The organism is Mycetohabitans sp. B46 (assembly GCF_037389205.1).
GTDB lineage: Bacteria > Pseudomonadota > Gammaproteobacteria > Burkholderiales > Burkholderiaceae > Mycetohabitans.
The window spans coordinates 169,103-252,679 of record NZ_JADBGL010000006.1 but is presented as its reverse complement, the minus strand read 5'-3'; the positions used below and the strand labels follow the sequence as shown (position 1 = coordinate 252,679).

68 protein-coding genes, 6 tRNA genes, 3 rRNA genes and 7 pseudogenes (1 of these 84 running past the window's edge) are annotated in these 83,577 nt (G+C 61.2%); 57 read left to right on the top strand and 27 right to left on the bottom strand.

All coding sequences use genetic code 11. The features are described from left to right. From hpaE to IHE30_RS15155, 8 genes and pseudogenes are all read left to right on the top strand, one after another. Window positions 1-1,283: 5-carboxymethyl-2-hydroxymuconate semialdehyde dehydrogenase (gene hpaE, locus IHE30_RS09130; RefSeq protein ID WP_337690014.1), on the top strand; the 1,283-nt coding region annotated here is incomplete at its 5' end. A gap of 1 nt (window position 1,284) precedes the next feature. Further along, window positions 1,285-2,136, top strand: coding sequence for a 3,4-dihydroxyphenylacetate 2,3-dioxygenase (gene hpaD / locus IHE30_RS09125; RefSeq protein ID WP_337690013.1), 852 nt, complete (start codon window positions 1,285-1,287; stop codon window positions 2,134-2,136). A gap of 28 nt (window positions 2,137-2,164) precedes the next feature. Continuing rightward, complete coding sequence (locus IHE30_RS09120; protein WP_337690012.1) at window positions 2,165-2,554, top strand: 5-carboxymethyl-2-hydroxymuconate Delta-isomerase; 390 nt, start codon at window positions 2,165-2,167, stop codon at window positions 2,552-2,554. 31 nt (window positions 2,555-2,585) lie between these two features. Then, on the top strand, window positions 2,586-3,386 hold the full coding sequence (gene hpaH, locus IHE30_RS09115) for a 2-oxo-hept-4-ene-1,7-dioate hydratase (protein WP_337690011.1): 801 nt from the start codon (window positions 2,586-2,588) through the stop codon (window positions 3,384-3,386). A 416-nt stretch (window positions 3,387-3,802) separates the two neighbouring features. Beyond that, window positions 3,803-4,015, top strand: a complete 213-nt coding sequence (gene rpsU, locus IHE30_RS09110) for a 30S ribosomal protein S21 (protein ID WP_041752963.1) — start codon at window positions 3,803-3,805, stop codon at window positions 4,013-4,015. Window positions 4,016-4,135: 120 nt separating this feature from the next. Further along, a complete protein-coding gene (locus IHE30_RS09105; RefSeq protein ID WP_337690039.1) occupies window positions 4,136-5,032 on the top strand; it encodes a BadF/BadG/BcrA/BcrD ATPase family protein in 897 nt (298 codons plus the stop codon). Window positions 5,033-5,139: 107 nt separating this feature from the next. Next, window positions 5,140-5,937, top strand: a pseudogene (locus tag IHE30_RS09100) (Cof-type HAD-IIB family hydrolase); the annotation flags it as partial. Next, window positions 5,853-6,152: an H-NS family nucleoid-associated regulatory protein gene (locus tag IHE30_RS15155; RefSeq protein ID WP_443193633.1), complete on the top strand. Its 300-nt coding sequence runs from the start codon at window positions 5,853-5,855 to the stop codon at window positions 6,150-6,152. The pseudogene IHE30_RS09100 and the gene IHE30_RS15155, both read left to right, overlap by 85 nt. On the opposite strand, the gene IHE30_RS09090 is transcribed toward IHE30_RS15155, so the two are convergent. Continuing rightward, window positions 6,067-7,131, bottom strand: coding sequence for a glycosyltransferase family 4 protein (locus IHE30_RS09090; protein WP_337690008.1), 1,065 nt, complete (start codon window positions 7,129-7,131; stop codon window positions 6,067-6,069). The two genes, IHE30_RS15155 and IHE30_RS09090, sit on opposite strands and share 86 nt — an antisense overlap. Before the next feature lie 435 nt (window positions 7,132-7,566). Here IHE30_RS09090 and IHE30_RS09085 point away from each other — a divergent pair. The 3 genes and pseudogenes from IHE30_RS09085 to IHE30_RS09075 all read left to right on the top strand — a co-directional run. Next, window positions 7,567-7,665: pseudogene (locus IHE30_RS09085) on the top strand (protein phosphatase CheZ); the annotation flags it as partial. Between the two features lie 216 nt (window positions 7,666-7,881). Next, a complete protein-coding gene (locus tag IHE30_RS09080) occupies window positions 7,882-8,385 on the top strand; it encodes a DUF2844 domain-containing protein (protein ID WP_337690006.1) in 504 nt (167 codons plus the stop codon). A 16-nt stretch (window positions 8,386-8,401) separates the two neighbouring features. Beyond that, window positions 8,402-9,619: a DUF3443 domain-containing protein gene (locus IHE30_RS09075; RefSeq protein WP_337690004.1), complete on the top strand. Its 1,218-nt coding sequence runs from the start codon at window positions 8,402-8,404 to the stop codon at window positions 9,617-9,619. A gap of 190 nt (window positions 9,620-9,809) precedes the next feature. Here the strand turns inward: IHE30_RS09075 and IHE30_RS09070 are convergent, their stop codons facing one another. After that, complete coding sequence (locus tag IHE30_RS09070; protein WP_337690002.1) at window positions 9,810-10,580, bottom strand: ferredoxin--NADP reductase; 771 nt, start codon at window positions 10,578-10,580, stop codon at window positions 9,810-9,812. 432 nt (window positions 10,581-11,012) lie between these two features. After that, a complete protein-coding gene (locus IHE30_RS09065; RefSeq protein ID WP_337689999.1) occupies window positions 11,013-11,540 on the bottom strand; it encodes a phospholipase D-like domain-containing protein in 528 nt (175 codons plus the stop codon). A gap of 259 nt (window positions 11,541-11,799) precedes the next feature. Between IHE30_RS09065 and IHE30_RS09060 the strand changes: the two genes are divergently transcribed. Next, window positions 11,800-12,801 carry an aminoglycoside N(3)-acetyltransferase gene (locus IHE30_RS09060; protein ID WP_337689998.1) on the top strand — a complete coding sequence of 334 codons (1,002 nt, stop codon included), beginning with the start codon at window positions 11,800-11,802 and terminating at the stop codon, window positions 12,799-12,801. 101 nt (window positions 12,802-12,902) lie between these two features. Here the strand turns inward: IHE30_RS09060 and IHE30_RS09055 are convergent, their stop codons facing one another. Together IHE30_RS09055 and IHE30_RS09050 are read right to left on the bottom strand one after the other, a co-directional pair. Then, window positions 12,903-13,724 carry an endonuclease/exonuclease/phosphatase family protein gene (locus IHE30_RS09055; RefSeq protein ID WP_337690038.1) on the bottom strand — a complete coding sequence of 274 codons (822 nt, stop codon included), beginning with the start codon at window positions 13,722-13,724 and terminating at the stop codon, window positions 12,903-12,905. Between the two features lie 34 nt (window positions 13,725-13,758). Continuing rightward, the gene (locus tag IHE30_RS09050) at window positions 13,759-14,262 is read right to left on the bottom strand and encodes a hypothetical protein (protein WP_337689996.1); all 504 of its coding nucleotides are present in this window, start codon (window positions 14,260-14,262) and stop codon (window positions 13,759-13,761) included. Between the two features lie 218 nt (window positions 14,263-14,480). Between IHE30_RS09050 and IHE30_RS09045 the strand changes: the two genes are divergently transcribed. Beyond that, the gene (locus tag IHE30_RS09045; RefSeq protein WP_337689994.1) at window positions 14,481-15,458 is read left to right on the top strand and encodes an AAA family ATPase; all 978 of its coding nucleotides are present in this window, start codon (window positions 14,481-14,483) and stop codon (window positions 15,456-15,458) included. A gap of 29 nt (window positions 15,459-15,487) precedes the next feature. Here the strand turns inward: IHE30_RS09045 and IHE30_RS09040 are convergent, their stop codons facing one another. Continuing rightward, the gene (locus IHE30_RS09040) at window positions 15,488-15,682 is read right to left on the bottom strand and encodes a DUF2905 domain-containing protein (protein ID WP_337689992.1); all 195 of its coding nucleotides are present in this window, start codon (window positions 15,680-15,682) and stop codon (window positions 15,488-15,490) included. A gap of 20 nt (window positions 15,683-15,702) precedes the next feature. Then, a complete protein-coding gene (locus IHE30_RS09035) occupies window positions 15,703-16,893 on the bottom strand; it encodes a class I SAM-dependent methyltransferase (RefSeq protein WP_337689991.1) in 1,191 nt (396 codons plus the stop codon). A 13-nt stretch (window positions 16,894-16,906) separates the two neighbouring features. Here IHE30_RS09035 and IHE30_RS09030 point away from each other — a divergent pair, with 13 nt between their 5' ends. The 5 genes and pseudogenes from IHE30_RS09030 to glmS all read left to right on the top strand — a co-directional run bounded on the left by IHE30_RS09030 (window position 16,907) and on the right by glmS (window position 22,474). Next, complete coding sequence (locus tag IHE30_RS09030; protein ID WP_337689989.1) at window positions 16,907-17,740, top strand: SDR family oxidoreductase; 834 nt, start codon at window positions 16,907-16,909, stop codon at window positions 17,738-17,740. Window positions 17,741-17,816: 76 nt separating this feature from the next. After that, the gene (locus tag IHE30_RS09025; protein WP_337689987.1) at window positions 17,817-18,212 is read left to right on the top strand and encodes a dihydroneopterin aldolase; all 396 of its coding nucleotides are present in this window, start codon (window positions 17,817-17,819) and stop codon (window positions 18,210-18,212) included. Window positions 18,213-18,225: 13 nt separating this feature from the next. Further along, a pseudogene (gene ttcA, locus IHE30_RS09020) lies at window positions 18,226-19,137 on the top strand (tRNA 2-thiocytidine(32) synthetase TtcA); the annotation flags it as partial. Between the two features lie 97 nt (window positions 19,138-19,234). Continuing rightward, window positions 19,235-20,596: a bifunctional UDP-N-acetylglucosamine diphosphorylase/glucosamine-1-phosphate N-acetyltransferase GlmU gene (gene glmU, locus IHE30_RS09015; protein WP_337689983.1), complete on the top strand. Its 1,362-nt coding sequence runs from the start codon at window positions 19,235-19,237 to the stop codon at window positions 20,594-20,596. Window positions 20,597-20,656: 60 nt separating this feature from the next. Continuing rightward, window positions 20,657-22,474: a glutamine--fructose-6-phosphate transaminase (isomerizing) gene (glmS, locus tag IHE30_RS09010; RefSeq protein ID WP_337689981.1), complete on the top strand. Its 1,818-nt coding sequence runs from the start codon at window positions 20,657-20,659 to the stop codon at window positions 22,472-22,474. 287 nt (window positions 22,475-22,761) lie between these two features. Here glmS and adhP read toward each other — a convergent pair whose 3' ends face one another. Together adhP and IHE30_RS09000 are read right to left on the bottom strand one after the other, a co-directional pair. Next, the gene (gene adhP, locus IHE30_RS09005; RefSeq protein WP_337689979.1) at window positions 22,762-23,787 is read right to left on the bottom strand and encodes an alcohol dehydrogenase AdhP; all 1,026 of its coding nucleotides are present in this window, start codon (window positions 23,785-23,787) and stop codon (window positions 22,762-22,764) included. Window positions 23,788-23,861: 74 nt separating this feature from the next. Continuing rightward, the gene (locus IHE30_RS09000; RefSeq protein WP_337689978.1) at window positions 23,862-24,116 is read right to left on the bottom strand and encodes a hypothetical protein; all 255 of its coding nucleotides are present in this window, start codon (window positions 24,114-24,116) and stop codon (window positions 23,862-23,864) included. Window positions 24,117-24,384: 268 nt separating this feature from the next. Here IHE30_RS09000 and IHE30_RS08995 point away from each other — a divergent pair, with 268 nt between their 5' ends. The 9 genes from IHE30_RS08995 to IHE30_RS08955 all read left to right on the top strand — a co-directional run bounded on the left by IHE30_RS08995 (window position 24,385) and on the right by IHE30_RS08955 (window position 35,182). Beyond that, entirely contained in the window at window positions 24,385-27,129 is a 2,745-nt protein-coding gene (locus tag IHE30_RS08995; protein WP_337689977.1) for an ABC transporter transmembrane domain-containing protein, read from the top strand. Then, window positions 27,071-27,598 (top strand): hypothetical protein, encoded by a 528-nt coding sequence (locus IHE30_RS08990; protein WP_337689976.1) that lies wholly within the window; start codon window positions 27,071-27,073, stop codon window positions 27,596-27,598. Before IHE30_RS08995 ends, IHE30_RS08990 begins: the two co-directional genes overlap by 59 nt. 226 nt (window positions 27,599-27,824) lie before the next feature. Further along, a complete protein-coding gene (locus tag IHE30_RS08985; RefSeq protein WP_337689975.1) occupies window positions 27,825-28,574 on the top strand; it encodes an SDR family oxidoreductase in 750 nt (249 codons plus the stop codon). Further along, on the top strand, window positions 28,565-29,182 hold the full coding sequence (locus tag IHE30_RS08980; protein ID WP_337689972.1) for a D-glycero-alpha-D-manno-heptose-1,7-bisphosphate 7-phosphatase: 618 nt from the start codon (window positions 28,565-28,567) through the stop codon (window positions 29,180-29,182). The genes IHE30_RS08985 and IHE30_RS08980 overlap by 10 nt, the downstream gene beginning before the upstream one ends. Next, complete coding sequence (locus IHE30_RS08975; protein ID WP_337689971.1) at window positions 29,179-30,369, top strand: glycosyltransferase family 9 protein; 1,191 nt, start codon at window positions 29,179-29,181, stop codon at window positions 30,367-30,369. Before IHE30_RS08980 ends, IHE30_RS08975 begins: the two co-directional genes overlap by 4 nt. Before the next feature lie 2 nt (window positions 30,370-30,371). Then, complete coding sequence (locus tag IHE30_RS08970; RefSeq protein ID WP_337689970.1) at window positions 30,372-32,126, top strand: carbamoyltransferase family protein; 1,755 nt, start codon at window positions 30,372-30,374, stop codon at window positions 32,124-32,126. Next, a complete protein-coding gene (locus IHE30_RS08965; RefSeq protein WP_337689969.1) occupies window positions 32,123-33,130 on the top strand; it encodes a glycosyltransferase family 2 protein in 1,008 nt (335 codons plus the stop codon). Before IHE30_RS08970 ends, IHE30_RS08965 begins: the two co-directional genes overlap by 4 nt. Then, window positions 33,127-34,242, top strand: a complete 1,116-nt coding sequence (locus tag IHE30_RS08960; protein ID WP_337689968.1) for a glycosyltransferase family 9 protein — start codon at window positions 33,127-33,129, stop codon at window positions 34,240-34,242. The genes IHE30_RS08965 and IHE30_RS08960 overlap by 4 nt, the downstream gene beginning before the upstream one ends. After that, entirely contained in the window at window positions 34,232-35,182 is a 951-nt protein-coding gene (locus IHE30_RS08955) for a glycosyltransferase (RefSeq protein WP_337689966.1), read from the top strand. The genes IHE30_RS08960 and IHE30_RS08955 overlap by 11 nt, the downstream gene beginning before the upstream one ends. A 16-nt stretch (window positions 35,183-35,198) precedes the next feature. Here IHE30_RS08955 and IHE30_RS08950 read toward each other — a convergent pair whose 3' ends face one another. The 4 genes from IHE30_RS08950 to IHE30_RS08935 are packed head-to-tail and all read right to left on the bottom strand — an operon-like array spanning window position 35,199 to window position 39,176. Continuing rightward, the gene (locus tag IHE30_RS08950; protein WP_337689964.1) at window positions 35,199-36,086 is read right to left on the bottom strand and encodes a glycosyltransferase family 2 protein; all 888 of its coding nucleotides are present in this window, start codon (window positions 36,084-36,086) and stop codon (window positions 35,199-35,201) included. A gap of 8 nt (window positions 36,087-36,094) precedes the next feature. Further along, entirely contained in the window at window positions 36,095-36,787 is a 693-nt protein-coding gene (locus tag IHE30_RS08945; RefSeq protein ID WP_337689962.1) for a PIG-L deacetylase family protein, read from the bottom strand. Continuing rightward, complete coding sequence (locus IHE30_RS08940; RefSeq protein WP_337689961.1) at window positions 36,784-37,845, bottom strand: UDP-glucuronic acid decarboxylase family protein; 1,062 nt, start codon at window positions 37,843-37,845, stop codon at window positions 36,784-36,786. Before IHE30_RS08940 ends, IHE30_RS08945 begins: the two co-directional genes overlap by 4 nt. Further along, entirely contained in the window at window positions 37,845-39,176 is a 1,332-nt protein-coding gene (locus tag IHE30_RS08935; protein WP_337689960.1) for a glycosyltransferase family 4 protein, read from the bottom strand. The genes IHE30_RS08940 and IHE30_RS08935 overlap by 1 nt, the downstream gene beginning before the upstream one ends. A 304-nt stretch (window positions 39,177-39,480) precedes the next feature. Here IHE30_RS08935 and IHE30_RS08930 point away from each other — a divergent pair, with 304 nt between their 5' ends. Then, complete coding sequence (locus IHE30_RS08930) at window positions 39,481-39,783, top strand: DUF2795 domain-containing protein (RefSeq protein WP_337689959.1); 303 nt, start codon at window positions 39,481-39,483, stop codon at window positions 39,781-39,783. 437 nt (window positions 39,784-40,220) lie between these two features. On the opposite strand, the gene IHE30_RS08925 is transcribed toward IHE30_RS08930, so the two are convergent. Next, on the bottom strand, window positions 40,221-40,985 hold the full coding sequence (locus IHE30_RS08925; RefSeq protein ID WP_337689958.1) for a DUF4397 domain-containing protein: 765 nt from the start codon (window positions 40,983-40,985) through the stop codon (window positions 40,221-40,223). Between the two features lie 305 nt (window positions 40,986-41,290). Between IHE30_RS08925 and ku the strand changes: the two genes are divergently transcribed. From ku to IHE30_RS08895, 6 genes and pseudogenes are all read left to right on the top strand, one after another. After that, entirely contained in the window at window positions 41,291-42,241 is a 951-nt protein-coding gene (gene ku, locus IHE30_RS08920; RefSeq protein ID WP_337689957.1) for a non-homologous end joining protein Ku, read from the top strand. Window positions 42,242-42,408: 167 nt separating this feature from the next. Next, entirely contained in the window at window positions 42,409-43,128 is a 720-nt protein-coding gene (locus IHE30_RS08915) for a DUF1120 domain-containing protein (RefSeq protein WP_337689956.1), read from the top strand. Window positions 43,129-43,165: 37 nt separating this feature from the next. Then, entirely contained in the window at window positions 43,166-43,885 is a 720-nt protein-coding gene (locus tag IHE30_RS08910; RefSeq protein WP_337689955.1) for a fimbria/pilus chaperone family protein, read from the top strand. A gap of 60 nt (window positions 43,886-43,945) precedes the next feature. Beyond that, window positions 43,946-46,357 (top strand): fimbria/pilus outer membrane usher protein, encoded by a 2,412-nt coding sequence (locus IHE30_RS08905; protein ID WP_337689954.1) that lies wholly within the window; start codon window positions 43,946-43,948, stop codon window positions 46,355-46,357. A gap of 446 nt (window positions 46,358-46,803) precedes the next feature. Next, window positions 46,804-47,325 (top strand): annotated as a pseudogene (locus IHE30_RS08900) (redoxin domain-containing protein); the annotation flags it as partial. Between the two features lie 243 nt (window positions 47,326-47,568). Further along, window positions 47,569-47,796 (top strand): annotated as a pseudogene (locus IHE30_RS08895) (LysE family translocator); the annotation flags it as partial. A gap of 235 nt (window positions 47,797-48,031) precedes the next feature. Here the strand turns inward: IHE30_RS08895 and argC are convergent. From argC to IHE30_RS08880, 3 genes are all read right to left on the bottom strand, one after another. Beyond that, window positions 48,032-48,982 carry an N-acetyl-gamma-glutamyl-phosphate reductase gene (argC, locus tag IHE30_RS08890; RefSeq protein ID WP_337689953.1) on the bottom strand — a complete coding sequence of 317 codons (951 nt, stop codon included), beginning with the start codon at window positions 48,980-48,982 and terminating at the stop codon, window positions 48,032-48,034. Window positions 48,983-49,072: 90 nt separating this feature from the next. Continuing rightward, on the bottom strand, window positions 49,073-49,645 hold the full coding sequence (locus IHE30_RS08885) for a YbhB/YbcL family Raf kinase inhibitor-like protein (RefSeq protein ID WP_337689952.1): 573 nt from the start codon (window positions 49,643-49,645) through the stop codon (window positions 49,073-49,075). Between the two features lie 319 nt (window positions 49,646-49,964). Next, entirely contained in the window at window positions 49,965-50,651 is a 687-nt protein-coding gene (locus IHE30_RS08880; RefSeq protein ID WP_337689951.1) for an orotate phosphoribosyltransferase, read from the bottom strand. Window positions 50,652-50,871: 220 nt separating this feature from the next. On the opposite strand from IHE30_RS08880, the gene IHE30_RS08875 reads away from it, so the two are divergent. Then, on the top strand, window positions 50,872-53,142 hold the full coding sequence (locus tag IHE30_RS08875; protein ID WP_337689950.1) for an NADP-dependent malic enzyme: 2,271 nt from the start codon (window positions 50,872-50,874) through the stop codon (window positions 53,140-53,142). A 238-nt stretch (window positions 53,143-53,380) separates the two neighbouring features. Here IHE30_RS08875 and IHE30_RS08870 read toward each other — a convergent pair whose 3' ends face one another. The 8 genes from IHE30_RS08870 to paaA all read right to left on the bottom strand — a co-directional run bounded on the left by IHE30_RS08870 (window position 53,381) and on the right by paaA (window position 59,757). Further along, on the bottom strand, window positions 53,381-54,016 hold the full coding sequence (locus IHE30_RS08870; protein WP_337690037.1) for a GNAT family N-acetyltransferase: 636 nt from the start codon (window positions 54,014-54,016) through the stop codon (window positions 53,381-53,383). A gap of 271 nt (window positions 54,017-54,287) precedes the next feature. After that, window positions 54,288-54,902 (bottom strand): TetR/AcrR family transcriptional regulator, encoded by a 615-nt coding sequence (locus IHE30_RS08865; protein WP_337689949.1) that lies wholly within the window; start codon window positions 54,900-54,902, stop codon window positions 54,288-54,290. Between the two features lie 54 nt (window positions 54,903-54,956). After that, on the bottom strand, window positions 54,957-55,745 hold the full coding sequence (locus IHE30_RS08860) for a DUF1835 domain-containing protein (RefSeq protein WP_337689948.1): 789 nt from the start codon (window positions 55,743-55,745) through the stop codon (window positions 54,957-54,959). Window positions 55,746-55,919: 174 nt separating this feature from the next. Further along, window positions 55,920-57,008 (bottom strand): 1,2-phenylacetyl-CoA epoxidase subunit PaaE, encoded by a 1,089-nt coding sequence (gene paaE, locus IHE30_RS08855; protein WP_337689947.1) that lies wholly within the window; start codon window positions 57,006-57,008, stop codon window positions 55,920-55,922. 1 nt (window position 57,009) lies between these two features. Beyond that, window positions 57,010-57,588 carry a 1,2-phenylacetyl-CoA epoxidase subunit PaaD gene (gene paaD, locus IHE30_RS08850; RefSeq protein WP_443193631.1) on the bottom strand — a complete coding sequence of 193 codons (579 nt, stop codon included), beginning with the start codon at window positions 57,586-57,588 and terminating at the stop codon, window positions 57,010-57,012. 33 nt (window positions 57,589-57,621) lie between these two features. Next, window positions 57,622-58,422, bottom strand: a complete 801-nt coding sequence (gene paaC, locus IHE30_RS08845) for a 1,2-phenylacetyl-CoA epoxidase subunit PaaC (RefSeq protein WP_337689945.1) — start codon at window positions 58,420-58,422, stop codon at window positions 57,622-57,624. A 20-nt stretch (window positions 58,423-58,442) separates the two neighbouring features. Then, a complete protein-coding gene (gene paaB / locus IHE30_RS08840; RefSeq protein ID WP_337689944.1) occupies window positions 58,443-58,727 on the bottom strand; it encodes a 1,2-phenylacetyl-CoA epoxidase subunit PaaB in 285 nt (94 codons plus the stop codon). A 31-nt stretch (window positions 58,728-58,758) separates the two neighbouring features. Beyond that, a complete protein-coding gene (gene paaA / locus IHE30_RS08835; RefSeq protein ID WP_337689943.1) occupies window positions 58,759-59,757 on the bottom strand; it encodes a 1,2-phenylacetyl-CoA epoxidase subunit PaaA in 999 nt (332 codons plus the stop codon). Between the two features lie 106 nt (window positions 59,758-59,863). On the opposite strand from paaA, the gene IHE30_RS08830 reads away from it, so the two are divergent. The 6 genes from IHE30_RS08830 to rrf all read left to right on the top strand — a co-directional run bounded on the left by IHE30_RS08830 (window position 59,864) and on the right by rrf (window position 66,014). Then, a complete protein-coding gene (locus IHE30_RS08830) occupies window positions 59,864-60,034 on the top strand; it encodes a hypothetical protein (protein ID WP_337689942.1) in 171 nt (56 codons plus the stop codon). An 815-nt stretch (window positions 60,035-60,849) separates the two neighbouring features. After that, window positions 60,850-62,380: ribosomal RNA gene (locus IHE30_RS08825) — 16S ribosomal RNA — on the top strand. A gap of 69 nt (window positions 62,381-62,449) precedes the next feature. Next, window positions 62,450-62,526, top strand: a tRNA-Ile gene (locus IHE30_RS08820). 53 nt (window positions 62,527-62,579) lie between these two features. Then, a tRNA-Ala gene (locus IHE30_RS08815) sits at window positions 62,580-62,655 on the top strand. A 261-nt stretch (window positions 62,656-62,916) separates the two neighbouring features. Further along, window positions 62,917-65,800 (top strand): 23S ribosomal RNA (locus IHE30_RS08810). 100 nt (window positions 65,801-65,900) lie between these two features. Beyond that, window positions 65,901-66,014, top strand: a 5S ribosomal RNA gene (rrf, locus tag IHE30_RS08805). The 16S, 23S and 5S rRNA genes sit together here with 2 tRNA genes alongside, the layout of an rRNA operon. 165 nt (window positions 66,015-66,179) lie before the next feature. Here rrf and IHE30_RS08800 read toward each other — a convergent pair. Then, window positions 66,180-66,401 (bottom strand): annotated as a pseudogene (locus IHE30_RS08800) (amidohydrolase); the annotation flags it as partial. 137 nt (window positions 66,402-66,538) lie between these two features. Between IHE30_RS08800 and IHE30_RS08795 the strand changes: the two are divergent. Continuing rightward, the gene (locus tag IHE30_RS08795) at window positions 66,539-66,865 is read left to right on the top strand and encodes a hypothetical protein (RefSeq protein WP_337689941.1); all 327 of its coding nucleotides are present in this window, start codon (window positions 66,539-66,541) and stop codon (window positions 66,863-66,865) included. Window positions 66,866-67,053: 188 nt separating this feature from the next. On the opposite strand, the pseudogene IHE30_RS08790 reads toward IHE30_RS08795, so the two are convergent. Next, a pseudogene (locus IHE30_RS08790) lies at window positions 67,054-67,435 on the bottom strand (integrase core domain-containing protein); the annotation flags it as partial. A gap of 659 nt (window positions 67,436-68,094) precedes the next feature. Between IHE30_RS08790 and IHE30_RS08785 the strand changes: the two are divergent. The 15 genes from IHE30_RS08785 to IHE30_RS08715 form a co-directional block, all read left to right on the top strand. Beyond that, window positions 68,095-68,793, top strand: a complete 699-nt coding sequence (locus IHE30_RS08785) for a hypothetical protein (protein ID WP_337689940.1) — start codon at window positions 68,095-68,097, stop codon at window positions 68,791-68,793. 200 nt (window positions 68,794-68,993) lie between these two features. After that, window positions 68,994-69,079: transfer RNA gene (locus tag IHE30_RS08780), tRNA-Tyr, on the top strand. A 36-nt stretch (window positions 69,080-69,115) separates the two neighbouring features. After that, a tRNA-Gly gene (locus tag IHE30_RS08775) sits at window positions 69,116-69,189 on the top strand. A gap of 15 nt (window positions 69,190-69,204) precedes the next feature. Further along, window positions 69,205-69,279: transfer RNA gene (locus IHE30_RS08770), tRNA-Thr, on the top strand. A 62-nt stretch (window positions 69,280-69,341) separates the two neighbouring features. Then, window positions 69,342-70,532, top strand: a complete 1,191-nt coding sequence (gene tuf, locus IHE30_RS08765) for an elongation factor Tu (protein ID WP_237575352.1) — start codon at window positions 69,342-69,344, stop codon at window positions 70,530-70,532. A gap of 55 nt (window positions 70,533-70,587) precedes the next feature. Next, window positions 70,588-70,663 (top strand) — tRNA-Trp (locus IHE30_RS08760). Window positions 70,664-70,702: 39 nt separating this feature from the next. Continuing rightward, window positions 70,703-71,083 (top strand): preprotein translocase subunit SecE, encoded by a 381-nt coding sequence (secE, locus tag IHE30_RS08755; protein WP_337689939.1) that lies wholly within the window; start codon window positions 70,703-70,705, stop codon window positions 71,081-71,083. Between the two features lies 1 nt (window position 71,084). Then, window positions 71,085-71,642 (top strand): transcription termination/antitermination protein NusG, encoded by a 558-nt coding sequence (nusG, locus tag IHE30_RS08750; protein ID WP_013434764.1) that lies wholly within the window; start codon window positions 71,085-71,087, stop codon window positions 71,640-71,642. Window positions 71,643-71,781: 139 nt separating this feature from the next. Beyond that, on the top strand, window positions 71,782-72,213 hold the full coding sequence (gene rplK, locus IHE30_RS08745) for a 50S ribosomal protein L11 (protein WP_041753253.1): 432 nt from the start codon (window positions 71,782-71,784) through the stop codon (window positions 72,211-72,213). Beyond that, window positions 72,214-72,909, top strand: coding sequence for a 50S ribosomal protein L1 (gene rplA / locus IHE30_RS08740; protein ID WP_337689938.1), 696 nt, complete (start codon window positions 72,214-72,216; stop codon window positions 72,907-72,909). A 317-nt stretch (window positions 72,910-73,226) separates the two neighbouring features. Further along, window positions 73,227-73,724 (top strand): 50S ribosomal protein L10, encoded by a 498-nt coding sequence (gene rplJ / locus IHE30_RS08735; protein ID WP_337689937.1) that lies wholly within the window; start codon window positions 73,227-73,229, stop codon window positions 73,722-73,724. A gap of 76 nt (window positions 73,725-73,800) precedes the next feature. After that, window positions 73,801-74,181 carry a 50S ribosomal protein L7/L12 gene (gene rplL / locus IHE30_RS08730; protein WP_337689936.1) on the top strand — a complete coding sequence of 127 codons (381 nt, stop codon included), beginning with the start codon at window positions 73,801-73,803 and terminating at the stop codon, window positions 74,179-74,181. A 368-nt stretch (window positions 74,182-74,549) separates the two neighbouring features. Beyond that, window positions 74,550-78,662 (top strand): DNA-directed RNA polymerase subunit beta, encoded by a 4,113-nt coding sequence (rpoB, locus tag IHE30_RS08725; RefSeq protein ID WP_337689935.1) that lies wholly within the window; start codon window positions 74,550-74,552, stop codon window positions 78,660-78,662. 21 nt (window positions 78,663-78,683) lie between these two features. Then, a complete protein-coding gene (gene rpoC, locus IHE30_RS08720) occupies window positions 78,684-82,934 on the top strand; it encodes a DNA-directed RNA polymerase subunit beta' (protein ID WP_337689934.1) in 4,251 nt (1,416 codons plus the stop codon). A gap of 378 nt (window positions 82,935-83,312) precedes the next feature. Next, window positions 83,313-83,577, top strand: partial view of a type III effector HrpK domain-containing protein gene (locus IHE30_RS08715; protein WP_337689933.1) — the 5' end (the start) only. Its footprint extends 1,658 nt past the window's final position; only the first 265 of its 1,923 coding nucleotides appear in the window; it begins with the start codon at window positions 83,313-83,315; its stop codon lies off the right edge, out of view.

The window sequence follows — 83,577 nt, the reverse complement described above, 5'->3', positions numbered from 1 at the left end:
AGCGTGCGCGACTGATGCGCAGGCTGGGTGCGTTGATCGAGCAGAACGTGCCACAGTTGGCGCAACTGGAGACCTGCGACACGGGTTTGCCGATCGCGCAGACCCGCAAGCAGCTGATTCCACGCGCGTCGGAAAATTTCAATTTCTTTGCCGAGGTCTGCGTGCAGATGAACGGGCGCACGTACCCGGTTGATGATCAGATGCTGAACTACACGCTGTACCAACCGGTCGGCGTCTGTGCATTGATTTCGCCGTGGAACGTGCCGTTCATGACCGCGACGTGGAAGAGCGCGCCGTGTTTGGCGCTGGGCAATACCGCAGTGCTGAAAATGTCGGAACTCTCGCCGCTGACCGCGGACCAGCTTGGCATGCTGGCCCGCGAGGCTGGCATCCCGGCCGGCGTGTTCAATGTGGTGCAAGGCTACGGCGCGAGCGCGGGCGATGCGCTGGTGCGCCACCCTGACGTGCGTGCGGTGTCGTTCACTGGCGGTACCGCGACGGGTAAGAAGATCATCGAGCGCGCCGGGTTGAAGAAGTTTTCGATGGAGTTGGGCGGCAAATCGCCCGTGCTGATATTCGACGATGCCGATCTGGAGCGCGCACTGGACGCAGCGCTGTTTACGATTTTTTCGATCAATGGCGAGCGCTGTACGGCTGGCTCCCGGATCTTCGTGCAGCGCACGGTGTACAATGATTTTGCGCGTGAATTTGCACGGCGTGCGAATAACTTGATCGTTGGTGACCCAATGGATGAACAAACCCATCTCGGTGCGATGATTAGCCAGGCGCACTGGGAAAAAGTCACTGGCTATATCCGGCTGGGTGAGCAGGAAGGCGCCACGGTGCTCGCCGGCGGCGCGGACAAGCCGCAGGGGTTGCCCGCGCACCTGAGCAACGGCAACTTTGTCCGTCCGACGGTGCTGGCTCATGTCGAGAACCGGATGCGGGTCGCGCAGGAGGAGATTTTTGGACCGGTCGCGTGTTTGATCCCGTTTGACAATGAGGACGACGGCCTGGCGATGGCCAACGACGTGAAGTATGGCCTGGCGTCGTATGTCTGGACGCAAGACGTGGGCAAGGTCCATCGGCTTGCGCGCGGCATTGAAGCCGGCATGGTGTTCGTCAACAGCCAGAATGTGCGTGATCTGCGCCAACCGTTCGGCGGCACGAAGGAATCCGGAACAGGCCGCGAAGGCGGCGATTACAGCTTTGAGGTATTCGCCGAGGTCAAGAACGTCTGCATCTCGATGGGTTCGCATCCCATTCCGAAATGGGGCGTGTGACATGGGCAAGCTCTCGCTCGCAGCCAAGATCACCCACGTGCCGTCGATGTACCTGTCCGAGTTGCCCGGCAAGCACCACGGTTGCCGGCAGGCGGCCATTGACGGCCATCGCATCATCGGCGAGCGCTGCCGAGCGCTAAACGTCGATACCCTTATCGTTTCCGACGTGCACTGGCTGGTCAATGCCGGCTATCACGTCAACTGCAACGCCCGTTTTCAAGGAACATACACGAGCAACGAGTTGCCGCACTTCATCAAGGACATGACGTATGCGTATCCGGGCAATCCCGCGTTGGGACGGTTGATCGCTCAGACCGCGACCGAGTACGGCGTGCACACGCGCGCGCACGAGATTGATAGCTTGGGGCTCGAATACGGCACGCTGGTGCCGATGCGGTACATGAACGGCGACCAGCACTTCAAGGTCGTGTCGATCGCCGGTGGATGCGCATGGCATACCTTAGATGAGAGCCGGCGCTTCGGCCAAGCGTTGAAAGAGGCGATCGCGCGCAGCGACGCCAATGTCGCGTTTCTAGCGAGTGGCTCGCTGTCGCACCGCTTCAACGACAACGGCTCGCCGGAGGAGTCGATCCACGATATCAGCCAGGAATTTTTCCGTCAGGTGGACCTGCGCGTGGTCCAGTTATGGAAGCAGGGCGATTTCGCTACCTTCTGCAAAATGCTTCCTGAATATAACGCTCATTGCCATGGCGAAGGCGGCATGCACGACACCGCGATGCTGCTGGGGCTGCTCGGCTGGGACCGCTACGACCAGCCAGTTGAGATCGTGACGGATTACTTCGCGAGTTCCGGCACCGGCCAGATCAATGCGATCTTTCCGCTGCCGTGGTGACCCGGACCGTTGACCCAGGAGTGGATCGATGCCTCATGTCATTGTCGAATATACGGCCAATTTGCGCGCCGAAGCCCGCATTGGCGAGCTTCTCGCCACGATCAACGACACGTTGATTGCGCAGAACGGAGTGTTTCCAATCGGCGGGATCCGTTCGCGGGCGATCGCGCTGGACGACTATCGGATCGCCGACGGCAGCGGTGACGATGCGTTCGTCCATGTGACACTGAAGATTGGCGCGGGGCGCGACGAGGCGACGAAGAAAAAAGTATGTGATGCGTTGTTCGCAGCGATCGACGCCCATTTCGCGGCGCTGTTCGCCACGCGCTACTTGGCATTGTCGATGGAGGTGGTCGAATTCAGCGAAGCTGGCACCTATAAGCACAACAACCTGCACGCGCGGTACCGCCATGCGTGAGCTTGACCTCTCTCTGAATCTTGGACCCCGCATGAAAGCGACCCTCATTGAACGCGTTGCAACGCAGTTGGACGAGGCCGAGCGTTCGCGCACGCAGATCCGGCAGATTTCGCTCGACTACCCGCAGATCACCATCGACGACGCCTATGCGATCCAGCGCACATGGGTCGCCAAGAAGCTGGCGCGCGGACGTATGGTCAAGGGGCACAAGATCGGTCTAACCTCCAAGGCCATGCAATACTCGTCGCAGATCGACGAGCCGGACTATGGAACGTTGCTGGACGACATGTTTTTCGGCGAAGGCTCGAGCGTGCCGGTCGACCGGTTCATCGTGCCGCGCGTGGAGGTCGAACTCGCGTTCGTGCTGGGTAAGCGGCTCAGTGGTCCGGCATGTACGCTGTTCGACGTCTACGACGCGGTTGACTACGTGATCCCGGCGCTGGAGATCATCGACGCGCGCAGTCACCCGATCGACCCGGACACGAAGCGCCCGCGCAAGGTGTGCGACACGATCGCGGACAATGCCGCCAATGCCGGCGTGGTGCTCGGCGGCCGCCCGATTAAGCCACGCGACGTCGACCTGCGCTGGGTTGCCGCAATCATGTCGCGCAACGGTGTAATTGAGGAAACCGGCGTGGCCGCCAGTGTGCTGAACCATCCTGCCAACGGCGTCGCGTGGCTGGCCAACAAGCTGTATCCGTTCGACGTCGCGCTGGAACCAGGCCATGTCGTGCTCGGCGGCTCGTTCACGCGGCCGTGCCTGGCTCGCAAGGGCGATACTTTCAACATCGACTACGGATCGCTTGGCACGATTTCGTGCTATTTCGGTTGACCGAGACCGGCCGGCGATGCCCGCCTGTGCCTGATCCAGGCGTGAGGGCCCTAACGTACACCGACAGCGGCGCTGATTGTTGCGACGAGGATTCACACTGCGATGATCTGGGACGCTGGAAAAACGCTGCGGTTTATGCTATCCTCCCTCGCTTTAAAATGAGAAGGGTGTCCCGGTTGACCTGTTCCGGTGTTCCACCGCTTCTCATCGCGCCCGCCTGCGCGTTTGCTTCCCCCGTATTCCCTGAGGACTTGGCCTGCCATCGTGCGGCCAGCGCAGTTGCGGTCCGGTTTTCCGGGCACGTCAATACGGCTGTGGTAACCATTGAGCCTCTCCGTGTCGTGCGTAAGCGGGGGGCGGGAAGTGGCGATGCAAGGCGACAGGGCGATGAACGTATTGAACCAGCCAGGGACAACATGACCACGATTGTTATCAAGGAAAACGAGCCGTTCGAAGTGGCGATCCGCCGCTTTCGCCGGACCATCGAGCGCAATGGCCTGATCGCCGAGTTGCGCGAGCGCCAGTCATACGAAAAGCCGACGGCTGTGCGCAAGCGCAAGAAGGCCGCTGCGGTCAAGCGCCTGCAACGTCGCCTGCGTAGCCAGCAACTGCCGAAGAAGCTCCACTAAACGGCTTGCTGGCTCCCCTCAGGCGCATACGCATCGATTCAAATGGCCCATGTCCGGTGGACATGGGCCATTTGTCGTCTGGGCGTCGATGATGTGGGGCCCGAGACCGCGGCAATGGCAATGAATCGGCGACAGGCTTGGTATCTGGTCGGCGTGGACGGCGGGGGCAGCGGCACGCGGCTGCGGGTCGCGTCGGCCGACGGTACGGTGTTGGCCTGTGCCAGCGCGGGTCCGTCTGCGTTGATGCTCGGCAGTGACGTGGCATGGCGTGCGATCGGCGATGCCGCGGCGCAGGCGTTCGCGCAACTCGGCGAGCCAGTGGATTGGACCCATTGTGTGCTGGGCTGCGGGCTTGCCGGGGTTAACCAGCCACAATGGCGTGCCGCATTTAGCGAAGCTGCGCCACCGCTGTTGCGTCTGGCGGTGGAGAGCGACGCATACACGACCTTGCTGGGCGCGCATCGCGGCGCGCCGGGCGTCGTCGTTGCGTTGGGCACGGGCAGCATTGGCGCAGTGCTCGATGCACGGCGCCAGTTTAGGGTAGCCGGTGGCTATGGATTCCCATCGGGTGACGAAGCAAGCGGCGCCTGGCTTGGCTTGCGTGCCATCGTGCATGCACAACGCGCGCTGGACGGCCGCACGGTACTCGATGACTTCGCGCGCGCACTGCTAGCTCGAGCCGATGTGCGAGCGCGCGATGCATTGGTGAGCTGGTGTACCCGTGCTACCCAGTCGCGCTATGCCGCGCTCGCGCCGACCGTGCTGGCGCACGCCGACCACCCGTTTGCCGCGCGCTTGCTTGCCGAGGCCGGCCGCAATATCGATGCGATGGTTGCCGCACTGGACGCCGGCGAGAACCTGCCGGTGGCGCTATGTGGCGGTCTGGCGTTGCCGATGGCGAAATATGTCAGAGCCGAGGTGAGGGCGCGCCTCGTACCGCCGGCCGGAGATTCGGCCGATGGCGCGTTGCAGCTGGCATCGATGGCCGCTGCACAATCGTCGAGCGTGCCGCGTTGAAGTGACGTTAAAGTGGTATGCTTTAGCGCGTTTCGCGCGCGAGTAGCCCGCGCGCCATGCATGCAGGCCGTATTGCGCCGGCGTGCTTCGCTCTCCGTGGCCTATCTATGTACCAAGTCATTGCCACTGATCTGGATGGCACGCTACTCAATAGCGATCACCAGGTCGATCCGTTTACTGTCGCCACGCTGCAGGAGCTGCAAGCGCGCGGCCTGCATTTCGTGATCGCGACCGGGCGACATTTCCGCGACGTGGCGGGGATCCGTGACCGGCTCGGCATCCGGCCGTATCTGGTCACTTCCAACGGCGCGCGCGTGCACGATGCGCAGGACAACCGCCTTCACGCGCACGACCTGCCCCCGGATATCGTCAAGCGACTGGTGGCGCCCAATATCGCCGGCACGCACGGCCGTGTCATCGTCAACTTGTTTGTCGACGATGCATGGCTGATCGATCGCGAAGCGCCTCAGCTGTTGACGTTCCATCAGGATTCCGGATTTCGCTACGAGGTCGCCAACCTTGCGGCACATGATGGTCAAGGCGTGGCGAAGGTACTGTATATCGGGGACGCCGCTGACCTGGGCATGGTCGAGCGTAATCTGGCTCGGCATTTCGGTGATGCGTTGTACGTGACGTATTCGCTGCCCGATTGCCTCGAGGTGATGGCCGCCAGCGTGTCGAAGGGACGTGCGCTGGCATTCGTGCTCGAGCAGCTTGGCCTGCCCGCCGAACGGTGCATTGCGTTCGGCGACAACATGAATGACATCGACATGCTGGAGTCGGTCGGGCACCCGTTCATGATGGGCAACGCCAACCCCGAATTGACCGCGCGGCTACCTCATGTCCCGCGCATCGGCAACAATTTCGAGGCCGGTGTCGCCCACCATTTGCGCGCATTGTTCGCGCCGCAGCGCGAGCGTATCAGGACCTGCGCACCGGCAAGACGTGGAGCGAGCGCGGCAGACCGCCCGAATGGATCGCGGGCAAGCACCGTGAGCGCTTCTTAATCCCGTGCCGCCACGCGGGCGCCTCTGTCAGCCGGCCGCGACCTTGCGCAGCATCGGCTGGCGCGCACCGCGCGCCAGCGACGTATACGCGTCGACGTAATGCTGTGCCATGATCCGCGCCGTGAAGCGCTGCTCGAAGCGCGCGCGGATTTGCTGGCGAGACAGCGCTTCTACCTGCGACAACGCGGTTACCGCGCCGTCGACATCCTCGCAAATGAAGCCGGTTACGCCGTGCTCGACCACCTCGGGCACTGAGCCGCGGTTAAAAGCGATCACCGGCGTGCCACATGCCATCGATTCGATCATGACCAGGCCGAACGGCTCGCACCAGTCGATTGGGAACAACAACGCCTTCGCGCCGGACAAGAAAGCCGGCTTCTGCGCTTCGTTGATTTCGCCAATGAACTCAACATCGCCGAGCGAGAGCAAAGGCTCAATTTCGCTCTTGAAATATTCGCGATCGACCTTGTCGACCTTGGCGGCGATTTTCAGCGGCAGACCGGCCTGTGCGGCGATGCGGATCGCGTGATCGACGCGCTTTTCCGGGCAGATGCGGCCCAGGAACGCCAAGTACGTCGGCTTGATGTCTGTTTGCGGCACGAGCAGGCTTTCCGGTAGCCCATGATAGATGGTATTGACCCACCCGGCACGCGGTAGCGGCCCGCGCTGCGAATCCGAGATCGAAATGACGTGTGCCTGCGGGAAGCTGTCGAAGATCGGTTGCAGCTCCGGCAGGTCTAAGCGTCCGTGAAGCGTGGTGACGAACGGGGTGTCGATCTGCGAGAACAGAGGAAACGGCAAATAATCGAGGTGAAAATGCAGAATGTCGAACTCGTGGGCCACGCGGCGCACCTGTTCGAGCATCAACATATGCGGTGCCATCCAATCGCGGATGGACGGGTCCAGGCGCAATGCGCGGGGCCACGCCGCTTCAAGGCGTGCCGAAGTGCGTGAATCACCGCTCGCGAACAGTGTCACATCGTGCCCCAGCTCCACCAGCCCTTCCGTCAGGTATGACACCACGCGCTCGGTGCCTCCATAGAGTTTGGGCGGCACGGCTTCGTGCAGCGGTGCGATTTGTGCGATACGCATTGCGTGCTCTCCTTACAAAAAATCGCCCTGCGCCTCGTTGAAGGCGCTGCGTGTGGGCAACGCGAAAAAAATCGGCGAATCGGGCCGCCGGCGTGCCGCAGTCGCAGTCGCAGTCGCAGTCAGCCCGACGGATCGCGACATCGCGATCGGAAGTTTCATTATCGAGGCGAGAGCGAGAAATTCGAGCAATTTTTCAAACCCTTAATATTGTTACAGCACGAAACATCGGCGCAACCTTGCATTCCGATCCATTGCGTCGCATGAACACACAATCCAACGGGCCTTACATGCCGCTCTCGACCGCGGGGTGGAACAATAGCAAGTTCCGGCCCGGCTTGCGAGTGCATGGCCGCCGTGGCTCGAGAACATGCCGACCGACCAGCGTAAGCAGCTCGCCGCCGCACATGACGCATCCTTCGACGGGGAGTTCGTCGAGCCATGCTTGATGGTCCGTAGATCAATCCCGAAGGACGTACCGACGTGGTCACTGACCCGTTCGAGGTCGATGATCTATTGGCCAGTCTTGGGTTCTGAGATTGAGTGGAAGAGGGGCGCGCAACCATGCGTCGCCGCGCGCGATTGCAACCCATTGAAACAGGAACAGGGCACCACGGGCGCAAGCCCCGACGGTGCGCCGTCAACGGCTTCGGGCGGCACCGACGAACTCGGGTGTGATTTGTCACATCGCGTACATGGCCTGGGCGTGCCGGGAAACCGGTGAAAAGGCAGTGTTTCAAGGAGGAAATCAAAATGAAGACCCAAACAGCGTGCACCGCGCTAGCTGGTGCCGCGCTCGGCATGGTACTGGTGGCGCACGACGCATACGCCGCCCTTGGCGGCGCGCCGAGCTACGCGAGCCGCGCCGCATCCAGCCAGGCCACGCTGCGCGCGGCCGTTGCCGCATCGCCATCGATGGCTTCCGGTGCCAGCGCAACGACCTCTGCCTATACCGTGCAGCAGACCACGCTACCCACCGGCACCGTGGTGCGCGAGTACATCGCCGATAGCACTGTATTCGGCATTGCCTGGTCCGGGCCTCAAATGCCTGACATGCGCACATTACTGGGCACCTACTTCCCACAGTACGTCAACGATATCCAGGCGCAACGCCGTTACCAGGGCGGCCACGGGCCAGTGCAGATGCGCAGCGGCGAGCTAGTCGTTCATTCGGGCGGGCACATGGGCGACTTCAGCGGGCAGGCCTTCCTACCGCGGGCGTTGCCAGCCGGCATAACCGAAGCGGATATCCGCTGAACGCAGGAGTGCTATCGTGACCCTAGTCAATACACTTCGCGGGCTCGCATGGTGCGCCGCGGTGCTCGTGGGCGCCATGACGCTGGTCGCCTGCGGAAGCGGCGGCAATTCTAATTCGGCGGCCAGTTCCGCCCCTCTGGCAGACAACGTCGTGCCGATCATGGTGGCGAAGGGGCTCGATCGGGTGGCCAACATAGGCACCGTGTCCGTCACCCTCTGCGCGGCCGGCAACGCCGCGCAGTGCCAGACGCTTGACAACATCCAACTCGACACGGGCTCGTATGGCTTGCGGGTAGTCGCCGCGGAATTGTCACCCGCATTGCGCAGCGCGCTGCAGCAGGCCACCGTGCCCAATTCGAATGCGCCGCTCGCATCGTGCGCGTTGTTCGCGGACGGGTATTCGTTCGGCTCGGTGCGCATTGCCGACGTGACGCTAGGTCGGCGGACCGCCAGTGCGATCCCGATCCAGTTAATCGGCGATCCCAATTTTCCGGCGGTGCCGTCCGACTGCGTCGTGGGCCGCTCGGAGAACGCCACGTCGGAGTTGCATGCTCGCGGCATTCTCGGTGTCGGGGCGGCGGCCGTGGATTGCGGCAACCAATGCGCGGCCAATGCGGCCGCCAGCTCCTACTTCAATTGCGCGAGTGCATCCAGCTGCGTGCCAACCGTCGTGCCGCTTGCCCAACAGATCGCGAACCCGGTGGCGAACATGCCAATCGATAACAATGGTGTAATCGTCGATATGCCCGCGATCGGCCCTTCGGGGCAGTCTTCGGCCAGCGGCACCTTGTTGCTGGGTATCGGCACCGCGTCCAACAACCGGCTGGGCAGCAGTGCGATGGTATTGACCACCGATGGTTTCGGTAGTTTTAGCGCGACGTACAACGGTTCGACGATCACCGCGTTCACCGATACCGGTTCCAACGGTCTGTTCTTCACCGACGCGTCGTTGCCCGCGTGCGGCTCCGGCAACCCGTTCTATTGCCCGCCCGGCCAACAGGTCAAAACCATCACCGTGAAGGGCGCGAATGGTGCCGCCCAGGCCGTCCATCTCAATGTAGGCAATGCGTCGATGCTGCTCAGCACGCCTAATACGTTTGCGTTCAACGATCTAGCCGGACCGATGCCCCGCTACTTCGACCTAGGCATGCCGTTTTTCTATGGGCGGCGCGTGGCGGTGGCAATCAGCGGCAAGTCCACGCCATCAGGTAATGGTCCCTATGTGGCATTTTGACGTGATGCACTGCATGGCCGGTGGCTGTACACCCGCACGGCTACCGGTCTTACCTGCTTGCCGTTACCGACTATCGGCGCGTTTCATCATCTTTGCCGAGCGCACAAAAAAACCGGAATGGCAAAGCCGTTCCGGTGATGGCTTCAATGGAGTGGGTGAGGATGGCGACGATCCGCCGCAGGCTGGTAGGTCAGCCGACAAAAGCTTTCTCGACCACATAGTGGCCCGGCGCCGAATTGCTGCCTTCGGTGAAGCCCATGCCATCGAGCAGTTGCCGTGTGTCGCGCAGCATGTGCGGGCTGCCACACAGCATGATGCGGTCGTTGTTGGCCGAGAATGCCGGTACGCCGAGCCGCTCGAACAATTCGCCCGTTTCAATTAGCGCCGTGATGCGGCCGCGATTCTGGAACGGCTCGCGCGTCACAGTCGGAAAATATACCAGTTTGTCGCGGATCAACTCACCAATGTGCTCGTGCTGCGGCAAGTGCTCAGTGATGTACTCCTTATACGCAAGTTCGTCGATGAAACGGCAGGTATGCGTGAGTACGATCTTCTCGTAGCGATCGTAGACGTCCGGGTCCTTAATGACCGACATGAACGGAGCTAGGCCGGTGCCGGTGGATAGCAGCCACAGCGTCTTGCCGGGCAACAGATTATCGACTACCAGCGTGCCGGTCGGTTTCTTGCCGATGTAGACCTGGTCGCCCGCCTTCAAGTGCTGCAGCCGCGACGTGAGCGGGCCGTCCTGCACCTTGATGCTCAAGAACTCGAGGTTTTCCTCGTAGTTCGCGCTCGCCAGGCTGTACGCGCGTAGCAGCGGTTTGCCATCCACCTCCAGACCGACCATCGTGAACTGACCATTATCGAACCGAAAGCCCGGGTCGCGCGTGCAAGTGAAGCTGAACAGCGTGTCAGTCCAGTGGTGCACGCTGAGAACGGTTTGTTGAGTCAGGTTGCTCATGGTGTCTCGATCGGATCGATGGCCGTCGGGCCCGGCACGCGCGACGGTCCGGCTAAAAATATTGAATAAGCGACTATTTTACCGCGTTGCGGCAAATTTATTCGATATTCGGACAACGGCGCGTCGACAGGCGTCACGATCGGCACGCGGCACCGGGTAGTGAGACAGTGTGCCGTATCGAATGGTTATCGGGCAACCGCTCAGCGCGCGTTGCGTTCTTACGTAGAACATCGCTGTGGCACTTGCGCTCCAGGTTGCCTTTCTGGCACGCACAGTGGCCGGCTGCGGTACGATATGGAGGGCGGGATTTGCCGATGTCGGTGCAAGCCTGCTCGTCGTTGGCAACGGGCTCAGCTTAGTGCGGCGCTAGCGGCGGTGACGCACGCCGTGCGATGGGTCCCCGTCACCATAGCAACCACGCGGCTGCACCGCTTAACGCCGATACGGCTTGGATTCCGCGTACAGCCGATCGAACTCGGCCGCATAGGCGCTGGCTAGGGCGGGCGCGCCACGGAACACGTTAAAATTTTCGGCGTTCTTGCGGTCCCCTGCTCGCGTGAAGTTCATCGAGCCGAATGCAACCAGGTCATCCACGACGATGAACTTGTGATGCATGATCGGATACTGGGAGTCGATTCGCACGTCGATGCCGGCATTAGACAGGTATGTCGCCCCGCTGTATTTTCCGGTTTCGTTAGATTTGTCCAGCACCACTCGCACTTGCACGCCACGCACCCGTGCATTGCGCAGCGCCTTGGCAATCTCGGGCGACGTGAATGCATAGCCGGCTAGCCATACGCGGCGTTTTGCGCCGCTGATCAGCGCTGCGACCGCTTCGCCGGCCCCGCCGTTGGGCGAGAAATACGTGTCAACAGTCGCCTTGTCAATACGCACCGGCGCTGCATCAACAAACGATGTGGCGCACACGAGCACCACGAAGGTATAAAACAACTTTTTCATGGACGGCGATTTTAGCCGGATATCGGTCGGCATATATCGTTTTTGCGAAAACAGTCTGAGTCGGCGCGATGCCCAAGCGGGGTCCCGGACGTCAATGGTGTAGTGGAGCGGGCACGGCCCCAGGCGCTGGCATGAGTCAAAACAAGTCTTGCCACGGCTCGCGCGATATTAGGTGTCAAGGCGCGATGTTGGGTGTCAAGATATCGCGACACGATAAGATTGTCGTGCTGTTGGACGGTCAACCACACAGGAGCTGAGCATGAAACGACCTTTCTTTCGCAGTTGCCGCCGCGCGTTCACGTCATCCGTCTTCAAGGGCGCACTCGCGCTGCCGTTGGGCGCGCTGATGTCTCAAGCCCGTGCGCAGTCCAGGCCAAACGCGCATGAATCCCTTAGCCAACAGCCTGTGCTCCCGGACGCATCTCGATTGACGAATGCGGTGATGACCGAACATAACCTCATTTTAAAAACTCCTGCACCGCGAACCCGATCGAGCCTCGCCCGGCAACTTGCGGAAGGTGGCGTGACGGCAGGTAGCACAATTCTCGTGCACGCGTCCCTAAGCTCGCTGGGGTGGGTCGCAGGCGGGGCCGTGGCCGTCATTCAGGCGCTGCTGGACTGCATCGGAACTAACGGGACGCTGGTCATGCCAACGCACACGCCCCATTTGACCGATCCCGCAGAATGGGAAGCGCCGCCTGTGCCATCCAGCTGGGTCGAGACCCTGCGCGAGGAAATGCCGGCGTACGATCCGGCGACAACGCCGACGCGCAATATGGGCGCCGTGGCTGAGCTATTTCGTACTTGGCCCGGCGCCCGCCGCAGCTTGCACCCCACCTGTTCGTTTGCTGCAATCGGGCCGCGAGCCGATCAGATCACCGCCGACCATGCACTCGAGAGCCCGCTGGGTGAAAGGTCACCCTTGGCCAAGCTCTACGACGCAGACGCCTGTGTTCTTCTGCTGGGCGTAGACTTCGACGTTTGCACGATGCTCCACCTAGCGGAGCAGCGGGCGTGGCCGAACAGACCAAAAATGCGGGAAGGCTCGCCGATCTTCGAGAACGGCGTCAGGCGGTGGGCAGTCTACGAAGCTCCTGCGCTTCTTGACTCCGAGCACTTTCTGCCGGTGGGCCAGGCGATGAAAGACAGCGGGGCAGTCAAGACGTTCAGCGTGGGGAATGCACGCAGCATGCTCTTCTCTAGTCGTGAGGCGGTCGACTTTGCGCTCCACACTTGGAGAGGCCAACTTCCTCCTGGCTGATCGACCACGGTGGACTCGGGCGCCGCCACCATTGACCGGCTGATGCGTGACGTGTGCACATAGGCTTTCGCGGGTCAACGCCGACGCGCTGGCATCATCCGCTACCCGGCTGCCTCGAGGTAGTCCAGCCGCAGCCGCGCCATGTACGGCAAGTGGTCCGATAGCCACGCGGTGCGGGGCGCGGGCTCGAGCCATTGCACTGGCGTGACGCCCCGCACAAACATCTTATCCAGCGCCAGCGCGGGCGAGAATGCGGGAAACGTCTTGCCGGCCTCACCCAGCGTCGAGGCTACCTCACGTAAGCCGATCTCGGCGAACAACGGCTCCGAGTCATTCTTCCAGTCGTTGAAATCGCCGGCGAGCACCAACGGGCCGGTTGCCGCCTCACGGGCAATCCAATGCGCGATCCAGTTCATCTGGCGCAATCGCGACTGGCGGGTGAGCGCCAGATGGGCACACAGCAGCGTGACCGGCGTATTGTAAAGCGTGGCGCGCGCCACCAGCAAGCCGCGCTTTTCGAAGCGGTGCGCAGAAATGTCCCAGCGCCCGCCCAGGTCGAGCGGATGCGGCGACAGGATCGCATTGCCGTGTCGCCACGATGGCTTGAACACGTTTGGCCCGAGCGCCAGTTGCAAGCGCAATGCTTGCGCTATTTCGGTAGCCTGGCATTGCCATACGTCAGTGAGCGCGCCCTGCAGCGGCTCGCCGAAGCCATTGCTGGCCAGCACGGGCGCCGGCATCCGGCGCGCCATGGCCTCTTGCAGGAAGTACACGTCGGCCGGCGTTGCCTGCATCCAGCGTTGCATTGACTGCCATGCTTGCAGGCCGAGCGGCGAGCGGCCCTTGTGCAGATTCCAACTGACGGCAATGAATTCCTTGTCGCCGGTGCGCGGCACGCTGGGCAAGGTATCGTCGTGTCGCATCAGTCGACCCTTTTCATGCGAGTTCATCACCCGCTCACTGGTCCACGATGCTCGCCTGCACGCGATAGACAAGTTGCGGGCCGTGCTCCACTAGCTTCCACGCTACCGTTTGCCCGGCCGGCACGACCAGGCCGGGATGGACAGCGGTGACTCGGCGCGGCTGCGGTGGCAGCGCGCAACCCTCGGCGCGCTGCGCGGCACGCGTCTCCTCGAAGATCTCTTGCACGTCCAGCGACAGGACCGCCTGGCCGCCCTCGACGCGGGTCGGCGACACGGTCAGCGTGCGCGACAACTCAATGCGGGCCACCGGTTGGCTCTGGCAGCCGATCTCATGCACGACGCTGCGCTTGTGCGTCTCCGACTTCGCTTGGCCGACCGTGGTGGTTGCGCCAAAATGGTCGACGCTGCGTCCATCCTGCACGACTTCGACATCCCAGCGTACCTTCGGCGGGTCATCCTGCGCGCATGCCACAGCGGCGGCCGAGGCCAGCAGCACGCCTGTGGCAAGTGTTCGAAGAGCGTTCAACAGGCTTGTCATAAGGGATTCCGACCGGGATCGCCGCGATGGGTTCATGCCCCGCACGGCGCCCGAGTTCTGCATGCGCGAAACAGTCATGATAGCGGGGTTTGGCCGTGCGCGCGGGCACCACGCGGCGTTGGCAGCAACGCCGCGCGACTGCTAGCTTGCACAACATATTGACGCCGATACACTAAATTGGCGCCGCACAGGGCGGCGTGGCAGCAGTGGAGGTGAATATGACTACCGCAATGGTCAAGCAGGAAATCGCAGTGGCGGCATTCAAGCCGATCTATGACTTAAGTCAGGTCGAGACAGCCTTGCATGACTTGTCCGATGGCGCTAACGAGGCGTTGCGAAGCACCTACGAGAAAATGCTGAAGGTCGGCGCATTGCGCTTTTGCGTCAAGCCTAACCGGTTGCCATCAATCGACGCGCTCGTCGACGAGTCCCCGAATTTTAGTGAGCCGCTGGAAGACGTGCGCAAACAGATCGCGCTGGTGGCCGAAACCGACGACAGACTCGAACTGATGCCGATGCTCCTGCTGGGTGAACCCGGCATCGGCAAGACGCATTTTGCTCGGCAACTCGCGCATCTGGTCGGCACCGGCTATCACTATGTCGCGATGAGCTCGCTCACGGCGGGCTGGATCCTGTCCGGGGCGTCGTCGCAGTGGAAGAACGCCAAGCCAGGCAAGATTTTCGATGCGCTGGTCAACGGCGCTTATGCGAACCCGCTGGTGCTGGTCGACGAAATCGACAAGGCCGGCGGCGATGCGCAGTACGATCCGCTCGGCGCGCTGTATGCGCTGCTCGAGCGCGACACCGCGCAGTCGTTCATCGACGAGTTTGCCGAAGTGCCCATCGATGCATCCAGTGTTCTTTGGGTGGCGACGGCCAACGACGTGCACCGCATCCCGGAGCCGATCCTCAACCGGATGAACGTCTACGAGATTCCGGCGCCGGATCGCGATGGCGCGCGCCGTATTGCCCAGTCGATCTACTCGGAGATCCGCGAATCGCACGCATGGGGGGCGCGCTTTCCGCCAGCGCTCGAAGAGGCGCCGTTGGATGTGCTGTCCACCTTGTCGCCGCGCGCGATGCGGCGCGCCATCGTACACGGCTTCGGCAATGCGCGGCTGGCGGGACGCGATGCGGTGAGCGCACACGACGTGGTACTCGATCGCCACGCACGCAGACGCTCGATCGGTTTCTGACGCCGCCCAGGCCGCGCGCCGCGCGGCGGCTATAGCAGCCGCACGATCAGCGAGCCCAGCAGCGTCAACAGCAACGTCGACATAAATGGCAACGGCAGGCGGCGGCCGCGCCAGCTGAGCGTGAGGTCCCCGGGCAAGCGACCGATGCCCAAGCGGGCGAGCCAGGGCCAACTCGCGCTGAGGATCGCGGTTGCAATGAAGGTGGTAAGCAGCCAGCGGAACATGGACAGGCCAGCCTCAGGGGTTACAGCATGTGAGAGCGGTCGCCGCGCTCAAACGCGTCTAGTGCGGCATCCAAGCCGCGGCCAAACGCGATCACTTTGAACAGTTCGCCCATCTCCGCCTCGGACAGCAGCTTCTGTACCGCATTGGCCACAGGCAGGAAGCGGACTGGGTCGGCTGGGTCCAGTTGCGCAAGCAAGTCCATCATGCCCGCGTTCATCAAAAAGCGCGCTTGCGACGTATATCCGAGCAAATGCGCGCCCGCGTCGCGGGCGGCCTGCGCGATGGCACTGAACTGCACATGTGCGGTGATGTCCTGCAAGCCGGGGTAGAGGAACGGGTCGCCGTGTGCGCGGTGCCGGTAGTGGCACATCAGCGTGCCCTCCGTGCGCTGCGGATGGTAATACTCGGCGGCCGGGAAACCATAGTCGACGAACAGCGCCGCGCCGCGGCCGAGCGCCGAGCACACGGTGTGCACGAACGCGGCTGCCGCTTCGTGTGTCTCAGTCACATAGTCGTGCTGGCCAGGGACACACGCCAGTGTGGCCGGCACAGCGGCGGCAGCCAGTGGCCGATCGGCGAACACGAAGCGACTCGCATCCGCCACGGCGACGCCGCGTTCATGCCAACGGCCATCCTGCCGCGCGAACAGCCGCACCGGCATGGCGTCCAGCACCTCGTTACCGATGATCACGCCATCCACGCGCTCGGGCAGTGCATCGATCCATTCGACGCAGGAGGCGAACTGCGGTGCCGTTTCCACAATGCACTCGCGCTGACGCGCGCGCAACTCGCCGGACAATTCCACGATCGTGTAGCGTACGCACCCGACACCGCGCGCCTGCAACGTGCGCAGCAGGCCGGCGGCGAACTTACCGGTTCCCGCCCCGAATTCGACGACATGACGCGTGCCGGTGGCGCCGAGCACGTCGGCCACCGGCTTGGCGAACGTCTGCGCAAACAGCGGCGAGAGTTCCGGCGCCGTGATGAAGTCGCTACCGTCGTCGGGGCCGCGGCCGAACTTGACCGAGCCGCCGCTGTAGTAGCCCAGGCCCGGCGTATAGAGTGCGAGTTCCATATACCGATCGAATGGCAACCAGCCTTCGGAAGCGGCGATTTGTCCAGCGATGTGCTGCACTAACGCGCGCGAGTAGGAGCGCGCGGTATCGCCAGGAACAGGTAAACTATCGGGCTGCGTCGTATTCGGCTTCATTCCCGCATTGTAAATGAGCGACCCGTCGTGCGCCGGTCAGTATCCGGCTTCCCCCTCTTGCGCGCCGCCCGCGCGCCGTGCCGCACTGGTAACCGGCGCGGCACGGCGCATCGGCCGTGCGCTGGCGCTCGGCATGGCCGCGCGAGGCTGGGACATTGCGCTCCACTACCATATGTCTGAGGCCGACGCGCAGTCGCTGGTCGCCGACATCCAGGCGCTGGGCCGGCGTGCTGTCGCGTTGCGCGCCGATCTGGCCGATGAGGCACAGGTGCGGCGCCTGGTGCCGGATAGCATCGCCGCGCTCGGGCGCATCGAATGCGTGGTGAACAACGCGTCGCTGTTTGACGAGGATACGGCAGCCACGTTCGGATACGGCAAATTGCTGAACATGACGGCGATCAATGTCGGTGCGCCGCTGGCGCTCGCGCGGGCACTGCACGAATCGATACCGGAGGCGGCGCGCGACGACGAGACGTTGCGCGGCTCGGTCATCAACGTGCTCGACCAGAAGCTGTACAACATGAATCCGGACTATTTGTCGTATACGTTGACGAAAGCCGCGCTGCAGGCGGCCACCGTGGCGCTGGCCCAGGCGCTCGCGCCGAAGCTGCGGATCGTGGCCGTCGCGCCCGGACTCACGCTGCGCTCCGGTAGCCAGACCGATGAAAGTTTTGTCGATGCGCACCGGCGCACACCGCTTGGACGCGCATCGACGCCGGCCGACGTGGTCGATGCGGTGTGCTACCTGGCCGACGCGCGCGGTGTGACGGGTGCGACGCTGCTGGTCGATGGCGGCCAGCACCTCGTGCCGTCGCCGCGCGACGTGATGTTTATGACGGGTGCGTGAGCGCGATGCGTGCGTGCCTACTGCCGGGCCGGTCCGTGCCGCGCGGCCACCGCCCCTACTTTTGACTGGATCGTCCATGCTCTCCGCCCTTTCGCACCCGAGCCTCGCAGACTGTCGACGCCTGTTCCTGCGCAACTACGAGATTTACATCAACATTGGCGTGCATGATTTCGAGAAACGCGCCGAGCAGCGCGTCATCGTCAACATCGACCTGTTCGTGCCGCTGGCCGAATCGACGCCGCGCGCCGATAAGCTGGTCGAAGTCGTTGACTACGATTTCATGCGCTCGACCATTGCCCAACGGGTCTCGCGCGGACACGTCCATTTGCAAGAAACGTTTTGCGATGACGTTGCCGCCGCAATGCTGGCGCATCCGAAAGTGCGGGCGGTGCGCGTCTCGACCGAGAAGCCGGACGTCTACTCCGACTGCGAGTCGGTGGGCGTCGAAGTCATCCGTATCAAGGAAGCCTGACATGCATGCACTCGAGACTGGCGTGCGGGCCTTGACCCGTCGCGAGCAAAAACAGGCCTACGAAAACAACAAGCTGTTCAAGCGGCTGGCCCGGCAGGCCGGCCAGGCCATTGCTGACTACAACATGATCGAGGCCGGCGACAAGGTGATGGTCTGCGTGTCCGGCGGCAAGGACAGCTATGCGCTACTGGACCTCCTGCTGCGGCTGCGCGAGCGCGCGCCGATCGATTTTGACATTATCGCGGTCAATCTCGATCAGAAGCAGCCCGGGTTTCCCGCGCATGTGCTGCCCGAGTATCTCGCGGCACGCGGCGTGCCGTTTCATATCGAGAATCAGGACACGTACAGCATTGTCAAGCGCCTCGTGCCTGAGGGTAAGACGACGTGCTCGCTGTGCTCGCGGCTGCGGCGCGGCATCCTATACCGCGTCGCGGGTGAGTTGGGCGCGACCAAGATCGCGCTTGGCCACCACCGCGACGACATCCTGCAGACCGTGCTGCTCAACATGTTCTACGGTGGCAAGCTCAAGGGCATGCCGCCGAAGCTGCAGTCCGACGATGGCAAGCACATCGTGATTCGGCCGCTCGCCTATGTGAAGGAAAATGATCTGGAAAACTATGCGCAATTGCGTGAATTTCCGATCATCCCTTGCAATCTGTGCGGCAGCCAGCCGAACCTGAAGCGCGCCGAGATGAAGGCGTTGCTGCAGGAATGGGACAAGCGCTTTCCCGGACGGGTGGACAACATGTTCAGTGCGTTGGCCGACGTCGTGCCGTCGCACTTGATGGATCATCGGCTGTTTCCGTTCGCCGGGCTGCGCGCGACGGGCGTGGCCAATCCGCACGGCGACATCGCATTCGACGACGAACCCTGTGCCACGCCCGATAGCGGCACCGTGCCGATCGTGCCATTCGACGCACTGTAAAGCCGCGACGCCGGTGCGCCATCTGTGGGTTGCACGACGGAATGCAGTCAGCCCAATGCTAAAATCGGCCCTTCAAGACTCGTTGGACGTTGACGCCGTGAATATCGTCATTCTTGCAGCCGGCATGGGTAAGCGCATGCATTCCGCACGGCCGAAGGTGCTGCATTCACTGGCTGGCCGGCCATTGCTGTCCCATGTCATTGACACAGCGCGCGCGCTGGCGCCGAGCCGGCTCGTCGTGGTGGTCGGGCATGGCGCCCAGGCCGTGCGCGAGGCTGTCGCCGCGCCCGATATCCAGTTTGCATTGCAGGTCGAGCAACGGGGTACCGGTCACGCGGTTCAACAGGCGCTGCCGTTCATCGATCCAGCACTGCCCACACTGGTGCTGTATGGCGATGTGCCGCTCACGCGTGCCTCGACGCTGCGGCGCCTGGCCGACGCGGCAGCCAACGGCCGCTATGGGGTGCTGACCGTCACGCTGGACGACCCGCACGGTTATGGTCGCATCGTGCGGGATGGCGCCGGACGCATCATACGGATCATCGAGCAAAAGGATGCCGACTCGGGGCAACGGGAAATCCGCGAGGTCAACACTGGCATCGTCATCTCGCCGAGCGGGCGGCTCGATGCATGGCTAAGCTCGTTGACAAACGACAACGCGCAGCGCGAGTTCTACCTGACCGACGTTGTCGAGCGCGCGATCGAAGACGGTGTCGAGGTCGTCGGTGTGCAGCCGGACGACGTATGGGAGACGCTCGGCGTAAACAGCAAGCGTCAATTGGCTGACCTGGAGCGCCTCTACCAGCGCAACGAGGCACTGCGACTACTGGACGCTGGCGTCACGTTGACCGATCCGTCGCGCATCGACGTGCGCGGCACGCTGGAGTGCGGCGCCGAGGTGTCGATCGACGTCAACTGCGTGTTCGAAGGACACGTCGTGCTCGGTGACCACGTCAGCATCGGGCCGAACTGCGTGATCCGCGAGGCGACGATCGCCGCGGGCACGCGCGTGGACGCGTTCACGCATGTTGACGGCGCGCGCGTGGGCGAGAACGTCGTGCTCGGCCCGTATGCGCGGCTGCGTCCCGGGACCATGCTGTTTAGCGACGCACATGTGGGCAACTTCGTCGAGGTCAAGAACGCGGTGCTCGGGCAGGGCGCGAAGGCCAACCATTTGAGCTATATTGGCGACGCCGACGTTGGGGCGCGTGTCAATATCGGCGCCGGAACGATCACCTGCAACTATGACGGTGCGAACAAGCATCGCACCATGATCGGCGATGACGTATTCGTGGGCTCCGATACGCAGCTTGTCGCACCAGTCGTCGTGGGTTCGGGCTCGACAATCGCAGCGGGTACCACCGTTTGGCGCGACGTGCCCGCCGGGGCACTGGTGTTGAACGATAAAACGCAGGTTGCAAAGCCAGGGTACACGCGACCGACCAAGAAAAAGGCCTGAATGCACGGCGCCCGATGAGGCGGCCCGACGCTCACCCTCCATTTTCCACGGACAAACATCATGTGCGGCATTGTCGGCGCGGTAGCGCAACGTAACATCGTCCCGATCCTCGTCGAGGGGCTGCGACGTCTCGAATACCGCGGCTACGACTCGTGTGGTGTAGCCGCCATTGTCGATGGCGCCGCCCGGCGCGCTCGCAGCGTATCGCGCGTGGCGGACCTTGACCAGCAGATCCGCGACACGCAATTGGCCGGCGAAACCGGCATCGCGCATACGCGCTGGGCGACGCATGGGGCACCGGTCACGCACAATGCGCATCCGATCTTCTCGCACGACACGATTGCGCTGGTTCACAACGGCATCATCGAAAACTATGAAGCCCTGCGTGAAGGCTTGCGCGCGAAAGGCTACGAGTTCGTGACGCAGACCGACACCGAAGTCATCGCCCACCTCATCTACAGCCTTTATCGCGGTGACTTGTTCGCCGCCGTGCGCGAAGCGGTGAAGCAGTTGCATGGCGCCTACGCGATCGCCGTGTTCTCGAAGGACCAGCCGCATCGGGTATGCGGCGCGCGCGCTGGCTCGCCGCTGGTGGTCGGGCTGGGCCAACAGGAAAACTTCCTGGCCTCGGATGCGCTCGCGCTGGCGGGCAGCACCGACCGCTTCATTTTTCTTGAGGAAGGCGACGTGGTCGAATTGACGCTGGACGGCGTGCGGATCGCGGACCGCGACGGTGGCCTCGTGCAGCGGGAGGTACGCACCGTCAACGCGTATGGCGGCGCAGTGGAGCTTGGGCCGTACCGGCACTTCATGCAAAAGGAGATTTTTGAGCAGCCGCGGGCGATCTCCGACACGATTGCGCAGACCGACGCATTCGATCCCGAGCTATTCGGCAATGGCGCCGGCGACGTGTTTAACGGGATCGACAGCCTGCTGATCCTTGCGTGCGGTACCAGCTACTACTCCGGCTTGACGGCAAAGTACTGGCTTGAATCGATTGCGAAAATCCCCACGCAAGTCGAGATCGCAAGCGAGTATCGCTATCGTGACTCCGTGCCGAACCCTCGGTCACTGGTCGTGGTGATCTCCCAGTCCGGCGAGACCGCGGACACGCTTGCCGCGCTCAAGCATGCGCAGGCGCTCGGACACTCGCATACGCTGGCGATTTGCAACGTGGCGAGCAGCGCGATGGTACGGCTCACTGCGCTGCGCTTGCTGACGCACGCAGGCACCGAAATCGGTGTGGCGTCAACCAAGGCGTTCACCACGCAGCTTGTCGCCCTGTTCGTGCTCGCGGTAACGCTGGGACGGCTGCGCGGGCATGTTGACGCGAGCCTTCAGGCGCATTACCTCAAGCAGTTGCGGCACCTGCCGGCGGCGCTCAATAGCGTGCTCGCGCTCGAGCCGCAAATCATCGCGTGGGCAGAGGAATTTTCGCGCAAGGAAAACGCGCTGTTCCTCGGCAGGGGCATGCATTATCCGATTGCACTTGAAGGTGCGTTGAAGCTGAAGGAAATTTCTTATATCCACGCCGAGGCGTATCCGGCGGGCGAGCTCAAGCATGGGCCGCTCGCGCTAGTGACCGAAGCGATGCCGGTGGTCACCGTCGCGCCGAACGATGCGCTGCTGGAAAAACTAAAGTCTAATATCCAGGAAGTACGCGCACGAGGCGGCCAGCTGTATGTGTTTGCTGACGCGGATACGCGAATCGTCAACGACGAAGGCCTGCATGTGATCCGGATGCCCGAGCATTATGGGTTGCTGTCACCGATCCTGCATGTAGTGCCGTTGCAATTGCTCGCATATCACACTGCCTGCGCGCGCGGCACTGACGTGGACAAGCCGCGAAATCTGGCCAAGTCGGTGACGGTGGAGTGAGAAGGGGAGGGTAACGGTGCCGGCGCGGCGCGTGCCGCACGAGCCAGATCGGTCGCCGCTGCGCGGCATGGCGCAGGCTGACCCATGGCTAAAAAACGGGGGATAGCGCGCAACGTCGGGCGGCAGGGGTGTTGTCCACGCAGGTGTGCGAAATGTGATGCCGGCCTGACGGTCCCTGCCCCGCTATCGGTGTGCGTTGATGCGCCGTCGCGTTGAAATGCGGCTCAACGCCGGTCGTGACCACGCGGCAGTTGGCCCGCCAAAGCCGGCCGGCCCATTGAGCACGGTTAATCGAGCGTCAGCACGATACGTCCGTCGATCTTACCTTTGCGCAGCTTGCAGAACACCGAATTGATGTTTTCCAGTCGTTCGTGGTGGATGTGTGCGCGCACCAGCCCCTGCGCCGCGAAATCGAGCGCTTCATGCAGGTCGCGCCGAGTACCGACGATCGAGCCGCGTACGGTGATGCCATTGAGCACCGTTGAAAAAATCGGCAGCGGAAAGTCGCCCGGCGGCAGACCATTAAGTGATATGGTGCCACCGCGTCGCACCATGCCGAGCGCCTGGGCAAACGCACTGCGTGACACCGCAGTGACCAGCACGCCGTGGACGCCACCGATTTTCTTCTGAATGAACGCTGCCGGATCGGTGGCTGACGCGTTCACGACGACTTTGGCGCCGAGCCGTTTTGCCAGCTCCAGTTTGTCCGGCACAACATCAACCGCGACAACATGCAGGCCCATCGCGTTCGCATATTGCACAGCGACATGTCCTAATCCGCCGATGCCTGATATTGCCAGCCATTGGCCTGGACGCGTGTCGGTGACCCGTATGCCCTTGTAGACGGTGACGCCAGCACACAGAATGGGCGCGATCTCATCAAAAGCGACTTGGTCCGGGAGCCGACCAACATAATTTGGGTCGGCCAACATATATTCAGCATAGCCGCCATTGACCGAATAACCCGTATTTTGCTGCCCGTGACATAGCGTTTCCCAGCCGCCGAGGCAGTATTCGCAGTGTCCGCATGCAGTGTAGAGCCACGGTACGCCAACACGGTCGCCTTCCTTGACGACCTTGACCCCTTCTCCGACTGCGGCGACATAGCCGACGCCCTCGTGGCCCGGGATAAATGGCAGCGTGGGCTTGACCGGCCAGTCGCCGTCTGCCGCATGCAGGTCGGTGTGGCAGACTCCAGAGGCTTTGATATTGACCAGTATCTGGTCGGGACCCGGCGTCGGCACCGCGACTTCTTCAATCCACAATGGCTCGCCAAACGCATGCACGACCGCAGCCTTCATCGATTGCTTCATGAATACTCCTTGAAAGACGTTCCGTTAGTATTGCTCGCCCAGGCCAGCGTTGCGGCGCCCGCGGCACATCATTGCTATGACGGCTCGTCAATTTCCTTGCGTTCGCGCCGCGCCTCGTTGCCGCGCCGTGCTCGTAACCGCTGCCGGGACAATACCGCGATGACTTGCTGCGCCGTCGCACCGGCCGGGATTTCATTGCGGATTGTATTGGGCACCATTGGCAACCCGGCGCGTTGGCGGCGCAGGGCCTTGGCAATGGCCCGTCGGCACTGTGGGCCGTGGCAATCCCATTCATCGCGAATTTTTCCGCAGTAACGGCATTCGTCCATATCAATAAGTCTACTGCCAAATCGGCCGATGGAGATCGCGGTCTCGTGCTTGCTTTGGTACGCTGTTCGGGGTATGTCGCACAAATTGCAACGATCTGCCAGTCATGATTAAAGGGCTTGGCTTGTCATTATTAAGGTGCTTGTCATTACTCGGGCACCAGCACAGCCGTTGCGCCACGGCACAAAGTCCTCGACACATGGGCAGCCAAGCCCCCGGTGGTACGAAAATTGCAAGGGCGCCGTAACGCGCCAAACCGAACCAGCTTCCATGACGTCGTCCACTTTTGCTAGCGCGGCCCGCATCAGCAGGTTGCGCGCCCGGATCGCCACCGACCTGTGGCACGCTATTTGGCGTCACAGGGGGCGGGTGCTGGCCGCCGTATCATTGCTGCTGCTAGCCAAGGCGGCTGCGGTGGCGGTTCCGCTGCTGCTCAAGGATATCGTCGATGCGCTGGGCAACGTCACGAGCCGGCCGGCCGCGATACCTATCCTGCTGCTGTTCGGCTATGCCGTGGTGCGCTTTGCGTCGAATGCGTTGAGCGAGGTGCGCGACATGACGTTTGTGCAGGTCACGCAGCGCACCGTGGCCGACTATACCGCGCGCACGTTTGGTCACCTGCATCAGCTGGGCGCGCGCTTTCACTCGCAGCGTGAGACCGGCTCGGTGGTACGCGACCTGGAGAAGGGTACCGCCGGCATCGGCTACCTGCTGGGTGTTGCGGTCTTTACGATCGTGCCAACGTTCATAGAAATCGCGTCAGTGCTCGCCATCGTGATCAGCAAGTATGGCGGCAGCTTCACGCTGATCATTTTCGCGGCATTCGCTGTCTACGCCAGCTATACGGTGGTGTTCACGCAGCGCCGCATGCGGGTGCAGCGCCGCATGAACGCGTTAGAAGCCCAGGCCAATAGCCGTATCGTCGACAGCCTGCTGAACTACGACACGGTCAAGTACTTTGCGCGCGAGGATTTTGAGCGCAAGCGGCTCGACCAGGTGATGCAGCAGTGGCAAGAGGCGGGTATCGAGAACCAATATGCGCTGTCCACGCTGCATATCGGGCAGAGCGTGTGTATCGGTGCGGGCATCGCGGCGGTGATGTTGCTGGCCGGCCAGCACGTGGTAAGCGGCGCAATGACAGTCGGCGACCTGGTGCTAATCAACGCTTACATCATCCAGGTCAGCCTGCCGCTGAACACGTTGGGCTTTGTGTTCCGCGAGGCCAATGACGCGTTGACCAACGTGGAGCGGTTGTTTGCGCTGCTGGATGCGCATGACAAGGCAGGCGAGGACGGGGATGCGGCGGCGGCGCAGCCGCTCGTGGTGCGCGGTGGCGAGATCCACTTCGAGCATGTCGACTTCAGCTACGAGCCCGGTCGCAGGATCCTGTGGGATGTCTCGTTCCGGATTGAGCCGGGCCAGACGGTGGCCGTCGTGGGGGGCAGCGGCTCGGGCAAGTCAACGTTGGCCCGGTTGCTATTCCGCCTGTATCAGCCCGATGCAGGCTCGATCACGATCGACGGGCAGGACCTGCGGCTGGTCACGCAGCGCAGCCTGCGGGCGGCCTTGGGCATCGTGCCGCAGGACACGATTCTGTTCAACGATACGATCGCGTACAACATCGGCTACGGTCGCGAAGACGCGACAAAGGCCGACATTATCGCCGCCGCGCGGGCCGCGCAATTGGGCGAATTTATCGAGCGACTGCCAGACGCCTACGACACGCGGGTCGGCGAGCGAGGCGTGCGCTTGTCCGGCGGCGAGCGCCAACGCGTGGCTATTGCACGTGCGCTGCTCAAGCAGCCGCCGATCGTGGTATTCGACGAAGCAACGTCGGCGCTCGATACCCGTTCGGAGCGGGCGATTCAGCAGGAACTGATGCGCGTGGCCGAGCACCGCACGAGCCTGATCATCGCGCACCGGCTCTCGACTGTGGTCGATGCCGATCGCATTCTGGTCATGGAACACGGACGACTGGTTGAGCAGGGGACCCATGCCAGCCTGCTGGAGAAGGGCGGAGTCTATGCGCAGATGTGGGCGTTGCAAGCGCAGCAGCGCGAGTTGGAGCGCACCGAACAGCGCTTTGCGCTGTTGCCGATCAACGTCGGTGCGTTGGTCGACAACGTGCTGGACGCGTTGCAGGAGGTGGCGGTACGCCATCAGGCAAGCCTGTTCAAGCGCATCACCGACGACAACCTGATTGTCACTGGCGACGCGGCAACACTGCGGCGCTTCATCTGGCAGTTGTGCCGCACCGGCATTGAAGCGGGCGGGGCAGGCAGCCGCATCGAGGTGAGCGTGGCCCGCCACGACAATGATGCACGCGTGTCGATCTGCACGCCGGATCTTGAGACGCCGGAGTTGTCATGGTTGGATCTGGAGTCACTTCAGGCCGTGCTCGAGGAGCAGCATGGGTATATCTTGCGCAGCCGCGACGATGCCGGATCCACGATCCATATCACGTTGCCGCTGCGGGCCGTCGCGGAGTTGCCTGCCGCTGACGGCCTCGCGCCGCAACCCTTGCAGGCGCTCGGCTCCGCGCAACTGGACGGCGTACGCGTGGCCTGTGTGGATGATCATGAGGAGGCACGCGACGCACTGTCCGCGTTGCTCACCCGTGCCGGGGCGCACGTCACGGCGTTCGGATCCGGCCAGGCGCTGCTGGACTACCTCGGACACACGCGGCGCGACGACTGGCCGGCCGTGATGGTCTGCGACATCGACCTGGGCGAGGAAAACGGATATTCGATGATGGCCCGCGTCAGGCAGCTCGAGGCGGCACGCCCGGACGGCGCCAGGCATCGGATCGAGGCAATCGCGCTGTCCGGCTATGCAAGCGAGTATGAACGGGCGCGTGCCGTCGAGGCCGGTTTTCGCGGCTATCTGACCAAGCCGGTCAAGGCGGTCGATTTGATTGCCGCACTCAGAGCATTAGCCACTCATTTAGGAGAGACTTATGAGCTTGACCACTCCCAGCACGCCAGAGAACCTATCCGCCCCGCGCCGCGCCGGTAGTCTGTATGCCGACCGCAGTGCGGCCAGCGCCGCGATTGAGATGTTGCTGCCGACGCTGTCGGCGGCGCTGCACAACACAGTCGTCGGCCAAAGCGGGTGTTTGCATATCGTCGTGATGGATCCGGCGCTCGGTCCTGGCGACGCGAACTTCGAGGACGCGATCCTGTACGAGCATTCGATGCCGGATCCGGCGCAGTGGGACGCCGACTACCGAGCGTATGCGCGAGCCAAGGCGCGGCTGTCGTGGGAGCATGGTATGGACAGCCGGCTTGTCCAGTCCAGCCAGCCACACCGCTTGCGCCGCGGTGACACGAACCTGTGGGGCAGCGTGGCTCAACACGGCATTGTGGTGGGCATCTCGGGCGCCCAACCGTGGTTTGACGAGGCGCTGGCCGGATGTGTCGCGCATTGCCTGCGCGCTATCGCACGGCACCGCGCTGAAGCGGCGGCGAGCACGCTGGCACTGTGATCCCCACCGCGGGTCCGCGCCACCCACCCCGTCGCACCAAACCCGGGCGTTTTTGCCAATGCCATTATAAAAATGGGTATCGGGTCGGGGCGGCGGTCTGGTCGGAATGGCGGCTGCATGAGCTTGCTCGTCTGCGAGTGCATCGGCTCAGGGCGGGCACGCCATTCGCTCAATAGGAGCCAGAACGTTTGTCTCGACAAACGTCTGACTCACTGAAGGAGCGAACGTGGCACAGACTGCAGACCTATCGAACCCGATTCTTACTGGCAAGACAGCGCTCATCACCGGAGGCGCCCGTGGCCTCGGTGCGGCGATATGCAACGAGTTGGCACGCGCCGGCATGAACATCGTCGTGGCCGATCTTCATGAGGAGCAGGCGCGGGACACCGCGGCCGAGTTGGGCCGGCACGGCGTCAAAGCCGTGTCGCAGCGAATTGACGTCAGCGACGAGGCCTCGGTGCAACAGGCTATGCAGGCGATACACGAGTCGGTGGGCGAGCTCGATGTGGTCGTGAACAACGCGGCGATCGATGTGACGGCCGCAATCGAGGAAGTTGACGTCGCCGCCTGGCAGCGCGTGCTAATGACGAACTTGTTCGGCCCCTATCTCATATGCCGGGCGGTCGTGCCGAGGATGAAATCACGCGGCGACGGCCATATCGTCAACATCGCATCGACCGCTTCAAAGCGCGCATGGCCGAACGCCTCCGCGTACCATGCGACAAAATGGGGGCTGCTGGGCTTCTCGCATGCGATGCATGCGGAGTTGCGTCCAGCCGGGGTCCGCGTGTCGTCCATTGTGGCCGGCGGCATGCGCACACCGTTCTTGCTGGACCGATTCCCCGATATCGACGTTGACACGCTGCAGCCACCCCAAAACGTGGCCGCGGCGGTACGGTTCGTGTTGACGCAGCCGCCCGGCACGGTGATCCCTGAAGTCATGGTGCTGCCCATGAAGGAAACGTCATGGCCGTAACAGGAGCCGGCCGCGGCGCGGTGCTGTTGGACAAGGACGGCACACTGCTAAAGGATGTGCCCTACAACGTCGACCCGGCGCGCATGGTGCTGGCGCCGGGCGCCGCACAAGCCCTACGCCGGCTTGGCGCACTGGGCATGCCTGTCGCAGTGGTGTCGAACCAGCCCGGCGTGGCGCTTGGCTGTTTTCCCGAGGCGGCGCTGTGCGCCGTGCATGAGCGGCTTTGCGCGCTGTTCCGCGAGCACGGTGCAGTGCTCGCTGGGTTCTTTTATTGTCCGCACCATCCGAGCGGAGCGGTGGCGCACTACGCGATCGAATGCGATTGCCGCAAGCCGCGTTCGGCGTTGCTGACGCAGGCCCTCGCGTTCCTGGGCGCCACGCCGCAGCACAGTTGGATGGTGGGGGACATCCTCGATGATATTGAAGCCGGTCGTGGCGCAGGTTGCCGCACGATCCTGGTCGATTGCGGCAACGAAACTGAATGGCGGCGCAGCCCGCAGCGTGAGCCGGACTTTGTGGTCGAGCAGCTCGACGCCGCGGCCCACATCATCGCCGCACAGTGCAACGGCACGCCCGCTAAGAGAATCGGACAGGAGGCGGCAACATGAGCACAGGCTGGAACAACGCGCGACGCATCCTGTGTATCCGGCTCGACAACATGGGCGACGTGCTGATGACCACGCCTGCGCTGCGCGCGTTGAAGGGCGATGACGGCCGTCGCCATCTGACGCTGCTCACCTCTAGCGTCGGCGCCGCGCTGGATGGACACCTGCCGATGGTCGATCAGGTGTGGGGATACGATGCACCGTGGGTCAAGCACCCGAACGCGTCGCCGGACGCAGCGCCGGACTTAGCGATGATCGAGCAACTGGCAGCCGGCCGGTTTGATGCCGCGGTTATCTTTACGGTCTACAGCCAAAGCCCGTTGCCGGCCGCGATGATGTGCTGGCTGGCGGGTATTCCGCTGCGCCTGGCGCACTGCCGCGAGAATCCGTACCGCTTGTTGACTGACCGCGTTGCGGAAACCGAGCCGCACCAGCGCGTTCGCCACGAAGTGGCCCGGCAACTTGAACTGGTCCGCTCAATCGGTGCGACGACAACCAATTGGCAAATGGAATTTGCCTACAGTGAACAAGACCAACGGTCATTGCAGCGTCGGCTGCAGGCCACCTGGCGCCGGCAAGGCGCGCCGTTCGCGCAGCCCGGCCACGGACGCTGGCTGGTGGTTCACCCCGGAGCCAGCGCGCCGTCGCGACGATGGCCTGCAGAGCGCTTCGGCGAAGTGGCCGCGCAACTCGCACCGCAGTTCGACGCGGTTGCGGTGACCGGCAGCGCGGCGGAATCCGCGTTGGTCGACGCGGTATGTGCGCGTGCCGGCAAGCGCGCGGTGCCGCTGGCCGGCCAGTTGACGCTGGGTGAGATGGGCGCGCTAGTCGGCGCGGCCGACTTGTTGGTCACCAACAACAGTGGGCCGGCGCATCTTGCCGCGGCAGTCAGTACGCCAGTCGTCGATCTCTATGCGTTGACCAACCCGCAACATACGCCATGGCGTGTGCCGCACCGCGTATTGTCCGTCGATGTTCCGTGCAAATATTGCTATCGCAGCGAGTGCAGCGTACCAGGACACCCGTGCCTGACTGGCGTAGGGGTCGATGAGGTCGTCGCGGCGGCGCGTAGCTTACTGGACGGACACGATGCTGCCCAGGCCGAGCGCTGGGCTACACGCCGTTGGCAGCCGGGTAGCCCGTGCGCTGCCAACGTGTTTCCAATCGCAACCGCGATAGCGAGAGCCTGACTATGCCAGACACTTGTACTCCACGCTATACCTTGGGAATTAATGCCGCATTCCACGACAGCGCCGCGTGCCTGGTGCGCGACGGCGTGGTCATCGCCGCCGCCGAGGAGGAGCGCTTCACGCACATCAAGCATGGCAAGCGGCCGGTGCCCTTCTCGACGTGGGAATTGCCCTATCACGCGATCGACTACTGCCTGTCGGAAGCAGGCATCGTACTGCGCGACGTGCACCACGTTGCGTATTCTTATGACCCGTGGCTGCAGCTCGATCGTCAGCAGCAAGAGCCGGTGCTCACGCTGCCCCTGTCCCCGTCCGCCCATCGCAAGGCAAGCGGGCACGTATCGCCATGGGATCCGCTGTTCCTGTCCTACATCGTCAACGCGCCGAGGCAGCTGGCCGACGGGGTGCCGCACCATTTGCAGAAGCGCTGGCGCGGCGTCACGCCGGACGGTCCCTTTGAATGGCATTTCGTTGAACACCATTTGTCGCACGAGGCGAGTGCGTTCTTGGCTGCGCCGTTCCAGCGCTGCGCGGTGCTGACAATGGATGGCCGGGGCGAAAAAGCCACCACCAGCTACGGCGTGTTCGACGGACACCAGTATCAACGCATCAAGCAGGTTAACTTGCCCAATTCGTTGGGATTGCTTTACGAACGGGTGACGCGCTATCTCGGCTTTTTGCACTCGTCGGACGAGTACAAAGTGATGGCGCTCGCGTCGTTCGGCAAACCGACATATATGGACGCGATGCGTCGCCTCGTACGCTATGTGGGCAATGGCGACTACGAAGTCGAGCATATCGACCTCGTCTCGCTGTTCGGACCAGCGCGCGAGCGCGGCGGCCCGCTCGAGCAGCGGCACTATGACATCGCCCATTCGCTGCAAGCGATGCTGGAAGAAGTCGTGTTGCGCATGGCGGAGTGGCTCGCCCACACCACAGGTGAGAAGCAGCTCGCCATGGCGGGCGGCGTGGCACTCAATTGCGTGATGAACGCCAAGGTCCGGGACAGCGGGTGCTTCGACGACGTATGGGTTCAGCCCGCCGCGGGCGATGCCGGCACGGCATTGGGCGCGGCGCTGTGGACGGATTTCCAGCAGCGCGGCGTGCGTGGCGGCACAGCCATGGATCACGCATACCTTGGTCCGGCGTACGACGAGGCAACCATTCAAGCTTTGCTGGATGAGGCACAACTGCCGTACCGACGGCTAAACGATGTAGCGGCCGAAACCGCCGCGTTACTGGCCGACAACCGGATCATCGGGTGGTTCCAGGGACGCATGGAGTTTGGTCCGCGTGCGCTGGGCGCCCGCTCAATCCTGGCTTCGCCGATCGACCCCGGCATGCAGCAGCGCCTAAACCGCATCAAGGATCGAGAGGATTTCCGTCCCGTGGCACCCGCCGTACTGGAAGAAAAAGCGCAAGAATGGTTTACCGCACGCAAACCAGGTCGGCTGCGTGCCCCATTCATGCTGTTCGTGTGCAACGTAGCACCCGGCCGGGAAGAGGCCATTCCGGCGGTACGCCACGTCGATGGCACGGCGCGGGTACAAACAGTGAACGCGGACCAGCACCCGCTCTATCACAGGCTGCTGACGGCGTTCGACCGGTTGACCGGTGTGCCGGTGCTGGTGAACACGTCGTTCAACACGCGCGGCAAGCCGATCGTATGCTCGCCACGCGACGCGCTAGAGTGCTTCTGGACCTCGCCGCTCGACGCACTGGTGATCGGTCCGTTTCTGTTGGAGAAACGCCGATGACTGATGCCCCGCACACGGCATCGCGGATCATGGTGTCGGTGGTCGTGCCAACCTATCGACGTCCTGATCTGCTGTCACGGTGCCTGGCCGCACTGTGTGCCCAGGTGTTCGATCCCAGCGCCTTCGAGATACTCGTGGTGGATGACGATCGCGCGCGTCACAGCGCAAAAGGCGTGGTGCACGCGTTCGCGCAACGCAGTGGCGGTAGGCCACGCGTGCGCTACATTCCGGCCTGGCGCACCCGCGGTCCGGCGGGTGCGCGTAACGCGGGCTGGTGCAGCGCGCAAGGCGCGATCATTGCGTTCACCGACGACGATACGATTGCAGATCCGATGTGGCTGCGGGAAGGGTGCGATGCGCTGATGCGCGATCCGATCGCCTGCGCGGTTGCAGGACGTATCGAAGTGCCGCTTAGCGATGCGCCGACCGATTACGAGCGCGACGCTAGCGGCTTGGCGCATGCTGAATTCGCCACAGCGAACTGCTTTGTGCGCCGCGACGCGCTCGTGCGGGTCGGCGGCTTTGACGAGCGCTTCACTCGCGCTTGGCGCGAGGACGCTGACCTGATGTTCGTGCTGCGCGAGCAGGCCGGGCCGATTATTAATGCACCGCAGGCTCGGGTCCTGCATCCGGTGCGCCCAGCCCATTGGGGCGTGAGCATCGGCCAGCAGTCCAAAGTGTTCTTCGATGCGTTGCTCTACAAGAAGCATCGACGCGTGTACCGCCAGCATATCCGTCGGATACCACCCTGGCATTACTACATCGCTGTGGCGGCGTTGCTCTCGGCCGTGGTATTGCTTGGCGCCGGCCAGCGTGGCGCGGGCAGCGTGGCGCTGGGTATCTGGGCGGCGGTGACGCTCTGGTTTTGCTGGCGGCGGTTGCGCGGTACCTCACGCGCAGCCTCCCATATTGCCGAAATGATCGTCACGTCAATTGCGATTCCGCCCGTATCGCTGTATTGGCGGCTGCGCGGCGCGCTTCACTTCAAGGTGCTTTTCCTATGACACCCGATACAGTGAAACCAGCCGGCGAGGCAAGGCGCGAGTCTACCGGACACGCGAGCATAGCGGTATTTCGCGCGTTGCAGCTGGGCGACATGCTGTGTGCTGTGCCCGCGCTGCGTGCGCTGCGGCGTGGCGAGCCCCATGCCAGGATCACGCTAATCGGCTTGCCGTGGGCGGAGCAATTCGCGCAGCGCTTTGCCGAGTACATCGATGACTTCCTGCCGTTTCCGGGTGCGCCCGGATTAGCTGAGCAGCCGGCCGATGCGGCGCGCCTCGCGGCGTTCCTCGAGCAATGCCGCGCCCGGCGTTTCGATCTGGTGATCCAGTTGCATGGTAACGGCACGCATACCAACCGTATCGTCGCCCAGCTCGGCGCAGCCCAAACGGCCGGATTTATGCCGGCGCCCGGCGACGGGGCAGCGGGCGGCACGGCGCACCCGCTCGACAAGACCATCCCCTGGCCAGAGTCGGTCCCTGAGATCGTCCGCTATACGCGGCTGACGCAGGCACTCGGCTATGGCGATTGGGGCGAGCACCTGGAGTTTCCACTCACTCGGCTCGACCATGCGACATGCCGCGCGCTTTGCGAGCAGCACGAATTGCAGCCACAACAGTTCGCGGTCTTGCATCCCGGCGCACGGATGCCATCCCGGCGATGGCCGGCACAGCGGTTTGCATCGGTGGCCAACTGGTTGTCGCGGCGCGGCATACGCATCGTCGTGACCGGTACAGCATCCGAGGCAACGCTCACCGACGAACTGACCCACCGGCTCGATGTACCGTGTGTCAATTTGTGTGGACGTACGTCACTCGGCGTCATGGCCGCCTTGATCGGACGAAGCAAGATGCTCGTATGCAATGACACGGGTGTGTCACATATTGCAGCGGCGTTGCGCACGCCCAGTGTGGTGATCGCCTGCGGCAGCGATGTCGCCCGATGGGCGCCACTAGATCGGACATGCCATCGTGTATTGGCCAACTATCCGTCATGCAGGCCGTGCATGTTCGATGTCTGTCCGTACCAGCACGCGTGCGCGACAGCGATCGACGTACGGGATGTCACGCATCAACTCGAGCAAATGCTCGAATCGGAGGCTTACAATGCCGCGTAAACGTTTGCGAGTATTGACCTGGCACGTTCATGGGAACTACCTCTATTACTTGTCACAGACACCGCACGATTTCTATGTCGTGACTAAGCCCGGCTCGCCGCCCGGCTATGGCGGTTGTGGAGGAAACCTGCCGTGGGGCTCCAATATGCATGAGGTGCCGTACGACCAGGTGCACGCGGCTTCGTTCGATTGCGTGCTGTACCAGCACCACCAGCATTATGCCGAAGACCGGCAGCACGCACTTAGCGAAGCACAGCGGCAATTGCCGACGCTTTTCATCGAACACGACCCACCGCGCGAGCATCCGACCGATACATTACATCCGGTTCAGGATCCGAATGCCCTGTTGGTACACGTCACACCGTTCAATGCATTGATGTGGGACAACGGCGTGACACCCACGCGCGTGATCGAGCACGGCGTGCTGCTGCCGGACGGCGTCGCGTACCGCGGCACGCTGGCCAAGGGCGTGACGGTCGTCAATCATCTGCGCAAGCGCGGCCGGCGCTTGGGCGCAGATATATTCGAGGCGGTACGCGACGCAGTGCCATTGGATCTGGTCGGGATGGGGTCCACCGAACTGGGCGGCATCGGCGAAATCCCAAACCTAGCATTGCCTGGATTCGTCGCGGACTATCGCTTCTTCTTCAACCCAATCCGCTATACGAGCCTGGGCCTGGCAGTGGTCGAGGCGATGATGCTCGGGTCACCGATCGTTGCGCTAGCCACCACTGAGATGGGGCAGGTCGTGCGCAGTGGCCACAACGGCGTGGCCGATACGCGACCCGCCGTACTGGTCGACGCGATGCACCGCTTGCTTAAAGACCCGGCGCTGGCCCGCCAGTGGGGTGACGCCGCACGGCGCGATGCGCAGGAGCGGTTCAACATTGCACGCTTTGCTGCCGATTGGGACCGCGCGCTGCGCGACGTTGCCGCGTGAGGCGGGTGAGCGGCCGCTATCCGCGGGCTGCGGCCGCCTCAACGCAGCGCCGCATCTGATCGACGTGCGGCGGGATCACGCAGCGCTCGCTGAGCACCCATCCGAGCCCGCGCAGCGTCTGCCACCAGCCCGTTACGCCGCCTCCTTCCCGCCATACGCGCGGTGCCAATTGCAACGTGCGCTGCAACGCGACGCCGGCCGGAAGACGCAGCCAGGCGGCCCATACGGCGTTGCGCGCCAGCAGGCTGCGTCGCCGGCCCGCATCGCGCACCGGTGATGGATAGTGACACACAGTCAATTGTGGGACGTACACGAGTGACCATCCGGCACTGGCCAAATCGAGTGCCAACACCGCTTCTTCACCACCAATGAACAAGCGTGGATGGTATCCACCGGCCGCCAGGAACGCGTCGGTGCGAAAAGCGGTAGCCCCCGCAAGCAGGCCCAGGATCGGTGGGCCGGGAAGGGCGCAAGGCGGTGCGATCGGACTGGTGCGCATCAGCTCGCACACTGGATCTTCACGACGCTGCGGGCCCACTAGCACGCGCGCGGTCAGGGAACCGACTTGGGGATAGGCGTCCAGTAGATCGGCAGCTAGCGATAGCGAGCCCGGCTCCCACCACGTGTCATCGTCGCAAAAGGCAATGTAGCGGGTACGCGCGGCAGCCGCCCCGAGATTACGGCCAGCGGCGCCAAGATTGCCCGGTGCCTGGATCAGCGTGACATGCGCGAAGCGCTGCGCGACCCATTGCGCGGTGCCGTCACGCGAATCATTGTCAACTACGATGATCGACACGCGCTCAGGTAGCGCAGTCAGGTGGGTCAGCGTCCGGGCCAACTCGTTGCGGCGCCGGTACGTGAGCACGATGACCGTGATGCGGTCCTCGGGGTGCGGGTTGGCCATCGACGCGCTCACGATGCCGCAGGAACACGCTGCAACCGCCAGTAGCCCTCGGCACGCTCGAGGTCGAGCAGCGTATCGGGCCTAAACAACGCAATCTGGCTCCGGTACGCTTGCACGGCCTGGGCTTTCGCGAGCGCACTGCCGTCGGGTGCGTCCTCGTGCACCAGCGCCACCGGTTGCGCTATCCAACCTTGCGCCTTCCAGTGAGCCAACCGTTGCTCCATCAGGCCCTCCTTGCGCCGATACAGTGCCTCCTCGTAAAAGAACCAGCGTCGGGTGGTAGGCTGCTCGTTAAGCAGCGCCAGCATTGCGTGCTGTACCCGGAGATGGTCACGGTGAAACAAGCCAGCTGGCGCCAGCACATTCATCTGCGCATGCGCATCCAGTAGCGAGCGAAGCGCGCCGAGCAACGCCTCGTCAGGTACGGCGCACTCGTACTGATCATCCAGAAAATCTAGCCAATGAGGTTCGGCGCGAAGAATCGACAGCGCGTGTCGGTCCTCCGCGCGACGAGCCTGCATGGCTTCATGCGCAGACTCGAAGCCCGCGTCGCGATCCCATGGCGGCGTCGGCATGGCGCGGGGCGGTATGCCGGCGAAGACGGTCGCGACAATCGAGCCGGGTGCCTGGGCAAGCAGCCGGCCGCATCCAAACACCGCATCGTCCAGATGCGGCGAAATAACCAGCCAGCGCTCAGTCATGCTCGTGCCTGCTGCGCCGGTTCGTCGGCCTGCGCGCAATGTGCCTGCGCGGCGGATATTGCGCAGCCTGCCTCGGCAGGCGCGCTGCCGTGCGGCCGATGAACGCGCGGTGCGGCACGTTGGACGAAATAGCGAACAGTGCGTGTGAGTCCATCCGCCAGCGTCGTGGTCGGCGCCCAGCCGAGGCGCCGGGCGGCGAGCGTCAGGTCCGGGCAACGTTGCCGCGGGTCATCCGCCGGGAGTGGCGCGTATTGGACTGGCACGCGGGCCCCGGTCACGCGGATGACCTCGCGGGCGATTTCGCCGATCGTCACTTCGGCGGCGTTGCCCAGATTGACCGGCTCCGCGAACGGGCTCGGTGCCTCCATCAAGCGGATTAAGCCGTCGACCAAATCGTCCACGTAGCAAAATGAGCGGGTCTGGGTCCCATCGCCGTAGACGGTCAGCGCTTTGCCGGCCAGCGCTTGGGTGATGAAATTCGACACCACGCGTCCGTCGGCCGGATGCATGCGGGGGCCATACGTGTTGAAGATCCGCGCGATGCGGATATCGACGCGATGCTGCCGATAGTAATCAGCGAACAGGGTCTCGGCGCACCGTTTGCCTTCGTCATAGCACGAACGTACCCCGATCGGATTGACATTGCCCCAATACTGCTCACGCTGCGGATGCATCGACGGGTCGCCATAGACCTCGCTGGTCGACGCTTGCAGGATACGCGCCTTCACGCGCTTGGCCAGTCCGAGCAGATTGATCGCACCGTGTACGCTGGTCTTGGTGGTTTGGACCGGGTCCTGCTGATAGTGGACCGGAGACGCAGGACACGCGAGGTTATAGATTTCGTCGATCTCGACGTACAACGGGAACGTCACGTCGTGACGCATCATCTCAAAATTCGGCGCATCGAGCAGATGAGCAATGTTGTCTTTGGTGCCGGTATAAAAGTTGTCCACGCATAGCACATCGTGGCCGGCCATGACCAAGCGCTCGCACAAATGTGAGCCAAGAAAGCCGGCGCCGCCGGTGACCAGAATCCGCTTGCGGCCATATTCTTTCATTACCCATTCTCCTTCTGGTTCGGGATGGCGGCCACTGGCATGATGGGCGAGCGCCGGCCGCCACCGAGCGAGGTACCCGCGCGTGTGGGCCGCTGTGCTGTGTCGCGCAACTCGTCATAGACTTGAGCCAATTGCGCGGCGACGCTATCCCACGTATAGTCGCGCCGCACGCGCTGGCGGCCCGCCAGGCCCATCGCCACCGCATGTTGTGGGTCGCTGCGCAGCGCCGCCAGTCTGCGGGCCAGCGCTGCAGGTTCGCGCGGCGGCACCAAGTAGCCCGTTACGCCATCCACGACGGTGCTGCGAATGCCACCGACATTGCTGCCGATCACCGGCGTGGCACAGGCCATCGCTTCCACTGGGGTGATGCCGAAAGGCTCGTACCATGGCGTGGTCACGAAGACATCGGCCGCACTGTAGAACAGTTGCAGCACATCCCGGTCGCGTCGGCCAACGAACGTCACGCGCTCGGCAACGCCCGCCTGCTGGGCGACGCGCATCAGCCGCGCCAATTCGGGGCAGCGTTCAGGGTCGGGCGTATAGTCGTTGCCCCCGACCACATACAGCCGCGTAGGCTGAGCAGGGTGCGCCGGCAACTGAACGAGCGCTTCAATCACGTTGTCCACGCCTTTGCGCGGCACCAGCCGTCCCAACTGCAATATGGCGAACTCATCGGGGCGCCATCCGAGTCGCGCTCGGGCCTCGAGCTTCGGTACCGGTTGAAATTCATCGCTGTCAAAACCGCACGGAATGACCCGGATACGTCGCGGATCACCCGGATACAACGTCGTCAGGTCGATTTGATCTTGCGGGCATTCAGCGATCACCCGATCCGAGCGCTGCACCAGCCTATCTTCTATCGCAAAGCGCTCGTCTGGAAACGCATCGGCCATGCCTTGGTGCTGCCGGCGTACTCGACCCAGTGCATGGAAAGTGGTGACCAGCGGGACGCCAAGCTGCTGCTTCACGCGCAGCGCCGCCTTGCCAGACATGAAGAAGTTCGCGTGCATTACGTCGTAAGGCTCGGGTTGCCGCCGAAAATAATCGACGAGGAAATCGGCAAAGCACGCCATGTACGGCAACAGCGCCTCTTTCGGCATATCGTTGGGCGGCCCCGCAGGCACGTGGATAACTTGCATCCTGGGGCCGATGCGCATCACCTCCGGCAAGTGAGGGTTGTCACGGCGGGTAAAGACATCAACGTGCCAGCCTCGCCATGCCAATTGCTTGGCCACGTTAGCCACATAGATGTTTTGACCACCTGCGTCGACGCCGCCGATCACACCCAACGGTGAGGCATGCTCGCTGATCAGGGCGATTTTTTTTTGCATGGTGACTGCTCCCGGTTGATGAAGGCAGCGGTGCCTTTCTCTGGTGCGCTATGCAAGCGATGTACCCGCGCGTCGATCTGACCCTGTCACCCGCATTGCAGCGCGCCGAATCGGGGCAAACCTCAGCGGGATTCGAAAAAGTTACAACCGCGTGACACAATCGGGGTATCACCGCAGCGCACTGCCGGCGGTGCAGCGATGTAGGAGTGTGCTATGGGGAACGCAGTTTGCGGCGTGACGATCACGCGGCGCGTGCAAGCTTGCCGTGTCCTTTATGCATCATCGGCTTTTAAAGGAGATCGTTATGACTTCCCGTCATCCTCACACCGGTCATGAATTGAGCCATGCGCGGGCACATGAAGGTGACCGCGTCCAGCAAGACCATGATAAGGGTGGTCACCAGAGCGGGCATGGCAAGGCGCCAAGTCCGGTGGATATCCAGAAGGCGCTCAAGGGCATGGACTACCCGGCCAGCAAGGACGACGTGATTCAATGCGCGCAACGCTCGCATGCCGACGACAGCGTGCTGGAGATGCTCAAGCGTATCCCAGAGCGGGAATACAGCACCCCGGCTTCGGTATCCAAGGAAGTCGGAAAACTGATGTGATCCGAGCGTGTCGCGCGAGGCCATAGCGTCACCAGCGTTAGCATCGGAACTGCGCCGACGTTACCCCCGCGCCAGCACCGGAACTGTACCGACGCCATTGCGGACGGCGGCCCGCCACAGCGCGCGAACCGGATTGATCGAGACAAAGTTCGATGCGATGCCGGCGGCCACACAGCGCAATGATCGTAAAACAGCGGTGCACCGGTTAGATGCTTGACCAGCCCTCTTGCGCGATCACTCAGGCCTCGGCATGGGCATAGATGGCGCTGCCCGCAAAGATGGAAGATGGCGAGCATCCCGCAGCCGATGCTGTCCATTGAGAACAGCAGAAAAGCGGCCTCGCCAGCGACTGGCCGCAGCGCGTTGGCAGCTTGCCCGTCGATGCTAGTGTGAATGACCGTTGTCGGGCAAGCGTATCGCCACGCGCGACACCTCCTTTATTGAGGCGTCAGTTCCCGGGCGGACGTATCGGCTTCGTTGCCCTGAGCGACCAGGACATGGATGTTGCCCGGCACGACGTCGCCGATGCCGCCCGACGGGATCGTCAAGATCAGCCAATCGGCGTTGTTAGCCAAGCTGACCGGCGCGCTCGTCAGAATCGGCGTCTTTTTACCGGCATGGGTGACGATGACCTGGTACGTGCCGCCAGATAGGTACACCGAATCTTGACCGGATTCGGGTACCGCGTGCTGATAGGCGATGGCGGATACCGTGGGCGTCACGCTGGAGATGTCGGTACCGGGCGCCACAACGTAGATGTCCACGTTCGGCGCGTTAAACGACGCATTGAACCCCCGTACGCGTGCCTTGTCCGAGAGCAAGCCCTTGTCATACGGATCGTCGATCACGGAGGCTGCGGATGGCGAACCCTGGATTGCAATCGTCGTGTAATGGTGTCCTTTGGCTGCGTGGAATGCCTGTGAGGCCAGCGTCAAAGACGTGCCGGTTGCATTGTAAGTGGCGGTCTGGGTGCCTGCGCCGACATCGCGATAACGCGTGACGCCCTTGTACTGCACGTCGGTCGCGTTCGCTTGCCCGTTTAAGTAGTAATCCAGATTCGGGCCAATCGGAACGGCATTGATGAACCTGGCCTGTGGAGAACTCAGCCCAAGCTCGGTGCCGAGGTCCTTTCCTCCCCCACCACACGCGCCCAACATCAGCGTGGCCAGGGTCAAGGTCGCAACGATACGGATTGATTTCATGACATCCCTCTTAGTTATCAGTAGAGCAAAGCGAACAAATGCTGAATTCCGTTATGGCAACGGTGTTGCGCTTAACGTCGCATCTGTATAGGGCTTTGGTCTGATATTTCAACAATGGCCTCATCGTATTGCGCAACGGACATACCGAAGGCGTTTCGGATAAGCAAGCGCTGTTCCCGGACAATGTAGGGCCACGTGTCCGGCCCGGCTGGTACGGAGCTTGCATAGCCGGAACGCTACAGCAAGCGGCGATAGAGCCGACAATACGGCGCGCGTGCGCCGCAGGACCACACGAAGGAGGCTTCATGGCGTCACGAATGATCTGGAAAGGCGCGATCAGTTTTGGCCTCGTGCATGTCCCGGTGCAACTGTATCCGGCCACCCGGACGGTGAAGCCATCGTTCCGGATGCTGGACAAACATTCGATGGATCCGATCGGTTATCGGCAGGTCAACAAGCGCACAGGAAAGGAGGTGCCGCGCGAGGATATCGTGCGCGGCTACGAGTACGACAAAGAGCGCTATGTGGTATTGACTGACGAGGAGATCCGCGCAGCCAATCCAAATTCAACGCAGACGGTTGATATCTTGACCTTTGTCGATTCCAAGGCCGTGTCGTTTCTGTACGTTGATACGCCGTACTATCTCGTGCCAGATCGAAAGGGCGAAAAGGTCTACGCGTTGCTCCGCGACGCGTTGAAAGCGACCAGCAAAATCGGTATCGCGTTGGTCGTCATGCATGGCCGCCAATACCTTGGCGCACTGATTCCGGTGGGTCCGTTGCTCGCGCTGGACACATTGCGCTGGAAGGATGAACTACGAGCGCTGGCCGAACTCCCGCTGCCGGAGGTCGACGCGAAGAAGGCCGGCGTCACGGCTCGTGAATTGGAGATGGCCAAGAAGCTCATTGATGACATGAGCGGGGAATGGAAGCCCGAGGACTACCGCGATACGTTCCAGGACGACATTCTAGCGTTGGTCGACAAGAAACTCCGAATGGACAAGACGCGAAAAATCCCAAGTATCGGGACCTCGGCAAAAAGGCGGACCGCCAATGTGGTTGATTTGTCCGAGCTGTTGCGGCGTAGCCTCGGGCAGCGCAAAGAGGGACCGAGCATCGACGAGAATACGGCCGGTACCGATAAGCGGAAAAAAGCGACAGCCCGCAAGGTGCCCGCCACGAAAGCGGGCAAGGGCGGAGCAAAAACTGCGGCAGCATCCAAAAAAACTTCTCCGGGCAAGCGCCGCGCCGCGTGATAGGCGTAAAAGTGTTTTGTCTTGTTGTGGACGAAGATCATAACGCAGTGCTTCGTCTCACAACGGATCATCTCGTATTTTGTGACACAATTGATGGGCGTTGGTCACTATAATTCCGGTCCGCCAACGCCACCCGCGTAAGCAACGCATTTAATCGCACAGTATTTATGAGATCACCGATCGCGCACGCTATATTTTTGGTTTTGTTGTTTAGCAGTTCTTCCGAAATATTCGCCAATCCAGAAAAACAGGGGCATCAAGAAAAACAGATTATTATAACTGGAAAGATCAACCCCGGCGCATGTGAAATAGCTGAACTGGCCCCTTCGCGAGTCAACCTCGGGACCTTGGATTCACTTCATCTGGAGAGAAACATGGTAACGCAGTTAGAGTCGCACGATGTCAAAATTGGTATCCAATGCACTGCGCCTACGTCGATAGTGATCCGATCGAGCGATGATATCGGTGTGACCAATCCGTTCATGACAAGCGGTATGCTGCTCGACAAGGCAACGGCAACGCTAAGTGAAAGGCTTGGTTCTTTAAGAGGTGTGCTCGCTTCCAATGGCAAACCGATTGGCGTATACGCCATTGAGTTGCATGATATGAGATACGCAGACGAACGGGGAGGAGGGGATGCGGAACCTTTGGGGAGAAAAAAGGGGATGGAAGGGTGGGAAGCGTTCGATAACGGTACGGGCGACTCTCCACTCCTTAACGGCCCATACGATGAGTTGACATGGTCCTCGGATGGGATTAGCCCTGTCAATGGTATGCGTTTTGATGCGACACTGAAAATCATGCCTTACATTATACCGACCGGTCAGTTGAATCTCACCGATACTATCGATTTTGAAGGAAAATCTACCATTACGCTAACGTATTAACTGGCATCAAGCAGTGTTGTCTAGACGGAATTTCAAATTGAACGTATTGAAGTATTGGCGCGCAGCAGTATGCGCAATCCAGGCGCTTGTCTGTGCCTATCTCGGAATGGGGCCGCATGATGCCGCCGCAGTCGGTGTCGTGCCGGAAACCTCCGCTGTCCTGATCGACGAAAACAGCGGCGAGGCGGCAATCAAAGTGCGCAACGCCGATGCTCATCCGATTATCTTGCACACCGCCATCATCGATACAAAAGAGGACCCTGACAGGCTAATCGTGGCCACGCCTTTGGCGGCCAGGCTTGAGCCAGGTGAGTCCCAGTTGGTTCGCTTCATGTTGATCAACAAGGAGCCACTAAAATGCGAACGGATGAAACGGGTCATATTCGAGGGGCTGCCACCCGAACTATCCAGCCATAATGCGGTCGATTTGATCGTGCGGCAAGACCTTCCGGTCATTGTCAAGCCGGCAGCCTTGCCCGTGGACAAGGAACCGTGGAAACGATTGAGGGCACAGGTCCGGGACGGCGTGCTAACTTTATCGAACCCGTCTGACTATGTCATACGACTGGAGCAGCGTGCCCAGATTCTGCCGCAAAAGACCACGGTTACGTTATCCCGTCGCTATATCCTGCCCGGCGAACAGGTCCGGGTCGGGGAAGCGAGGCAAGCCAGCGCCAAGACGATCCGTTTATTCCCGATGACGCGCTACGGCTATACAGCCAGCGCATATGATCTGCAAGTGGCGGCTTCGCACTGAGCCTGGGCGGGACCCATCGTGCAGCGCCGCAACACCGCCATAGGGTACGCTTGGCCAGGTGTGCGATGCGTCCCCGCTGTATTGCTGTGTGTCGGCATCACGAGCGCGAGCACCGCTGCGTGGGCCACCGGTACTGAAATCAAATTTGACCTCGATCGGCTGCGCGCTCGCGGTCTGCCGGTGGAGCTTGCGAGCTACTATGAACGTGGCGCCCGCTTCGATCCCGGTTACAACCGCGTATCGCTTTGGGTAAACGGCGCGTCACGAGGGGAAATCCAGGCGTATTTTAAGCCGGATGGCAGCCTGTGCGTGACCCGTGAGTTGCTCGAGCGCGCCCGCTTGAACGTTCCTGAGAAATTGGCGAGCACGGCCGACGCGAGTTCTAGCTATGGGGCGTCCCATTCATCACCGTGCGTCGATTATCAAGCTGCGTTTCCGCAGACTTTGATAAAACTGATTCCGCCTGCATCCCGCATCGAGTTGGTGGTGCCGCCGCAGGCGGTTCGTCGCAGAACGCGCGTGCCGAAACAGTTCGATGGCGGCGGTGTCGCAGGCCTGCTCAATTACGATGCTTATCTGTCTCAGTGGCGTCACCCGGCGGGGACAAGCCGCCACTTCAACGTGCGCTCGGAAGGCGGCTTCAATGCCTATGGCTGGATCGTGAGATCGCATCAGTCGCTACACGAATCGCGGCGCCGCCGATACGTGTTCCACGACAGAGCGTATGCGCAACGAACGTTACCGGATATGCAAAAGACGCTGCAAATTGGCCAGATCCTAGTGTCAAACGGGGTAATCGGTGGCATCCCGCTCAATGGCGCACAGCTCACACCAGACACCGCATTGCTTCGCACGCGACTGCGTGCACCGCGTGTGGAAGGCATGGCTTCTTCGCAGGCAAGCGTCGTGATCCGGCAAGCCGGTCGTCAGATTTATTCGACGGTCGTGCCACCCGGTCCATTTGCGATAGACGACGTGGAATTGTACAGCGATATGTCCGACTTGACCGTGACGGTCATTGAGGAGGACGGATCTCGGCGCGAGTTCGTCGTGCCCGTTACGTCGCTCGGCACGGGCGCCGCGGTCGATGCACCAGGATTTTCGTTGGCGCTGGGCAATTTCAACGGCCGTACGGCAACGTTTCCCGGGGCCGTGCTGACAGGCGCTGGCTGGCTGGGTCCGGCCACCAGCGCGGCAGTCGCTGCGATCGTGGCACAGCATTACCAGGCTGCGGGAGCAGCGCTGACTATCTTGCCACGGCGTGGCCCAATGCTTGCGACACGACTGCTCGCCTCACGGCATGCACCGGCATCCACTTCCGGCATTCGCGCCAGCATACGCGTGAGCAGCCACCTGGGCCGCGACTTTTCCGCCAGTGTATCCGCGGGCGCTCGGAGTATGGGCTTTCGCCATCTCTTTGATTCGAGAGCGAACAGCAGGCGATGCAGTGCGATGGACTATTCGGTCCAGTTGAACTATGCGGCACCCTATGGATCGGTCGGCCTTGGATACGGACAGTCATTTGCTGCTGGCAGTATGACAGGGCGCTACGTGAACGGCGCGATCTCAATACAGGTGGCCGGCGTGTCGGTCGGGCTTGTAGCCCGATGCGATTCGTCCCGTTTTGGCAAGGCACGCACTTCGACATACCTGAGCGTCAGTGCTCCACTGGGTCGCACTGGCGCACGCGCACACGCGTCGCTGACAGATTCGGTGCTCCGGAGCGGCATGCGGATGAACCATTCACTGGGCAGCAGAACGCACTATAGCGGGTCATTTCAACGCGACCATGCGCGCGGCGACACGTCGGTCGACGTGGACGTGAGCCATAGCAACCGTTTTGCACGCATGTCGGCCGGTGTGTTGCGTTCGTCACGGGCATTATCCTACTCAGCGGCATTGAGCGGCGCATTGGCGGTGTACCGTGACGGATTCGGATTTTCGCCTTACCGGATCGGCGATACGTTCGGCGTTGTATCGACATCTGGCGTGCCCGGCGTGACGATTCTCACGCGTGCGGGTGTGGTCGAGACGGATCGCACTGGCCACGCGATATTGCCATCGCTGCCCGCATACGTGGCCTCGCCCGTCGAGATTGCAACGCGTAGCCTGCCGCGTAACGCCGACGTGGAAAATGGCTACAGGGCTGTGCAGCCCGCACGAGGTTCAGTGCAAAAGGTTCAATTCAACGTGACGACGGTACGCCGTGTGCTGCTAGAGGTATCCACAGAGGGCGGCTCGACGATCCTGCGCGGCACCCCCGTGCTGGATCGCGCGGACAATATGGTCGCTACCGTATTAGACGATCAGCAGGTGTTCCTGCCGCTTGTGACGCCAGATGAGCTCTTGACCGTCCGACTCGCGGATGGCGGATATTGCCAACTCACCTATACGTTACCCGATAAGCCGGATCCTAGGCGTACATTCGAGCGTGTGCCATCACGCTGTATCCGAGTTCAGCCGGATCGGTAGCAATCTGTCTTCAGTTTTTTATTTATCTATATATATCTGTAATAGTAGTTAACAATGACCGCGTCATACTGTGGATAACTACAAAAACACTTTAATAGATCAATATGATACCGTTTTGATAACGCTATGCGGGATCAGGAAATAGCGCGGGTCAAAGTGGGATAACGCGTTTGCGACCCTGCGTTGCCAATGAGTTATCCAGATTTCACGCAACGGCTGTGCATCCGGCTATCCAGACGTTATCCAACGCCATGAGTGGATAACTGTCTAGCACGGGTGCCGGCAAGCTGCGCTGAAGGTTGAGTGCACAGCGGCCCGAACGGCTAAGCAGACAAGGTTGACAATGCGCGCTGATGAACGTTGTTGGGCGAGCACGCTACTCTCCCTATCATTGCAGTTCGTATGCACTAGTTGACGCAGATTTTCGCAGCGGTTGCGCGGTTGGCTGCACGACCGAGCTGGGCTACGTCGCGCGGCTGAAACCCGAATCCGATAAGCGCAGCATGAAGGTGATTGGCCTGTCGATCGATCCGGTCAGTGACCACAAGCGTTGGGTGGGGACATCGCCGAGACACAAGACTATCCGATCAACTATCCATTGATCGGCGATAAAAACCTGAGTATTGCGAAGTTGTACGACATGATTCACCCCAATGCAAGCGCTGGACCGCGCAATGCGAACGACAATGCGACCGTGCGCGCGGTGTTCATCACCGGTCCAGACAAAAAAATCAAGGCCATGTTCACTTATCCAATGAGCGCGGGACGTAACTTTGACGAAATACTGCGCTTGCTCGATGCGTTGCAACTGAACGCGAAGCATTCCGTGACGCCGCCGGTAAACTGGAAGCCGGACGACGATGTGATCATCCCGACGTCGGTACCCGACGAAGAAGCGAAGAAAAAGTATTCGGAAGGCTTTATAGATGCTCAAGCCGTACCTGCACATTGTCGCGCAGCCGAAGTAACCCAGGCGGGCAGCCTCTCATCCGGACCGTTGCAGATGTGCACAGGGGGGTTTGCGTTTCGGGAGGATCAGGGTTTATACTTAGATCCGTCTCCTCCATGTCTCCTCCATGTCTCCTCCATGTCTCCTCCGATATGGATTTAGCCCGCCGCATTGGCGGGCTTTTTTTGTCCTCGTATTACTTGACCCTGATAAAAGAACGCTGTGACGCTCCATACGTGGTGGCTCTTCGTTGCAACCGTGTTCGTTGTATCGGCAGTTCATTAACGCCGCTGCGCCGACGTGGCCGCAGTTCAGCATGCTGGTGCCGACGTTCGCGCTCATCGAGGTTGGTTGGTACGGGGTCTATGCCGGATGCGGCTCGCGGAACGGAGAACGCCTTCGCAGCCGTAGCATGGCGAAGGCGTTCAATCGGCTCACCGGCGGCGCATTCGTCGGCTTTGGCACGCTGATGGCGCTGGTGCGGCATTAAGCGCCGGTTTAGTACGTGAAGTATGGGCCACTGCCCTTAGCGATAGGTAGGCTGGCGCCGCTTAGAAAGGAATGAATTGGCGCGGCGTAGGGAAGTTGTATCGTTGCAACACTACGCAAGCAACCCGGTTACGGGCAGAAGTATGTTGCAATGCACCAAACCACTTGCTATAGTGGAGCCGTCTCCTCCATGTCTCCTCTGATATGGATTCAGCCCGCCAGACGGCGGGCTTTTTTTATCTTGCCGTTAATCCGATCCCCTCGTCTGCGCCGATGGCGAGGTTCATGCACTGCACGGCTGCGCCGGATGCGCCCTTGCCGAGATTGTCGAGCCGCGCGATCGTCATGATGCGCTCTTCGTTACCGAAGACGAACAGGTCGACGCGATTGGTGCCGTTATTGGCTTGCACATCGAAAAAGCCATCATCCAGGTTCTCCGGCGCATCCAGTGGCATGACCCGAATAAACACTTCGCCGGCATAATGGTCGGTCAGCACGGCATGAATGTCGGCCGGCGTCACCCGCCGTGCCAATTGCGTTGGGGGGAGATAGGTCGTGACGGCGAGCCCCTTGTAGAACGCGCCGACGATCGGCGTGAACGCCGGCATCACCGTCAGCCCAGAATGGACCGTCATTTCCGGTAGGTGTTTGTGTGCCAGCCCAAGTGCGTAGGGGCGTGGACTCGACAACGCGGGAGCCGGGTTGTCCTCGTAGGCCGCGATCAATTTCTTGCCGCCACCACTGTATCCGGTAATCGAATAAGCTGTCGAGACGAAGTCAGCCGGCACGATACCGGCGGCGACCAGCGGATGCATGGCCAGCACAAACGCCGACGCATGGCATCCGGGCACCGCAATGCGCTTGCTCGCGCGGATTTTGTCTCGCTGCGCGCAGTTCAGCTCGGGCAACCCGTACGCCCAGTCCGGTTGCGTGCGGAATGCCGTGCTGGCGTCGATGATTACCACGCGGTCGCTATCGATCAGCGACACGGACTCGCGCGATGCAGTATCCGGCAGGCACAGGAACGTGACGTCGGAGGCATTGATCAGCCGGCGCCGCTCGTCAGGATCCTTTCGCTTTGCCTCGTCGATACGCAATACCTCGATGTCGCGCCGTGCCGCGAGGTATTCATTGATCTTCAGCCCCGTCGTGCCGTCCTGCCCGTCGACAAAAACTTTGGTTGTCATTGCGCGCCCGCCTTGTGCTCCGATACCGTTAAACAAGTATTTTAAGGCCCCGGGCGGGACAGATTCGTGGCGGCTGCGAAAAAAATGCTGTTATCGGGTACAGGTCACGATGATCCGCGCGGCGGCAAGGGCAGCCACCGAGATTTCGTGCTCGAACATCGCGGCAGGACGCCCGCTGGCCAGCCGCAGGTCCTGGGTGCGCAGCGCCCACACGGTGACGATATAGCGGTGCGCTCTGCCGGCCGGCGGACACGGGCCGCCATAGCCATCATCGCCGAAGTCGTTGCGGGCCTCGATGGCGCCGATTGACTTTAAAAAGCCCGATCCGCTGGCATTGGCCGGCAATCGGTGGACGTTAGCTGGAATGCCGGCGACGGCCCAGTGCCACCAGCCGCGACCCGGTGCATCAGGATCGAAGAGTGTCACTGCAAAGCCCCGGGTGCCGGGCGGCGCGTTACGCCACGACAGGTCTGGGGAATGGTTGGATCCGCGGCAGCCGCCCTTGTTGTGGATTTGCTCGTGCGGCACGGCCTGATTGGGGCGCAACGCCGCGCTGTACAACTCGAACGGGCGGCTCACGCCGCTCACCAACGTCGGCATGGTGCTGACCGGCGCATGGTCTGCCTGGGCGAGAGGCTGGGCGACCAGCAGCCACCCGGCCATGGGCAAGGTCTGCCACACGCGAATAGGCGAACGACGGGATGCTCGATGCTGCTGGCGACGCGCACGCATGGGCCAGAGACCTCCTGTCCTTGACACAACGTTGTTGTAACGAACAGTCAGGCACAGCGCGTTCGGTGCCGGTCGGCCAGAGCGGGACCGGCGCAGCGCCGGCAAACACGCAGGCAGTCTATCATCCGGGCCCGTTTGCAAGGTAGCCGCGGCGTCGGCGACCACGGCCGAAGGCCTTCCAGATGCGACAAAGCCGCCCTCCCGGGCGGCTCGGCTTTGTCGCATCGGGCATCGGCCCCGATGGGTTGCGCTATTGCGGCGCGGACGTCGCGCCGCCATGCGCGGCCGACCATTGAGCGGGTGCATTCAAGAACTTCTCGACTTCATCCAGCGTTTTCGTGTCGAAGTACCCTTTATCCTTGGCCACGCGCAGCACGTCCCACCAGGTCGCCAGCGCGTGCAGATCAACGCCGACATCCTTGAGCACTGATACGCTTTCTTTGAAGATATTGTAGTGGAACAGCACGAAGCAGTGCTCGACGCTCGCGCCGGCGGTGCGCAATGCATTGATGAAATTGACCTTGCTGCGGCTATCGGTTGTCAGGTCCTCGACCAGCAGCACCCGCGAACCTTCTTGCAAAAATCCCTCGATCTGCGCATTACGGCCGAAACCCTTTGGCTTTTTGCGAACGTATTGCATCGGCAGGCTCATGCGGTCGGCAATCCATGCGGCGAACGGGATGCCGGCAGTTTCGCCGCCCGCCACCGAGTCGACTTGCTCGAATCCGACGCCGGCATAAATGGTCGATTCGGCCATGTCCATCAGCGCGTTGCGCACGCGAGGATAGGAAATGAGCTTCCGGCAATCGATATAGACCGGGCTTGCCCATCCAGACGTGAAGATATACGGCTTTTCGGCGTTGAAGTGGACGGCCTGGACCTCGAGCAGAATCTTAGCGGTGGTGTCGGAGATCGTTTGGCGATCGATGCCTATCATCGGGAAAATCCTTGGAATTGGGGGTGGGTCGGGCGGGACTGCGCGACACGCGTAGCCCGCTATTGTACCTCAGTCGAGCGCCATGCTGGCCGACCGCGCCCGGGGTCATGGTGCGCGCCGTGGGGTTATCCTCCGTACTCGCATTGTCGGACGGCAGTTCATGGGGTGTACACTTATCGCCCCCTCCCTATCCAATTTCCATCTACATACACGTCGCACCATGGACGAACAACTGAAGCAAAGCGCTCTGGCCTATCACCAGAATCCAAAGCCCGGCAAGATCTCGGTCACCCCGACCAAGCCGCTGTCGAACCAGCTCGATCTGTCGCTCGCCTACTCTCCAGGCGTCGCGGCCGCATGCGAGGCGATCCATGCCGAGCCGCTCGACGCGCAAAAGTACACGTCGCGTGGCAATTTGGTCGGCGTTGTCACGAACGGCACGGCGGTATTGGGGCTTGGCAACATCGGGCCGTTGGCTGCTAAGCCAGTGATGGAGGGCAAGGGCTGCTTGTTCAAGAAATTTGCCGGTATCGACGTGTTCGACATCGAGCTTGCGGAATCGGATCCGGACAAGCTGGTCGAGGCGATCGCGATGCTCGAGCCGACCCTGGGCGGCATCAATCTGGAAGATATCAAGGCGCCGGAGTGCTTCTACATCGAGCAAAAACTGCGCGAGCGGATGAAGATCCCAGTGTTTCACGACGATCAGCATGGCACGGCGATCATTGCGTCGGCGGCGATCCTGAACGGCCTGAAGGTCGTCGGCAAGCACCTCGCCGAGGTAAAGCTGGTCGCCTCGGGCGCGGGCGCGGCGGCGATTGCATGCCTGGACCTGCTGGTCAAGCTCGGCCTGAACAAGGACAATATTCTCGTGGCCGACTCCAAGGGCGTGATCTATGAGGGACGCGGCCATCTCGATCCGTCCAAGCAACGCTATGCGGCGCACACCGATGCACGCACGCTAGCTGACGCGATCCAAGGCGCCGATGTGTTCCTCGGCTGCTCGAGCGCCGGCGTGCTGAAACCGGAAATGGTCCGGGAGATGGCCGCCAAGCCATTGATTCTGGCGCTGGCTAATCCGGAGCCGGAGATCCGGCCGGAGGAGGCTAAGAAGGTCCGGCCCGATTGCATTATCGCCACAGGCCGCTCCGACTATCCGAATCAGGTTAATAACGTCCTGTGTTTCCCGTTCATCTTCCGCGGCGCGCTCGACGTGGGGGCCACTACGATCACCGAAGAGATGAAACTCGCCTGCGTACGCGCGATTGCGGAGTTGGCCGAGGAGAGCGACCAGGGCGACGAGGTGGCCAAGGCGTACGAGGGCCACACGCTCGAATTCGGTCCTGAGTACCTGATCCCGAAGCCTTTCGATCCGCGATTGATCATCAAAATTGCACCGGCTGTCGCGCAGGCGGCGATGGATTCATGCGTCGCGACGCGGCCGATCGCCGATATGCAAGCCTATCGGGAGCAGCTTGCTACGACGGTGTACCGCACCGGCATGGTGATGCGGCCCGTATTCGCCGCAGCCAAGTCGTCCAACGCACGGATCGTGTTCGCCGAGGGCGAGGACGAGCGCGTGCTGCGCGCCGCGCAATTCGTGCTGACCGAGCGCATCGCCAGGCCGATCATCGTCGGACGTCCGGCCGTGGTCGAGATGCGTTTGAAGAAGATGGGCTCGAAGCTGCGCGCTGGCCAAGACTTCGAAATCGTCGATCCGGAAGACGATCCGCGCTATCACCGGTGCTGGCAGGACTATCACGAGCTTGGAGCGCGCATGGGCGTGACGCCCGAAGTGGCCAAGGCCGCGATGCGCAAGTCGAACACATTGATCGGCGCTATGCTGGTGCGGCTCGGCGATGCCGACGGCATGGTATGCGGCCTGATCGAATCGTTCCATAGTCATCTGAAGTACATTGATCAGGTGCTGGGCCGCGCCAGCGACGCGCAGCACTATGCGGCAATGAACCTGCTGATGTTGCCCGGCCGCAATCTGTTCATTTGCGATACCTACGTGAACGAAGTGCCGAGCGCGGAGCAGCTTGCCGACATGGCGATCTTGGCGGCGCGCGAGGTCGAGAAATTCGGCATCGTGCCGAAGATCGCATTGCTGTCGAACTCGAACTTTGGCAGCGTGCCGACGGCTTCCTCGCAGCGCATGGCCCAAGCCCGTGCGCTGATTGCCGAGCGTGCCGCGCATCTGGAAGTCGATGGCGAAATGCACGGCGATGCGGCGCTGTCCGAGGTGATCCGCAAGCAGGCGATGCCCGGCACCACGCTCAGCGGTGAGGCGAATCTACTGATCATGCCGAACGTCGAAGCAGCCAACATCACGTACAACCTGCTGAAGATGATCGGCGGGGAGGGCGTGACGGTCGGGCCGTTCCTGCTCGGCGCGGCGAAGGCCGTGCACATCTTGACGCCGGCATCCACCGTGCGCCGCATCATCAATATGACTGCGGTAGCATCGGCCAACGCACGCGTTGGTTAAGTGCGCCCGTCTGCGCGGCGCAGCCGCGTTGCCGGGCACCACTCAAAGGCTATGCTTCACCCACCCACTGGGCGAGACCCGAAATCAAGCCTCGCCGGGTGGTGCGGGTGCGGTCCGGGAACGTTTGCGAGAGCCCGATGGGTTGGGGTAGGCAGGCCGCGAAGGCTCCAGCCTCGCACGCTCGGTACGGCGCGCGACGGGCGCGCCAAAGGGGTATCAACAGGGTATCAACGGCGTATCAAGCGGCTAGCCCGGCAGGTATCGCGCGGAAGACATCGAATAGCTGAGACGCACGTCGCACCTGGCGCTTCATCGCGTAGTCGAACATCGCAGCTTGCTCCTGCAGCAGTTCGGCCATGATGCTGGAGGGGTCCGCTGGCGGCAGCGTTAGGTATGCGTCGGCTTCCCCGTACGCGTATTCGATTTTCATGCCGGCCTTCTTCGCGATGTGCATCATCGTCGAATTGCGTGACAGGCAATGCATATACAGCGTCGTCACGCGGGTATTCCGGCCACGCATCGCGGCGCGCTCGAACAGTTGCGTGCCGATGCCACGGCCGCGGGCGCGCTTAAGCACCGATACGCCGAACTCCGCGGTACGCTTGTCGCCGTCGCCAGGCAGATAGGCCAGATGACCAACACCGACCAACTCGAGGTTGTCGTCAAAGACGCCGAATACTGTATCGCGGGAAAAGTCGATGCCGTCGACGTAGTGTTTGACCACATGATCGGGAACCTTTTGCCCAAATCGTAGCAGCCGGTCGTCGTCGTTCAGCGACAGGAAGTGGGCGTGCAACTGGACGCGATCGCATGACGACAATTCACGCACAAGCGCCGCTTTCAGTGGCGCGCTGCGCGGATCATGCACCGTCATCGGACCAGGGGCCGGATTCAACGCTTTCATCGGGTTCTCCTGCGGGCAGCGGGCTTACCGCCTGCCCTTCTCGCATCAGCTTCTGATGCAGTGCAATATGCATTCTACAGGAAATCCCTCGTTTTCTTCGGGAAAACCCTAGGTTGAGCTTGAATTAATATTCTAAATCCGCCATCCAGAAGCATAAAAACGACGTATGATAGACCTTGACGAGCACTGTTGCGCTCTCACAACACCAGGTGAATTGTCATGGTCCGGGCAGGGATTATTGCTACGCAACGGGCGGCGGCGTGAGCAATCCGCGCTCGAGCACGGCGACGACCTCGTCCGCGAAGTCCGCGTAGGTCATCTTGCCGCCCGGCTTGAGCCACGTGAAGGTCCAGTTGATCATGCCGAATACCATCATGGTGAGCGCCATCTGGTTGGCTTTGGTCACCCGCCGCGGATAGGCGCGAGCCAGTTGGCGCGCAAACGCGGCAACAATGTCGCGTTGCCGGTCTAGGATAATTTCGCGCTGCGTTTGCACCAGATACTTGACGTCGTTGAGCAGCGCGATATGCCGCGTGTGCGACGTCTCATATTCGGCGAGGAAGGCGCGGATTAACGCCGCGAAAGTTTGCTGCTCGTTCAGTTCCCGTCGCTGGCTGGCGCCCTCGACCTCGGCGATGATCAGCATGAGTTGCTTGGTGTACCGGTCCAGCAAATCGAACAGGATGGCTTCCTTGCTCTCGTAATAATGGTATAGGCGTGCCTTCGACGTACCGCTGGCCGCGGCCAGGTCCGCCATCGATGTGCTCGGGTAGCTGGTCTGCGCGAATTTCTCAGCGGCCAGATTCAAGATCTGCTCGCGCTGGCTTTCATGATCGGGAGCTCGGGTGCGGGCCATGGGGGTAATTCGGTTGAGGTTCTGTCCGGTCAGCGTGACAGGCACGTCGTTGGCCTACGGCCGTCGCACTTGCACATCACGCCACTGTCGAGGCGCCTCGCCGCTGAGCACGAGGCGGCCGGCCGTGGCCAGTTCCCTGCAGCGCCACAACGCGATCGTATCGGTCACGCAGGCGCCGAAGTCGCCCTGCATGACCCGGGCGGCGACGTTGGTCACCCTTTGCCATCGATCATCGGTATGCTGCAACCATGCGTCGTCGATTGGCGCATAGGTGCCGGTCACGAAGCGGTTCTCGCGCCAGCATCGCACGTCGCCATTGAGCCGCCGCACGTCCTGCCACTCCAGCGCAAGCCGCCCGATCCGCAACACCGAGATCGGCGCGGCCATCTGGATGCGCGTGGCCAGCGCGTCGGCGCCGAACATGCCGATTGCGCTTGCGCCGTCGGCACGCGGGGCGGTCTCGCGCGGCAACTCGCGTGCGCCGAGGGCCACTTCGTTGAGCCGTTGCGGCTGGGTGCGCAGATACCATGCAACGCGACGCAGCATCAATTGATCTGACGCGCTTTGTGCATGCCAGACGACGATATTCAGTGCCGATCCGACCAGCCGTTCCAACGCGGCGTTCTGCTCGTTCAATTCGGACGCGACATCTTGGTCTGATGCATCGAGGACCTGCTGCCAGAACGCCGCGCGTTCATGCACGTCACTGTCGATAGCGCGGATTGGGCCAAACGCGAGATCGTCACGCAACGCGAGGACCTCCTCGTTGCGTTGCGCACTGGCCAGCGCTGCACGAAGCGAGGCGGCCGCCACATCCCCGTTGGTAATATGAATCGTTGTCATGAAGGTCGCCCGCTTACGGGCAATCGGCAAGCGGGTCCGCGCTGTGCGGTTCCCGGCATGTCGCCAGTCCGCTACGCGAGCCGGGCTATACGTGAACAGGTGCTAGTGTAAGCGATTGCTGCGGATCGTGACCGGCGGCGCCGCGAATGATGGCGGCCCCGCGCAGTGCACGGTTCAGCGTTCGTCGTAGCTGACGACCACGCGTTCGCTGACCGGGTGGCATTGACAGGTGAGGACAAAGCCGGCATCCACTTCTTGGGGCTCGAGCGTGTAGTTCTTCTCCATCCGGACTTTTCCGTCGATCACTTTGGCGCGGCACGTGCAGCACACGCCGCCCTTGCAAGCGTACGGCAATGCGAGCCCCGCGCGCAGTCCAACGTCGAGCAGGCTCACGCCCTCATATGGCAGGCGCAGCTTGCGGCGCTTGCCGTCGAGCACGATTTCCAGATCCGCCGCAGGCGTGTTTTCCGTTATCTCGACCGGTGGTACGCCGGCTTGTGGCAGCGGTGTGCCGAAGCGTTCCACATGGATGTGCTGTTGTGGCACGCCGGCGGCTTTCAAGGCGTCCTCGGCGGCATCCATCATCGGTGCGGGTCCGCAAATGAAGGCTTCGTCGATTGAGTCGGCCGGCACTAGCGACTGCAGAAAAGCGTCGCACTTGGCCCGGTCCAGCACGCCATTGAACAGTTCGACATCTTGCACATCGACCGACAGCACGTGATACAGGATCAGCCGGTTCATGTACCGGTTCTTCAGGTCTTCCAATTCCTCGGCGAACATGATTGCATCGACGCTGCGATTGCCGTAGATCAGCGTAAAAGTGCTGCGCGGCTCGACATCCAATGTTGTCTTGATAATGGCCAGCACCGGTGTGATGCCCGAGCCTGCCGCAAACGCGACATACTGTTTGTCATGGTCGGCATTCAAATGCGTGAAAAAGCGGCCATCGGGCGTCATGACATCGATCATGTGTCCCGGTTGCAGGGTGTCGAACGCAAAATTCGAGAAGCGGCCGCCGCGCACCCGCTTGATGCCGATGCGTAATTCACCGTCCCGTTCGTAGTCGGTGACGCCGACGCAGATCGAGTATGAGCGGCGCGTTTCCTCGCCGTCGATATGGGCCTTGAGCGTGACGAACTGCCCCTGCGTGAACCGGTACGCGTCGCGCAATTCGACAGGGACCTCGAAAGCGACCGAGACTGCGTCTGGCGTTTCGGCGCGCACTTCGCGGATGCGCAGCGAATGAAATTGCGGAGAGGCCATATTAATACGGTTTGAAGTAATCGAAAGGTTCGCGGCAGGTAATACAGCGATACAGTGCCTTGCACGCGGTTGACCCAAACTGCGACAGCCGCTCGGTGTTCGGCGAACCGCAATGGGGGCAAGTAGGCTGCGCGTGCTCGCGCTCGTTGCGCAACACTATCCTGACCGGCTGCGCTACTTGCGTTCCCTGCATCGTGCTAGTCTGTGACGGCGGTGCGATTCCGTAGTGGCGCAGCTTCTCGCGCGCGCCCTCGGTGATCCAGTCGGTGGTCCACGCAGGCGCGAGCACAGTGACGACACGGTGCGGCGCAAGCTCCGCGCCATCCAGCGCCGCGCCGATGTCCTCGGCGATCTGCGCCATGGCCGGGCAACCCGAGTAGGTTGGCGTGATCACCGCTTCAATGACGCCGTCCGGTGCCTGCCGCACGTCGCGAAGAATGCCGAGTTCGCGAATCGACACAACCGGGATTTCCGGGTCCGGTACCGCGTCCAGCGCCGCCCACGCGCGGGCAACAAGTGAAGTGTCGGTCGAGCTGTCTGGCATGCGTTTCTCTGTCGAATTCGGAAGCCGGGCGTCCATGCCGGAATGGGGCCGGGAGCGGCCTGCACCGCCCTACCAGTGGGCGCCGGGATGCTGGCGGGCCAGGCTTTGCATTTCCGCCAGCAGATAGCCCATGTGCTCGGAGTGCTCGCCCAGCTTACCGGTCGTCACATATCGACCCGTGCGCGGCCACGCGAGCGTGGCTTCATCGAGCGCCGCCCGGACATGCTCCGACCAGTCCGGCTGCAGCGTCGCATTCAGTGGGCCGATACCTTGTGCCGCGATGGACTGCTCGAGTTCGTCGCCGGAGAAGAACTCGCTCGTGTACGGCATGAGGAAGTCGACCGCGGCCTGTGTGCGGCGATGCGATTCGTGCGTGCCGTCGCCGAGCCGTACCAGCCAGTCGCGCGCGTGGTGCACGTGGTACCGCGTTTCCTTCAGTGACTTGGCGGCGATCGCGGCCAACTCGGTATCACTAGAGTGCAGCAGCGCATTCCAGACGTGCAGCATCAGCATCGAATACAAGAAATTGCGCACGATCGTTATCGCATAGTCCCGGTCGGCGCGCACAGTACTGCAATACGGGCCGGCGTGCGGCAGCTCTAGCATCGTGTAATTGCGGAACTCGCGTTCCTCACGGAAGAACGCGTAGTCGTCCTCGTCGCGTGCCTGGCCAGTGAGCACGGCCTCCAGCGAGCCGGCGTGCGTATAGAGCAGCCGGGCCTGGCCGATTAGGTCCAGGCTGATATTGGCCAGCGCGATATCCTCTTCGAGGACCGGGCCATGCCCGGTCCATTCGGCATTGCGCTGACCGAGAATCAGAGTATTGTCCGCAAGGCGTAGCACATACGCTAAATGGTGTTGCGTCGGCATGAGCGTGGTCCGTCCTGTCTTTACATGTGGTTGACTTCGTCCGGCAACTGATAGAAGGTGGGATGACGGTAGATCTTGTCGCCGGCCGGATCGAACAGTTCAGACTTTTCGTGGGGCGCCGACGCGGTAATGGCCGCGGCCGGTACGACCCAGATGCTCACGCCTTCCTGTCGGCGCGTGTAGACGTCACGCGCCATGCGCAGCGCCATGTGTGCGTCCGCCGCATGCAGGCTGCCACAATGTTTGTGGTCCAGCCCCTGCTTGCTGCGTACAAACACTTCCCAAATCGGCCATTCCTTGCTCATGGGGTCCTCCTCAATTCGCGCCGGCGCACCACTACGCCGCTTGCTGTTCGTTGCGTCGAGCCTGCTTGGCCTCGTACGCTAGCGCCGCCTCGCGTACCCAGGCGCCGTCCGCATGCGCCTTCACGCGCGTGGCTAGCCGCTCGCGGTTGCAAGGGCCGTCGCCGTTGACCACACGCCAGAATTCTTCCCAGTCCACTGCGCCGTAGTCGTAGTGGCCGCGCGCCTCATTCCACTTCAAGTCCGGATCGGGTAACGTGACGCCGAGGACCTTGGCCTGCTCGACGGTCGCGTCGACAAATTTTTGCCGAAGGTCGTCGTTCGATATGCGCTTGATTCCCCATCGGGCGGACTGGTTACTGTGTACCGAGTCCTTGTCGCTCGGACCGAACATCATGAGCACTGGCCACCACCAGCGGTCCACGGCCTGCTGCACCATCTCGCGCTGCGCCGCGGTACCCTGCATCATGACTAGCAACGCATCGAAGCCTTGCCGTTGGTGAAAAGACTCTTCCTTGCAGATGCGGATCATCGCGCGCGCATAAGGGCCATACGTGCAGCGGCACAGCGGGATCTGGTTCATGATCGCAGCGCCATCGACTAGCCATCCGACCACGCCGACGTCGGCCCAGCTCGGCGTGGGGTAGTTAAAAATGCTCGAATACTTCGCACGGCCGCTGTGCAGCGCATCGAGCATCTGATCGCGCGAGACGCCCAGCGTTTCTGCAGCGCTGTACAGGTACAGTCCATGCCCACACTCGTCCTGCACCTTGGCCAGCAGGATTGCCTTGCGTTTCAAGCTCGGCGCGCGACTGATCCAGTTGCCCTCGGGCAACATACCGACGATTTCGGAGTGCGCATGCTGCGAGATTTGCCGCACTAGCGTCTTGCGATAGGCGTCAGGCATCCAGTCTTGCGGTTCGATCTTGTCGTCCGCGGCGATGCGCGCGTCGAAGCGCTGCTGCTCTATGCTGGCAACGGGGCTGTCGGCCAGCGCGGTGTTGCCCGGCAGGTCGAGCGATTGCGTATACATGGGAAGCCTCCAGCAGGATTCTTTGTGCAGTATAAACCTACCGACCGGTCGGTTAATAATTTTTGTCGTCTCGTGCTTCAAGCGCGACACACTGGAACAACCGGGTATGCACGCCGTCATCGTGCTGGTCGGGATCAACGATATCAATTTCGGTGCCATACCGCGTTGGGCTGGCCTTGATTGTGATTCCCCGTATAAGGTGATTGGTGCGCCGCAATTGATCGATGGCTATCAGCGAGTGGCTGCTGATGCACACCGGCGCGGCGTCCGAATCTAAACCGGGACCCTTACGCTGGCAAACCTTCCTGCGTCGTGCGAAGCCGTGCGCAGCGCGGTGAACGACTGGATCAGAGCGCAGCACCAATTCGATGGCGCCATCGATTTCGACGCGGCGCTGCATAATGCCGCCCAATCCGACACGGATGACGGCCCGCTACGATAGCGGCGACCGCGTACATCGAAGCGATGCCGGCTATCGGGCGATGGCCGACAGCGGTGCTGCTGGCGGGGTGTGTGCTGTCGCATTGGAGGGGGAGGCCCGCGGCTGACGGGGCGGGGAAGGGGTGGGGGGGGGGGCGTATCGGGCGTGCTCGACGGGCGGGTGAGGTGAGAAAAGAGTGCGCTGAAAAAAATGTCCGCGGGCCCTTGTGGTGGAGGCGCGATTGGCTTATGATTCGCCCCCTTGCTGCAGTGCGCAGCGGGGCCGCTGAAGGAGCAAGCGCAGCGGGCGGGGTGGTCAACGGGGTGTGAGGCGGTCAGCATTGCACCAGGGTGGTAAAAAAGTTGTTGACGCTTCGCAAGATTGTGTTCATAATCTCGTTTCTCTGCTGCTGATGCAGCGACGCGATGCGGGGCTGAGGTCGGATGGGCCGAGGCGCAGGTAGCGCGATGCTCTTTAACAAGTAACAGCCGATAAGTGTGGGTACTTGATGGCGAGGCGGGCGGTAGTCGGGGGTAACAGTCCGGCTGCGGCCAAGCGAAGGAATACATCAAGTCTCATACGAAATGAAGGTAGGTTTTGAGAGATCGAAACTTGTCAACGTTTTGAGTTGAGCGACAGGGTCTGCGAGGGCCCAAACAAGTAACAGGTTTGAACTGAAGAGTTTGATCCTGGCTCAGATTGAACGCTGGCGGCATGCCTTACACATGCAAGTCGGACGGCAGCGCGGGCTTCGGCCTGGCGGCGAGTGGCGAACGGGTGAGTAAGACATCGGAACGTGTCCTAGAGTGGGGGATAGCCCGGCGAAAGCCGGATTAATACCGCATACGCTCTGAGGAGGAAAGCGGGGGACCTTCGGGCCTCGCGCTCAAGGGGCGGCCGATGGCAGATTAGCTAGTTGGTAGGGTAAAGGCCTACCAAGGCGACGATCTGTAGCTGGTCTGAGAGGACGGCCAGCCACACTGGGACTGAGACACGGCCCAGACTCCTACGGGAGGCAGCAGTGGGGAATTTTGGACAATGGGGGCAACCCTGATCCAGCAATGCCGCGTGTGTGAAGAAGGCCTTCGGGTTGTAAAGCACTTTTGTCCGGAAAGAAAACAGCCTGGCGAATAACTGGGCTGGATGACGGTACCGGAAGAATAAGCACCGGCTAACTACGTGCCAGCAGCCGCGGTAATACGTAGGGTGCGAGCGTTAATCGGAATGACTGGGCGTAAAGCGTGCGCAGGCGGTTTGCTAAGACCGATGTGAAATCCCCGGGCTTAACCTGGGAACTGCATTGGTGACTGGCAGGCTAGAGTATGGCAGAGGGAGGTAGAATTCCACGTGTAGCAGTGAAATGCGTAGAGATGTGGAGGAATACCGATGGCGAAGGCAGCCTCCTGGGCCAATACTGACGCTCATGCACGAAAGCGTGGGGAGCAAACAGGATTAGATACCCTGGTAGTCCACGCCCTAAACGATGTCAACTAGTTGTTGGGGATTCATTTCCTTAGTAACGTAGCTAACGCGTGAAGTTGACCGCCTGGGGAGTACGGTCGCAAGATTAAAACTCAAAGGAATTGACGGGGACCCGCACAAGCGGTGGATGATGTGGATTAATTCGATGCAACGCGAAAAACCTTACCTACCCTTGACATGGTCGGAACCCTGCTGAGAGGTGGGGGTGCTCGAAAGAGAACCGGCGCACAGGTGCTGCATGGCTGTCGTCAGCTCGTGTCGTGAGATGTTGGGTTAAGTCCCGCAACGAGCGCAACCCTTGTCCTTAGTTGCTACGCAAGAGCACTCTAGGGAGACTGCCGGTGACAAACCGGAGGAAGGTGGGGATGACGTCAAGTCCTCATGGCCCTTATGGGTAGGGCTTCACACGTCATACAATGGTCGGAACAGAGGGTTGCCAACCCGCGAGGGGGAGCTAATCCCAGAAAACCGATCGTAGTCCGGATTGCAGTCTGCAACTCGACTGCATGAAGCTGGAATCGCTAGTAATCGCGGATCAGCATGTCGCGGTGAATACGTTCCCGGGTCTTGTACACACCGCCCGTCACACCATGGGAGTGGGTTTTACCAGAAGTGGCTAGTCTAACCGCAAGGAGGACGGTCACCACGGTAGGATTCATGACTGGGGTGAAGTCGTAACAAGGTAGCCGTATCGGAAGGTGCGGCTGGATCACCTCCTTTCTGGAGCTCAAGTGCCTCCAAATCAAGTACTCACGCTTATCGGCTGTGAAAGTCACAGGGACAGACAACGGGTCTGTAGCTCAGTCGGTTAGAGCACCGTCTTGATAAGGCGGGGGTCGTTGGTTCGAATCCAACCAGACCCACCACGCAAGTGGAGTGTGCGCTGAGCGCGGCGCGCCGTGCGGCCCAAACCCAATAAGGGGGCATAGCTCAGCTGGGAGAGCACCTGCTTTGCAAGCAGGGGGTCGTCGGTTCGATCCCGTCTGCCTCCACCACCGCTCAATCGCGAGCGCTCGAGGCTCGAGCGCTGGCGATTGACCTGTGGGTCAAGCAGTGCAGTATGGCTGTGACGTTCTTTAACAATCTGGAAAAAGAAGCAGTAATGTCTATTGGACGCGTCTTGAGATGGGCGTGGAAGATAGACGGGTAGTGATTGATAGTATTATTTTGAGTGATCTGAGAAGACGCTTGGAAGATACGGCACAACGCGAAAACTCAGCCTATGATAGGTGCGTTGCAAGACGGACTTGTTATAGGGTCAAGCGAACAAGTGCATGCGGTGGATGCCTTGGCGATCACAGGCGAAGAAGGACGCGGTAGCCTGCGAAAAGCTGCGGGGAGCTGGCAAACGAGCTTTGATCCGCAGATGTCCGAATGGGGCAACCCGGCCCGTATGGGTCATCGGTGACTGAATCCATAGGTCACGCGAAGCGAACGCGGCGAACTGAAACATCTAAGTAGCCGCAGGAAGAGAAATCAACCGAGATTCCCAAAGTAGTGGCGAGCGAAATGGGATGAGCCTGTACCATTTAGCATCCTGGTTAGCCGAAGGCTCTGGAAAGGGCGGCCGTAGCAGGTGATAGCCCTGTAGGCGAAAACCAAGGTGTGGAACTAGGGGTACGAGAAGTAGGGCGGGACACGTGAAATCCTGTCTGAAGATGGGGGGACCATCCTCCAAGGCTAAATACTCGTGATCGACCGATAGTGAACCAGTACCGTGAGGGAAAGGCGAAAAGAACCCCGGGAGGGGAGTGAAATAGATCCTGAAACCGCATGCATACAAACAGTCGGAGCCTCGTAAGGGGTGACGGCGTACCTTTTGTATAATGGGTCAGCGACTTACGTTCAGTAGCGAGCTTAACCGGATAGGGCAGGCGTAGCGAAAGCGAGTCCGAATAGGGCGCACAGTTGCTGGGCGTAGACCCGAAACCAAGTGATCTATCCATGGCCAGGTTGAAGGTGCGGTAACACGTACTGGAGGACCGAACCCACTAACGTTGAAAAGTTAGGGGATGAGCTGTGGATAGGGGTGAAAGGCTAAACAAACTTGGAAATAGCTGGTTCTCTCCGAAAACTATTTAGGTAGTGCCTCGTGTCTCACCTTCGGGGGTAGAGCACTGTCATGGTTGAGGGGTCCATTGCGGATTACCTCGCCATAGCAAACTCCGAATACCGAAGCGTGCAATCACGGGAGACAGACGCCGGGTGCTAACGTCCGACGTCAAGAGGGAAACAACCCAGACCGCCAGCTAAGGTCCCTAAAATTGGCTAAGTGGGAAACGAAGTGGGAAGGCTAAAACAGTCAGGAGGTTGGCTTAGAAGCAGCCACCCTTTAAAGAAAGCGTAATAGCTCACTGATCGAGTCGTCCTGCGCGGAAGATGTAACGGGGCTAAGCCAGTTACCGAAGCTGCGGATGCGCACGCTAAGTGCGCATGGTAGGAGAGCGTTCCGTAAGCCTGCGAAGGTGCATTGAGAAGTGTGCTGGAGGTATCGGAAGTGCGAATGCTGACATGAGTAGCGATAAAGGGGGTGAAAGGCCCCCTCGCCGTAAGCCCAAGGTTTCCTACGCAACGTTCATCGGCGTAGGGTGAGTCGGCCCCTAAGGCGAGGCAGAAATGCGTAGCTGATGGGAAGCAGGTTAATATTCCTGCACCGTCGTTAGATGCGATGGGGGGACGGATCGCGGAAGGTTGTCCGGGTGTCGGAAATCCCGGTCCCTGCATTGGAGAAGGCGCTTTGGCAAATCCGGGCGCGTAATTCAAGGGTGTGGGGCGAGCGGCCTTGAGCCGCGAAGCAATCGGAAGGGGTCCCAAGAAAAGCCTCTAAGCTTCAGTCTAACGAGACCGTACCGCAAACCGACACAGGTGGGCGAGATGAGTATTCTAAGGCGCTTGAGAGAACTCGGGAGAAGGAACTCGGCAAATTGGTACCGTAACTTCGGGATAAGGTACGCCCTGCTAGCTTGACTGGCCTGCGCCAGGAGGGTGAAGGGGTTGCAATGAACTGGTGGCTGCGACTGTTTAATAAAAACACAGCACTCTGCAAACACGAAAGTGGACGTATAGGGTGTGACGCCTGCCCGGTGCCGGAAGATTAAATGATGGGGTGCAAGCCCTTGACTGAAGTCCCGGTAAACGGCGGCCGTAACTATAACGGTCCTAAGGTAGCGAAATTCCTTGTCGGGTAAGTTCCGACCTGCACGAATGGCGTAACGATGGCCACACTGTCTCCTCCCGAGACTCAGCGAAGTTGAAGTGTTTGTGATGATGCAATCTACCCGCGGCTAGACGGAAAGACCCCATGAACCTTTACTGTAGCTTTGCATTGGACTTTGAACCGATCTGTGTAGGATAGGTGGGAGGCTTGGAAGCGTGAACGCTAGTTTGCGTGGAGCCGTCCTTGAAATACCACCCTGGTTTGTTTGAGGCTCTAACCTAGTGCCCTGAATCGGGCACGGGGACCGTGCATGGTAGGCAGTTTGACTGGGGCGGTCTCCTCCCAAAGCGTAACGGAGGAGTACGAAGGTACGCTAGGTACGGTCGGAAATCGTGCTGATAGTGCAATGGCATAAGCGTGCTTAACTGCGAGACCGACAAGTCGAGCAGGTGCGAAAGCAGGTCATAGTGATCCGGTGGTTCTGTATGGAAGGGCCATCGCTCAACGGATAAAAGGTACTCTGGGGATAACAGGCTGATACCGCCCAAGAGTTCATATCGACGGCGGTGTTTGGCACCTCGATGTCGGCTCATCTCATCCTGGGGCTGTAGCCGGTCCCAAGGGTATGGCTGTTCGCCATTTAAAGAGGTACGTGAGCTGGGTTTAAAACGTCGTGAGACAGTTTGGTCCCTATCTGCCGTGGGCGTTGGAAGTTTGAGGGGGCCTGCTCCTAGTACGAGAGGACCGGAGTGGACGAACCTCTGGTGTACCGGTTGTCACGCCAGTGGCATCGCCGGGTAGCTATGTTCGGAAGAGATAACCGCTGAAAGCATCTAAGCGGGAAACTCGCCTCAAGATGAGACTTCCCCGGGGACGCGATCCCCTTGAAGGGTCGTTCAAGACCAGGACGTTGATAGGTCGGGTGTGTACGCGCAGTAATGCGCTTAGCTAACCGATACTAATGGCCCGTAAGGCTTGATCCTATAACTGGTCCGTTTTACCGTTGTGCCACCACGCAACCTACCGACTGCTTCCCATTCCAGATTGGCTGGCGCGCGCCCTGCGCGACAGCCCCCCCCTTTGCCTGATGACCATAGCGAGTCGGCCCCACCCCTGCCCATCCCGAACAGGACCGTGAAACGACTCCACGCCGATGATAGTGCGGATTGCCCGTGTGAAAGTAGGTAATCGTCAGGCTCCCCCTTCCCCCCCAACGCCCGCTTCCACTCGAAGCGGGCGTTGGGCTTTGTACGCCCCCTGGAGCCCTGGCCTCAGCAGGCCGGTTTCCCGCGCTTGCGGTAAGCACCCAGCAATGTCACTTTGAACGTCAGCCCCCGAGACATTCCTGGAGGCAAATCGCCGTCAACCCTGCATGAGGCTGCTTGACCGGCACTCGCTCAAGTGCCACCCCGCCTGGGCAAGCTTGACCCCATAGGGTGCGCCGCTCCCCAGCAGCGCGTCATTAAAGTCATCGCTGGCGGGATGCAACTCGCACGGGTCTAATCCGTGCCCCGCGGTGCGATGTGCGCCACGGCCATTGCCGAGAAACGCATAGCAGCCTGGCTTGGCTTGCAGCATGAACGACATGAGATGACGCGCTTCGTATGGTGCTGGTTCATTTCGGAAAACGCCTCTAGCCTTGTCGTGCTATCGGCACACTGCGTAACGCGCAACGCGTTTACGATGCGATGCGTTTTGTTAACTGTTTATGAGGAGTGGATATGGACCCCATCAGCTCAATGCATGGTATCGACCCGACTCGCTCTTATATTGGGCCGGACGGGAATCTGTCGAAGGATAGTCTAAAACTGGATCCCAATAATACTACTAATCCCTGGAGCATATGGGATGGCAACAATTGGAAGCCAATAATCCCTCAAGATATGGTGGCTCAAGCAGCAGCAGAACTTAGGGAAGCGTTAAAAAATAATGCTGGTAAGACAGTACAGAACCATAATATGGATGAAGGGGCTCAAAATGCGGGTGGTGGAGCTTGGGACGGCAATGCTTCAGCATTGCCAAAACCTGTCGAAAGCCACCAAATCTAATTTTTTACTGGATGATGCGCTTGGTTGTGTCATCCTAGTGGCTTTGAGCACTGGCCACGAGGCGGCATATTCGCAGTTCTGAACAGGCAGCGCGCTCGGCTATAGCGGCCCTGCGCTGCCTAAAAGGAACTCTGCAAATTTGACCTATCCTTTTTACTAGAGCTTACGGTGCTTTTAGCAAAGTCCCTTTAGACCCATTGCTGGGAAGTGGCAGGAATATTTGCTGTTGCCGATGTTTCGCCGCGAATTCTGTTAGTGAAAGGTAATTCAGTGTGCTGTGTGGCCGCTGCTCGCTATAGCTCAGGCGTTACACCGCGACGGCTGCTCGAGTACGCACGAGGCTCGTGAACCCGTGCTTATTGACACGTTCATCGCTGAACTTGCCGTTGAGCGACTCGATGAACGCATTCTGCGCCGGCTTGCCCGGCTGAATCAATTTCAGCGTCGCCCCATTGGCATACGCCCATTAGTCGATTGCCCGGCTCGTCAGTCCTGGCCCCGGGTTTGCTCGCAGCGCTTTGAGATAGTCCGGAAACGCCCTGCTCGGCCCCACGCTCGAGCGACACATAAGGGATAGCCGCCCTTCCTACACCCACCGCATGGCGCAATTGAGTCCGACGCCAGGTCAATCAGTTATGGCGCTCACCGGTCCGATGCCGGCTCGATTGCGAGATTCATAGGGTTGCGGTTCGTATCACACTAGCCCGCGATGGGTATGACGTAACCGTCCATACCGCGCGCGGCGTGACGGCCTATTACATCAGAACCTGACAGCGTTCGTCCCTACCTGGACATCCCCACTCTCTCGCGAAGCGCTAATAAGACAACACGAAGTTAACGCTGAATAAACGAACACGATACGAGGCGCAGAGATGCGCATACATTCCCATTCTTCGCGATAGGCGCCTTATCAAACAAGCCTGTCGGCCTATACCGCAAGCCGTTGTCGCACTGGCTCCCGTCGTCGCCCCAAATCTTTGTGCGTTAGCAGACCGAGGGTGCGAAGTCGGTTAAGCAACGATCTGTATCGGATAACGTAAATCCGGCTCAACGAAAAGGAGATGAGAAAAATGAAGGTGGTGTCGATTGCGATTGCGGCTATTTCTGTCGGGATCCTAACAGGGTGCAACAGTGGGCTGACGGAGGTTACACCTTCCGCAGCCAATAGGGGTGCCAAGGCTGGAAGCGGCCCGAATGGCGGTAGTCCAGGCAATGATGGCGATCGGCCAGTGACGAGCCTTGCGCAAGGATACTATGTGGGCATGACGACACCGGGCCAGCGCGAGGTGGGCATCGTTCGCGATGACGGGGTGTTTTGGATCGCCTACGACCGCGGCATGCCGGGATTGGGTGGCTTCGTCAGTGGCACGAGTACGACGAGCGGCACGCAGGCCAGCGGCACGTTCACCTCGACGGACGCAATCCGCTATGACTTCGCGCAGCGCACGAGCGACGCGGAACGGGTAGACGCAAGCTACGTGTACAAGGATTGTTTGTGCGGCCGCAGCACGAATGCGTCGGGCGCGGTGGGGGTGGAATTTGGCTCGACCTACCAGTCGCTGTACGAGCGGCAGCCAACGCTCACGGCGTTGGCTGGGACGTACAGCGGCGGGGACGCGCAAACGCTCGTGGACGACCAGGGGGTCACGTTGCAGATCGATGCGGGCGGCACGCTGAACGCCCGGACAGCCAATGCGTGCACGCTGACGGGTATGTTCCAGCCGCGCACGGTGGGCAACCTGTACGACGTGACGGTCACGGCCGGGCCCGCGCCTTGCTCGACGCCTGGTACGGTGTACACGGGCGCGGCGGTGCTGGACAGTGGCAAGCTGCTGGTGATGGCCACCGATGCCTCACGCCAGGCCGCCCTGGTGCTCAGTGGCACGCATTCGACGGCCATGCCCGCTGTTCAGTCAACTCTGCCCTAAACCGGTGTGCCGTTGCGGCGATTTCGCCATTCGGAAGCCAATATCCGTCGGCGATACGCATATCGCTTGCCTTCGGCGCCCGCGTAGTTGACAATTCCCGTCTTGCCGGAAGGCAAAGGACTGACGGTCGCCAAGTCGGCGGGTGGTTGCAGAGTTGTTGACACTCGCGCCCAATTAGCCGATAATCGTCAGTTCTCTGCGGAGGGGTGCCCGAGTGGCTAAAGGGGGCAGACTGTAAATCTGTTGGCTTACGCCTACGTTGGTTCGAATCCAACCTCCTCCACCAGAATTTTACGGCAGCGGTATTGGGTGGAAGCACCTCGCGGGTGTAGCTCAATGGTAGAGCAGAAGCCTTCCAAGCTTACGACGAGGGTTCGATTCCCTTCACCCGCTCCAGCGTTTCAGATGTTCGCCCATGTGGCTCAGTGGTAGAGCACTCCCTTGGTAAGGGAGAGGTCGGCAGTTCGATCCTGCCCATGGGCACCAGCAAGTGTCGGTGATGCGTTTGCGCGCGGCGCAACGGACCAAATTCCTGTTAGGAGTCGAATATGGCCAAAGGCAAGTTTGAACGGACCAAGCCGCACGTGAACGTGGGCACGATCGGTCACGTTGACCATGGCAAGACCACGCTGACGGCGGCGATCGCGACGGTGCTGTCGTCGAAGTTTGGCGGCGAAGCGAAGAAGTACGACGAGATCGACGCGGCGCCGGAAGAGAAGGCGCGTGGCATCACGATCAACACGGCGCACATCGAGTACGAGACAGAGCAGCGTCACTATGCGCACGTGGACTGCCCGGGACACGCGGACTACGTGAAGAACATGATCACGGGCGCGGCGCAGATGGACGGCGCGATCCTGGTGGTGTCGGCCGCGGATGGCCCGATGCCGCAAACGCGTGAGCACATCCTGCTGGCGCGTCAGGTGGGCGTGCCGTACATCATCGTGTTCCTGAACAAGTGCGACATGGTGGACGACGCGGAGTTGCTCGAGCTGGTGGAAATGGAAGTGCGCGAGCTGCTGTCCAAGTACGAGTTCCCGGGCGACGACACGCCGATCATCAAGGGCTCGGCGAAGCTGGCGCTGGAAGGGGACAAGGGCGAGTTGGGCGAGGCGGCGATTATGAGCCTGGCCGATGCGCTGGACACGTACATTCCGACGCCGGAGCGTGCAGTGGATGGCGCGTTCCTGATGCCGGTGGAAGACGTGTTCTCGATCTCGGGTCGTGGCACGGTGGTCACGGGCCGTGTGGAGCGCGGGGTGATCAAGGTTGGCGAGGAAATCGAGATCGTCGGTATCCGTGACACGACGAAGACGACGTGCACGGGCGTGGAGATGTTCCGCAAGCTGCTGGACCAGGGTCAGGCCGGGGACAACGTGGGTATCTTGCTGCGTGGCACCAAGCGTGAGGATGTGGAGCGTGGCCAAGTGCTGGCTAAGCCGGGCACGATCACGCCGCACACGCATTTCACGGCGGAAGTGTACGTGCTGAGCAAGGATGAGGGCGGGCGTCATACGCCGTTCTTCAACAACTACCGGCCGCAGTTCTACTTCCGCACGACGGACGTGACCGGCTCGATCGAGTTGCCCAAGGACAAGGAAATGGTGATGCCGGGCGACAACGTGTCGATCACGGTCAAGCTGATCGCGCCGATCGCGATGGAAGAAGGCCTGCGCTTTGCAATCCGCGAAGGCGGCCGTACCGTCGGCGCCGGTGTCGTCGCCAAAATCATCGAGTAAGCTAGTTATTTGATGACTGCGAAAGGGGTGGCAGTGACCGCCCCGACAGGGTTTTAGGGGTATAGCTCAACTGGCAGAGCGTCGGTCTCCAAAACCGAAGGTTGGGGGTTCGATTCCCTCTGCCCCTGCCAATACAGCGCCGCTTATGCGGCGCGTTCGTTTAGGGTGTTATGGCGAATCCATCCGTCGAAACTGTGAATACCGCAAGCGACAAGCTATTGCTTGCGCTGGGCGTATTGCTCGTGATCGCCGGGATCGCCGGATTCTACCTGCTGGGCACGCACGAGTGGTATGTGCGTGGCACGGCGCTGGTGGTCGGCATCGCCGCGGGCATCGCGGCGGCGCTCGCCTCTGCCTCAGGCAAGGGCTTTATTGCATTCGCGAAGGACGCGTACCGCGAGGTGCGCAAGGTCGTGTGGCCAACCCGCAAAGAGGCTGGCCAGACGACGTTGGTCGTATTTGGTTTCGTGCTGGTGATGGCGATCTATCTTTGGGTTAGCGATAAGACCATTGAATGGGTCATCTTCTCGCTAATTCTAGGTTGGAAATGATATGAGCGATAGCGCAGCGTCATCGGGTGGAAAGCGTTGGTACGTTGTGCACGCCTACTCCGGAATGGAGAAAAGCGTGCAACGTGCGCTGCAGGAGCGCATTGAACGTGCCGGCATGCAGGACAAGTTTGGCCAAATCCTGGTCCCGACCGAAGAGGTCGTCGAGATTAAAGGTGGGCACAAGTCGGTCACCGAGCGCCGGTTTTTTCCGGGCTACGTGCTGGTCGAAATGGAAATGACCGACGAAACATGGCATTTGGTGAAAAATACTGCCAAAGTGACTGGATTTGTCGGCGGTGCGCGGAATCGTCCGAGCCCTATCTCGCAGCGTGAAGTCGACAAAATCATGTCGCAAATGCAGGAGGGTGTCGAAAAGCCGCGGCCGAAGACGCTGTTCGAGGTCGGGGAGCTGGTTCGCGTCAAAGAAGGTCCGTTCACAGATTTCAACGGCAGCGTCGAGGAAGTCAATTACGAGAAGTCGCGCGTGCGTGTCTCGGTGACGATTTTTGGTCGCGCGACGCCGGTCGAACTTGAGTTTGGCCAAGTCGAGAAGGTCTGAGGGGTTTCATGCGTGACGTGGCACGTCACGCAACATAGTGTTGACAGCCTGCTTCGTTGGCTGTTGAGGAGCGTCGGTACGGTTTGCCGGAAAGCGCGTTATTACTCACCGAACGCTAAGCGTTCACCCGAGGTTTCAAATGGCAAAGAAAATCATCGGCTTTATCAAGCTGCAGATCCCTGCAGGTAAAGCCAATCCGTCGCCGCCCGTCGGTCCAGCGCTGGGCCAGCGCGGTTTGAATATCATGGAGTTCTGCAAGGCGTTCAACGCGCAAACGCAGAGCCTCGAGCCGGGCCTGCCGACGCCGGTTGTGATTACCGCCTACGCGGACAAGAGTTTCACGTTCGTCCTGAAGACGCCGCCGGCAACTGTGCTCATTAAAAAGGCGGCGAAGGTCGACAAAGGCTCGAGCAAGCCGCACACGGACAAGGTCGGTAAGATCACGCGTGCGCAAGCTGAAGAAATCGCCAAGACGAAGATGCCGGATCTTACCGCAGCCGATCTCGATGCGGCGGTTCGTACGATCGCTGGCAGCGCCCGTTCGATGGGCATTACCGTGGAGGGTGTGTAAATGGCCAAGGTTTCGAAGCGCCTGCAGGCACTGGGAGGCAAGGTCGATCACCTGAAGCTGTATCCCGTAGACGATGCGCTCGCGCTCGTGAAGCAATGCGCGACCGCTAAGTTCGATGAATCGATCGATGTCGCGGTGCAGCTTGGTATTGACGCGAAAAAGTCGGATCAAGTGGTGCGTGGCTCGGTTGTGTTGCCGGCTGGCACGGGCAAGAGTGTGCGTGTTGCCGTGTTCGCGCAAGGCGACAAGGCGGAGCAGGCGAAGGCTGCGGGCGCCGACATCGTCGGGATGGAGGATTTGGCCGAGCAAGTCAAGGCGGGTAATCTGAATTTCGACATTGTGATCGCGTCGCCGGATACAATGCGCGTGGTCGGTACGCTGGGCCAAATCCTCGGCCCGCGTGGCTTGATGCCGAACCCGAAGGTGGGCACGGTTACGCCGGATGTGGCGACCGCGGTGAAGAATGCGAAGGCGGGGCAGGTGCAGTTCCGTGTCGACAAGGCCGGGATCATCCATGCAACGATCGGCCGCGCGTCGTTTGAACCGACCGCGCTAAAGTCGAATCTTACGGCGTTGGTCGACGCGCTGCAAAAGGCAAAGCCGGCGACAAGCAAGGGCGTTTATCTGCGTAAGATCGCGGTGTCGAGCACGATGGGCGTGGGTGTGCGCGTGGATTCGAGCACGGTTGTCGCGTAACAATTGATAGCGCGGCGAGATGCGGCGATGGTCGCGTCTCGCTGCACACAGGCTTTGGGCGGTTGTGTCGTTGGCTATTGGACGACGCGACCGGTTGTCAAAGACCGTTGGCGGAAGGGTGCCTCCTGGTATTACCCGACCTTAATTGTCAGCCAACGCAGATGGCGAACCCGAAATAGTTTTGCAGGATGGAAACCGGGCGCTGTGACAAGCGTACCGGCGGAAATACTCCTAACAACCTCGGACGCCGTTTATGAAACGCGGTGCGCGACGTGGTCGGAAACGACCCCCTAGCGTACCGAATCTGGAGGTTAAACGTGCCACTCAGTCGTGAAGATAAGCAGGCCGTCGTGGCTGAGGTTTCCGCGCAAGTCGCGAAAGCTCAGACCATCGTGCTGGCCGAATATCGTGGGATTGCGGTTGGCGATCTGACCAAGCTTCGTGCGAAGGCGCGCGAGCAACAGGTGTACCTGCGCGTGTTGAAGAACACGCTCGCGCGTCGCGCGGTCGAGGGTACGCCGTTTGCCCCGCTCGCCGAGCAGATGACCGGTCCCTTGATTTATAGCATGTCGGACGACGCAGTCGCGGCAGCCAAGGTCATCCATGACTTTGGCAAGACCACCGACAAGCTCGTGATCAAGGCCGGCTCCTACGAAGGCAAGGTGATGGACAAGGCTGACGTGCAAGCGCTGGCTTCCATCCCGAGCCGCGAGGAACTGCTCGCGAAGCTGCTGGGCGTCATGCAGGCACCTGTTTCCGGCTTCGCGCGTGCTCTGGCCGCGCTAGCCGAAAAGAAGCAGGGCGAGGCGGCCTGACAGGCGACCGGGTGCGAGCCCGGTTGGCCGCGGATCGTTGGCTGAGAATCCAAATTCCAAGTTAGGAGTATTTTAAATGGCAATCGCAAAAGAAGACATCCTGGAAGCCGTTGGCGCGATGTCGGTTCTGGAACTGAACGACCTGGTCAAGGCGTTCGAAGAGAAGTTTGGCGTGTCGGCCGCTGCGCTGGCCGTTGCGGGCCCGGCGGGTGCTGGCGGTGGTGCTGCCGCTGCGGCGGAAGAGCAGACCGAATTCACGGTCAACCTGCTCGAAGCCGGTGCAAACAAGGTGTCGGTCATCAAGGCCGTTCGTGAACTGACGGGCCTGGGCCTGAAGGAAGCGAAGGACCTGGTTGACGGTGCACCGAAGCCCGTGAAGGAAAGCGTGCCCAAGGCTGCGGCTGAAGAAGCGAAGAAGAAGCTCGAAGACGCTGGCGCGAAAGCTGAAATCAAGTAATTTTCGGCATTTTGCGCGAAGGGCTGGCGGTTTCGGACCGTCAGCCTTTTTGCGCTTTTTAGATCAGGCGGGCGCCATGCAGGTTGGGCCCCGCGATGATCGTCGGAGAAGCCAAAGAAAAGGCCACGGTGCACGGCACATGCCCTTTTCTTTGTCTTCTGAAGCGACTGCAGAAGGCAAGTTTGGTCGGGTAGCGGGCAACATGGGCATCCGCTGCCGTCAGCCAGCGGTTGGTAGCGGCCAACCACCAAGCTTCTTGGTCCGTTCGAGCGTTTGGACGGCCACAGGGTCTCAGTCGGTGAACACTCGGGCAATCCGGTTCACTGCTGTCGGAGCAATGAACCATCCCGCCGTGATTCGGAGATCGTATGCACTATTCCTTCACCGAGAAGAAGCGTATTCGCAAAAGTTTCGCGAAGCGCCCCATCGTTCACCCGGTTCCTTTCCTGCTGGCCACCCAGCTTGAATCATTCAGCACTTTCCTGCAAGCGGATGTGCCCGCCACGCAACGCAAGCCGGAAGGGTTGCAGGCTGCGTTCACATCGGTCTTCCCGATTGTCTCGCACAATGGCTTTGCCCGGCTCGAGTTCGTCAGCTATGCGCTGTCGTCGCCGGCGTTCGACGTCAAGGAGTGCCAGCAGCGCGGCCTGACCTATTGCTCCGCGTTGCGGGCAAAGGTCCGCCTGGTGATCCTCGACAAGGAATCGCCGAGCAAGCCGGTCGTCAAAGAGGTCAAGGAGCAGGAAGTGTACATGGGCGAGATTCCGCTCATGACGCCGACCGGCTCGTTCGTGATCAACGGCACCGAGCGCGTGATCGTCTCGCAGCTGCACCGTTCGCCGGGCGTGTTCTTCGAGCACGACAAGGGCAAGACGCACAGCTCGGGCAAACTGCTGTTTTCGGCGCGGATCATTCCGTACCGCGGCTCGTGGCTGGACTTCGAGTTCGACCCGAAGGACATTTTGTACTTCCGTGTCGACCGTCGCCGCAAGATGCCGGTGACGATCCTGCTGAAGGCCATCGGCTTGACGCCTGAGCAGATCCTGGCGAATTTCTTCGTGTTCGACAACTTCACGTTGATGAACGAAGGCGCGCAGATGGAATTCGTGCCGGAGCGGCTGCGAGGCGAGGTCGCGCGTTTTGACATCGCCGACCGGGACGGCAAGGTCATTGTCCAGAGGGATAAGCGGATCAATGCGAAGCACATCCGCGACCTCGAGAATGCGAAGACGAAGTACATCTCGGTGCCGGAAGACTACCTGATCGGTCGTGTGCTCGCCAAGAACGTGATCGACGCGGACACCGGTGAAGTGATCGCTAATGCGAATGACGAGATCACCGAGAGCGTGCTCGAGAAGCTGCGCGAAGCGAGCGTGAAGGAAATCCAGACGTTGTACACAAACGATCTGGACCAAGGTCCGTACATGTCTTCGACGCTGCGTATCGATGAGACTATCGACAAGACTGCTGCGCGCATCGCGATCTACCGGATGATGCGGCCGGGTGAGCCGCCGACGGAGGAAGCAGTTGAGGCGTTGTTCAACCGTCTGTTCTATAGCGAGGATGCATACGACCTGTCGAAGGTCGGCCGCATGAAGTTTAACCGCCGCGTCGGTCGTGACGAGATTCACGGTCCGATGACGCTGACCGACGATGACATCCTCGCGGCGATCAAGATTCTGGTCGAGTTGCGCAACGGCAAGGGCGAGGTCGACGATATCGACCACCTCGGCAACCGTCGCGTGCGCTGTGTCGGCGAGTTGGCCGAAAACCAGTTCCGCGCCGGTTTAGTGCGTGTGGAGCGGGCGGTGAAGGAGCGTCTGGGCCAGGCCGAGAGCGAGAACCTGATGCCGCACGACCTGATCAACTCGAAGCCGATTTCGTCGGCGATTCGCGAGTTCTTCGGCTCGTCGCAGCTGTCGCAGTTTATGGACCAGACCAACCCGCTGTCGGAGATCACGCACAAGCGGCGTGTATCCGCGCTGGGTCCGGGCGGTTTGACGCGTGAGCGCGCCGGCTTCGAGGTGCGCGATGTGCACCCGACCCACTACGGCCGCGTGTGCCCGATCGAAACGCCGGAAGGTCCGAACATCGGTCTCATCAACTCGCTCGCGCTGTACGCGCACCTGAACGAATATGGTTTCCTCGAGACGCCGTACCGAAAGGTGATCGACGGCAAGGTGACCGACCAGATCGACTATCTGTCCGCGATCGAGGAAGGTCGGTACGTGATCGCGCAGGCGAATGCGGCGATCGACGACGAAGGCAGGCTGATTGACGAGTTGGTCTCGGCCCGCGAAGCGGGCGAAACGCTGATGGTCACGCCGGACCGGATCCAATACATGGACGTCGCGCCGTCGCAGATCGTGTCGGTGGCCGCGTCGCTGATTCCGTTCCTCGAGCACGATGACGCAAACCGTGCATTGATGGGCTCGAACATGCAGCGGCAGGCGGTGCCTTGCCTGCGACCGGAAAAAGCAGTGGTCGGCACCGGTATCGAGCGTACAACTGCGGTGGACTCCGGCACGACGGTGCAGGCGTTCCGCGGTGGCGTGGTTGACTATGTCGACGCGGGCCGCGTGGTGATTCGCGTCAACGATGACGAAGCGGTGGCCGGTGAGGTCGGCGTCGACATCTACAACCTGATCAAGTACACGCGCTCGAACCAGAACACGAACATCAACCAGCGCCCGATCGTGAGGGTCGGCGACCGTGTCGCGCGTGGCGACGTGATCGCCGATGGCGCGTCGACGGACCTGGGCGAGCTTGCGCTCGGCCAGAACATGCTGGTCGCGTTCACGCCGTGGAACGGCTATAACTTCGAGGATTCGATCCTGATCTCCGAGCGCGTCGTCGCCGATGATCGCTATACATCGATCCACATCGAGGAGCTCAATGTCGTGGCACGCGACACGAAGCTCGGGCCGGAAGAAATCACGCGCGACATCTCGAACCTGGCTGAAGTGCAACTGGGCCGCCTGGACGAATCGGGCATCGTCTACATTGGCGCCGAAGTCGAAGCGGGCGACGTGCTGGTCGGCAAGGTGACGCCGAAGGGCGAGACGCAACTGACGCCGGAAGAAAAGCTGCTGCGCGCGATCTTCGGCGAGAAGGCGTCCGATGTGAAGGATACGTCGCTGCGCGTGCCCTCGGGCATGACTGGCACTGTAATCGACGTGCAAGTGTTCACGCGCGAAGGGATCCAGCGCGATAAGCGTGCCCAGCAGATCATCGATGACGAGCTCAAGCGCTATCGGCTGGATTTGAACGACCAGTTGCGCATCGTCGAAGGCGACGCATTCGAGCGGCTGGCGCGGATGCTCGACGGCAAGGTCGTGAACGGCGGTCCGAAGAAGCTGGCGAAGGGCGCGAAGATCACGCGGGAATACCTGGATGACCTGGACCATTATCACTGGTTCGACATCCGGCTGGCCGACGAGGACGCAGCGGCGCAATTGGAAGCGATCAAGGAATCGATCGAGCAAAAGCGCCATCAGTTCGACCTCGCGTTCGAGGAAAAGCGCAAGAAGCTCACGCAAGGCGATGAATTGCCCCCGGGTGTGCTGAAGATGGTCAAGGTATACCTGGCGGTCAAGCGTCGTTTGCAGCCGGGCGACAAGATGGCGGGCCGCCACGGGAACAAGGGCGTGGTGTCGAAGATTGTTCCGATCGAGGACATGCCATACATGGCGGACGGCCGCCCGTGCGATGTCGTGCTGAATCCGCTTGGCGTGCCGTCGCGGATGAACGTTGGCCAGATCCTTGAAACCCACTTGGGCTGGGCTGCAAAGGGCTTGGGCTGGCGTATCGGCGAAATGCTGCAGGCCAAGAAGGCGACGCTCGTGCAGGATCTGCGCTCGTTCCTGACGAAGGTCTATAACGAGTCTGGTCATCCGGAGTCGATTGACGAGATGTCCGATGATGAAGTTGTCGAGCTTGCGCAGAACCTGAGGGAAGGCGTGCCGTTCGCGACGCCGGTGTTTGACGGCGCGCACGAGAAAGAGATTTCGCGCATGCTCGATCTCGCGTTCCCCGATGAGGTGGCGCAGCAGCTTGGGATGACGAAGTCGAAAAATCAAGTGACGCTGTATGACGGGCGCACGGGTGAGGCATTCGAGCGCCCGGTGACGGTTGGCTACATGCACATGCTGAAGCTGCACCACCTGGTCGACGACAAGATGCACGCACGCTCGACCGGCCCGTACTCGCTCGTGACGCAGCAGCCGTTGGGCGGCAAGGCGCAGTTCGGTGGCCAGCGCTTCGGGGAAATGGAAGTGTGGGCGCTCGAAGCTTATGGCGCATCGTACGTGTTGCAAGAAATGCTGACGGTGAAGTCGGACGACGTGACGGGTCGCACGAAGGTGTACGAGAACCTTGTGAAGGGCGATCACGTGATCGACGCGGGGATGCCGGAGTCGTTCAACGTGCTGGTGAAGGAAATCCGGTCGCTCGGTATTGATATCGACCTGGACCGGAACTAATCGGACTACTGGAGAGAAGCGATGAAAGCTTTGCTCGATCTATTCAAGCAAGTCCAACAAGAAGAAGTTTTTGATGCGATCAAGATCGGTCTGGCCTCGCCGGACAAGATCCGATCGTGGTCGTTCGGTGAAGTGAAGAAGCCGGAGACGATCAACTACCGCACGTTCAAGCCGGAGCGCGATGGCTTGTTCTGCGCGAAGATCTTCGGCCCGATCAAGGACTACGAGTGTCTGTGCGGCAAGTACAAGCGCTTGAAGCACCGCGGCGTGATTTGTGAGAAGTGCGGCGTCGAGGTGACGCTCGCAAAGGTGCGCCGCGAGCGCATGGGCCATATTGAGCTCGCCTCGCCGGTCGCGCACATCTGGTTCCTGAAGTCGCTGCCATCGCGTTTGGGCATGGTGCTCGACATGACGCTGCGCGACATCGAGCGTGTGCTGTACTTCGAAGCGTATGTCGTAATCGACCCGGGCATGACGCCGCTCAAGGCGCGGCAGATCATGACCGAAGAGGATTACTACAACAAGGTCGAAGAGTACGGTGACGAGTTCCGCGCCGAAATGGGCGCGGAAGGGGTGCGCGAGTTGCTGCGCTCGATCGACATCGATGCGCAGGTCGAGCAGCTTCGCACCGAGCTGAAGAACACCGGCTCCGAGGCGAAGATCAAGAAGTACGCGAAGCGCCTGAAGGTGCTTGAGGCATTCCAGCGTTCGGGCATCAAGCCGGACTGGATGATTCTCGAAGTGCTGCCGGTGCTGCCGCCGGAGTTGCGTCCGCTGGTGCCGCTGGACGGCGGCCGGTTCGCGACGTCGGACCTGAACGACCTGTATCGTCGCGTGATCAACCGTAACAACCGGTTGAAGCGTCTGCTCGAGCTGAAGGCGCCCGAGATCATCGTGCGCAACGAAAAGCGGATGTTGCAGGAGGCGGTCGATTCACTGCTCGACAACGGTCGTCGTGGCAAGGCGATGACTGGCGCGAACAAGCGGCCGCTGAAGTCGCTTGCCGACATGATCAAGGGCAAGGGCGGCCGCTTCCGCCAGAACCTGCTCGGCAAACGCGTCGACTACTCGGGCCGCTCGGTGATCGTCGTCGGTCCGACGCTCAAGCTCCACCAGTGTGGCCTGCCGAAGCTGATGGCGCTCGAGCTGTTCAAGCCATTCATCTTCAACAAACTCGAGGTGATGGGCGTCGCGACGACGATTAAGGCGGCAAAGAAAGAAGTCGAAAGCCAGACGCCGGTTGTGTGGGACATTCTCGAAGAGGTGATCCGCGAGCACCCGGTGATGCTGAACCGCGCGCCGACGCTGCACCGCCTGGGGATCCAGGCGTTCGAGCCGGTGCTGATCGAAGGCAAGGCAATTCAGCTGCACCCGCTCGTGTGCGCGGCGTTCAACGCCGACTTCGACGGCGACCAGATGGCCGTGCACGTGCCGCTGTCGCTCGAGGCGCAGATGGAGGCGCGCACGCTGATGCTCGCGTCCAACAACGTGTTGTTCCCGGCCAACGGCGATCCGTCGATCGTGCCGTCGCAGGATATCGTGCTGGGCCTATACTACGCGACGCGTGAAGCGATCAATGCGAAGGGTGAAGGGATGACCTTTACCGGCGTGGGCGAAGTCCTGCGCGCGTATGAGAACAAGGAAGTGGAGTTGGCCTCGCGCGTGAACGTGCGAATCACCGAAATGGTGGCCAATGAAGACCGCTCCGAGGGTGCGCCGAAGTTCGTGCCGAAGGTCTCGCTGTATGCAACCACCGTCGGCCGCGCGATCCTGTCGGAGATCCTGCCGCCGGGCCTGCCGTTCAGCGTGCTGAACAAGCCGTTGAAGAAGAAGGAAATCTCGCGGCTGATCAACACGGCGTTCCGCCGTTGCGGCCTGCGCGAGACCGTGATCTTTGCCGACCAGCTGATGCAGTCCGGATTCCGGCTGGCCACGCGCGCCGGGATCTCGATCTGCGTCGACGACATGCTCGTGCCGCCGCAAAAGGAAACGATCGTGGGCGAGGCTGCCAAAAAGGTCAAGGAATACGATCGTCAGTACATGTCGGGTTTGGTCACCGCCCAGGAGCGTTACAACAACGTAGTCGACATCTGGTCAGCCACCTCCGAGTCGGTCGGCAAGGCGATGATGGAGCAGCTGTCAACCGAGCCGGTGGTCGATCGCGGCGGCAACGAGACGCGCCAGGAGTCGTTCAATTCGATTTACATGATGGCGGACTCCGGCGCGCGTGGCTCGGCGGTGCAGATCCGCCAGTTAGCTGGTATGCGTGGACTGATGGCCAAGCCGGACGGCTCGATTATCGAGACGCCGATTACCGCGAACTTTCGCGAAGGCTTGAACGTGCTGCAGTACTTCATCTCGACGCACGGCGCACGTAAGGGCTTGGCCGATACCGCGTTGAAGACCGCGAACTCGGGCTACCTGACCCGTCGTCTGGTTGACGTGACGCAGGACCTAGTGGTCGTCGAGGACGATTGCGGCACCAGTCAGGGCGTGGCAATGAAGGCGCTGGTCGAAGGCGGTGAAGTTGTCGAGGCGCTGCGCGACCGGATTCTCGGCCGCGTCGCGGTGGCCGACGTCGTCAATCCGGAAAACCAGGAGACGCTGTACGAATCGGGCACGCTGCTGGACGAAACCGCGGTCGAGGAGATCGAGCGCCTCGGTATCGATGAAGTGCGCGTGCGCACGCCGTTGACCTGCGAAACGCGCTACGGGTTGTGCGCGAAGTGCTATGGCCGCGATCTGGGACGCGGCTCGCTGGTGAACGTTGGCGAGGCGGTCGGCGTAATCGCCGCGCAGTCGATCGGCGAGCCGGGCACGCAGCTGACGATGCGTACGTTCCACATCGGTGGTGCGGCATCGCGGGCGGCGGTGGCCTCCAGCGTCGAGGCGAAGTCCAACGGTACCGCGCGGTTCACCGCGACGATGCGCTATGTCACGAACGCGAAGGGCGAGCAGATCGTCATTTCGCGCTCCGGCGAAGTCGTCATCGCAGACGATCACGGCCGCGAGCGCGAGCGCCACAAGATCCCGTACGGTGCGACGCTGCTGCAGTTGGACGGCGTGCAGATCAAGGCCGGTACGCAGCTCGCGACGTGGGATCCGATGACGCGTCCGATCATCACCGAGTACGGTGGCACGGTGAAGTTCGAGAACGTCGAAGAGGGCGTGACCGTCGCGAAGCAGATCGACGAAGTGACCGGCCTGTCGACACTCGTTGTGATCGATTCCAAGCGCCGTGGCTCGCAGTCGTCCAAGAGCGTGCGCCCGCAAGTGAAGCTGCTCGATGCGACCGGCGACGAGGTGAAGATTCCGGGAACCGAGCATGCGGTGCAGATCGGCTTCCAGGTCGGCGCGCTGATCACGGTGAAGGACGGTCAGCAGGTCCAGGTCGGTGAGGTGCTGGCGCGGATTCCGACTGAGTCGCAGAAAACGCGCGACATTACCGGCGGTCTGCCACGGGTTGCCGAGTTGTTCGAGGCGCGCTCGCCCAAGGATGCGGGCATCCTGGCGGAAGTCACCGGGACGGTGTCGTTCGGCAAGGACACAAAGGGCAAGCAGCGCTTGGTCATCACGGACCTGGACGGCAATCAGCACGAATTCCTGATCGCGAAGGAAAAGCAGGTACTCGTGCACGATGGCCAGGTCGTCAACAAGGGCGAGATGATCGTCGATGGGCCGGCCGATCCGCACGACATCCTGCGCTTGCAGGGCGTCGAGGCGCTGTCGCGCTACATCGTTGACGAAGTGCAGGACGTGTATCGCTTGCAGGGCGTGAAGATTAACGACAAGCACATTGAAGTGATCGTGCGCCAGATGCTGCGCCGCGTGCAAATCGTCGACAACGGCGATACGCGGTTCATCCCGGGCGAGCAAGTCGAGCGTTCCGACATGCTTGACGAGAACGACCGAATGATCGCGGAAGACAAGCGGCCGGCAACCTACGAGAACGTGCTGCTGGGTATCACGAAGGCGTCGTTGTCGACTGATTCGTTCATCTCGGCCGCATCGTTCCAGGAGACGACGCGCGTGCTGACCGAAGCCGCGATTATGGGCAAGCGCGATGACCTGCGTGGCCTGAAGGAGAACGTGATCGTCGGTCGCTTGATCCCGGCCGGTACGGGGCTTGCGTTCCACAAGGCGCGCAAGAACAAGGAGACGGCGGATCGCGAGCGTTTTGAGCAGATTGCGGCAGAGGAAGAGCACGCGTCCCCATTCGACTTCGCCACGCCGGAAACGCCGGTCGAGCATCCGCATTCGGAAAACGAGTGACGCACGCAGCCGGCGCCGGGTTGACGGCGCCGGCCGCTCTCGTGACCGTATGACAGCGTGACCGGCCAGGCGCCGCGTGTTAGCCGACTGTCAGCCTGCGGCACCCGATGGCTGAACAATAAACCCCACGTACGAGAGTGCGTGGGGTTTTGTCTTTGTGTGGATCGGCGGGCGCGTTTAGCGGTTGGGGATGGGAGGCAGGGGGGCGCCAACGGTCACATATGGCAAGACAGAAATTCGCATCGGGCCACGGCAGTTCGCAGTTGCCAGAGCCTGGATCGACGGCATGCTGATAATCGATTCACGATCCGTTGCCCCGTTCAGGGCATGTCTTGCGCACCACTGTTGCTGGCGCGCTACCGAGAGGAGCCAAACTCGATGAATACCTTAGTGCAGCAGTGGAGCGGCCCATGGCTCGACATGCGACTGCAAATTCCTCAAACCGACGCCAAGTCTGACGCGCAGAGCGATAAACTTCCGCCTCATTTGAGCCTGTTGGGACTGTCCTACCTAGATTCGGAGTTGGCAGACTCCAATGTAGACGACAGCGACGCGCAGACCGGTACATGGGCTTCCCCGACGCAGACAGCGCACGATGGCACCCAAGTGGACCGGCCTAGCACCGCATCGAATACGCCATCGA

Bases quoted from the DNA above. Each gene is read 5' to 3' on its own strand.
- hpaD (WP_337690013.1), top strand. From the start codon at position 1,285: ATGGGCAAGCTCTCGCTCGCAGCCAAGATCACCCACGTGCCGTCGATG.
- IHE30_RS09120 (WP_337690012.1), top strand. From the start codon at position 2,165: ATGCCTCATGTCATTGTCGAATATACGGCCAATTTGCGCGCCGAAGCC.
- hpaH (WP_337690011.1), top strand. From the start codon at position 2,586: ATGAAAGCGACCCTCATTGAACGCGTTGCAACGCAGTTGGACGAGGCC.
- rpsU (WP_041752963.1), top strand. From the start codon at position 3,803: ATGACCACGATTGTTATCAAGGAAAACGAGCCGTTCGAAGTGGCGATC.
- IHE30_RS09105 (WP_337690039.1), top strand. From the start codon at position 4,136: ATGAATCGGCGACAGGCTTGGTATCTGGTCGGCGTGGACGGCGGGGGC.
- IHE30_RS09090 (WP_337690008.1), bottom strand. From the start codon at position 7,131: ATGCGTATCGCACAAATCGCACCGCTGCACGAAGCCGTGCCGCCCAAA.
- IHE30_RS09080 (WP_337690006.1), top strand. From the start codon at position 7,882: ATGAAGACCCAAACAGCGTGCACCGCGCTAGCTGGTGCCGCGCTCGGC.
- IHE30_RS09070 (WP_337690002.1), bottom strand. From the start codon at position 10,580: ATGAGCAACCTGACTCAACAAACCGTTCTCAGCGTGCACCACTGGACT.
- IHE30_RS09065 (WP_337689999.1), bottom strand. From the start codon at position 11,540: ATGAAAAAGTTGTTTTATACCTTCGTGGTGCTCGTGTGCGCCACATCG.
- IHE30_RS09060 (WP_337689998.1), top strand. From the start codon at position 11,800: ATGAAACGACCTTTCTTTCGCAGTTGCCGCCGCGCGTTCACGTCATCC.
- IHE30_RS09055 (WP_337690038.1), bottom strand. From the start codon at position 13,724: ATGCGACACGACGATACCTTGCCCAGCGTGCCGCGCACCGGCGACAAG.
- IHE30_RS09050 (WP_337689996.1), bottom strand. From the start codon at position 14,262: ATGACAAGCCTGTTGAACGCTCTTCGAACACTTGCCACAGGCGTGCTG.
- IHE30_RS09045 (WP_337689994.1), top strand. From the start codon at position 14,481: ATGACTACCGCAATGGTCAAGCAGGAAATCGCAGTGGCGGCATTCAAG.
- IHE30_RS09040 (WP_337689992.1), bottom strand. From the start codon at position 15,682: ATGTTCCGCTGGCTGCTTACCACCTTCATTGCAACCGCGATCCTCAGC.
- IHE30_RS09035 (WP_337689991.1), bottom strand. From the start codon at position 16,893: ATGAAGCCGAATACGACGCAGCCCGATAGTTTACCTGTTCCTGGCGAT.
- IHE30_RS09030 (WP_337689989.1), top strand. From the start codon at position 16,907: ATGAGCGACCCGTCGTGCGCCGGTCAGTATCCGGCTTCCCCCTCTTGC.
- IHE30_RS09025 (WP_337689987.1), top strand. From the start codon at position 17,817: ATGCTCTCCGCCCTTTCGCACCCGAGCCTCGCAGACTGTCGACGCCTG.
- glmS (WP_337689981.1), top strand. From the start codon at position 20,657: ATGTGCGGCATTGTCGGCGCGGTAGCGCAACGTAACATCGTCCCGATC.
- adhP (WP_337689979.1), bottom strand. From the start codon at position 23,787: ATGAAGCAATCGATGAAGGCTGCGGTCGTGCATGCGTTTGGCGAGCCA.
- IHE30_RS09000 (WP_337689978.1), bottom strand. From the start codon at position 24,116: ATGGACGAATGCCGTTACTGCGGAAAAATTCGCGATGAATGGGATTGC.
- IHE30_RS08995 (WP_337689977.1), top strand. From the start codon at position 24,385: ATGACGTCGTCCACTTTTGCTAGCGCGGCCCGCATCAGCAGGTTGCGC.
- IHE30_RS08990 (WP_337689976.1), top strand. From the start codon at position 27,071: ATGAGCTTGACCACTCCCAGCACGCCAGAGAACCTATCCGCCCCGCGC.
- IHE30_RS08980 (WP_337689972.1), top strand. From the start codon at position 28,565: ATGGCCGTAACAGGAGCCGGCCGCGGCGCGGTGCTGTTGGACAAGGAC.
- IHE30_RS08975 (WP_337689971.1), top strand. From the start codon at position 29,179: ATGAGCACAGGCTGGAACAACGCGCGACGCATCCTGTGTATCCGGCTC.
- IHE30_RS08970 (WP_337689970.1), top strand. From the start codon at position 30,372: ATGCCAGACACTTGTACTCCACGCTATACCTTGGGAATTAATGCCGCA.
- IHE30_RS08965 (WP_337689969.1), top strand. From the start codon at position 32,123: ATGACTGATGCCCCGCACACGGCATCGCGGATCATGGTGTCGGTGGTC.
- IHE30_RS08960 (WP_337689968.1), top strand. From the start codon at position 33,127: ATGACACCCGATACAGTGAAACCAGCCGGCGAGGCAAGGCGCGAGTCT.
- IHE30_RS08955 (WP_337689966.1), top strand. From the start codon at position 34,232: ATGCCGCGTAAACGTTTGCGAGTATTGACCTGGCACGTTCATGGGAAC.
- IHE30_RS08950 (WP_337689964.1), bottom strand. From the start codon at position 36,086: ATGGCCAACCCGCACCCCGAGGACCGCATCACGGTCATCGTGCTCACG.
- IHE30_RS08945 (WP_337689962.1), bottom strand. From the start codon at position 36,787: ATGACTGAGCGCTGGCTGGTTATTTCGCCGCATCTGGACGATGCGGTG.
- IHE30_RS08940 (WP_337689961.1), bottom strand. From the start codon at position 37,845: ATGAAAGAATATGGCCGCAAGCGGATTCTGGTCACCGGCGGCGCCGGC.
- IHE30_RS08935 (WP_337689960.1), bottom strand. From the start codon at position 39,176: ATGCAAAAAAAAATCGCCCTGATCAGCGAGCATGCCTCACCGTTGGGT.
- IHE30_RS08930 (WP_337689959.1), top strand. From the start codon at position 39,481: ATGACTTCCCGTCATCCTCACACCGGTCATGAATTGAGCCATGCGCGG.
- IHE30_RS08925 (WP_337689958.1), bottom strand. From the start codon at position 40,985: ATGAAATCAATCCGTATCGTTGCGACCTTGACCCTGGCCACGCTGATG.
- ku (WP_337689957.1), top strand. From the start codon at position 41,291: ATGGCGTCACGAATGATCTGGAAAGGCGCGATCAGTTTTGGCCTCGTG.
- IHE30_RS08915 (WP_337689956.1), top strand. From the start codon at position 42,409: ATGAGATCACCGATCGCGCACGCTATATTTTTGGTTTTGTTGTTTAGC.
- argC (WP_337689953.1), bottom strand. From the start codon at position 48,982: ATGACAACCAAAGTTTTTGTCGACGGGCAGGACGGCACGACGGGGCTG.
- IHE30_RS08885 (WP_337689952.1), bottom strand. From the start codon at position 49,645: ATGGCCGGGTGGCTGCTGGTCGCCCAGCCTCTCGCCCAGGCAGACCAT.
- IHE30_RS08880 (WP_337689951.1), bottom strand. From the start codon at position 50,651: ATGATAGGCATCGATCGCCAAACGATCTCCGACACCACCGCTAAGATT.
- IHE30_RS08875 (WP_337689950.1), top strand. From the start codon at position 50,872: ATGGACGAACAACTGAAGCAAAGCGCTCTGGCCTATCACCAGAATCCA.
- IHE30_RS08870 (WP_337690037.1), bottom strand. From the start codon at position 54,016: ATGACGGTGCATGATCCGCGCAGCGCGCCACTGAAAGCGGCGCTTGTG.
- IHE30_RS08865 (WP_337689949.1), bottom strand. From the start codon at position 54,902: ATGGCCCGCACCCGAGCTCCCGATCATGAAAGCCAGCGCGAGCAGATC.
- IHE30_RS08860 (WP_337689948.1), bottom strand. From the start codon at position 55,745: ATGACAACGATTCATATTACCAACGGGGATGTGGCGGCCGCCTCGCTT.
- paaE (WP_337689947.1), bottom strand. From the start codon at position 57,008: ATGGCCTCTCCGCAATTTCATTCGCTGCGCATCCGCGAAGTGCGCGCC.
- paaD (WP_443193631.1), bottom strand. From the start codon at position 57,588: ATGGACGCCCGGCTTCCGAATTCGACAGAGAAACGCATGCCAGACAGC.
- paaC (WP_337689945.1), bottom strand. From the start codon at position 58,422: ATGCCGACGCAACACCATTTAGCGTATGTGCTACGCCTTGCGGACAAT.
- paaB (WP_337689944.1), bottom strand. From the start codon at position 58,727: ATGAGCAAGGAATGGCCGATTTGGGAAGTGTTTGTACGCAGCAAGCAG.
- paaA (WP_337689943.1), bottom strand. From the start codon at position 59,757: ATGTATACGCAATCGCTCGACCTGCCGGGCAACACCGCGCTGGCCGAC.
- IHE30_RS08830 (WP_337689942.1), top strand. From the start codon at position 59,864: ATGCACGCCGTCATCGTGCTGGTCGGGATCAACGATATCAATTTCGGT.
- IHE30_RS08795 (WP_337689941.1), top strand. From the start codon at position 66,539: ATGGACCCCATCAGCTCAATGCATGGTATCGACCCGACTCGCTCTTAT.
- tuf (WP_237575352.1), top strand. From the start codon at position 69,342: ATGGCCAAAGGCAAGTTTGAACGGACCAAGCCGCACGTGAACGTGGGC.
- secE (WP_337689939.1), top strand. From the start codon at position 70,703: ATGGCGAATCCATCCGTCGAAACTGTGAATACCGCAAGCGACAAGCTA.
- nusG (WP_013434764.1), top strand. From the start codon at position 71,085: ATGAGCGATAGCGCAGCGTCATCGGGTGGAAAGCGTTGGTACGTTGTG.
- rplK (WP_041753253.1), top strand. From the start codon at position 71,782: ATGGCAAAGAAAATCATCGGCTTTATCAAGCTGCAGATCCCTGCAGGT.
- rplA (WP_337689938.1), top strand. From the start codon at position 72,214: ATGGCCAAGGTTTCGAAGCGCCTGCAGGCACTGGGAGGCAAGGTCGAT.
- rplL (WP_337689936.1), top strand. From the start codon at position 73,801: ATGGCAATCGCAAAAGAAGACATCCTGGAAGCCGTTGGCGCGATGTCG.
- rpoB (WP_337689935.1), top strand. From the start codon at position 74,550: ATGCACTATTCCTTCACCGAGAAGAAGCGTATTCGCAAAAGTTTCGCG.
- rpoC (WP_337689934.1), top strand. From the start codon at position 78,684: ATGAAAGCTTTGCTCGATCTATTCAAGCAAGTCCAACAAGAAGAAGTT.